The 104,151-nt window shown below is 69.7% G+C and carries 104 protein-coding genes (1 of these 104 cut by a window edge); 53 read left to right on the forward strand and 51 right to left on the reverse strand.

Annotation, left to right across the window (positions count from 1 at the left end):
• Together MOQ72_RS12245 and MOQ72_RS12250 are read right to left on the reverse strand one after the other, a co-directional pair.
• Window positions 1–571: the 5' portion of a class F sortase gene (locus tag MOQ72_RS12245; RefSeq protein ID WP_242183174.1), read on the reverse strand. It extends 89 nt beyond the left edge of the window; 571 of the gene's 660 nt are visible here — the first part of the coding sequence; it begins with the start codon at window positions 569–571; its stop codon lies beyond the left edge, outside the window.
• Between the two features lie 9 nt (window positions 572–580).
• Window positions 581–979 (reverse strand): hypothetical protein, encoded by a 399-nt coding sequence (locus tag MOQ72_RS12250; protein ID WP_242183389.1) that lies wholly within the window; start codon window positions 977–979, stop codon window positions 581–583.
• A 207-nt stretch (window positions 980–1,186) separates the two neighbouring features.
• Between MOQ72_RS12250 and MOQ72_RS12255 the strand changes: the two genes are divergently transcribed.
• The 3 genes from MOQ72_RS12255 to MOQ72_RS12265 are packed head-to-tail and all read left to right on the forward strand — an operon-like array spanning window position 1,187 to window position 4,632.
• Complete coding sequence (locus tag MOQ72_RS12255) at window positions 1,187–1,894, forward strand: response regulator transcription factor (protein WP_242183176.1); 708 nt, start codon at window positions 1,187–1,189, stop codon at window positions 1,892–1,894.
• Between the two features lie 22 nt (window positions 1,895–1,916).
• Entirely contained in the window at window positions 1,917–3,764 is a 1,848-nt protein-coding gene (locus tag MOQ72_RS12260) for an ATP-binding protein (protein WP_242183179.1), read from the forward strand.
• Window positions 3,765–3,786: 22 nt separating this feature from the next.
• Entirely contained in the window at window positions 3,787–4,632 is an 846-nt protein-coding gene (locus MOQ72_RS12265) for a PaaX family transcriptional regulator (RefSeq protein WP_277953962.1), read from the forward strand.
• Here the strand turns inward: MOQ72_RS12265 and MOQ72_RS12270 are convergent, their stop codons facing one another.
• The 3 genes from MOQ72_RS12270 to boxC form a co-directional block, all read right to left on the reverse strand.
• Window positions 4,633–6,231, reverse strand: coding sequence for a benzoate-CoA ligase family protein (locus tag MOQ72_RS12270; RefSeq protein ID WP_242183181.1), 1,599 nt, complete (start codon window positions 6,229–6,231; stop codon window positions 4,633–4,635).
• A gap of 17 nt (window positions 6,232–6,248) precedes the next feature.
• Window positions 6,249–7,670 (reverse strand): benzoyl-CoA 2,3-epoxidase subunit BoxB, encoded by a 1,422-nt coding sequence (gene boxB, locus MOQ72_RS12275; protein ID WP_242183183.1) that lies wholly within the window; start codon window positions 7,668–7,670, stop codon window positions 6,249–6,251.
• Window positions 7,671–7,874: 204 nt separating this feature from the next.
• Complete coding sequence (gene boxC, locus MOQ72_RS12280; protein ID WP_242183186.1) at window positions 7,875–9,575, reverse strand: 2,3-epoxybenzoyl-CoA dihydrolase; 1,701 nt, start codon at window positions 9,573–9,575, stop codon at window positions 7,875–7,877.
• Between the two features lie 146 nt (window positions 9,576–9,721).
• Between boxC and MOQ72_RS12285 the strand changes: the two genes are divergently transcribed.
• Window positions 9,722–10,609 (forward strand): TIGR03854 family LLM class F420-dependent oxidoreductase, encoded by an 888-nt coding sequence (locus MOQ72_RS12285; protein ID WP_242183188.1) that lies wholly within the window; start codon window positions 9,722–9,724, stop codon window positions 10,607–10,609.
• A 91-nt stretch (window positions 10,610–10,700) separates the two neighbouring features.
• Here MOQ72_RS12285 and ilvA read toward each other — a convergent pair whose 3' ends face one another.
• Window positions 10,701–11,951 (reverse strand): threonine ammonia-lyase IlvA, encoded by a 1,251-nt coding sequence (gene ilvA / locus MOQ72_RS12290; protein ID WP_242183191.1) that lies wholly within the window; start codon window positions 11,949–11,951, stop codon window positions 10,701–10,703.
• Window positions 11,952–12,074: 123 nt separating this feature from the next.
• Between ilvA and MOQ72_RS12295 the strand changes: the two genes are divergently transcribed.
• Window positions 12,075–12,899, forward strand: coding sequence for a universal stress protein (locus MOQ72_RS12295; RefSeq protein WP_242183193.1), 825 nt, complete (start codon window positions 12,075–12,077; stop codon window positions 12,897–12,899).
• A 4-nt stretch (window positions 12,900–12,903) separates the two neighbouring features.
• Here MOQ72_RS12295 and MOQ72_RS12300 read toward each other — a convergent pair whose 3' ends face one another.
• Window positions 12,904–13,302 carry a DUF5313 family protein gene (locus MOQ72_RS12300; protein WP_242183195.1) on the reverse strand — a complete coding sequence of 133 codons (399 nt, stop codon included), beginning with the start codon at window positions 13,300–13,302 and terminating at the stop codon, window positions 12,904–12,906.
• 182 nt (window positions 13,303–13,484) lie between these two features.
• Here MOQ72_RS12300 and MOQ72_RS12305 point away from each other — a divergent pair, with 182 nt between their 5' ends.
• Window positions 13,485–14,780 (forward strand): nickel pincer cofactor-dependent isomerase, group 22, encoded by a 1,296-nt coding sequence (locus tag MOQ72_RS12305; protein ID WP_242183197.1) that lies wholly within the window; start codon window positions 13,485–13,487, stop codon window positions 14,778–14,780.
• 207 nt (window positions 14,781–14,987) lie between these two features.
• A complete protein-coding gene (locus tag MOQ72_RS12310) occupies window positions 14,988–15,644 on the forward strand; it encodes an HAD family hydrolase (protein ID WP_242183200.1) in 657 nt (218 codons plus the stop codon).
• Between the two features lie 31 nt (window positions 15,645–15,675).
• Here the strand turns inward: MOQ72_RS12310 and MOQ72_RS12315 are convergent, their stop codons facing one another.
• Window positions 15,676–16,680 carry a zinc-binding alcohol dehydrogenase family protein gene (locus MOQ72_RS12315; RefSeq protein WP_242183375.1) on the reverse strand — a complete coding sequence of 335 codons (1,005 nt, stop codon included), beginning with the start codon at window positions 16,678–16,680 and terminating at the stop codon, window positions 15,676–15,678.
• Between the two features lie 162 nt (window positions 16,681–16,842).
• Here MOQ72_RS12315 and MOQ72_RS12320 point away from each other — a divergent pair, with 162 nt between their 5' ends.
• Together MOQ72_RS12320 and MOQ72_RS12325 are read left to right on the forward strand one after the other, a co-directional pair.
• The gene (locus MOQ72_RS12320; protein WP_242183203.1) at window positions 16,843–17,409 is read left to right on the forward strand and encodes a GNAT family N-acetyltransferase; all 567 of its coding nucleotides are present in this window, start codon (window positions 16,843–16,845) and stop codon (window positions 17,407–17,409) included.
• 111 nt (window positions 17,410–17,520) lie between these two features.
• Entirely contained in the window at window positions 17,521–19,083 is a 1,563-nt protein-coding gene (locus tag MOQ72_RS12325) for an LCP family protein (protein ID WP_242183205.1), read from the forward strand.
• Between the two features lie 466 nt (window positions 19,084–19,549).
• Here the strand turns inward: MOQ72_RS12325 and MOQ72_RS12330 are convergent, their stop codons facing one another.
• Window positions 19,550–20,725, reverse strand: a complete 1,176-nt coding sequence (locus MOQ72_RS12330; RefSeq protein WP_242183207.1) for an MFS transporter — start codon at window positions 20,723–20,725, stop codon at window positions 19,550–19,552.
• A gap of 37 nt (window positions 20,726–20,762) precedes the next feature.
• Window positions 20,763–21,308, reverse strand: coding sequence for a Chromate resistance protein ChrB (locus MOQ72_RS12335; protein ID WP_242183209.1), 546 nt, complete (start codon window positions 21,306–21,308; stop codon window positions 20,763–20,765).
• Window positions 21,309–21,426: 118 nt separating this feature from the next.
• Between MOQ72_RS12335 and MOQ72_RS12340 the strand changes: the two genes are divergently transcribed.
• The gene (locus MOQ72_RS12340) at window positions 21,427–22,056 is read left to right on the forward strand and encodes a carbonic anhydrase (RefSeq protein ID WP_242183211.1); all 630 of its coding nucleotides are present in this window, start codon (window positions 21,427–21,429) and stop codon (window positions 22,054–22,056) included.
• Between the two features lie 6 nt (window positions 22,057–22,062).
• Here the strand turns inward: MOQ72_RS12340 and MOQ72_RS12345 are convergent, their stop codons facing one another.
• A complete protein-coding gene (locus tag MOQ72_RS12345; RefSeq protein WP_242183213.1) occupies window positions 22,063–23,163 on the reverse strand; it encodes an NAD(P)/FAD-dependent oxidoreductase in 1,101 nt (366 codons plus the stop codon).
• Between the two features lie 113 nt (window positions 23,164–23,276).
• On the opposite strand from MOQ72_RS12345, the gene MOQ72_RS12350 reads away from it, so the two are divergent.
• The 3 genes from MOQ72_RS12350 to MOQ72_RS12360 are packed head-to-tail and all read left to right on the forward strand — an operon-like array spanning window position 23,277 to window position 27,300.
• Entirely contained in the window at window positions 23,277–25,658 is a 2,382-nt protein-coding gene (locus MOQ72_RS12350) for a wax ester/triacylglycerol synthase domain-containing protein (RefSeq protein WP_242183215.1), read from the forward strand.
• Window positions 25,655–26,581 (forward strand): DMT family transporter, encoded by a 927-nt coding sequence (locus MOQ72_RS12355; RefSeq protein ID WP_242183217.1) that lies wholly within the window; start codon window positions 25,655–25,657, stop codon window positions 26,579–26,581. The genes MOQ72_RS12350 and MOQ72_RS12355 overlap by 4 nt, the downstream gene beginning before the upstream one ends.
• A complete protein-coding gene (locus MOQ72_RS12360; RefSeq protein ID WP_242183377.1) occupies window positions 26,578–27,300 on the forward strand; it encodes an SDR family NAD(P)-dependent oxidoreductase in 723 nt (240 codons plus the stop codon). Before MOQ72_RS12355 ends, MOQ72_RS12360 begins: the two co-directional genes overlap by 4 nt.
• A 17-nt stretch (window positions 27,301–27,317) precedes the next feature.
• On the opposite strand, the gene MOQ72_RS12365 is transcribed toward MOQ72_RS12360, so the two are convergent.
• The 9 genes from MOQ72_RS12365 to MOQ72_RS12405 all read right to left on the reverse strand — a co-directional run bounded on the left by MOQ72_RS12365 (window position 27,318) and on the right by MOQ72_RS12405 (window position 37,149).
• A complete protein-coding gene (locus tag MOQ72_RS12365) occupies window positions 27,318–27,980 on the reverse strand; it encodes a VC0807 family protein (protein WP_242183219.1) in 663 nt (220 codons plus the stop codon).
• A gap of 80 nt (window positions 27,981–28,060) precedes the next feature.
• Window positions 28,061–29,062 carry an adenosyl-hopene transferase HpnH gene (hpnH, locus tag MOQ72_RS12370; RefSeq protein WP_242183220.1) on the reverse strand — a complete coding sequence of 334 codons (1,002 nt, stop codon included), beginning with the start codon at window positions 29,060–29,062 and terminating at the stop codon, window positions 28,061–28,063.
• Complete coding sequence (locus tag MOQ72_RS12375) at window positions 29,062–29,673, reverse strand: phosphorylase family protein (RefSeq protein WP_242183222.1); 612 nt, start codon at window positions 29,671–29,673, stop codon at window positions 29,062–29,064. The genes hpnH and MOQ72_RS12375 overlap by 1 nt, the downstream gene beginning before the upstream one ends.
• Window position 29,674: 1 nt before the next feature.
• Window positions 29,675–31,582: a squalene--hopene cyclase gene (shc, locus tag MOQ72_RS12380; protein ID WP_277953963.1), complete on the reverse strand. Its 1,908-nt coding sequence runs from the start codon at window positions 31,580–31,582 to the stop codon at window positions 29,675–29,677.
• The gene (locus tag MOQ72_RS12385) at window positions 31,579–32,595 is read right to left on the reverse strand and encodes a polyprenyl synthetase family protein (protein ID WP_242183224.1); all 1,017 of its coding nucleotides are present in this window, start codon (window positions 32,593–32,595) and stop codon (window positions 31,579–31,581) included. Before MOQ72_RS12385 ends, shc begins: the two co-directional genes overlap by 4 nt.
• On the reverse strand, window positions 32,592–33,953 hold the full coding sequence (gene hpnE / locus MOQ72_RS12390; RefSeq protein WP_242183226.1) for a hydroxysqualene dehydroxylase HpnE: 1,362 nt from the start codon (window positions 33,951–33,953) through the stop codon (window positions 32,592–32,594). The genes MOQ72_RS12385 and hpnE overlap by 4 nt, the downstream gene beginning before the upstream one ends.
• On the reverse strand, window positions 33,950–34,813 hold the full coding sequence (hpnD, locus tag MOQ72_RS12395; protein ID WP_242183229.1) for a presqualene diphosphate synthase HpnD: 864 nt from the start codon (window positions 34,811–34,813) through the stop codon (window positions 33,950–33,952). Before hpnD ends, hpnE begins: the two co-directional genes overlap by 4 nt.
• Window positions 34,810–35,610 carry a squalene synthase HpnC gene (hpnC, locus tag MOQ72_RS12400; protein WP_242183231.1) on the reverse strand — a complete coding sequence of 267 codons (801 nt, stop codon included), beginning with the start codon at window positions 35,608–35,610 and terminating at the stop codon, window positions 34,810–34,812. The genes hpnD and hpnC overlap by 4 nt, the downstream gene beginning before the upstream one ends.
• A gap of 345 nt (window positions 35,611–35,955) precedes the next feature.
• Window positions 35,956–37,149 carry a dipeptidase gene (locus tag MOQ72_RS12405; RefSeq protein WP_242183232.1) on the reverse strand — a complete coding sequence of 398 codons (1,194 nt, stop codon included), beginning with the start codon at window positions 37,147–37,149 and terminating at the stop codon, window positions 35,956–35,958.
• A gap of 134 nt (window positions 37,150–37,283) precedes the next feature.
• On the opposite strand from MOQ72_RS12405, the gene MOQ72_RS12410 reads away from it, so the two are divergent.
• A complete protein-coding gene (locus MOQ72_RS12410) occupies window positions 37,284–37,517 on the forward strand; it encodes a hypothetical protein (protein WP_242183234.1) in 234 nt (77 codons plus the stop codon).
• Here the strand turns inward: MOQ72_RS12410 and MOQ72_RS12415 are convergent.
• The 4 genes from MOQ72_RS12415 to MOQ72_RS12430 form a co-directional block, all read right to left on the reverse strand.
• Window positions 37,514–38,548, reverse strand: a complete 1,035-nt coding sequence (locus MOQ72_RS12415) for an Lrp/AsnC family transcriptional regulator (RefSeq protein WP_242183237.1) — start codon at window positions 38,546–38,548, stop codon at window positions 37,514–37,516. The genes MOQ72_RS12410 and MOQ72_RS12415 overlap by 4 nt on opposite strands.
• 37 nt (window positions 38,549–38,585) lie before the next feature.
• On the reverse strand, window positions 38,586–39,602 hold the full coding sequence (locus MOQ72_RS12420; RefSeq protein WP_242183238.1) for an alcohol dehydrogenase catalytic domain-containing protein: 1,017 nt from the start codon (window positions 39,600–39,602) through the stop codon (window positions 38,586–38,588).
• A 19-nt stretch (window positions 39,603–39,621) separates the two neighbouring features.
• Window positions 39,622–40,194, reverse strand: coding sequence for a TetR/AcrR family transcriptional regulator (locus MOQ72_RS12425; RefSeq protein ID WP_242183240.1), 573 nt, complete (start codon window positions 40,192–40,194; stop codon window positions 39,622–39,624).
• A 72-nt stretch (window positions 40,195–40,266) separates the two neighbouring features.
• Window positions 40,267–40,947, reverse strand: coding sequence for a FadR/GntR family transcriptional regulator (locus MOQ72_RS12430; RefSeq protein WP_242183242.1), 681 nt, complete (start codon window positions 40,945–40,947; stop codon window positions 40,267–40,269).
• A gap of 197 nt (window positions 40,948–41,144) precedes the next feature.
• Here MOQ72_RS12430 and MOQ72_RS12435 point away from each other — a divergent pair, with 197 nt between their 5' ends.
• From MOQ72_RS12435 to MOQ72_RS12445, 3 genes are read left to right on the forward strand one after another with little or no spacing between them, the layout of a single operon-like run.
• A complete protein-coding gene (locus tag MOQ72_RS12435; protein WP_242183244.1) occupies window positions 41,145–41,681 on the forward strand; it encodes a helix-turn-helix domain-containing protein in 537 nt (178 codons plus the stop codon).
• A 28-nt stretch (window positions 41,682–41,709) separates the two neighbouring features.
• Entirely contained in the window at window positions 41,710–42,867 is a 1,158-nt protein-coding gene (locus MOQ72_RS12440) for an aminotransferase class V-fold PLP-dependent enzyme (protein ID WP_242183246.1), read from the forward strand.
• 1 nt (window position 42,868) lies between these two features.
• On the forward strand, window positions 42,869–44,272 hold the full coding sequence (locus tag MOQ72_RS12445; RefSeq protein WP_242183248.1) for an amino acid permease: 1,404 nt from the start codon (window positions 42,869–42,871) through the stop codon (window positions 44,270–44,272).
• Here MOQ72_RS12445 and MOQ72_RS12450 read toward each other — a convergent pair.
• From MOQ72_RS12450 to MOQ72_RS12460, 3 genes are all read right to left on the reverse strand, one after another.
• Complete coding sequence (locus tag MOQ72_RS12450; RefSeq protein WP_242183250.1) at window positions 44,250–45,122, reverse strand: phytanoyl-CoA dioxygenase family protein; 873 nt, start codon at window positions 45,120–45,122, stop codon at window positions 44,250–44,252. The genes MOQ72_RS12445 and MOQ72_RS12450 overlap by 23 nt on opposite strands.
• Window positions 45,123–45,152: 30 nt before the next feature.
• A complete protein-coding gene (locus tag MOQ72_RS12455; protein ID WP_242183252.1) occupies window positions 45,153–45,842 on the reverse strand; it encodes a FadR/GntR family transcriptional regulator in 690 nt (229 codons plus the stop codon).
• 167 nt (window positions 45,843–46,009) lie between these two features.
• Entirely contained in the window at window positions 46,010–46,165 is a 156-nt protein-coding gene (locus MOQ72_RS12460) for a hypothetical protein (protein WP_242183254.1), read from the reverse strand.
• A 174-nt stretch (window positions 46,166–46,339) separates the two neighbouring features.
• Here MOQ72_RS12460 and MOQ72_RS12465 point away from each other — a divergent pair, with 174 nt between their 5' ends.
• Window positions 46,340–46,798 (forward strand): MaoC family dehydratase N-terminal domain-containing protein, encoded by a 459-nt coding sequence (locus MOQ72_RS12465; RefSeq protein WP_242183256.1) that lies wholly within the window; start codon window positions 46,340–46,342, stop codon window positions 46,796–46,798.
• Here MOQ72_RS12465 and MOQ72_RS12470 read toward each other — a convergent pair whose 3' ends face one another.
• Window positions 46,799–48,139: a carboxypeptidase regulatory-like domain-containing protein gene (locus MOQ72_RS12470; protein WP_242183257.1), complete on the reverse strand. Its 1,341-nt coding sequence runs from the start codon at window positions 48,137–48,139 to the stop codon at window positions 46,799–46,801.
• Between the two features lie 221 nt (window positions 48,140–48,360).
• Between MOQ72_RS12470 and MOQ72_RS12475 the strand changes: the two genes are divergently transcribed.
• The 5 genes from MOQ72_RS12475 (at window position 48,361) to MOQ72_RS12495 (ending at window position 51,597) form a co-directional block, all read left to right on the forward strand.
• A complete protein-coding gene (locus MOQ72_RS12475; RefSeq protein ID WP_242183259.1) occupies window positions 48,361–48,987 on the forward strand; it encodes a TetR/AcrR family transcriptional regulator in 627 nt (208 codons plus the stop codon).
• Window positions 48,988–49,014: 27 nt separating this feature from the next.
• Complete coding sequence (locus tag MOQ72_RS12480) at window positions 49,015–49,650, forward strand: NUDIX hydrolase (RefSeq protein WP_242183261.1); 636 nt, start codon at window positions 49,015–49,017, stop codon at window positions 49,648–49,650.
• An 81-nt stretch (window positions 49,651–49,731) separates the two neighbouring features.
• Window positions 49,732–49,902, forward strand: a complete 171-nt coding sequence (locus MOQ72_RS12485; protein WP_242183263.1) for a Sec-independent protein translocase subunit TatA — start codon at window positions 49,732–49,734, stop codon at window positions 49,900–49,902.
• Window positions 49,903–49,985: 83 nt separating this feature from the next.
• Window positions 49,986–51,086: a CapA family protein gene (locus MOQ72_RS12490; RefSeq protein WP_242183265.1), complete on the forward strand. Its 1,101-nt coding sequence runs from the start codon at window positions 49,986–49,988 to the stop codon at window positions 51,084–51,086.
• 73 nt (window positions 51,087–51,159) lie between these two features.
• Window positions 51,160–51,597 carry a TSCPD domain-containing protein gene (locus MOQ72_RS12495; RefSeq protein WP_242183267.1) on the forward strand — a complete coding sequence of 146 codons (438 nt, stop codon included), beginning with the start codon at window positions 51,160–51,162 and terminating at the stop codon, window positions 51,595–51,597.
• Window positions 51,598–51,607: 10 nt separating this feature from the next.
• Here MOQ72_RS12495 and MOQ72_RS12500 read toward each other — a convergent pair whose 3' ends face one another.
• From MOQ72_RS12500 to MOQ72_RS12515, 4 genes are all read right to left on the reverse strand, one after another.
• A complete protein-coding gene (locus MOQ72_RS12500) occupies window positions 51,608–52,969 on the reverse strand; it encodes a sodium/glutamate symporter (RefSeq protein ID WP_242183269.1) in 1,362 nt (453 codons plus the stop codon).
• Window positions 52,970–52,977: 8 nt separating this feature from the next.
• On the reverse strand, window positions 52,978–53,937 hold the full coding sequence (locus tag MOQ72_RS12505; protein WP_242183271.1) for a LysR family transcriptional regulator: 960 nt from the start codon (window positions 53,935–53,937) through the stop codon (window positions 52,978–52,980).
• 1 nt (window position 53,938) lies between these two features.
• Entirely contained in the window at window positions 53,939–55,063 is a 1,125-nt protein-coding gene (solA, locus tag MOQ72_RS12510; protein WP_242183273.1) for an N-methyl-L-tryptophan oxidase, read from the reverse strand.
• Between the two features lie 87 nt (window positions 55,064–55,150).
• Window positions 55,151–55,759 (reverse strand): YkgB family protein, encoded by a 609-nt coding sequence (locus tag MOQ72_RS12515; protein ID WP_242183275.1) that lies wholly within the window; start codon window positions 55,757–55,759, stop codon window positions 55,151–55,153.
• 185 nt (window positions 55,760–55,944) lie between these two features.
• On the opposite strand from MOQ72_RS12515, the gene MOQ72_RS12520 reads away from it, so the two are divergent.
• Entirely contained in the window at window positions 55,945–56,412 is a 468-nt protein-coding gene (locus tag MOQ72_RS12520; RefSeq protein ID WP_242183277.1) for a hypothetical protein, read from the forward strand.
• A 32-nt stretch (window positions 56,413–56,444) separates the two neighbouring features.
• Here the strand turns inward: MOQ72_RS12520 and MOQ72_RS12525 are convergent, their stop codons facing one another.
• A complete protein-coding gene (locus MOQ72_RS12525; RefSeq protein WP_242183279.1) occupies window positions 56,445–56,819 on the reverse strand; it encodes an alpha/beta fold hydrolase in 375 nt (124 codons plus the stop codon).
• On the opposite strand from MOQ72_RS12525, the gene MOQ72_RS45160 reads away from it, so the two are divergent.
• The gene (locus tag MOQ72_RS45160; RefSeq protein ID WP_242183381.1) at window positions 56,773–56,988 is read left to right on the forward strand and encodes a hypothetical protein; all 216 of its coding nucleotides are present in this window, start codon (window positions 56,773–56,775) and stop codon (window positions 56,986–56,988) included. The genes MOQ72_RS12525 and MOQ72_RS45160 overlap by 47 nt on opposite strands.
• 58 nt (window positions 56,989–57,046) lie before the next feature.
• Here the strand turns inward: MOQ72_RS45160 and MOQ72_RS12535 are convergent, their stop codons facing one another.
• Window positions 57,047–58,513: an O-antigen ligase family protein gene (locus tag MOQ72_RS12535; protein ID WP_242183281.1), complete on the reverse strand. Its 1,467-nt coding sequence runs from the start codon at window positions 58,511–58,513 to the stop codon at window positions 57,047–57,049.
• A 513-nt stretch (window positions 58,514–59,026) separates the two neighbouring features.
• On the opposite strand from MOQ72_RS12535, the gene MOQ72_RS12540 reads away from it, so the two are divergent.
• A complete protein-coding gene (locus MOQ72_RS12540) occupies window positions 59,027–59,173 on the forward strand; it encodes a hypothetical protein (protein WP_242183283.1) in 147 nt (48 codons plus the stop codon).
• Between the two features lie 107 nt (window positions 59,174–59,280).
• On the opposite strand, the gene MOQ72_RS12545 is transcribed toward MOQ72_RS12540, so the two are convergent.
• Window positions 59,281–60,741 carry an Nramp family divalent metal transporter gene (locus MOQ72_RS12545; protein ID WP_242183285.1) on the reverse strand — a complete coding sequence of 487 codons (1,461 nt, stop codon included), beginning with the start codon at window positions 60,739–60,741 and terminating at the stop codon, window positions 59,281–59,283.
• Window positions 60,742–60,888: 147 nt separating this feature from the next.
• On the opposite strand from MOQ72_RS12545, the gene MOQ72_RS12550 reads away from it, so the two are divergent.
• Complete coding sequence (locus MOQ72_RS12550; RefSeq protein WP_242183287.1) at window positions 60,889–61,878, forward strand: quinone oxidoreductase family protein; 990 nt, start codon at window positions 60,889–60,891, stop codon at window positions 61,876–61,878.
• An 82-nt stretch (window positions 61,879–61,960) separates the two neighbouring features.
• A complete protein-coding gene (locus MOQ72_RS12555; RefSeq protein WP_242183289.1) occupies window positions 61,961–62,446 on the forward strand; it encodes an NUDIX hydrolase in 486 nt (161 codons plus the stop codon).
• Here MOQ72_RS12555 and MOQ72_RS12560 read toward each other — a convergent pair.
• Entirely contained in the window at window positions 62,437–62,880 is a 444-nt protein-coding gene (locus MOQ72_RS12560) for a hypothetical protein (protein WP_242183292.1), read from the reverse strand. The two genes, MOQ72_RS12555 and MOQ72_RS12560, sit on opposite strands and share 10 nt — an antisense overlap.
• Before the next feature lie 143 nt (window positions 62,881–63,023).
• On the opposite strand from MOQ72_RS12560, the gene MOQ72_RS12565 reads away from it, so the two are divergent.
• From MOQ72_RS12565 to MOQ72_RS12620, 12 genes are all read left to right on the forward strand, one after another.
• Complete coding sequence (locus MOQ72_RS12565) at window positions 63,024–63,863, forward strand: CoA transferase subunit A (RefSeq protein WP_242183383.1); 840 nt, start codon at window positions 63,024–63,026, stop codon at window positions 63,861–63,863.
• A complete protein-coding gene (locus tag MOQ72_RS12570; protein WP_242183294.1) occupies window positions 63,860–64,627 on the forward strand; it encodes a CoA-transferase subunit beta in 768 nt (255 codons plus the stop codon). Before MOQ72_RS12565 ends, MOQ72_RS12570 begins: the two co-directional genes overlap by 4 nt.
• A 61-nt stretch (window positions 64,628–64,688) precedes the next feature.
• Window positions 64,689–65,435, forward strand: a complete 747-nt coding sequence (gene pcaH / locus MOQ72_RS12575; protein WP_242183295.1) for a protocatechuate 3,4-dioxygenase subunit beta — start codon at window positions 64,689–64,691, stop codon at window positions 65,433–65,435.
• Entirely contained in the window at window positions 65,435–66,007 is a 573-nt protein-coding gene (gene pcaG, locus MOQ72_RS12580; protein ID WP_242183297.1) for a protocatechuate 3,4-dioxygenase subunit alpha, read from the forward strand. The genes pcaH and pcaG overlap by 1 nt, the downstream gene beginning before the upstream one ends.
• Before the next feature lie 16 nt (window positions 66,008–66,023).
• Window positions 66,024–67,337, forward strand: coding sequence for a 3-carboxy-cis,cis-muconate cycloisomerase (gene pcaB, locus MOQ72_RS12585; protein ID WP_242183299.1), 1,314 nt, complete (start codon window positions 66,024–66,026; stop codon window positions 67,335–67,337).
• Window positions 67,334–68,095 carry a 3-oxoadipate enol-lactonase gene (gene pcaD / locus MOQ72_RS12590; RefSeq protein ID WP_242183301.1) on the forward strand — a complete coding sequence of 254 codons (762 nt, stop codon included), beginning with the start codon at window positions 67,334–67,336 and terminating at the stop codon, window positions 68,093–68,095. The genes pcaB and pcaD overlap by 4 nt, the downstream gene beginning before the upstream one ends.
• Window positions 68,095–68,490, forward strand: coding sequence for a 4-carboxymuconolactone decarboxylase (pcaC, locus tag MOQ72_RS12595; RefSeq protein ID WP_242183303.1), 396 nt, complete (start codon window positions 68,095–68,097; stop codon window positions 68,488–68,490). Before pcaD ends, pcaC begins: the two co-directional genes overlap by 1 nt.
• 20 nt (window positions 68,491–68,510) lie before the next feature.
• On the forward strand, window positions 68,511–69,323 hold the full coding sequence (locus MOQ72_RS12600; RefSeq protein WP_242183305.1) for an IclR family transcriptional regulator: 813 nt from the start codon (window positions 68,511–68,513) through the stop codon (window positions 69,321–69,323).
• Between the two features lie 135 nt (window positions 69,324–69,458).
• The gene (locus MOQ72_RS12605; RefSeq protein WP_242183307.1) at window positions 69,459–70,193 is read left to right on the forward strand and encodes a (Fe-S)-binding protein; all 735 of its coding nucleotides are present in this window, start codon (window positions 69,459–69,461) and stop codon (window positions 70,191–70,193) included.
• Window positions 70,194–70,210: 17 nt separating this feature from the next.
• Entirely contained in the window at window positions 70,211–71,635 is a 1,425-nt protein-coding gene (locus tag MOQ72_RS12610) for a LutB/LldF family L-lactate oxidation iron-sulfur protein (RefSeq protein WP_242183385.1), read from the forward strand.
• On the forward strand, window positions 71,632–72,279 hold the full coding sequence (locus tag MOQ72_RS12615) for a LutC/YkgG family protein (RefSeq protein WP_242183309.1): 648 nt from the start codon (window positions 71,632–71,634) through the stop codon (window positions 72,277–72,279). The genes MOQ72_RS12610 and MOQ72_RS12615 overlap by 4 nt, the downstream gene beginning before the upstream one ends.
• Before the next feature lie 124 nt (window positions 72,280–72,403).
• Complete coding sequence (locus tag MOQ72_RS12620; protein ID WP_242183312.1) at window positions 72,404–73,597, forward strand: acyl-CoA dehydrogenase family protein; 1,194 nt, start codon at window positions 72,404–72,406, stop codon at window positions 73,595–73,597.
• Here MOQ72_RS12620 and MOQ72_RS12625 read toward each other — a convergent pair.
• A complete protein-coding gene (locus tag MOQ72_RS12625; RefSeq protein WP_242183313.1) occupies window positions 73,581–74,627 on the reverse strand; it encodes a DUF3616 domain-containing protein in 1,047 nt (348 codons plus the stop codon). The genes MOQ72_RS12620 and MOQ72_RS12625 overlap by 17 nt on opposite strands.
• Window positions 74,628–74,756: 129 nt before the next feature.
• Between MOQ72_RS12625 and MOQ72_RS12630 the strand changes: the two genes are divergently transcribed.
• Complete coding sequence (locus MOQ72_RS12630; RefSeq protein ID WP_242183315.1) at window positions 74,757–74,969, forward strand: DUF8847 domain-containing protein; 213 nt, start codon at window positions 74,757–74,759, stop codon at window positions 74,967–74,969.
• Here MOQ72_RS12630 and MOQ72_RS12635 read toward each other — a convergent pair.
• From MOQ72_RS12635 to MOQ72_RS12645, 3 genes are read right to left on the reverse strand one after another with little or no spacing between them, the layout of a single operon-like run.
• Entirely contained in the window at window positions 74,966–75,535 is a 570-nt protein-coding gene (locus tag MOQ72_RS12635; RefSeq protein WP_242183316.1) for a GNAT family N-acetyltransferase, read from the reverse strand. The two genes, MOQ72_RS12630 and MOQ72_RS12635, sit on opposite strands and share 4 nt — an antisense overlap.
• Window positions 75,525–77,003, reverse strand: a complete 1,479-nt coding sequence (locus tag MOQ72_RS12640) for an APC family permease (RefSeq protein ID WP_242183318.1) — start codon at window positions 77,001–77,003, stop codon at window positions 75,525–75,527. The genes MOQ72_RS12635 and MOQ72_RS12640 overlap by 11 nt, the downstream gene beginning before the upstream one ends.
• A 24-nt stretch (window positions 77,004–77,027) precedes the next feature.
• Window positions 77,028–77,726, reverse strand: coding sequence for a GPP34 family phosphoprotein (locus MOQ72_RS12645; RefSeq protein ID WP_242183320.1), 699 nt, complete (start codon window positions 77,724–77,726; stop codon window positions 77,028–77,030).
• Between the two features lie 308 nt (window positions 77,727–78,034).
• Here MOQ72_RS12645 and MOQ72_RS12650 point away from each other — a divergent pair, with 308 nt between their 5' ends.
• Window positions 78,035–79,912 (forward strand): ABC transporter ATP-binding protein, encoded by a 1,878-nt coding sequence (locus tag MOQ72_RS12650; RefSeq protein ID WP_242183322.1) that lies wholly within the window; start codon window positions 78,035–78,037, stop codon window positions 79,910–79,912.
• A gap of 5 nt (window positions 79,913–79,917) precedes the next feature.
• On the opposite strand, the gene MOQ72_RS12655 is transcribed toward MOQ72_RS12650, so the two are convergent.
• From MOQ72_RS12655 to MOQ72_RS12665, 3 genes are read right to left on the reverse strand one after another with little or no spacing between them, the layout of a single operon-like run.
• The gene (locus MOQ72_RS12655) at window positions 79,918–80,406 is read right to left on the reverse strand and encodes a MarR family winged helix-turn-helix transcriptional regulator (protein WP_242183324.1); all 489 of its coding nucleotides are present in this window, start codon (window positions 80,404–80,406) and stop codon (window positions 79,918–79,920) included.
• 59 nt (window positions 80,407–80,465) lie between these two features.
• A complete protein-coding gene (locus MOQ72_RS12660) occupies window positions 80,466–81,296 on the reverse strand; it encodes an NAD(P)-dependent oxidoreductase (protein WP_242183326.1) in 831 nt (276 codons plus the stop codon).
• Window positions 81,293–82,630: an NsdA family TPR-like regulatory protein gene (locus MOQ72_RS12665; RefSeq protein WP_242183328.1), complete on the reverse strand. Its 1,338-nt coding sequence runs from the start codon at window positions 82,628–82,630 to the stop codon at window positions 81,293–81,295. The genes MOQ72_RS12660 and MOQ72_RS12665 overlap by 4 nt, the downstream gene beginning before the upstream one ends.
• A 190-nt stretch (window positions 82,631–82,820) precedes the next feature.
• Between MOQ72_RS12665 and MOQ72_RS12670 the strand changes: the two genes are divergently transcribed.
• A complete protein-coding gene (locus MOQ72_RS12670) occupies window positions 82,821–83,915 on the forward strand; it encodes a glycosyl transferase family 9 (protein WP_242183330.1) in 1,095 nt (364 codons plus the stop codon).
• Window position 83,916: 1 nt separating this feature from the next.
• Here the strand turns inward: MOQ72_RS12670 and MOQ72_RS12675 are convergent, their stop codons facing one another.
• The gene (locus MOQ72_RS12675) at window positions 83,917–84,906 is read right to left on the reverse strand and encodes a PHP domain-containing protein (RefSeq protein WP_242183332.1); all 990 of its coding nucleotides are present in this window, start codon (window positions 84,904–84,906) and stop codon (window positions 83,917–83,919) included.
• Window positions 84,907–85,031: 125 nt separating this feature from the next.
• Between MOQ72_RS12675 and MOQ72_RS12680 the strand changes: the two genes are divergently transcribed.
• The gene (locus MOQ72_RS12680) at window positions 85,032–86,102 is read left to right on the forward strand and encodes a tartrate dehydrogenase (RefSeq protein ID WP_308197872.1); all 1,071 of its coding nucleotides are present in this window, start codon (window positions 85,032–85,034) and stop codon (window positions 86,100–86,102) included.
• 16 nt (window positions 86,103–86,118) lie between these two features.
• Here MOQ72_RS12680 and MOQ72_RS12685 read toward each other — a convergent pair whose 3' ends face one another.
• The 3 genes from MOQ72_RS12685 to MOQ72_RS12695 all read right to left on the reverse strand — a co-directional run bounded on the left by MOQ72_RS12685 (window position 86,119) and on the right by MOQ72_RS12695 (window position 89,540).
• Window positions 86,119–87,456, reverse strand: a complete 1,338-nt coding sequence (locus MOQ72_RS12685) for an amidase (protein ID WP_242183334.1) — start codon at window positions 87,454–87,456, stop codon at window positions 86,119–86,121.
• A gap of 241 nt (window positions 87,457–87,697) precedes the next feature.
• Window positions 87,698–88,465: an ABC transporter permease gene (locus tag MOQ72_RS12690; protein WP_242183336.1), complete on the reverse strand. Its 768-nt coding sequence runs from the start codon at window positions 88,463–88,465 to the stop codon at window positions 87,698–87,700.
• A 121-nt stretch (window positions 88,466–88,586) separates the two neighbouring features.
• Window positions 88,587–89,540, reverse strand: coding sequence for a S1C family serine protease (locus MOQ72_RS12695; RefSeq protein ID WP_242183338.1), 954 nt, complete (start codon window positions 89,538–89,540; stop codon window positions 88,587–88,589).
• A gap of 168 nt (window positions 89,541–89,708) precedes the next feature.
• Here MOQ72_RS12695 and MOQ72_RS12700 point away from each other — a divergent pair, with 168 nt between their 5' ends.
• From MOQ72_RS12700 to MOQ72_RS12720, 5 genes are read left to right on the forward strand one after another with little or no spacing between them, the layout of a single operon-like run.
• On the forward strand, window positions 89,709–91,037 hold the full coding sequence (locus MOQ72_RS12700) for an MFS transporter (protein WP_242183340.1): 1,329 nt from the start codon (window positions 89,709–89,711) through the stop codon (window positions 91,035–91,037).
• Window positions 91,038–91,049: 12 nt separating this feature from the next.
• Window positions 91,050–91,766, forward strand: a complete 717-nt coding sequence (locus tag MOQ72_RS12705) for an aspartate/glutamate racemase family protein (RefSeq protein WP_242183342.1) — start codon at window positions 91,050–91,052, stop codon at window positions 91,764–91,766.
• Window positions 91,763–92,917 carry an NAD(P)/FAD-dependent oxidoreductase gene (locus MOQ72_RS12710; RefSeq protein ID WP_242183344.1) on the forward strand — a complete coding sequence of 385 codons (1,155 nt, stop codon included), beginning with the start codon at window positions 91,763–91,765 and terminating at the stop codon, window positions 92,915–92,917. Before MOQ72_RS12705 ends, MOQ72_RS12710 begins: the two co-directional genes overlap by 4 nt.
• A 19-nt stretch (window positions 92,918–92,936) precedes the next feature.
• Window positions 92,937–94,643, forward strand: a complete 1,707-nt coding sequence (locus tag MOQ72_RS12715) for a thiamine pyrophosphate-binding protein (RefSeq protein ID WP_242183346.1) — start codon at window positions 92,937–92,939, stop codon at window positions 94,641–94,643.
• A 46-nt stretch (window positions 94,644–94,689) separates the two neighbouring features.
• Window positions 94,690–95,343: a GntR family transcriptional regulator gene (locus tag MOQ72_RS12720; protein ID WP_242183348.1), complete on the forward strand. Its 654-nt coding sequence runs from the start codon at window positions 94,690–94,692 to the stop codon at window positions 95,341–95,343.
• A gap of 20 nt (window positions 95,344–95,363) precedes the next feature.
• On the opposite strand, the gene MOQ72_RS12725 is transcribed toward MOQ72_RS12720, so the two are convergent.
• Complete coding sequence (locus MOQ72_RS12725; RefSeq protein ID WP_242183350.1) at window positions 95,364–96,218, reverse strand: TerC family protein; 855 nt, start codon at window positions 96,216–96,218, stop codon at window positions 95,364–95,366.
• Between the two features lie 339 nt (window positions 96,219–96,557).
• Here MOQ72_RS12725 and MOQ72_RS12730 point away from each other — a divergent pair, with 339 nt between their 5' ends.
• Complete coding sequence (locus tag MOQ72_RS12730) at window positions 96,558–97,247, forward strand: GntR family transcriptional regulator (protein WP_242183352.1); 690 nt, start codon at window positions 96,558–96,560, stop codon at window positions 97,245–97,247.
• Between the two features lie 325 nt (window positions 97,248–97,572).
• Here the strand turns inward: MOQ72_RS12730 and MOQ72_RS12735 are convergent, their stop codons facing one another.
• The 3 genes from MOQ72_RS12735 to MOQ72_RS12745 form a co-directional block, all read right to left on the reverse strand.
• The gene (locus tag MOQ72_RS12735; protein ID WP_242183353.1) at window positions 97,573–98,706 is read right to left on the reverse strand and encodes an acyl-CoA dehydrogenase family protein; all 1,134 of its coding nucleotides are present in this window, start codon (window positions 98,704–98,706) and stop codon (window positions 97,573–97,575) included.
• Window positions 98,703–98,861: a hypothetical protein gene (locus MOQ72_RS12740; protein ID WP_242183355.1), complete on the reverse strand. Its 159-nt coding sequence runs from the start codon at window positions 98,859–98,861 to the stop codon at window positions 98,703–98,705. The genes MOQ72_RS12735 and MOQ72_RS12740 overlap by 4 nt, the downstream gene beginning before the upstream one ends.
• Window positions 98,862–99,113: 252 nt before the next feature.
• Complete coding sequence (locus MOQ72_RS12745; protein ID WP_242183357.1) at window positions 99,114–100,094, reverse strand: 2-dehydropantoate 2-reductase; 981 nt, start codon at window positions 100,092–100,094, stop codon at window positions 99,114–99,116.
• Between the two features lie 380 nt (window positions 100,095–100,474).
• Between MOQ72_RS12745 and MOQ72_RS12750 the strand changes: the two genes are divergently transcribed.
• Genes MOQ72_RS12750 through MOQ72_RS12760 form a run of 3 tightly spaced genes read left to right on the forward strand, consistent with a single transcriptional unit; the run spans window position 100,475 to window position 104,020 of the window.
• On the forward strand, window positions 100,475–100,630 hold the full coding sequence (locus MOQ72_RS12750) for a thiamine pyrophosphate-dependent enzyme (protein ID WP_242183360.1): 156 nt from the start codon (window positions 100,475–100,477) through the stop codon (window positions 100,628–100,630).
• Window positions 100,631–100,660: 30 nt separating this feature from the next.
• Window positions 100,661–101,887, forward strand: a complete 1,227-nt coding sequence (gene frc, locus MOQ72_RS12755; RefSeq protein WP_242183362.1) for a formyl-CoA transferase — start codon at window positions 100,661–100,663, stop codon at window positions 101,885–101,887.
• Window positions 101,888–101,890: 3 nt separating this feature from the next.
• Window positions 101,891–104,020 carry an acetate--CoA ligase family protein gene (locus MOQ72_RS12760; RefSeq protein WP_242183363.1) on the forward strand — a complete coding sequence of 710 codons (2,130 nt, stop codon included), beginning with the start codon at window positions 101,891–101,893 and terminating at the stop codon, window positions 104,018–104,020.
• Window positions 104,021–104,151 lie beyond the last annotated feature (131 nt).

Consider the following 104,151-nt stretch of genomic DNA (forward strand, 5'->3'; position numbering starts at 1 on the left):
AGGTGATCAGCCGCAACTCCGGGCCCGCGGTGTCGCCGTAGACCTCGTCGGCCGGGAAACCAGTCTTCGGCGGCTGCGACATGCGCTGCACGACGAACCGGGCGACCTGCCCGTCCTGGCGGCCGATGAGGATCTCGTCGCCGGGCTGGAGTTCCCGCAGCCTCGCGAAGATGCCGTCCTGGCCGTCACCGTTGACGTGCCCGAGGACCACCGCCGGGCCGACTTCGCCGGGGGTCGGGCTGTACTGGTACCAACCGGCCTGCATCGGCTGGTGCACGGACGGCACGGCCACCGTTCGGTCCGGGTTGAGCCCCAGCGGGATCAGCGACGACCGGGCGCCGATCCGGGGAACGTCGATCCACGTCGGCTCCGACGGCGGCAACGCGGCTGACGTCCGGACTGATGTCTGGGCCGGTGGTTGGGCCGAAGCTGGCGAGGCGAGGTCGACGGACTCACCAGCCGCTGAGCAGCCGGACAGGACCAGGGACAGGGCGAGGGCCACGAGGGCCGGGGTGGCCGCGACCCTGCCGCGGCCACCCCGGTTTCCCCGTGCGCGGGGATGCACGCTCATCCAGCTGCCTCAGTTCGCCGCCGCACGCCGCCGACGCAGCGCCAACGCGGCCCCACCGCCAACAGCGATGACGCCTGCGGCAGCACCGCCGACAGCGACCGGGTTGATCCCCGATTCCTCCGGTCCTCCACCGGTCTGCGGTGCACCCACCGGCCGCTGCGACACCTGCCCGCGCGTCGGCTCGGCCGTTGGCCGCGCCACGTCCGGCCGCTGCGACGGCACGGGTCGCGCCTCCGGCGGTGCGGGCCTCGTCTCCCCCGGTGCGGGTCGGGTCTCCGGCGGCGCGGGCTGCTGCGCGGCGGCCGGTGGTTGCGCATCGGTGCCGTCGGCCCAGCTGATCGGCGCCGCCAGCGGCAGCGCCGCCGCACCGAGCAGGGCTGCGGCTGCGCAGGTACGACCAAGCTTCATCGATCGCGTCCTTTCCATTCGAGGAGTTCGTCCGGAGCGCCGGACACCGCACAGCTTCCAGCGGGGTTTTCAAGATCCCGTCTGATCGATGTGAAGAAGCTGTTCGATTCCCCGGCGGTGCGGCGGATTGTGAAGATCCTGTTCAGACCCGGTCATGGTTCGGTGGGCGGATCAACTGGCGCGGCAGCGGAAGGCGATAATGCGCGAGTGAGCGCACAGGTCCTGGTCGCCGAGGACGACCCGAAGCAGGCCGAGCTGATCCGGCGTTACCTGGAACGCGACAACCACCGCGTCGTCGTCGTGCACGACGGGCGCGCGGCGATCGACGAGGCGCGGCGGCGCGAACCCGACCTCATCGTGCTCGACGTGATGATGCCCAAGGTCGACGGTCTGGACGTCTGCCGGATCCTGCGCGCCGAGTCGGAGGTGCCGATCGTGCTGCTCACCGCCCGCACCACCGAGGAGGACGTGCTGCTCGGGCTCGACCTCGGAGCCGACGACTACGTGACCAAGCCCTACAGCCCGCGGCAGCTCGCGGCGCGGGTCCGCGCGATCCTGCGCCGGGTCCGCCGCGGGCAGGACCGCGGGCAGCAACCGTTGCGGGTCGGGGACCTGGTGGTGGACCCGCAGCGCCACGAAGTCACGCTGCGCGGCGCACCGCTGGACTGCACGCCCGCCGAGTTCCGGATGCTCGCGGTGCTGGCCGCCGAACCCGGTCGCGCCTTCACCCGCGGCCAGCTGCTCAGCCAGGCATTCGGCATGGACCGGTTCATCACCGAGCGCACCATCGACGTGCACGTGATGAACTTGCGCCGCAAGCTCGAACCCGATCCCCGGCGGCCGGTGCACCTGCTCACCGTGTACGGCGTCGGCTACAAGCTCCAGGACATCGCTGGTGATAGCGCGTCGGCATAGTCTGCTGGCCAGGCTGCTGGCGATGTCAGTGGTGGTGGCCGGTTGCTCGATCGGGGCCACCGCGTGGCTGGCCGCGCAGAGCACCAGCGGTGCGATCAACCAGGAACTCGGCGAAACGCTGGCCACCGACGCCAAGATCTACGATTCGCTGCTGGGCTACGCGGCCACCCATCCGCAGTGGTCCGGGGTCCAGCAGGTGGTGTCCGAGCTCTCCGCGCAGACCGGGCGCCGCATCACGCTGACCAACCCGGCGCACCTGCCGATCGCCGATTCCGGTGACGCGCAGGACGCCCCGTTGCCGAAAACCCCGTCGGCGGTGGTCGATCCGCTCGCCGTCGATCCGGTGCTCAAGCCCGACGCCGCGGCCGCGGGCATCGACCCGCGCGCGGTCGGCCCGTACCGGCTGACCGAGGCGGAACGCGCCGATCTGCGCCAAGCCGCGCAACGGCAGGTGTCGTGCTTGCGCCGGTACGGCAGCGACGGTGTGATCGTCGAACTGCCCAACGGACGTTCGACGGTCCAGGTCACCACTGCGGTCGCCACGACGGAACCGCAGCCCAGGCAGACCGCGCCGCCAATCCGGTCCGTCGCACCGAGACCGGGTGCCGTGCCCGCCCCACCCAGCGTCGCGCCAGCTCTGCCGCCGACCGCTTCCGTCCGGCCGAGCGAGGCATGTTCCGACCCACCGGCCACCACCGAGACCGAAACCAACGCGAACGCCGAACTGCTGACCTTGGTCAACGCCTGCCTGACCCGGCAGGGCCTGGCTCCGCTGCCCGCCAGAGCGGCGACGACCAACTCGCCGGAGGGATTGAGCTCGTCGCCGGAGGACAAGCGCTGCGTGGACGCCGGGCGGCGGGAACAGCTCGGCGGCTACGTCTCACCGGCGGCCCAGCTGTTCATCACCCGTCCCGGCGGAGACCGCGCCTCGACCGATCTGTCCACTGTGGGCACGTCGCGGATCGCCTGGACGGCGCTGGTGGTCCTGGTGCTCACCGTCGGTCTGACCGCGCTCGCCGCCAGCCGCCTGGTGCGGCCCATCGCGGCGATCACCGCGGCGGCGCGGAAGATGGGCGGCGGGGACCGGTCGGCGCGGGTGGACACCAGGGCGCGCGGCGAGATCGGCGAGCTGGCGGCGGCGTTCAACGCGATGTCCACGCAGGTCGAACGCACCGAAGCGCAGCGCAAGACGATGGTCAGCGACATCGCCCACGAGCTGCGCACCCCGTTGGTCAACGTCCGCGGTTGGCTGGAGGCCGCCCAGGACGGCGTCGCCACCCTGGACCAACCGCTGGTGGCGTCCCTGCTGGAGGAGACCCTGCTGTTGCAGCACCTGGTGGACGACCTGCAGGATCTCGCGCTCGCCGACGCCGGAAAGCTGCGGGTGTATCCGGAGCCGGTGCACGTCGGCGCCGTCCTGGAGCAGGTCGCCGCGGCGCATCGGGGCCGAGCCGAGGCGGGTGGTGTGGCGCTGGCCGCCACTGTGGACGGCGACCCCGACCTCACCGCCGACCCCACGCGGCTGCGCCAGGCGTTGGGCAACCTGGTGTCCAACGCGCTGCGCTACACCGCTGCCGGTGGGCGGGTCGCGCTTTGGGCGCGGCGCGTGGGCGACGAGGTGTTGATCGACGTGGCCGACACCGGAGTCGGCATCAGCGCGGACGCGCTGCCGCACGTCTTCGACCGCTTCTGGCGGGCGGAGAAGTCCCGCACCAGGCATGCCGGTGGTAGCGGCCTGGGGTTGGCGATCACCCATCACCTCATCGACGTGCACGGCGGCCGGATCGAGGTCCGCAGCACGGTCGGCGTCGGCACCACCTTCACCCTCCACCTACCGGCGCCTACACTCGAAAACACTACAAGTAACTGACGTTCGGAGGTACTTGCGTAGCATGTCGGCCGATGTGCCGGGCCCGGTGGTGAGCCGCCGCCGGGAGGTCAGCCACGCCAGCGCCCGATCACTGCTGATGACGGTGCTCGGCGAGTTCGTGCTGCCGCGGGACCAGCCGGTGTGGACCGCAACGCTGGTCGAATCGCTGGCGATGTTCGGCATCGAGGAGAAGTCCGCACGCCAGGCCCTGTCCCGGACGGCAGCGGAAGGCTGGCTGGAGTCGCAGCGCCGCGGCCGCCGGGTGCGGTGGTCGCTGACCCCGCAGGGGCGTCGGCTGCTCACCGAAGGCGCGGAACGCATCTACGGATTCGGCCGCGACGAGCGCGACTGGGACGGCACCTGGGTGGTCCTGCTGGTGTCCGTGCCGGAAGCCAAGCGCGACCTGCGCCACCAGTTGCGCACCCGGTTGACCTGGGCCGGGTTCGGCTCACCGATGCCGGGGGTGTGGATCAGCCCGGACCGGCGGCGCGAGACCGAGGCCAAGCACATCGTCGCCGAGTTGCTACCCGAATCGGCGGCGATGTCGTTCGTCGCGTCCTACGGCCAGCTCGGCGACGAGGCCGAACTCGTGGCGCGTTCCTGGGACCTGTCCGAAGTGGAGCGCCGCTACGCGGAGTTCATCGACGAGTTCACCGGCCTGGACCCGGGTCACGACGTGCTGCACGCGCAGATCCGGTTGGTGCACGAGTGGCGCCGGTTCCCGTTCCTGGACCCACGACTCCCGCTGCGGCTGCTCCCGCCGAATTGGCACGGCGTCAAGGCCGCCCAGCTGTTCCACGACAAGCACGACGCGTGGTGGCCAGCGTCCCAGCAGCACTGGGACGAACTCGTCGCGAAGGAACAGTGATCAACCGGCCTGCTGCACCGGTGCATCGGCCGCAAGCGTCTCGCGCAGCACGTTGCGGCGGATCTTGCCGGTGGCGGTGCGCGGCAGCGCGGCGAGCTCCACGACCGCGCGGGGCCGCTTGAAGGAGGCCAATCCGTCGCGGCACCAACGGATCAGCTCATCCTCATCGACGTGGCGGCCGGGCACCGGCACGATGCAGGCGACCGGTTTGTCCAGCCCGTCGGAGTCCGCCACGCCGACCACCGCGGCTTCAGCCACGTCAGGATGTTTGAGCAGCTGCGCCTCGACCTCGCTGGGCGCGACCCAGATGCCACCCGCCTTGATCATGTCGCCGAAGCGGCCGAGGAACGTGTAGGTGCCGTCGGCATTGCGCTGGTAGGTATCGCCGGTGCGCATCCACTCGCCCAGGAACACCTGCCTGCTGGTGTCGGCCCGGCACCAGTACCCGGTGGCCGCACTCGCCCCGCGCACGTACAGCTCCCCCGCCTGATCAGCCGCTTCGATCGGCACGCCTCGCTCGTCGCGAATCTGCACGTCGTAGCCGGGTACCGGGGTGCCCGACGAGCCAGGTCGGACCGCTCCTGGCCGGTTCGAGATGTAGATGTGCAGCATCTCCGTGGACCCGATCCCGTCGAGCACCTCGACGCCGAACCGGTCGCGCATGCCCTGGAACAACCGGGCGGGAAGCATCTCACCAGCGGAAACCCCTTGGCGCACCGAGGAGAACGCGTCGTCGGACACCTCGCTGGTCAACAGCGGAGCCCAGAAGCTCGGCGTGCCGAACAGCAGTGTCGCTCGGTCGCGACGGGCGCGGTCGGCGAACAACGCCGGGGTGGGACGTCCCGACTCCAGCACCGCGGTCGCGCCGACCGACAGCGGGAAGAACATGGAATTGCCGATCCCGTAGGCGAAGAACAACTTCGCCACCGACAGGCAGCGGTCCTCGGCGGTGATACCGAGCACCCGTTTTCCGTAGTTCTCCGCGACCAACTCGATGTCGATGTGCCGGTGCATGGCGGCCTTGGGCGCACCGGTGGTTCCCGAGGTGTACAACCACAGCGCCGGTGAATCCGGCCAGCTCGCATAGGGTTCGGCGGCGCCGTGGGCGAACAGCTCGTCCCAGTGGTGCCCGGTCACCCCGGCCGGCAGGCCGTCGGGGTGACCGCCGACCTGGACCGCGTGCCGCACTTCCGGCGCGCCGGCGACGGCTTCGGCCACCGTGCCACCGAAATCCGCACAGCCCAGCACGATCCGGGCGCGGGAGTCGGTAACCAGCGTGCGCAGTTCTCGTGCGGTGAGCATGGTCGACACCGGCACCGCGATCGCCCCGAGGTGCATCACGGCGAGAATCCCGGCGAACAGCTCGACGTCGTCGGCCATGCACAACAACACCCGGTCCTCGGGACCGACGCCCAGTGCGCGCAACCCGGCCGCGACGCGCCGAACGTCGTCGGACAGCTGCCCGTAGCTGACGGTCCGGTCGGTGGTGACGACCGCCGGATGATCGCCGCGACCGGCCAGCACCTGCCGATCGAGAAGATATTGCGTGGCGTTGAACAATCTCGTGGAGCTTGTCTTCGTTGACGAAGCTTGCGACATCGTCGGCCGCCTCCGGGTCAGGAAAGGTAGACGTATTCGTAGTCGAACGGTTTTCCGTTGATGCCGTTGGTCGGCGGCGCGACCCAGCTCGCGATCTTGCCGCGCTCGTACACCGGGTGCATCAGGGAGCGGACGAACGTCAGATCCTCGTCGGTGGGCAACCACTTGCGCCGCCCGGCCGCCCAGGTCTGCTCGTCCACGATCTCACCGCCGGGCGTGATGTGGTAGCCCGCGCACATCCCGACCTTGCGGTTGAAACCCGGATGCGGCAGCGCCAGCCGGTGCTCGATGCCGTGGTCGGCGAGGATCCTGTTCCACCGCTTCAGACCGGTCTGGCAGTCGGCGATGTACTCGCCACGCAGGTCGAAGTTCAGCGCCAGCAGCGTCTGCACCTCTTCCTGCGTCCAGGTGCCGTCCGGGCAGGGCTTGTCCAGGAACGTGCTGTCGTCGGTGAGCTGGTGGTCGTCCTTGCGGCGGGTCTCCTGCCAACGCCCCTTGAGCCCAGCGGTGAAGTAGTTGGCCGCGTTGGTGGAGGTCTCGCCGCCGAAGAGGTCCAGCGAGACGGTGTAGTGGAAGTTGATGTACTTTTGGATGATCTCCAGCGGCACTCCGCCGTGCGGACCGATGTCCAGGGTGTCGTGCTCCCGGATCAGTTCTGCGCTGCGGGCGACCACCCGATCCACCCCGGTGGTGCCGACGAACATGTGGTGCGCCTCTTCCTTGAGCATGAACTCGCAGGTCCGCGACAGCGGATCGAAGGCGCTCTCCTTCAACGTGCCGAGCTGGTACTTGCCGTCCCGGTCGGTGAAGTAGGTGAACATGTAGAAGGCCAGCCAGTCGGCGGTTTCCTCGTTGAACGCACCGAGGATCCGCGGCGTGTCCGGGCTGCCCGAGTTGCGGTGCAGCAACCCCTCGGCCTCTTCCCGGCCTTCCCTGCCGAAGTAGGCGTGCAGCAGGTACACCATGGCCCACAGGTGGCGGCCCTCTTCGACGTTGACCTGGAAGAGGTTGCGCAGGTCGTACAGGCTCGGCGCGGTCAGACCCAGCAGTTTCTGCTGCTCCACCGAGGCGGGTTCGGTGTCGCCCTGGATCACGATCAGTCGTTGCAGGTCCGCCCGGTACTCACCCGGCACCTGCTGCCAGGCCGGTTCGCCAGCGTGCTCGCCGAAGGCGATCCGGCGGTCGGGGTTGCGCTCGGCCAGGAAGATCCCCCACCGGTACTCCTCCGGCACCACGTGCCCGAAGTGCGCCCAGCCGTCCCGGCCGACGCTGACCGCGGTGCGCAGGTAAACGCCCTGGGTCTCCAGCACCGGGCCCATTTCCGCCCACCAGTTCATGAACTTCGGCTGCCAGCCCTCCAGGGCGCGCTGCAACCGCCGGTCCGAGGCGAGCCCGACGTTGTTCGGGATCTTCGTGCTGTAGTCGATCTGCTCGGGCATTCCTTGAAGTCCTTTCCCAAAGCGGCGCAGCCGCTTTTCCACCACGCACGCAAGGTGACCACCGGCGGGTTCTCAGACGTCGCCTCGCGAGGACAGCCCCGACGTGGTGTACGGCGGTACATGATGTCGGGGATCCCGCAGTCGAGGCGGCGTCTGAGGTTCCGCTGAGCGACCACCTACGCAGAACGAGTGTGGAAACACGTCTTAGACTCGCTTCCGGTCGAATGTTGCCTTCCTTCCGGTGCCGTAGCGGCGTAGCGCTCCTTCGGAGCCTGCCGCGTTGGGGCGGTTGAAGATCCAGTTCTGCCAGGCCGACAACCGGCCGAAGATCTTCGTCTCGACGGTTTCCGGGCCGACGAACCGGTGATTGGCTTCCAGACCGGTCAGGGCGTCGGGGGACAGCGAGCGCCGGGCTTCCACCGCCAGTCTGATCTCGTCCTCCCAGTCGATGTCGTCGGGCGCGTCGGTGACCAGCCCGAGTTCGACGGTTTCGGCCGGGGTCAGATCCCGGTCCAGTTCGCGGTGCAGCCAGTCCAGATGGTCGTCCTCGCCGTAGAACCGGGACTGCAACCGGGAAAGTCCGTTGCCCATCGGCAGGGCCCCGAAGTTGGCCCGGGTCAACCGGATCGAGGCGCGCTGCGCGCTGTCCTCGTCGTCGATCGGCGGACCGTCCAAAATGTACTGCCGGTCGCTGGCCAAGGCGAGTTCCAGCAGCAGGCCCGCGAAGCAGGAGCCGGGTTCGATCAGCGCGACGAGGCTGCGGCTGGTGACGTCCAGCCGCTTCAGGGTTCGCTTGTAGTAGTGCAGGATCTCGTTGCACAACCAGTCGTCGCCAGCGTTGTCCAGGATGATCCGTTCGCAGTCGACCACGGCGTCGGCATCGCCTTCGGTTCGCAGCAACCAGGTGCCGAGCTCGGGTTCGTTGGTGCGCAGCCGGAGGATCAGATCGTCGAGTTCCCTCGTCATCGCCAGCGTCCAGCCCGCAGCCCCCGCGGCGTGCACGTCGCCGACGCTGCTGGGTACTTCTTCCGGCCCGCGCACGGTGATCTCCACGGTGCCCGCCACGCGGTCGAAACCCGCCGACACGTACCGGTACTCGATCCCGTCGGCATCGATTCGCCGTTGCAGGGGAGTGAGTTCCACACCTCGTGCCTCGGTGGGGCGTCCGCTGCGCTCGGCGATTTCGAGCGCCCGCTGACGCACCGCCTCGGCGAAACCCCGGCGCGGCGCCAGTTCGTCGACCAACCGCCACTGCACCGCGGTCTTCCCGCGCACTCCGTCGCTGCGGGTGGCGAACACGTCGGCTCGGTCCTTGCGGACCCGCCGCTTGTCCACGACGCGCGTCAGCCCACCGGTGCCCGGAAGCACGCCGAGCAGCGGTACTTCGGGCAGCGCCACGTTGGAGGAGTTGTCGTCCACCAGCATGATCCAGTCGCAGGCCAACGCCAGTTCGTAGCCGCCGCCCGCGCAGGAGCCGTTGACCGCCGCCAGGTAGAACTGCCCCGAGTTCGCCGTGGCGTCCTCCATCGCATTGCGGGTTTCGTTGGTGAACTTGCAGAAGTTCACCTTCCAGTGATGCGGCGAAGCGGCCAGCATCCGGATGTTCGCCCCAGCGCAGAAAACGTTGTCCTTCGCGCTGGTTACCACGACAGCGCGCACGCCGGGGTGCTCGAACCGCAGGCGCTGCACGGCGTCGTGGAGCTCGATGTCCACGCCGAGGTCGTAGGAATTCAGCTTGAGCTCGTAACCCGGCACGAGTCCGCCGTGCTCGTCGACGTCCAGTTCCAACCAGGCGATGGCCCCGTCCACCCGGAGATTCCAGTGCCGGTAGGTGTTCGGCTGCCGGTCGAAGTCGACCTCCGGCGCGGCGGCGTCCGCCGCAACCGGTCCTACCGCGATCGTCACGCCAACCGCCTCCTCGCAGTCGCAGACCGCGTTGCCGACCTATTTTCTTCACATGTCTGCACCATCGTCAAGATTATGTAGAATGAAGTCGAAATCACGCCGCTGGATTTCCCCGTGACCACCCGCGGCTGTGGTCCGATGGAACGGTGAAAATTCGAATCGGAGTGGGGCTCGGCGCGCAGCACGGCACACCCGATGCGTTCGGCGACGCCGTCGACCAGCTCGAAGCGGCCGGGGTGGACTCGCTGTGGCTGTCGGAATTCGTGTACTCGGCGCAGGTCGACCCGCTCATCGGGATGACGCACGCACTCGCCCGCACCACCAACCTCAAGGTCGGCACCGGAGTGGCCGTGCTGCCGGGGCGGCATCCGGTGCTGGTCGCCAAACAGCTGGCGACGCTGGCCGGACTCGCACCGCGGCGGGTGCTGCCGGTGTTCGGGCTGCGCCCGGCCCGGCGACGCGAACGCGACCTGTTCCCGGTGCCGACCGGCCAGCGCGGTGCCGTTTTCGACGAGTCCCTGCACCTGGTGCGCCAACTGCTCACCGGCGACGAAGTCAGCTACACCGGCCAGTTCTTCGCGGTGGACGGCGTGTCCATCGGCCCGAAACCGGCCAAGCCGCTGGACATCTGGCTCGGCGGCAGCTCACCGGCCGCGCTGCGGCGCATCGGCCGCCTCGGTGACGGCTGGCTGGCGAGCTTCCTATCGCCCGAGGAGACCCGGCGCGGCAAGGCCGCGATCGAAGCGGCGGCGGCCGAAGCGGGCCGCGAAGTCGAGGACGACCACTACGGCATCACGCTCCTAGTCGCCGACGACGGCATCCCCACCGGAGTGCTGGCCACGGTGCGCGACCGCCGACCGGACGCCGATCCGTCCGACCTGGTCGCGGCCAACTGGTCGGATGCCCGGCGGCTGCTGGAGGGCCACCTCGAATCCGGCCTGACCAAGTTCGTCATCCGCCCAGCGAACCAGGTCACCTCGTTCGAGGAATTCCTGCACCGCCTAGCCGAAGAACTCCTGCCCCTGCAGAACTGATCCCGCTGTTCAGAGCAGCACAGCCGCCTCGCGCCCGTTCAGTCCCGTTTTGAAGCGCACCGCTACGCAAAACGGGTCAATTCTCAAATGGTCAGAGCAGGAAGGAGAACAGCGGGGAGCCCGGCGAGACCTGCTCGATCTGCAGCGGGGACTCCTTCATCCGCTTCAGCAGGGCCTCCAGCTCGTCGGCCCGGTCGAGTTCGATGCCCACCAACGCCGGGCCGGTCTCCCGGTTGTTCTTCTTGACGTACTCGAAGGCGACCACGTCCTGGCCATCGACCAGCACGTCGTCGAGGAAGTGCCGCAGCGCTCCAGGCTCCTGCGGGAAGGTCACCAGGAAGTAGTGCCGCAGCCCTTCGTGCACCAGCGAGCGCTCGATGACCTCGCCGTAGCGGCTCAGGTCGTTGTTGCCGCCGGAGACCACGCACACCACCGGTCCCCTGGCCGGGCGCTCCAACGGCAGCCGGGCCGCCGCACTGGCCAGCGCCCCGGCGGGCTCGGCGATGATCCCGTCGGTCTGGTACAGCTCGATCATCTCGGTGCAGACGGCACCTTCGGGCACCGCGACCAACTCGTCGACGAGCTCCCGGACCACCTGGTAGCCGAGGTCCCCGACGCGCCCGACGGCCGCGCCGTCGACGAAGGTGTCCACCGACGGCAGCGCGATCGGCCCGCCGTGGTCCACCGCCGCGCGCATGCTCGCCGCCCCGGCGGGTTCGGCCCCGATCACCCTGACCTCGGGGAAGTGCTCCTTTAGCCACACCACGATGCCAGCCAGCAGGCCGCCGCCACCGACCGGCACGATCACCGTGTCGATCGGGCCGTCGTGCTGTTCAGCGATCTCCAGACCCACCGTGCCCTGCCCGGCGATGGTCCGCGGGTCGTCGAACGGGTGCACGTAGATCGCGCCGGTGCGCTCGCTGTCCTCGCGCGATGCGACGCTGGCCTCGTCGAACGAGCTGCCGACGATCACCGGCTCGACCCACTCGCCGCCGATCTCGGCGATCCGCCGACGCTTCTGCCGGGGCGTGTTGGCCGGGAGGTACACCCGGCCGTTGATCTTCAGCTCCCGGCAGGCGAACGCCAATCCCTGCGCGTGGTTGCCCGCACTAGCGCACACCACACCGCGCTCGCGCTCACCGGGATCCAGCGAGGAGATCAGGTTGTACGCGCCGCGCACCTTGTAGGAGCGGCAGACCTGCATGTCCTCCCGCTTGAGCCGCACCGGAATCCCGAGTTCGCTGGTCAGGCGGTTGCTGGTTTCCAGCGGGGTGCGCCGGACCACCTGCCGCAGTCGGGTACCGGCGCGGAAGATCGCTGCGGGATTCAGCTCATCGGACACCTGCCGATAGTAGTTCCGCGGGCGCGGCTACTCCGACCGGGTGGGACCAGGCGTCGATTTGTCGCATTCCGCCGGGCCCATCGACTCTTTCGGCAGGCGCTCACCGGTGCGCAGCCTGACCACATGGCCAGAACGCGGCAGTCGGTCGTGGTGGGCGTCGACGGTTCGCGGTCGTCCGAGCAGGCGGCTGCGTGGGCCGCCGCCGAGGCGGTGCGACTGGCGATCCCGATGCACTTGGTGCTGGTCAACGACGATCCCGCCCGCGAAGGATTCGCCAAGCAGGTGGTGCGCGACATCGCCGAGCGCTGCCACCGCGAGCAGCCGGAGTTGACGATCACCGACGAAGTCGCCGACGGACACCCGGCCGACGAACTCGTCCGCCGATCCGACACCGCGGAACTCGTCGTCGTCGGATCACGAGGGCACGGCATGTTCCACGATGCCCTGCTCGGCGCGATCAGCATCTCGGTGGCCACGCACGCGCGCTGCCCGGTCGTCGTGGTGCGCGGTACCGCGGCGGCGTCCGGCCCGGTGGTCGTCGGCGTCGACAACTCGCCGGGCAGCCACGCCGCAGTGCACTACGCCTTCGAAGCCGCGAACCGGCGGCACACCGATCTCGTCGCCGTCCAAGCGCTCCCGGACGCGTACTTCACGATGGACGTATACCCCCAACCCGACCAGCAGGAGATCCGGAAGCGAGCCGACCTGCACCTCTGCGAGCAGCTCTCCGGCTGGTGCGCCGACTACCCGGACGTCGTGGTGCACCGCGAAGTGGCCAACGATCACCCCGTCGCGGTCTTGTGCGACGCGGCTCGACAGGCCCAGCTGCTGGTGGTCGGACACCGCGGGCGCGGTGGGTTCGCCGGACTGCTGCTGGGCTCGGTGGCCAACGGCGTCCTGCACCACGCACCGTGCCCGGTCGCCGTGATCCGCACCCGAGCCGCGTGACGATCTACTCCGGTGGGGGCTGGCGCCAGACCGCCCGATAGCGCTCGGCGGCCTCGGCGTCGCGCTGCCGACGGACCGCCGAGCCGTGACCAGGTGGGTAGCCGTAGCGCACCAGCCGCGCATCGACGCTGTCGACCGAGCTGGTCAGCACGATGCGGACCACGACGAGGACGCCCAGCAGCAGCGCCCCGGCGGCGATCGGCCACGACCCGCCCAGCACGCCGAGCCCGACGAACAGCACCGCACCCAACGGCGCGACCTGGATCAAGCACCGGACCAGCACCCGCAGCACCCAGGTCTTGCAAGTGGCATCGCGCAGCACCCATTCCCGATACCGCGCCGGCAGCGTGCCGCCGTACTGGTAGTACAGCCAAAGCACGGGGTTGGGGCGCTTGACGGGCACCCGGCCAGCTTACGGCCCGTCACCAACGGGACACCTCGCGCCGAGGCGTCCACCGTGGACTTCCGGTGTTCGCTACCCGGCGTGCACAATCGCGACCCCTTCCAACCGACCGCATCGCGTGCGAGGATCAGGTCAACTGTTCAGACCACTGCCGGGTCAACGCGCGAAGAAGGATCGGCCGCATGTTCAACGTCGAAAAGGTCCGGTTGTCCGGGGCGGACATCGAACTTCCCAGGATGATCCCGATCGAGCAGCGGTTCGCCGCGGACGCGGTCGGCGACCTCGAAGGCGCGATCCGCAGCCAGGTCGCCGAACACGACCGCACCAACCCCGTCAGCGGCAAGCGGATCGCGATCACCGTGGGCAGCCGCGGGGTGGCGCGCATCGACCGCATCGTCATCACCCTGGTCGACGCCCTGATCGGCTGCGGCGCCAAGCCGTTCGTGGTGCCCGCGATGGGCAGCCACGGCGGCGCCACGGCCGAGGGCCAGCGGCAGGTGCTCGCCGAATACGGGGTCACCGAGGAGAGCGTGGGCGCCCCGGTGGTGTCGTCCATGGAGACGGTCGTGGTCGCCGAACTGCCCGACGGCACCCCCGTGCATTTCGATGCCGAAGCAGCCCAGGCCGACAGCGTGATCGTGCTCGGCCGGGTCAAACCGCACACCGACTTCCGGGGCACCCACGAAAGCGGACTGGCGAAGATGATCGCCATCGGCCTCGGCAAGCACCGCGGCGCGACGACCCTGCACACCCACGGTTTCGAGGCGTTCGACCGGCTGATCCCGGCGGTGGCCGAGGCCGTGCTGCGGGTGGTCCCGATCGAGTTCGGGATGGCCGTGGTGGAAAACGGCTACGAGCACATCGCGCGCATCGAACTGGTCTCGACCGAAAAGCTCCTGGAGCGCGAGGCGGAACTGCTGGAAGAGGCCAAGCACCTGATGCCGAAGCTGCTGATGTCGGACATCGACGTGCTGGTCGTCGACGAGATCGGCAAAGACATCAGCGGCGCCGGGATGGACCCCAACATCACCGGCCGCGCCCCGGTCAACGCCGACAAGTTCCAGGCGGTGCCGATCAAGCGGATCGTGGTGCTCGGCCTCACCGAGCACACCAACGGCAACGCCTGCGGCCTGGGCATCGCGGATGTGACCACCCAGCGCTGCGTGGACCAGATCGAGTTCGGCTCGTTCTACACCAACTCGCTGACCTCGGGCGTGCCCGACGGAGCACGCATCCCGATGGCCCTGGCCAACGACCGGGACGCGATCATCGCGGCCCTGCACCTCTCCCGCGGCCCGCAGGACCGCCCGGCGAGGGTGGTGCGCATCCGCAACACGCTGTCGATGCCGCGCATCGAGGTCTCCGAGGTCTACGCCGAGGAAGTCGCGGCGCACCCGGACATGACCGCGCTCGGCGAGCCGCACGACTGGAACTTCGACGCGAACGGAACGCTCCCCCCGCTGCCCGCCGCCCACTGAGTCCGCACCCGCGCCGGGTACCGGAAAACGCCGAGTGCCCGGCGCGACGCTTCGTTCGGGGCGTTTCCGGTTTCCAGAGTCAAGTCCCGCGCTGCCCCCGCAGATTAATTTCATTCAACACTGAAACAATAGACCTCATAAACATCATGACGAACGTCCACAGTGGAGTTCTGGTGGCCGCCGGATGGCGGATCTAGGATCGGCGGCGTGCGACCAACGGGCGTGATCTTCGACCTCGACGGGGTGCTCGTCGATTCCGAGCAGTTGTGGGACCAGATCCGGCGGGAGGTCGTCGCCGAGCGCGGCGGCACGTGGGCGCCGGGGGCGACCGAGGCGATGATGGGCATGAGCACGCCGGAATGGGCGCGCTACCTGGTCAACGAGCTCGGTGCCGACGCGAGCTGGGACGAGATCGCCACCGAGGTCATCGACCGCATGGCCCGGCGCTACGCCGACGAACCTCCGCTGCTGCCGCACGCGACCGAAGCAGTGCGCGCTGTCGCGGCCGACCACCTCGTCGCGATCGCCAGCTCCGCGCCGCCCCGCATCATCCAGGCATTCCTGGACGCGACCGACCTGGAGACGACAGTCCGCTACGCGGTCTCCAGCGAAGAGGTCGGCGCGGGCAAACCGGCTCCCGACGTGTACCTGCGAGCGGCACGCGGACTCGGCGTTGCCGCCACCGACTGCGCCGCCGTCGAGGATTCCAGCAATGGGTTGCGCGCCGCGGCCGCCGCGGGCACGACGGTCTTCGCCGTCCCCAATCCGCATTTCCCACCAGCCGCGGACGCCCTGGCACTCGCCCACCGAGTGCTCACCGGAGTCCAGGACTTGCCCGCAGCGCTGCGAGAGCTGACCCGCTGAGCCATTGCCCTTGCGGTGCAGCGAGTTCCGCTCAGCGCTGTGGAACCAGCACGGCCGCGCCGCTGACCTGGCCGGATTCGAGGTCGGCCAGTGCTCGGTCGGCTGCGTCCAGGCTGTAGGGCGTAGTGGTGATCTCCAGGTGGTGCCGGGCCGCGAAGTCCAGGAAGGCCCGGCCGTCCGCGCGGGTGTTCGCGGTGACGCTGCGCAGGTTCCGCTCGTAGAACAGGTGCTGCTGGTAGTTCAGCGACGGCACGTCCGTGAGGTGGATCCCGGCCACCGCCAGAGTTCCGCCGCGGTCCAGCGCGGCCAACGCGATCGGCACCAGCTCCCCGGCCGGGGCGAACAGCACCGCTGAGTCCAACGGCTCCGGCGACGGATCGCTCGCGTCACCGGCCGACGCGGCGCCGAGCCGAAGCGCCAGTTCCCGCGCCCGCGCGGAGCGGGTGAACACGTGCGCGGTGACCCCGCTGGCGATGGCGACCTGCGCGGCCAGGTGGGCGCTCGCGCCGAATCCGTAGATGCCCAACCGGCCATGCGCGGGGACCTCCGCCCGCAACCACGCCCGGTAACCGATGATGCCCGCGCACAGCAGCGGGGCCAGCTTCTCGTACGAATACCCCTCCGGCAGCCGGTACGCGTAGTCGGCGGGCACCACCGCGAACTCCGCATAGCCGCCGTCGGCGTCCCACCCGGTGTACCGCGACCGCGGGCACAGGTTCTCCTGATCGCGCAGGCAGTAGGTGCAGCTGCCACAGGTGTGCCGCAACCACGCGATACCGACCCGGTCACCCTCGGCGAAGCCGGTCGCGCCTGGGCCACGGGCGACGACCTCGCCCACCACCTCGTGCCCCGGCACCACGCGTGGCTTGTGCACCGGCAGGTCGCCCTCGGCGACGTGCAGATCGGTCCGGCAGACGCCGCAGGCGCGCACCCGAACCAGCAACTCACCGTCGCCCGCCTCCGGCACGGGCAGGGTTTGCGACACCAGCGGCCGAGTGCGCACCGGGCCGGGCTCGGCCACCACCCACGCGTTCATCACCGACTGCGACATCGCACACCGCCCCCGTCGTTGCAGGTCATCGCGGTGATGGTAGCCGCGCACCAGCGCGGTGGCCGCAGCGGCGAACTAGAATCGAGGTTCCTCCCCCAGCATCGCCCGGCGGGCCGATCTGCCGGTGCGAGGAAGGCGAGGGGCGCCATGCAGCCGCCCTTGACCACCGAACGCCTGATCGTGCGCGACTGGACGACCAGCGACTCCGACGTGCAAGCCGCCCTGGCGGTCTACGGCCGACCCGAGGTCACCGAGTGGCTGACTCCGGTCATGACCAACGTCGCCGACCTCGCCGCGATGCGCGCGGTCGTGCACTCCTGGACCGAGTCGCAACCCAACCTGGTGCCGCCCACCGGGCGCTGGGCGATGCAGCGCCGCTCCGACGATGCGGTGATCGGCGGCCTGGTGTTGCGGATGCTGCCGCCCTACGACCACGACCTCGAACTGACCTGGCAGCTGCGCCCGGAGGCGTGGGGCCACGGCTACGCCACCGAGGCCGCCACCGCCCTGCTGCACTGGGCGTTCAGCTGCGACATCGACGAGGTCTTCGGCCTGGCCCGTCCGGACAACACCCGCGCGATCGCCACCGCCGAGCGCATCGGCATGGAGTGGGTCGGCGAGACGACCAAGTACTACGACACCGCGCTGCAGGTCTACCGCATCCGCCAAGGCGACCTGCGCGACCGGCCGCCAGCCGTCGAAACCGAGGACTGATCACCATCCACTGTGGCCGGTACGGCACAACTGTCCACAGCGGACATCGATCGGGCGGTCACGGTGCGTCGTGCGAATTGGCCGCGATCGGATGAGCTGCTGGAATCGCCGGTGAGTGCGATCCTGGAAAGGCTGGGGTTCGAGCAGAGTCTGGGACGCACTGCCGGAGGAACCGTGCCACCGCACCACAACACCACAACGGCCAGCCGCCGCTGGGCGCACCCACGTCGGCGGCTGCCGCGCCGCGGCAGGGCAAATCGTGGCGGCCGCGCCGGGGTGCGGGTCGTGGTGACCGTGTTCTCCGTGCTGGTGCTGGTGGTGACCGGGTACGCGTGGGCCAACTACCGCCACCTGCTCAACGGCCTCGCGACCAGCAACGTCACCGAGGGTGCTGGCGCGGACGGGGCGACCGACGTCTTGCTGGTCGGCATGGACAGCCGAACCGACGCGCACGGCAACCCGCTGCCCGCCAGCGTGCTCCGGGAGTTGCACGCCGGTGCCAACGACGCGGCGCTGACCGACACGGTCATCCTGCTGCACATCCCCAACGACGGCGCCAGCGCCGTCGGCTTCTCCTTCCCGCGCGACTCCTTCGTGCAGGTCCCCGGCCACGGCCACCACAAGATCAACTCCGCGTACGGCCGCGGCAAGGAGGCCGCCATCGACGCGCAGACCAGGCGCGGTGTCACCGACCAGGCCGAACTGGAACGGCTGGGCGGCGACGCCGGGCGCAAGTTGCTGGTGCGCACCGTCGAGCAGCTCACCGGTGTGGCGATCGACCACTACGCCGAGGTCAACCTGCTGGGCTTCGCACGCATCACCGAAGCCGTCGGCGGGGTTCCGGTGTGCCTGCTCGCTCCCACGCGGGACAGCTACTCCGGTGCCGACTTCCGCGCTGGGCCGCAGACCATTTCCGGTCCGGACGCACTGGCGTTCGTGCGCCAGCGGCACGGTCTGCCGCGCGGCGACCTGGACCGCATGGTGCGCCAGCAGGCGTTCCTGGCCGGTCTCACGCAATCAGCGGTTTCCGGTGGGGTGCTGACCAATCCCACCCGGATGCGTGAACTGATCGCCTCGGTGCAGGAATCCGTGCTGCTGGACAGCGACTGGGACGTGCTCGCCTTCGCCGACCGGCTGCGCGGACTGGCTGGCGGCGCGATCCGGTTCACCACCATTCCCATCGAGGACGCCGACTACGAAACCCCGGAAGACGGGCAGGCCATCCTGGTCGATCCGCGCGAGGTGCGGGCCGCGATCAACCGCACGATCGACCCCTCCACCGCGGAACCCGGTAGAACGGCGGCCACCGTGGACGTGCTGAACGCCACGAAGAGCACCGGACTGGCCCAGCGGGTGCGAACCGAACTCGCCAACCGCAGCGTGCCAGTCGGCGGAGTCGGCAACGCGCCGACCCGCAAGACCTCGATCGTGCGTTACGCCCCGGACAGCGCCGCCACAGCCGACCGGGTCGCGGGACTGCTCGGCGGGCTGCCGACCGAACCCGACGAATCCGCGCCCAGCGGCCGAGTTCGGGTCGTCATCGGCAGCGACTACCACGGGCCGACCGGCTTCGCGCCGCCGCGCGCCGTGACCCTTGACGGCCCGCACCGGACGCAGGCCAGCGTCCCTGGGCCGGAAGCGATCAACGCGAACGGCATCCCCTGCGTGAACTGACCCGAGACTTCATACGGTCGAGTTTCATGTCGACCGGGTTCCCTGCTGTGGAACCAAAAACGCCGGTGGTGAGGCGGCCCCCTCGCCCGTCTCACCACCGACCGGTTCGGCTGGTGGCTACCCCCAGTGACCAAACCGCCAGCCGGGCTGACGCCGACGCCTGCCACGACGCCGATGCCTTTCCGGTTGTCGGATGTCCGCGAGAGGTACGCCGTCCAGACACCTGGGTCGAGCACCCGCCGAGCGTCCGGTGGTCCCGCGGTCGAATGTTCAACAGCCCCGGCATACGTCACGTGCTTCTGCGGTGCGCCGAGGGCTGGAGCGATCCACCGCCAACGACAATACGCCGCTCAAAGCCGGGTCGCTAGCTGTGGAAACCACCGGGCCGTCTCGTTTCGGTGAGCCGTTCGAGGTGACTGCGCCGGGGCGCGGAGTTCAGTACCGCGACTGTCGCGAAAGGACGCAGTCAGCGCTGCGCACCGGACCGCAGCGACCACATCGCCACGACCAGCGCGAGCAGCACCGCCGCGAGACCGGCCAGCCCCACGCCCAGCGAGAACACCGCGGCGATCACGCCCACGAGCAGCGGACCGCCCGCATCACCCAACTCGCGCCCGACCTCCGCCGATCCCATCGTCTGGCCGAGCCGCTCCTGCGGCGTAGAGGCAGCCAGGTGGGCGAAGCCCAACGGAGTGACCACGCCGGTGCCCAAGCCGATGGCTACCGCGCCCACGATGATGCCCAGCAGACCCGGCACGACCGCGGCCACGAGCAGCCCCACCGCGGCCACCGCGAGCCCACCGGCCATCCCGGCGCCCTCCACCAGTCGCCCGGCGTCGCGCGCTCGACCTACCCACGGCTGCACCAGCGCAGCGGTCGCGGCCAGCACCGACACCGCCACCCCGGTGGCCAGCGGCCCCAGCCCATCGCCCGCGCCCACCACCGGCAGGAACCCGACACCCACGCCCAGCGCGGCGGTCGCGCCCGCCAGTGCGGCGGTGGGACCGAGGAAGCCTGGCGCGGTCAATCTGCGGCCCAGGTCGAACAGGGTCTGGCGGGTTCTTGGCAGCGGCGGCACCCTCGGCACCACTAGGGCCGCCCAGGCCAGCACCACCAGCGCGAGCCCAGCGAGCGCGCCGAACAACAGGCCGAAACCGCCGAGGGTGATCAAGACGCCGCCCAGCACCGGTCCGAGGGCGTAGCCGAGCCCCTTCCAGGCGCCGTAGCCGCCGAAGGCACGGCCGTGCTGCGAGCCCGGTGCCAGCCGGGCGACCAGCGCACCGGCCGCCGGGGAGAACGCGGCAGCCGCGGCGCCCTGCCCGAGGCGGGCCAGCCCCACCGCCGCCGGGTCATCGGCGAGCACGAACCCCGCCGAGGCCGCTGCGAACGCGACCAGCCCGCCGAAGAGCACCGGTCGCGGCCCGATCCGGTCCGCGATCGCCCCGAAGACCGGCTTGAGGACCACCTCTGCCCCGTCGTAGACGGCCAGCAGCAGACCCAGTGCCAGCAACGAGGCGAAACCGGTGTAGGCGCCCAGCCCGGCGGCGATGCTGTGCGCGCCGAACGCGGTGACGAATCCCGCTGCGTACAACGGGAAAACCTGCCCGGCACGGTGCCCTGCCACCGGTTTGATGCCGGTCATCCGACCATCCCTCCACCGTCCACTGTGGCGTTTCCGGTCACATCTGGTGCAGCGCCTGGAAAACCTGCTCGGTGTACTCGGCCAGCCGGTCGGTGCAGTGCTGCAAGCGCTGCTGCGCTTCGGCCGCCGCAGGTGCGCCGAACACGTCGCGCGCCTTGAGATCGCGGTACCAGCGGCGCAGCCGTTCCAGGCTCTGCTCTTCCTCTTCCAGCTCGGCCATGGTCAGCTTGTTGTTGCGCAACTCCTTGTCGATCTCGGCGTCGAACTTGCCGCAGTCGGCCAGGAACTCCGCCCACTCCTCCTGCCGTTCGGCGGTGAACATCGCCGTCAGGCGAGCCGCGTCGGGTTCGTCACGTCCGGTGGCCGCCAGCACGACGACCTCGCCGGAGCCCCGTTCGGCCAGCTCGATCGCGCGCGCCACTCCGGCGGCGACGCCGGGCACGTCCGGCAGCGCCCAGGTGCCCTGGCCCAGCGAGAGCGCGCCGACCCGGCGCAACTCCCGCCACACCGCCACGCGGTGTCGCGACGGCTGGGCGGGTAGCCGCACCACCAACACCAACCAGGGCATTCGCTCCGCCGTCACGGAACCGAATGTATCACGTGTTACATCTTGGATTGCTGCCCGCTCGCCAGTGGTGACCTCGCCCATACGGCGGTGCTCGAACGGCGTCATTCGAACCAACGTGCGGTAGCTTTTCCGCATGTCCAATCCGCCGTCTTCGCCTGCCCACGCCTTCGAAATGCTGTTGGAAGGCAACCGGCGGTTCGTGGAGAGCGCCCGGCTGCACCCGAACCAGGACGCGGACTACCGCGCCTCGCTCGCGCCCGGACAGCGGCCGTTCGCGGTGCTCTTCGGCTGCTCCGACTCCCGGCTGGCCGCTGAGATCATCTTCGACCAGGGCCTCGGCGACCTGTTCGTGGTCCGCACCGCGGGGCACGTCGCCGGTCCAGAGGTGCTGGGCAGCATCGAATACGGCATCGGCGTGCTCGGCACCCCGCTGGTGGTGGTGCTCGGGCACGACTCGTGCGGAGCGGTCACGGCCGCGCGCCAGGCGTGCATCGAAGGCACCGCGCCGCCGGGCTACGTCCGGGACATCGTGGAGCGCGTGACGCCGAGTGTGCTGGCCGCCCGCGCCGCGGGCACCACCGAGGTCGACGAGATCGTGGACGTGCACATCCAGCGCACCATCGACCTGATGATGGAACGCTCCACCCTGCTGGCCACCGAGGTGGCCGCGGGCCGCTGCGCGGTGGCCGGGCTCTCCTACCGCCTCGCCGGTGGAACCGTCCGGCTCGTCGGCAGCCACGGCCCGCTGCGCCCCGAGGGCTGACTGCGGCTACCGCAGCGGGTCGTAGGGACTGATGTCGAAGCCGGGGTCGAGGCCCAACGCGAGCTTCGCCGCGACGGAGCCGACGTAGGGGCCCATCGTCAGACCGGTAGCGCCGAGGCCGTTGGCCACGACCAGGCCGGACACCTGCGGCACCGTACCGAGCAGCGGTCGGACGTCCGGACCCATCGGGCGGAACCCGATTCGGGTCTCCACGTACGCCGCGTCGGCCAGGCCCGGCGCCACCGACAGCGCCTCGCGCAGCACCTCCGCCAGCCCGCCAGCGGTCACCCGGTGCTCGAAGCCGCTGCCGTCCTCGCGGGTCGCGCCGACAACCACCCGTGAATCGTCGAACGTCAGCAGGTAGTGCCGCGACCGCGGGAGCACGACCGGCCAGTTCGCGGTGTCGGTTCCGGGCAGCCGCAGGTGCATGATCTGGCCGCGTTGCGGAACGATCGACACCTCGACGCCGAGCGGTTCCAGCAGCTGCGCTGACCACGCCCCGGCGGCTGCGACCACCGCATCCGCCGCGACGAACTCGTCCTCGATCCGCACGCCGCGCACCTCGCCATCGGTGCTGACGATCGACGCGGTGCCGTTGACGATCCGCGCACCGTGCCGTTCAGCCGCGCGCCGCAGCGCATCACGCACCCGGCGACCGTCCAACCGGGCCGCGCCGGGAACGTGGATCGCCGGGCCGTCGTGCCGCAACGGCGGGAACAGCTCGCGAGCACGCTGGCCGGCGATCAGCGCGACCTCACCGGCCAACGGGGAGTCCGCGGCGCGCCCAAGTACCCGCTGCAATTCCGCGTCGGCTTCGTCCTCGGTGACCAGCCGCAGCGAGCCGACGCGCCGATAGCCGAGGTCCGGCTCGCCGTCGGCGGCCAACGCCGCCACCAAGTCCTGGTAGTGCTCCGCCCCGGCGACCGCGACCCGGTACCAGTCGGGATCGTCCACTTGCGACGACCACGGGCAGATGATGCCCGCCCCTGCCGAAGTCGCCCGCCCCTGGATCGCCGAGTCGACGAGCACGACATCCGTACCGGACCGCGCCAGCTCGTACCCGGCAGCCGCCCCGACGATGCCCGCTCCGACAACCACCACCCGCATCCCTGCTCCTCCTCCACTACCCGCCACTTCGGACTCGCGGTCGCCCGGCCAGCCGAAACCGCCCGGTCACGCTAGCCTGCTGGGGCACGAGTCTGGCGAAAGGATCCAGCCGCGTGACTGTCCAGCCGCGTCGAGTGCTACTGATCAGCGCTACCATCGGCGAAGGGCACAATGCGACCGCCCGCGCCGTCGAGGAGGCGGCCCGGCAGGTGTGGCCGGGATGCGAGGTGGCCTGGCTGGACGCCCTGCGCACGATGGGCCGGTGGGTGCCCGCGACGTTCACCTGGATCTACGCCACCAACGTCGAGTCCACACCGTGGCTCTACGACTTCTTCTACGAATCGCTGTGGCGCTACCGCTGGTTCGCCAGCGGCTCCCGCCGGTTCGTCGGCGCCTGGAGCGGGCCGTTGCTGCGCCGGGCCATCGCCGAGCACGACCCCGATCTGATCGTTTCGACCTATCCCCTGGGCACCGCCGGGCTGGACTGGCTGCGCCGCCGGGGCGAGCTGGACGTGCCGGTGGCCGCGGTGGTTTCGGACTTCTCGCCGCACCCGTTCTGGGTCTACCCGGAGATCGACCTGCACTACGTGATGAGCGAGGCGAGCCTGCGGGCCATGCGGCGCGCCGAGCCGAACGCGGTGGGCGCCGCCTGCGCGCCGCCTGTCATCTCGGCGTTCCAACCCGCTGATCGGGCACCGGCGCGGCGGACGTTCGGGCTGCCGGAGACCGGTTTCACGGTGTTGATCTCGTGCGGGTCGCTCGGGTTCGGCGCGGTCGATCGCGCGGTGGACGCGTCGCTGCGAGCGGACCGCGTCGACCGAGTTGTGGTGGTCTGCGGGCGAAATGCCGCGCTGCGGCAGCGGTTCGCGGACCGGTCGGACGACCGGCTGGTGCCGTTGGGCTGGGTCGACGACATGCCCGGCTTGGTGGCGTGCGCGGATGTCATGGTGACCAACGCGGGCGGGGCAACGGCATTGGAGGCGCTCGCGTGCGGGCGTGCGGTGGTGATGTTCGAACCGATCGCCGGGCACGGCCGCGCGAATGCCGAGCTGATGGCCGCCGCCGGGCTGGCCGAGCTCTGCCCGCGAGAACGCGATCTGACCGAGACGCTGCGGCGGTGGGCAGCCGATCCGCACGAGGTGACCCAGCGGGAGCACCAAGCGCTCAAGCACAGTCTCGCCGCTGACTTCACCGAGCAGGTGGCTGGGCTGGCACAGTTGCCCCGGCATCACGGCCCTCGGCGACTGCGCCCGCAGGACGCATTCTTCGTGTACGCCACGACTCCGGCCGTCTCGCAGCAGACCGGGGCGATCCTGCTGCTCGAAGGCCAACAGCGGTCCACATCGGACTGGTGCGAGCACATCACCCGGAGAATCGAGCTGCACGCCGCCGGATTACCAATGCTGACACGACGTCTGGTGATCCGGCGCGGACGTCGACCACAGTGGACTCACTGTGGCGAGATCGACCCCACCGACCACCTGCGGTGTCGGGAACTGCGCGACGGGCAGAGCGTGGATGCGTTCGTCAACGAGTTCTTCAGCGCCCCGGTGCGCACCGATCGGCCCCCTTGGGAACTGCTGTTGTTGCACGACGTCGACACCGGTCGCGTCTCGCTGCTGGCGAAGATGCACCACGCGCTCGGCGACGGGGTGGCGGTGACCAGCACCCTGCTGCGGTTGCTCTGCGACCGCCCGCCGCCCGCGACAACACCGAGCCGGGGCGCCGGTCCAGCGTGGCATCGGCGTGCCGGGCCGATCCTGCGCGGCCTCGTGAGCCTTGCCGGTGCTGGACCGGCGCCGAAGACAAGCCTCGCGGGACGCAGCACGCCGAACCGCTCCTTCGGCCACTTGGAACTCCCAGCCGCCGAAGTCCGCGCGTGTGCGCGCAAGCACCAGGTGAGCAGCACCGCGCTACTGCTGGGCGTGGTCGCCGAAGCGCTGCACCGGATCCTCGCCGACACCACACCAGGCCAGCGGTTCCGAGTGATGGTGCCGCGAACCGCCCGGACCGCCCGAGGCGGCGCGGGCACCGGCACACCCGGCAACCACACCGTCTCGGTGTCGATCGACCTGCCCGTTGGGCCGATGCCAGCCGGCCGACGGCTCAGCGAGGTCGCCGCCGGGCTCGCCCGGCCGGATCGCACCGGGCAACCGGCCGCGGCGGGGGCCGTGCTGGCGGCGCTGGGACTCCTACCAGCACCGCTGCATGCTTGGCTCGTGCGGCAGATCTACCAGCGCCGATTCTTCAACGCCGTGGTGTCGGTGCTGCCCGGACAACGCCGCCCCTCGCACATCGGCGGGGCACTCCTCGCGGGCGTGCTGCCGGTGCTGTCGCTGGCCGATGGCGTGGGCGTGGCCGTCGGCGCGATCGGCTGGGGAGAGCGGGTCGGGTTCGGGATCACCACGGACACCGGGCTGGCGCCGGAGGCTGCTGTGCTGGCCAGGCACGTCCGCGACGCTTTCGCCGACCTGCGAGGGGGCGACCAGCGGTGAGCTCGCACGGCACGGTGTTCGTCATCGCCGTTCCGGCCGCGGTCGTCGGCGCCGCCAGCTTCGGCCTGGCCAGCGCGATCCAGCACCGGGTCACCAAGCAGGTGCCCAAGGTGCGCACGCTGAGCCCCCGCATGCTGTTCGACCTGATCCGCAAGCCGATCTGGGTGCTCAGCATCCTCACCGTGATCGTCGGGTTGTCGTTGCAGGTCGTGGCGCTGGCCTTCGGCCCGCTGGTGCTGGTGCAGCCGCTGCTGGTGACTTCGGTGCTCTTCGGCGCGGGATTCGCCGCGTGGCTGGCGCACCGCAAGATGGACCTGGTGCTGGCACTCGGAGGGCTGGCCTGCGTCGGCGGGTTGTCCGCGTTCCTGGTGCTGGCTCGGCCGTCCGGGCAGGGCACCGAGTTCACCGGCGCGTCGATCCTGCCGTTGGCGTTGGCGCTCGGACTGCTGGTCGTGGTGTCGCTGCTGGGTGCGCGACTGGTCCCCGGCGAGGCCGGGGTGATCGGGATGGCGGTGGCCACCGGCGTGCTGTACGGGGTGACCGCCGGGTTGATCAAGGTGGTGGCCGGGCAGTTCCGCAGCGGCGGGCTGGCCGAACCGTTCCTGCACTGGTCGCTGTACGCGGTGTGCGTGATCGGACCGATGGGATTCCTGCTGAGCCAGCAGACCTTCCAGCGGGGCCGGTTGATGTCCCCGGCGCTGGCGGTGATCACCACGGTGGACCCGCTGGTAGCGGCCGCGATCGGGGTGAACTGGCTCGGCGAGCGCATCGAGTCCTCCCCCGCGATCCTCTCCGGTGAGATGATCGCCGTCGTGGTGATCATCGGCGGCATCGTGGTGCTGACCCGCCGCGGCGAGCAGTTGCGCCGGGCGATGGAGCAGACCGACCGCGACGGGGACTCGGCGGACTCGACGTGGGGCTGACGGTGCGCGGGCGAACCGCGCTGGTCACGGGCGCGTCGTCGGGAATCGGTGCGGCCACCGCCGCTGAACTCGCGGCAGCGGGCTGCACGGTCCTGCTCACCGGTCGCGACGAACGACGCCTCACCGAGGTCGCCCAGCGCACCGGCGGCCAACCGGTGCTCGCCGATCTCACCGACCCGGCCGGACTCGACCGCGTCGCCGCTGCCGCGCGGGACGTCGATCTGCTGGTGCACAGCGCGGGCGTGGGGTGGGCGGGTGAGCTGGCGTCGATGCCAGCAGAGCGGATCGCGGCGCTCACCGAGGTGAACCTGACCGCGCCGATGCTGTTGACCCGCGCGGCGCTGCCGGAGATGCTGCGGCGCCGCTGCGGGCACATCGTGTTCATCTCGTCGATCGCCGTCGTGGGTGTGCCGGGCGAAGAGGTCTACTCGGCGACGAAAGCTGGGCTGCGCGCCTTCGCCGCGAGCATCCGCCACCAAACCGAGATCGGGGTGACCACGGTGCATCCAGGGGCGGTGCGCACGCCGTTCTTCGACAACCGCCGCTACGAACGCCGGTTCCCGCGCATGGTCAGCCCGGAAGACGTGGCCGTTGCGCTGGTTCGTGCCGTGCAGCAGGGCAAGCCCGAGGTTTTCGTCCCGAAGTGGCTCACCGTGCCCGCTCGCTTGCAGGGCGCACTACCCGAGGTGTTCCACCGCCTGGCCCGCCGCTTCGGTTGAGCACCCGCCCGCGAGCTTCAGGTCGTCGCGGGGCGCTTGCCGAAGCGCAGCCGGATTCCTTCGCCGCGCAGTTCTCGGCGGAACCACAGCAGGGATGCGACCGCCGCGACGGCGACCAGCGAGAACGATCCGGCCGTGCTGACCACCAGGAAATTCCCGAGGGTGACCTGCGCCAGCGCCCACAACGTGGTCAGCCCGTTGATGGTGAACACCAGCGCCCACAGCAGCGACACGCGGCGGAAGAACCGCTGCACCCGCGCGTTGCGGGTCAGTTCGGCTGGCAGCAGGCAGAAGTCGTTGGCCAGCTTCGCCAGGAACGTCCGCTCGAACGGCAGGGTGACCAGCAGGACGATCGCGATCAGGAAGTTCTGCAGGCTCGGTTCCAGGAAGTACACGAACGTCGAACCGGTGACGAAACCGAGCACCGTGCGGGCCACCAGGATCCCCGTGGTCAACCACAGCACCACCGGGATCTTCGCCCCCACCACCAGCCGGAAGGTCATCGCGGCCGCCACCCAGCCCAGCGCCGCGAGCAGACCACCGGTGAAGCCGGTCAGCCGGTACAGCAGGTAGAACAGCAGCAACGGGGCCAGCACCGTCTCCACCAGGTGTTTGGTGGCGTGCCACAGGTGCGACGGCAGTCCGTGGAGGTCAACGGTGAGTTGGTGGTGGTTGTGCATCGGTTCCTCGCGGCCGGGCTGCTGCCACGCCGCAGGTCGGGGACATCGTGCGTCAATCTAGCCGCTCGCCGCGCAGTGGCCTACCCCCGCAACGCGCGGATCGACTCGCGCAACGAACTCATGGTGGCCAGCACCGCGGTCGGCTCGTAGCCGCAGTGTGCCATGCAGTTGGCGCAGCGCGGATCACGGCCCCGTCCGTAGGCGGACCAGTCGGTGTCCGCGAGCAATTCCTGGTAGCTGGACGCGTAACCGTCGTTCATCAGATAGCAGGGCCGCTGCCAGCCGTACAGCGAGTACGACGGGATTGCCCACGCGGTGCACTGGAAGTCGACCCGTCCCTCCAGGAAGTCCAGGAACAGCGGCGAGTGGTTGAACCGCCACTTCCCGCGCCGCCCGTCGGCGAAGACCTTGCGGAACAGCTCGCGGGTCTCGGTCACGCCGAGGAAGTGGTCCTGATCCGGCGCCTTGTCGTAGGCGTAGGCCGGGGACAGCATCATCTGGTCGACCTTGAGGTCGTTGTTGAGGAACTCCAGCACCTCGACCACCGACTGCGGGGTGTCGGAGGTGAAGAAGGTCGAGTTGGTGGTCACCCGGAACCCGCGGTGCTGGACCTCCTTGATGTTGTCCACCGCCTGCGCGAACACGCCCGACTTGCACACCGAGGCGTCGTGCCGCTCCTCCAGCCCGTCGATGTGCACCGCCCACGCGAAGTACGGCGACGGCCGGAACTTGTCGATCTTGCGGGGCAGCAGCAGCGCGTTGGTGCACAGGTAGACGAACTTCTTGCGCTTGATCAGCTCGTCGACGATGACTTCGATCTCGGGGTGCATCAGCGGTTCGCCACCGGCGATGGACACCACCGGCGCGCCGCACTCCTCGACCGCGGCGACGGCCTGCTCAACCGGCATCCGCTGCTTGAGCACGCTCGCCGGGTGCTGGATCTTGCCGCAGCCCGCGCAGGCCAGGTTGCAGGCGAACAGCGGCTCCAGTTCCAGGGTCAGGGCGAACTTGTCGCGGCGGGCGAGCTTCTGCTTGACCAGGTAGGCGCCGACTCGGATCGCCTGGCGCATCGGAATACCCATCAGTGCACCTCCTTGGACGCGGCGGATCGGATCCCTGGTGAGACGGTGCGGCCCCAGCGCGACAGGCACGGGCCGATGGCGTGCAGCCGGGCGAGTGCCGCCAGCGCCCGGCTCGGCGTGCCCGGCCGCAGCAGCGGCTGTCGACCGGTGTCGATCACGACGCGCACGACGCCGAACGGGCGCGACCCGGCGGCTTCGGCGAGCGCAGCCGATTCCATGTCCACGGCGAGCGCGCCGGTGCGGGCCAGCTCGGCACGCCGCGTGCCGTGCACGACGTGGTCCGTGGTGACGATCGGCCCGCAGTGCACCGGAAACCCCGCGCGGCGCAGCTCGGCGGCCAACGAGAGCGCCGACGGACAGTGCACGATGCCGCCCGGCCCGCGCAACTCGTCGGCCACGATCACGTCGCCGCTGCGGAGGTCAGCATCGAGGCCCCCGGCGAGTCCGGCGATGACCAGCACGTCGAAGTCCGCAGCGGCGAGTGCCGTCGCGCTGCGGACGCTGCGACGCGGGCCGTATCCGGTGCGGCGCACGGACTTCTCGCCCAATGCCGCCCGCAGGGCGCGGGCTTCGAGGCCCAGCGGTGCGCAGACCAGCAACCGTGGCGACATCTCATCCTCCGGCGCGCTGGTACCGGCCCAGTGCGGTGAGCGGGAAGATCACCCGGTACAGGTGGTAGTTGATGTAGAAGTCACCGGGGAAGCCGGTGCCGGTGAACTGCGGCTCGTCCCAACCACCGTCCGCGCGCTGGGCGCCGACCAGGTACTGCACGCCGCGGCGCACCGCTTCGGTGTCGTGCCGGTCCAGTGCCAGCAGGGCCAGCAGCGCCCATCCGGTCTGCGACGGCGTGGAATCACCTCTGCCGATCCAAGCCGGGTCGTCGTAGGAGCGCAGGTCCTCGCCCCAGCCGCCATCGTCGTTCTGGTGGCTTTCCAGCCACCGCACCGCTCGGCGCAACGCGCGGTGATCGGGTTGCAGGCCCGCCCGCACCAGGGCCGGGACCACGGCACCGGTGCCGTAGACGTGGTTCGCGCCCCACCGTCCGAACCAGGAACCGTCCTTCTCCTGGTTGTTCAGCAACCACTGCACGCCACGCTGGACGACCTTGTCGTGGTACCCCAGCGCCGCCAAGGCTTCGACCACGTGCGCCGTCACATCGGCCGACGGCGGGTCGATCACCTCGCCGAAGTCGCAGAACGGCAGTTTGCGCACCAGCTCTCGGGTGTTGTCGGCGTCGAAGGCACCCCAGCCGCCGTCCGCCGACTGCATGCCGCGCAGCCATCGGATGCCGCGCTCGATCGCGCCGTGCACGCCCGCCTTGTCCGGGTGCTCCATCCGGTTCAGCGCCAGCAGCACTTCCGCGGTGTCGTCGATGTCCGGGTAGCCGTCGTTGTCGAACTCGAACGCCCAGCCGCCACCGGCGGGCAAGTTCGGGCGGCGCACCGACCAGTCGCCCTTGACCCGGATCTCCTCGGCCAGCAGGTAGTCGGTCGCCCGGCGCAGCGACGGGTGGTCGGCGGACACCCCGGCGTCGCACAACGCCTGCATGCCGAGCACCGTGTCCCACACCGGGGACTGGCACGCTTCCAGCCGCCGCACCGTACCGGCTGGGGTGTGCTCGCGGATCAGGAACCGCTCCATTCCGGCCAAGCCCTGCCGCAACACCGGGTGGTCCAACGGGTAGCCGAGCAGGTGCAGGGCGAGCAGCGAGTACACCCACGGCGGCTGGATGCCGCCCCAGGAGCCGTCCGCCTCCTGCCGAGCCACGATCCACTCCGCGGCGCGCAACATCGCATGCCTGCGAATTGTCCTGAGTGGACGCCGCTGGTAGTGGTGCAGGATTCGGTCCAGTGACTGGAAACCGTAGCTCCACGACCACTGCGGACGAACTGGCGCACTGACACGGCCGGTCCGAAGTTCGCGCACGGTGATTCCGAGATCTCGTTGCGGGCGCAGCGTGCACACCACGGTCAACGGGACCACCGTCTGCCGCGCCCAGCATCCCCAGTCGGACAGGTTGAGCGGGAACCACTTGGGCAGCAGCACGAGTTCCGGGGGCATCGCGGGCAGCTCGTCCCAGGACCATTCGCCGAACAGCGCCAACCAGATCCGGGTGAACACGCGGGTGGCTTCCAGCCCGCCCTGCGCCAGGATCCAGTCGCGCGCCGCCACCATGTGCGCGGCGTCGACGTCGTCGCCCGCGAGCTTGAGCGCGGCGTAGGCCTCCACTGTGGTCGACAGGTCGCCGGGACCCTCGTAGAAGTTCGCCCAAGTGCCGTCGGAGCGCTGCTGCGAGCGGATCCAGCGGGCCGCCTGCTCGGTCTCGGTGGCGGTGCGGATGCCGAGGAACTGCCGCAGCAGCAGGTCCTCGACATCCATCGTCACGTTGGTTTCCAGCTCGCCCTTCCACCAACCCTCGGGGTGCTGCAGGGAAAGCAGGTAGTCACGGCCAGCGGCCAGCGCGCTCCTGGTGTCGGGGACCGCGATCGTGCTGGCGGACTGCTGCAACTGATCGGTCAAAGTTTCCTCCGTACGATGAACTCGGCGAGTTCGGTCAACGCCTCGGTAGCGCCGTGCGGACCGTCGGGCAGGTGCTGGTGGGCGGCGGTCAGGCGCCGCCTGCACTCCTGGTGGGTCCAGTCCGCCGAACCAGCCCGCCGCACCATTTCGGCGGCCTCGTGCAACTGGTCCTCGGTCAGCGGTTCGGGCTGGGCGTACAGCTGGCGCAGCCGATCTCCGGGCGCGGACCCGGAGCTCAACGCGTGCACGACGGGCACTGACTTCTTGCGGGCGCGCAGGTCCGACAACACCGGCTTGCCGGTGACCTCGGGATCGCCCCACAGCCCGAGCAGGTCGTCGACGAGTTGGAAGGCCATCCCCAACTCGGTGCCGAAGGCGTGCAGCCGCAGCACGGTTTCGCGCGGTGCGCCGACGCAGCACGCGCCGATGGACGTCGCGCAGGCCAGCAGCGCGGCGGTCTTGTCGTGCGCCATCCGAAGGCATTCGTCCAGCCCCACCTCCTGGCGGCGCTCGAAGTCCAGGTCGGCGGCCTGACCGGCGATCAGGGTGCGGGTCGCGGCGCACAACGACCGGGCCGCGGCCACCGCGTGGCTGGACGACGACTCCAGCAGCACGTCGGTGCTCAACGCCAGCAACGCGTCCCCGGCCAGCAGCGCCGCCGGTCGGCCGAAGACCGTCCACGCCGTCGGCCGGTGGCGGCGGGAGGTGTCGCCGTCCATCACGTCGTCGTGCAGCAGGGAGAAGTTGTGCACCAACTCCACTGCGGCCGCCGCAGCGATCGGCCCATCACCTGGTGCGACAGCCGCATCGACGCTGCGTGCGGACAACAACACCATCGCCGGTCGCAGGGCCTTGCCACCACCGCCATCCGGGGAGCCGTCGGCGTCGCTCCAGCCGAAGTGGTACTCGCACACCCGGCGGGTGTCCGGGTCGAGTCGGCCGACTGCCTTGCGCAGTGCCGGATCCACCGACTCCCGGGCCGTGCGCAGTACTGGTGGCAGAGCAGTCGTCATGCGGTCACCTCCACGCCTCGTTGCGATCGCTGGTCCAGATCCACTACCTCGGCGGCGCGAGTGCCACTCAGCACCGCTCCTTCCGTCGTGTCCGGCCATCCGGTGCTGGTCCACGCCCCGGCCAGCACCAGACCGGGCACCGCGGTGCGGGCCGGTGGGCGGATCGCGGCGGTGCCGGGAGCCTGCCGGAAGGTGGCGTTGGGTTCGCGGGTGACGAAGAAGTCCAGCACCCCCGCGTCGCGGGCGCGCGGGAAGACCTCTTGCAGCGCGGGCAGAAACACCTCGCGCAGGTACTCGGTGCGCGCCTGGACCTGCTGTTGTGCGGCAGAAAGCGAAATGGCCAGGTACTGGCCGCGCGACGCACCCGAGATGGTCGTCCGGTCGAAAACCCACTGCACCGGCGAATCCAGCACCGCGGCCATCGCCAGGTCGGTGACCTGCCGGTCGTAGCGGACGTGCACGTTGACGATCGGTGCCGCCGAAAGCTTCGCCCAGGCCGCCACGCCCGGCACCGGCAGGTCGGCGACGAGTGCCGCGGCCGCGCGGTGCGGTACCGCGATGACCACGGAGTCCGCCGTCAAGACAACATCGCCGGTGTTCTCGCGCACCGGCACTTGAAAACCCGTGCCGGAGCGGCGGACCACCCGCGCCTTGCAGCGCAACCGGACATCAACGCCAACGCCCAGCAGGGCCCGGTAAGCCGCCTCGCCGTGCAGTTGTCCCAGCGGAACCTGTGGAATCGCGATGTCGGCGCTGTCGGCGGTATCCAGCACTCCGGTGCGAAACACCTTGGTCGCCAACGCCATTGACGCCTCGTCCGGTTCGGCGTTGAGCGCCGCGACCGCCAACAGCCCCCACAACGCGTCGGCAGCGCGCCGGGATTCGCCGTGCTGCCGCAGCCAGTCCCCGAGGCTGATCTGGTCCAGCTCGGGATCATCGGGGTCGAGCCGCCGAAGCGCCAGGGCGGTTCGCGCCACCCGCATCCGTTCCGGCAGCGTCAGCAGCCGATAACCCAGCAGTGCCGGGGTCAGGTGCGCCGGTGCCGGGAGGTTCCAGCGGCGCAGCAGCGAAGCCCGCCCGTCGGGGGTCAACACCGGAACCTGGAAGCGCCGTTGCATGCTGATCGAGTCCGCGACCCCGAGCCGCCGCAGCAGTCCGAGGTAGGCCGTGTAGCAGCGCAGGAACACGTGCTGGCCGGTGTCCACCACGAGTTCCCCGCGCGGGAACGAATACGTCGCGCCACCCAGTCGCGACCGCGCCTCGAGCAAGGTGACCTCGAAGCCCAGCTCAGCGCAGCGCAGCGCGGCCGTCACCCCGGCCAGCCCGCCGCCGACCACCGCCACCCGCCCGCGGCTCACGGCGCCATCCCGGCCAGTGAGCGCGCCGCCACGCCCGCCTTCTGCCAGCCGGACAACGAGGTCCGCTGGTTCAGCGCGGCTCGCGGGTCGGCGGCGATGCGCGCCAGCAGTTCGTGGTAGATGCCAGCCATCGACGCGCAGCACGCCCGGCTGCGCCGATCCAGCATGGGCAGCAGCCGAAGTCCCTCCGCGTACCACTGCTCGGCGCGGGCGGCCTGGAAGCGGATCAACTGGTCCCACCGGGCCGGTGCCTCGACGGGACCGTCGCCCGGTTCCAGCCGGACGCCGAACCGCGCCAAGTCCTCGGCGGGCAGGTAGACCCGGCCGCCCAACTGGTCCTCCCGGACATCGCGCAGGATGTTGGTCAGTTGCAGGGCGACACCGAGCGCGTCCGCCCGTCGCTCGGCGGTGGGCGGGTCGATGGTGCCGAACACGCCCAGCGACAACCGTCCGATCGAACCGGCCACGCACCGGCAGTAGTGCAGCAGCTCGTCGAAGGTCTGGTACCGCGCGCCGCGGACGTCGGCCTCGCAGCCGTCGATGAGTTCGTCGAAGGCGGCCAGCGGCACCGGCAGGCGGGCGGCGGAATCGGCCAGCGCCACCACCACCGGGTCGGGGGCGTCGATGTGCGCCGCGTGGACTGCTTCGCGGGCCTGCTTGAGCCGCCGCAGCTTCTCCTCCCGCGGCAGGTCACCGTCGCCGATGTCGTCGACGCGCCGGGCGAAGGCGTACACCGCCGACAGCGCCCGCCGCTTCGGGCCGGGCAGCAGCCGTATCCCGTAGGAGAAGTTTCGCGCCTGTTGCCTTGTGATTCGCTCGCACTCCAGGTAGGCGTCCCGAATACGCGCCGCCTCGGTCACCAAGTGCCTCCCAACGAGTACAACCGTCCCCATTCGACGAAGGTGCGCCGCCGACCCGGCCGCACGTCCACCCGCAGCGGATCGTGGTTCGCCGCGGCGAAAGCGGCCGCAGTGGCGCGCCCGCCCGCGACGTAACCGGCGACCGCGATGCGGGCCGTGCCGGACAGCTCACCCACCAGTGGTGCGCCCGCGTCGAGCATCCGCCGCGCACGGTCCACTTCGTACTTCACCAGCCCGCGCAGCCGCGTCGAGGCACCCGCTGCGACCAGTTCTGACTCCGCGCAACCGAAGCGCTGCATGTCCTCGATCGGCAGGTACACCCGGTCCTGCTGGAAGTCCTCCGCGATGTCCTGGCAGTGTTCGAGGATCTGCAGTGCGGTGCAGATCCGGTCCGACAGGGCGATCAGCGGCGGCTCGGCTCGGCCGAAGACGTGCAACACCGCCTCCCCCACCGGATTCGCCGACAGAGCGCAGTAGTCGAGCAGGTCGGTGAAAGCCGGGTACCGCCGCACCTGCTGGTCCTGCCGATTGGCCTCGATCAACTTGACCAGCACTTCGTGGGGGATGGCACACTCGGCAACCGTGGGTGTGAGCGCACGCAGCATCGGGATTCGGGCACTACCGTGGTACGCGCGCTTGAGGTCGACCGCCAGGAAATCCAGCAGCGCGCCGCGGTTGCCGGGCGCCTCGTCCCCGGCGTAGTCGACGAGCCGGAAGAAGCCGTACAGGGCCTGCAGGTGCTGTCGCTTCCCACTCGGCAGGATCCGAGCCGCGACCGGAAAGTTCTCCGACCGCATCCTCGCGAGCACTGCCGCACTGCGCGGAAAATCACCCGAACGTGGTTCCTCGTTCGAGTGTTCGGAATCCCCGCCGGACAATGCGTTATCAGGCAGCGACAAGACCATCGGCCCTCCTCCTATCCGCCGACCAGGAGGCGCAACCGGCATCGTATGAGCACCACTGCCGCACCGCAGGGTGAGCAATGGATCATCACGATTTCGGGCGGTTCGAGCCGATGTTCGACCACCAGGCGAACGACTCCATTTTGGACGGAGTCGATCAGCGCGCACGCGGGGCCACAGTGGACGCGTTCGACGACGCGACTGGGCGCCTCGATGCGGTACTACTGCGGCGCGGCGCGGTCAGCCGTCCAGCTGTTCGATGGTGGCCACCGACGGGCGCTCGGTGAGTTGCAGATCGCGGGCGACGGATTCCGCGTCGCGGAGCACGCGTACCGCGTTGTGCCAAGTCAGCTTGGCGAGATCGGCTTGCGACCAGCCTCGGACGAGAAGTTCCGCGATCAGGTTCGGGTAGCCCGCGACGTCTTCCAGCCCGGCCGGGGTCAACGCGGTTCCGTCGAAGTCGCCGCCGATGCCGAGGTGGTCGATGCCCGCCACCTCGCGCATGTGGTCGAGGTGGTCGGCCACCGTCGCGACGGTGGCCACCGGACGGGGGTTGGCCGACTCGTAGATCCGCAGCGCCTCCAGGGCCTCCGGTGTCGTGTCCAGCGGGTGGAAGCCCCGCTCCGCCAGGCTGGCCTCCGCTGCCTTGCTCCATTCGATCGCCGCGGGCAGCACGAACTTGGGCACGAACGTCGCCATCGCCACGCCACCGTTGGCCGGTAGGGCCGCCAGCACGTCATCTGGGATGTTGCGCGGGTGGTCGCAGACGGCCCGCGACGAGGAGTGCGAGAAGATCACCGGCGCCCGGCTGGCCCGCAGCGCGTCCCGCATCGTGTCGGCCGAGACGTGCGAGAGGTCCACCAGCATGCCCAGCCGGTTCATCTCGCGCACCGCCTCGACGCCGAAGCGGGTCAGTCCGTTCGCGGCCGGTTCGTCGGTCGCGGAATCCGCCCACGGCACGTTGTCGTTGTGGGTCAGCGTGAGGTAGCGGACGCCCAACTCGTGCAGGGCGCGCAGGGTGGCCAACGAGCAGGCGATGGAGTGCCCGCCTTCGGCGCCTATCAGCGAGGCGATCCGACCGTCCGCGCGGGCCGCCACCAGTTCGTCGGCGGTGCGCGCCAGCCGCAGGTGTTCCGGATACCGCTCGGCCAGGGCGCGCACGCAGTCGATCTGTTCGAGCGTGGCGCTGACCGCCTTGTCGCCCTGGTACTCGACCGTCACGTACACCGACCAGAACTGGCCGCCGACGCCACCGGAGCGAAGCCGGGCCAGGTCGGTGTGCAGCCGGGCCGACTGGTCCTGGGCGATGTCGCAGCGGTCCAGGACGTAGCCGACCTGCTTGCGCAATGCCCACGGCAGGTCGTTGTGCCCGTCGATCACCGGGTGCTCGGCGAGCAGTTCTCGGGCTCGCGCCAGCGCGGCTGTGTCGGTCATCTCCACATCCCAATCTCCCGAGATCATCACACCGGGTGAACCCGGCTCGGTGAGCTTATCCGGGGATGATCGACCCGCGCCGCGTCGCGACTGATCGAATCGACGAATCCCGCTGCTGGCCGCACCATCAATGAATGGACCACATCCCCAGGCAGCAGGAGAACAACGACCTGCCCACAGTGCTCGCCGAGTACGGTCACCTGGCGGCGCAGCTCCCCAGCGCTTCCCGCCGCCACGCCGAAGCCCTGCGCGCCCGCCTGGCCGAGCTGGACGAACTGATCGACCAGCACATCGCCCGCCTGAGCGACTGCGAACTGCCCGTCACGGCGGACGACTCGGATTTCGGTCCCCAGCAGGTCCGGGGCTAAGCCTGGTCGGTGCGGGCGTTCGCCAGCGCCTCCCCCGCCCACGGGACCACGACGAAGCCCCGCTTCACCGTCAACGCCTCCACGTTCGCCTGCCAACTGCGGACCCCGTCGATGCTGCCCAGGGTGCCGGTGACGAACCGGTAGAGGTCTTCGGTGGTCGGCATGATCACTTCGCACACCAATGAGTACTGCCCCAGCACCGCGGCCACGAACCGCACACCGCGGTGCTCTGCCAGCAGCGCGGCAACCGATTCCAACCGCGCTGGCTCGACCGACACGAACAGCATGACCTCGGCCTCGTATCCGAGTACGGCGGCTGGCACCAGGGTCACCGTCTCCACGCAGCCCCTGCGGTACAGCGCCTCGCAGCGCCGTCGAACGGTGCTCTCGTTGACCCCCAGGCGCTTGGCCAGGGTCTGGAATCCGGCCCGGCCGTCCTCGTGCAGCAGCGCGACGATCCGGGTGTCCAGCTCGTCGAGGTGCGAGTCGTCGCACAGGTGCGGCGCGTGGGGGTGGGAGAGCTGGTCGGCGCCACCGATCAACTGGCGGCTCCAGTCCTGCCCGATCTTGTAGGTGTGCAGCACCAGCTCCGCGACGCTCTGCCGCACCCACGGAATGCCCTGTAACTGCTCGACCAGCACCGCGTGCAACCCGGCCCCGCGCGGCACCAGGATTTCCACGATCAGGTCGTGCTCACCGGTGAGCACCGCCAGGAACCGGACGTCCGGGCGGTCCACCAGAGCCGCGGCTGTCGCCAGCTGCCGTCCCGCCGTGCAGCACAGCCGCACCAGGAACAGGTCGCCGTCGCCGCCCTGCTGCAGCTTGGTCAGCGCGATGATCCGCACGACCCCGTCGGAGAGCAGCTGTTGCGCCCGACGGGCCACGGTGGTCACCGAGGTGTCCACCGCGGCCGCGATGTCGGTCCAGCTGGCACGGCCGTTGACCTGCAGGGCGGCCACGATCCGGCGGTCGAGGTCGTCGAGCTGTTGCATGCCGGACATCATCGCCTGCACGACGCGCGGTCCGGACACCGGCTCAGCACTCCCAAGCGCCCGGCCGCGTGCCTTTTCAGGCGGTCATGTCGAGGACGACTCGGAACCGCGCGTCCCCGGAGAGCATGTGCTCGTAAGCCTTCGGTGCATCGCTGAGCGGCATGACCTCGTTCATGGACTGGATGCCGCGGGCCGCGCTGAAGGCGAGGTTGTCCTCGTTCTCGATCGCCGAGCCGGTCAAGCTCCCGGTGAGCGTGCGCTGCCCGAAGATCAGGTCGGGCGTGTTGACCGAAATGGGATCGGCGGCGACTCCGACTACCACCAGGTGTCCGTGCAGTGCCAGGCCCGTCGCCAGCGGCGACATCGAGGCTCCGCTGGTGGCGGTGGCGATGATCGCGGCGGCGCCACCGAGCGCCTGCAGGGCGGCGCCGGGGTCCTCCGCGAGGCTGTCGATGTAGTGGTCCGCACCCAGCTGCTTGGCCAACGCGGCCTTGCCCGATCCCCGTGCGATGGCGGCGACGCGGTAGCCGAGCTTGCTGGCGTACTGCACGCCGAGGTGTCCCAGTCCGCCGATCCCCTGCACAGCCACCAACGACCCCGGGCTGATGTCCAGCGACTGCAACGCGTTGAACGTGGTGAAGCCCGCGCACAGCAACGGGGCCGCCGCCACCGAGGTCAAGTCCTCCGGGATGCGCACCAGCCCGCTGGCCCTGGCGTAGGCCGCCTCCGCGTAGCCACCGTCCACTGTGGTCCCCATCTGCGGCTGGTCGGTGCAGTTGACGAAATCACCTCGCCGACAGGGGTCGCACTGCCCGCACTGGCCACCGAGGAAGCCGACGCCCACCCGGTCACCGAGCTGCCACGTCGTCACGCCCTCCCCAACCGCGTCGATCACCCCGACGATCTCGTGGCCGGGGACGAGGGGCTGCGACGGATCAGCGCGGAGTCCTTCCGCGGCCAGCACATCGGTGTGGCAGATCCCGCAGCTCTCGACCTTCAGCCGCACCTGACCTGGCAGCGGTGTGCGCAATTCCCGTTCCACCAGTTTGAACTGGCGTGATCCGGTGACTTCGAACGCACGAAACGTAGACATAGCTCCTCATCGGGATTGTTCAGCGCAGGATTTCGTCGAAGACGGTCGCGAAGAAGTCGTCCAGCGGCTCGGGGTTCTTGACGACCTTGGCGCGCAGCAGTGCGCCCTGCCACGCGTTGAGGATGAACCGCGCGATCCGGGCCACGTCCAGGTCGCGCGAGACCTCGCCGGCGTCCTGGGCGGCCCGCAGCGATTCGGCAATGCTGTCCGACCACTCCGCCAAGCGGGTCTGGACCTCGCTGCGGATCGCCGAGCTGTGGTCCGCCAACTCCTCGCCGAGATTGCCGATCAGGCAGCCGCGCGTGTACCCGTTGTCCACCAGGACGTCGGTCATCAGTTGGAAACGCTTGCGCAGCAACCCCAACGGCGACAGCTCGGGGTCGCCTTCGTCCTGCCAGCCGACCCCGGCGACGTAGCGGGCCAGCACCTCGACCCCAAGAGCTTCCTTGCTCTTGAAGTGGTTGTAGAAGGAGCCCTTGGGAACTCCGGCCGCCTTGGTGATCGTGTCGACCGACGTGGCGGCGAAACCACGCCGGTGCAACTCCACCAAAGCGGCCTCGACGATCTCTTCACGAACACTCGGCCTCGGCACACCTTCAATATGACCGGTCGTCTTAAATCTTGTCAAGGCCACCGCCCGGAGTGCCGCAGGGATGCGCGTGAACTACCGCTGCTTGTCGACGAAACGCCGAGAACGTCGCTCTATGTCGGAGAAGTGCCTGGACATCTCCTGGGCCGCCGCGTCGGCATCTCCGGCGCGGATCGCGTCGATGATGCGCTGGTGTTCGTCGCCGATCTCGTCGCGCACCACCTCGGGCGGATCGATCTCCGCCTCCACCCGGTGGTAGACGGTCCAGAACAGGTCGATTAGCTGGACCGCGATCTCGTTGCCGACCGGCCGGTACAGCGCCTGGTGGAACCGCCGATCGGCCTCGACGACGTCGCCGCTGCGCATCTCGGCGACGCACGACTCCAGTTCGGCGATCAGCGCGTCGTCGGCGTTCCCGGGTACCTCGGCGATCAGCGAGGTCTCCAGGATCCGCCGCAACTGGATGAAGTCGGCCAGCGTCGAAGCGTCCTGGCGGGCGGATTGCCGCGCGCGGAACAGCAGACCGGGCAGCAGCGCGGTCACCGGCGCCTCACCGACGAAGGTTCCGTAGCCGTGCCGGATGTCCACGATGCCCAGCGTGTGCAGGGCGCGCAGCGTCTCCCGGATCGAGTTGCGGCTCGCCCCGAACTGCGCCATCAGCTGCGGCTCGCTCGGCAGCGGCGCGCCGGGTTGCAGTCCGGACTCCAGGATCAGGTCCACGACCTTGTCCTGCAGCAACCTGCCGCCACCCGCCATCAAGCCCTCCACCGATCCACACCGTCCAGCCTGCCCAAACATCCTACGTCCGACGTCCGGCCCCGACCAGCACCGGCAGACGTGCCGAACCGCACGTCCACTCGCCATGTCATCGTTGCGGATCTCGCGGCTATTGACTTCGCCCACCCCGAAGATTCATTCTCGCTGAAACCCTTCACCCACCCCGAAAGCCCGCCATGATCGGCCCGCACCTGCGAGAGCTCCGCCGTGAACGCAACCTCACCCTCAAGCAACTGGCCGAGCGCACCGGACTGTCCACCGGACTCCTCAGCCAGGTCGAGCGCGACATCCACGACCCCAGCCTGGAAACGCTGCGCCGACTGGCCAGAACCCTGGAAGTGCCGCTGTTCAGCTTCTTCGCCGAAGAGGACCTCCGGCAGGTGGCGGTGGTCCGCCGCGACCGCCGGATGACGGTCAGTTCCCCGCACGGCGGGATCAGCTACACCCGCATCTCCCCCGGATCCGGCCGCCTGGAACTGCTGGAAGGTTCCCTGGAACCGGGTGCGGCGTCCGCCGATCGTCCCTGGAGCCACCCGTCCGAAGAATGCGTGCTGGCCCAGGCCGGTGAAGTGCTCGTCGAGGTCGGCGAAACGCTGATCCGGCTGGCGCCGGGCGACAGCTGCTACTTCGATTCGCGAACGCCGCACCGCTTCGTCAATCCGGGCACCGAAACCGCCACCTTCCTGGTCTCGGTGACGCCGCCGAGCTACTGAATCCGCCCACTAGCCGAGGAATCGCACCGTGAACGCCGTCCCAACCGCCATCACCGATCCGAACCTGTTCCGCGGGTACTTCCCGTCGCTGGCCGAGCACGTGCACCTGGCCAGTTGCAGCCAGGGCGCACCGTCCCGGCAGCTCGGCGACGCGCTCGCCGAGTACCAGCGCACGCTGCGGGAGCAGGGAACGGCGTGGGAAGTTTGGATGCAGCAGGTCGAACAGGCGCGACACGGCTTCGCCCGGCTGGTCGGCGCCGAACCCGACGAGGTCGCGGTGCTGGCCAACGCTTCCGAAGCCGCCTTCCAGGCGGCGTCGACGAGGAGTTACGCCGCCCGGTCGCGGATCATCACCACCGACATGGAGTTCCCCTCCGTCGCGCACGTGTGGCTCGCCCAGCGCCCGCGCGGCGCCGAGGTCGTCCACATCGGAGAGACCGACGGCCGGGTGCGCACCGAGGACTACCTCGACGCGATCGACGAGCGCGCCGAGCTCGTGTCGGTGCCGCTGGTGTCCTACCGCAACGGCCTCGTGCTACCGGCTCGCGAGGTGATCGCCCGTGCGAAGGAGCAGGGTGCGACGACGTTCGTCGACGCCTACCAGGCCGCGGGCGTGCGCCGCATCGACGTCAAGGAGTTGGGCTGCGATTTCCTCGTCGCGGGTGCGCTCAAGTACGTGCTCGGCATCCCCGGTATCGCCTTCCTCTACGCGCGCCGGGGCGTGCGCGATGCAGTGGCGCCGCAGCTGACCGGTTGGTTCGGTCGCGTCAACCCGTACGAGTTCGATCCGCGCTCGATCGACCACCCGGCCCGCGCCAGCCGCTACGAGAGCGGCACTCCGAGCATCTCCTCCGCCTACGGCGCGAACGCGGGTCTGGAGCTGGTCAACCGGCTGGACGCAGCGGCCGTGCACGAGCACATCCAGAGGTTGACCCAGGCATTGCAGGACCGGCTGCTGGCCGCTGGTGAGCGGCTGTGGTCGCCGACCGATCCGGCAGCACGCGGGCCGCAGGTCGCGCTGCGCGAGGACGACCCGAACAAGTTGGCCGCCTGGCTGGCCGAACGGCGGATCGCCGCCAGCCCGCGCGGCACCGCGCTGCGGATGTCCTTCCACTTCTACAACGACGAATCCGATGTGGACGCTGTCGCAGCGGCCGTCGCCGACTACCGCCGCTCCGGGAGCTGACATGGACTCCACCACCGGAAGATCCACCGAGGTCGACACCAGGTCCGGCAGCCAGCTGCGCCGAACGCTGACGCACCGCCAGGTGACGATGATCGGCCTCGGCGGCGCGATCGGCACCGGGCTGTTCCTGGGCTCCAGCCTGGCCATCTCGCAGGCCGGACCAGCCACCGTGCTGGCCTACCTCGGCTGCGCGCTCGTCGCGCTGGTGATCGCTTGGGCACTGGCCGAGATGGTCGTGCAGCACCCGGACGCGGGCGCCTTCGGCGCCATCGCGCACCGGTACCTGGGCTCGTGGGCGGGTTTCGTGGTGCGCTGGACGTACTGGACGATCCAGGCCATCGCGATCGGCGGGGAGCTCATCGCGGCCGGGATCTACACCCAGTTCTGGTGGCCGCAGCTGCCGCTGTGGCTGCCCGTGGTGGTGTTCTCGGTTCTCATCCTCGTGGTGAACGCGGGCGCGGTCGGACTGTTCGGCACCTTCGAGTACTGGTTCGCGATGATCAAGGTCATCGCGATCGTGGTGTTCATCCTGCTGGCGCTCGCGCTGGTGACCGTGGGCCTGCCCAACGCCGAGCCCACCGGGTTCGGGAATCTGACCGCGCACGGCGGATTCCTGCCCAACGGCTTGAGCGGCCTGTACCTGGCGATGGTGTTCGCGCTGTTCAGCTTCATCGGCACCGAGGTCGTCTCGGTGACCGCCGCCGAGTCGGAGGACCCCGAACGCGACATCCCCCGCGCGGCCCGGCAGATGGTGCTGCGGCTGTCGCTGTTCTACCTGCTGGCCATCGCGCTGGTGCTGACCGTGGTGCCCTGGACCGTGGTCGCGCAGACCAGCGGTGTCAGCGAGAGCCCGTTCGTGACCGTCTTCAGCGCCGCCGGAATCCCGTTCGCCGCGCTGGTGATGAACTTCGTGGTGCTCACCGCGGCGCTGTCCAGCGCGAACACGAACCTGTACCTGTGCACCCGGATGCTGCATTCCCTTGCCGGGCACGGATATGCGCCGCGCTGGACCGCTCGGCTGAGCCGACGTGGCGTACCCCATCGCGCGCTGTTGCTCAGCGCCGCCGGACTGCTCATCGCCACGGTGCTCTCAGCGGCGCAGGGAAACGCCGCCTACTTGGCGTTGTTCGGGTTGTCCATCTTCGGTGCGCTGGTGGTGTGGATCCTGATCCTGGTCACGCACCTCGCGTTCCGACGTTCCCGCGCCGCCGACGGCTTGCCGCTGCCGAAGGTCCGGCTGCGCGGCGCGCCGGTGACGGGGATCGTGGCCATCCTGTTCCTCGCGGCGATCCTGGTGTCCACCGCGTTCATCGAGGATCTGGCGGTCGCCTGGTGGGCGGGCGTGCCGTTCTTCGCGCTGCTGAGCGCGATCTACTACGCAATCAGCCGGAAGACCCGCGCCTGACCTGCTGGAAGGCGCGTTGTTTCACGGCGCTCTGCGTTTCGTAGATCGAGCCGCCGCGGTCGTGCGTCGGTTCCGGCAGTCGGACCGGTACCGGCTCCAGGCGCGGGCTCACGACGGGTTCACCGCGCAGCAGCTTGTCGTTGAGTTCGCGCCAGCCGGGATTGCCGACCAACGGCCACGCGTCCGCAGCGGCGTATTCGAAGAGCAGGAAGCGGCGCGGCCGGTCCGAGGTGTTCGGCGCGGATCCGTGCAGCAGCCGGGCGTGGTGCACCGAGATGCCACCGGCGCGGAGTTCGATGGGCACCGCCCGGTCGGCCAAGCCGTCCGGCGGCACCGCACCCACGAAGTAGCCGTCCTGGTGGTGGCTCAGCACCGGGCCGCGATGCGAGCCCGGCACCACCATCAGGCAGCCGTTGCACAGCGCCATTTCGTCGATGGCGATGCCGACGGCCAGCACGTCGTCGTTGGTGTGCGGGTAGAAGGCCCAGTCCTGGTGCCATTCGACCGGGCTGCCGAACTCCGGTGACTTGAGGTTCAACTTGGTGTTCTGAAAGCGGATGCCAGGGCCGATCAGCTGGCCGACGATGTCCAGTATCCGGTCGTTGCGCAGCGCGCGGTCGAAGGCGCCGTGCCGCAGGTGCGGCTGCTTCAACCGGCGCAGCCTGGGGCTTTCGGCGCTGTGCCCCGGTTCGAGGTCGAACACATCGGTGTGCGTGGTGACCGCGCGGGAGCGTTCGACGAACTCGTCGGTGGCCGCCCGGATCTCGGCCACCTCGGCCGGGGTCAGCACGTCGTCGACGGCGATGAACCCGCGCTCCCGGTAGTCGCTGATCTGCTGTTCGTGCAACATGATCGTCGGAATCCTTCCTGCCTCGAACGGTCAGACGCCACGAACCCGCCGCCCGACGTGCTGTTCCATCCGCCGGACGGCCTGTTCCGCGTCGCCCTGCTGCAACGCGGCGAGAATCTCGACGTGCTCGGTGTGCAGCGACCGGCGGTCGCCCGGCGCGACTCCGGCCTCGCTCCAGGACGCGATCCACGCCCGGTGCACCCACTTCTGCATGCGCAGCAGCAGCGGGTTCCCGGCGAACTGGGCGAGCGCGGCCTCGAACCGGAGGTCGAGGCTGCCCTGCTGGGTTTCCTCCGCGAGCAGTTCGTCGGCGATGCGGGCCAGCAGATCCCGCACCGGGGTCAGGTCCGCGTCCGCCTGCTGCCCGACGAGCTGGACCACTCGGGTCTCGATGGCCGCCCGCAGGTCCGTCAACCACTGCAGGCCCGTGTCGCCGCTCGGTGGTAGCAGCAGTTCGATCGGCGGCGCGCCGTCGGGATCGATGACGAACGCCCCGGCGTTGCGCCGGATCTCGATCTTGCCCATGCTCTCCAGGCTGCGCAGCGCCTCCCGCACCGACACCCGGCTGACCTGCAACTGCTCGGCGAGTTCCCGCTCAGCGGGCAGCCGATCGCCGGATGCGCACTCGGCGACCAGTTTCTCCAGTTGCCGCAGCACTTCCCGGTAGACGTCGAGCTGCTTGATCGGCATCAGCCGGAACGACGGCCGGTCGGCGCTCATGACTGGTCCGCCTCCAGTTCCGCCTCTCCGCGATTCACTGGTCCGCCTCTCCGCGATTCACAGTGGTGGTGGCGTCCAGCGCAATCTCCCGTTGCGTGGTTTCTGGTGGCTGGCTTGCGTCACGGTCCCCTGGGGTGCAGTTGAGGAGGACTGACGTTGACACCGGGCTACTCATGCCGGATCCCCTGCGCCACCCGGCGCGCCGCCACCGGCTCGGCGAGGATGTCGGACCGGTACGTCTCCGGACCCCACCACACGGCTGCGACGCTGATCAACGACAGCACGATCCCAGCGCCGTGGTCGTCGCTTCGGGAATCGGGCATTTTGCTGACTCTCTCTGCGCCATTGCTGGAGGATTGCGTCATTGCCGGATTGGACTGGCCACAGACCAGTGGACGCGCCGCGCCGATGCGAGGTCAACAGCGGGTCGCGGAATCCGGCTACTGTTCCGATTCCGCGAGTAGCCTGGATGGACCAGTCGGCCTTCGGAGGAGTGCATGGCGATCGATCCCGCCTTGATCGGCACGGCGCTGCCGCCGATCATCGTTGACGTCGAGGCCGGTCGGTTGCGGTTCTTCGCGAGCGCCATCGGCGAGACCGATCCGGTTTACACCGATCTCGGCGCGGCGCGGGCCGCCGGGCATCCGAATCTGCCGGTGCCACCGACGTTCCTGTTCGGGCTGACCCTCGACGGCCCGGATTCCTTCGGGTTCCTCGGCGACCTCGGCGTCGACCTGCGCGAGGTGCTGCACGGCGAGCAGGAGTTCACCTACCACTCCGTGGCGCACGCTGGCGAAACCCTGGTGCTGCGCCCGGTGATCACCGACGTCTACACCAAGAAGGGCGGCGCGTTGGAGTTCGTCGTCCGCAACACCGCCGTGACCCGCGCCGACGGCAGCGCCGTGGCCGACCTGACGGAAACCCTCATCGTCCGCCACTGGTCCACATCGGACTGATCAGCGGGCCCGCGCCGCGCTCCGGTGGTGTCCCGGTTCCGGTTCCAGCACGAAGTCGTGGCCCGCGACGCGTCCCGGCCGCACCGCCACCCGGTCCACCGCCGGGCGCATGCCCGGCGCCGAGACGACCACCGTGACGTGCGTGCCCGGCAGGTCGTGCACCTCGTACTCGCCGGAGTTCGAGGTCACCAGGTGCGCCAGCTGCGTCCCGGTCGAATCGGTGACGGTCACGATCGCGCCGGGCACCGGTGCGCCACCGGTGGCCAGCACCGTGCCAGCCAGCGTGTGGTGGTGCGCGGGTTTGGGGGCCTCGATCGCCGGATCCACCACGACACCGCTGTCGTCCTCGTGCTCGTAGGTGCCCGCATCGGTCACCGCCTCCGGGTCCGCCGCCTGCTTGCGCCGCATCCGCAGCTGGTTGAACACCACCAGCAGCACACCCAGCAACCACCAGGCGGCCAAGCCGAGGACGGCTGGTGGTGCGCCCACGCCGTTGAAGTACAGGATGCCGCGCATCGAGTCGACGGCCTGGCCGAGCGGCAAGAACCGGTGCAACGACTGGAAGAACGCGGGCACCAGCTCCTTGGGGATGGCGCCGCTGCTGGAGGGCATGCTCAGCAGCACGAACGTGCCCATCGCCACGCCGGGGATGAACTGCTTGACGAACGGCACCAGACCGAACGTCGTCCACCCGACCGCCTGGGTGAGCAGGAACCCGATCAGCAGCAGGATCGGCTGGTTGTAGATCACGTCCATCGACAGCGCGACGGAGTAGCAGACCACGGTGGCGAAAGCACCGACCCCGACCAGCGCCAGCAGTTTCTGCCGGGTGCCCAGCGCCGCGCGCAGCAGCATCATCACCGTGACGTAGGGCGGGATGTTCATCGCCAGCAGGCAGTAGAACAGTCCGGTGCCCATCACGTCGCCGGGCGCGGTCGGCGCGAGGTCGGTGAGCACGAGTTGGTGGCCAGCGGTCGAGGCGATCGGGGTGAACACCTGCTGCAGCACCATCAGCAGCGCCGACCCGTTGGCCTTGGCGTAGAACAGCTCCCCGTCGGCGGGGTTGTAGGCGGCTACCGCCTCGCGCTGCGTGATCGCCTCGCGCGCGCCCTGCTCGTCGGGTACCGCGGTGACGTCGATGCCGCCGGGCATCGCCTTGCCGAAGGCGGCATCGAGCTGGCTGGCGGCCTGCTCGCCGATCACGGCCACCGGCATGTGGTGCGGTGCCGGTGCGTGGAACGGCAGCAGGTAGCACACCATGAATCCGACGATGAAGAACATCGGGAACCACAGTGTCGACGCCAACGTGCGCACCAACGAACTCGGCTGTGCCTCGGTCAAGAAACCTCCTCGCGACGAGACGGGCGTGCGGCACTGCACTGGTTCGAATCGCCCAGCGCGAGCGGCGCCGTCGGCGAGAACTGCCCCGATTGACGATTAGCAACACTAACTTGTTTCTGCAGTCTGTGCAAAAATGCAGGTGTGCAACATCGGTTTGCCGGAGATGCCCGGAACCGCCCGTTGCGCGCCATGCTCGCCCCCTAGCGGAACGGACGCTCCGGATGGCCAAGACGACGACCGCCCACGACGGCGGTGCGGGCTCGGCCCTTGGGCTGCGCGAGCGCAAGAAGCGGGCGACCCGGCAGGCCCTGCAACAGGCGGCCGTCCGGTTGTTCCGGGAGCACGGCATCGAGGCGGTCACCGTCGAGGACATCTGCGCCCAGGCCGGGGTGTCCCCGCGGACCTTCTTCAACTACTTCACCGCCAAGGAAGAAGTGCTGGTGCCGTGGGACCCCGACATCGTCGAGAGCACCGCGCGGCGGGTTCTGGCGCAGCCCGCCGAGCATCCGCCGCTGCGCGTGGCGCACACCGTGCTCGGCGCGGCCATCGACACCGCGATGGCCGCACCAACCTGGCGGGACCAAGCGCTGCTGCTGCGCGACAAGCCCGAACTGATCCGCCGGATCGCCAGCGCCTCGCGGACGTTGGAGACAGCCCTGGCCGACGGGCTCGCGCAGCGGCTCGGCCGGGACCGCGAAGACCACTACGTCCGGCTGCTGTCGGCCACTGCGATCACCGCGATGCGCAGTTGCATCCAGTCCTGGCACCGGGCCCATCCGGACACCGACCTGCACGACTTCCTCGACGAAGCGTTCGACCTGCTCAGCCGAGGACTGCCGCCCGACTGACCCAGCGCCACCACCGAGAGGACCGCGATGGCCGACCACGACCAGCCGCCGCTGCCGGACGATCCCGCCGAGACCCGACGGCAGATCGTCGCTCGGCTCTACCGGTTCCGCACCCGGCGCATCGCGTTGCAGGGCCGCCGAGCCGCGGCGGTCGCGATCACGCTGGCCAGCGATGGCAGCGGGCTGGGAGTCTGGCTGACCCGCCGAGCCGCGACGCTGCGCACCCACGCCGGTCAGTTCGCGCTGCCCGGCGGTCGGTTGGATCCCGGCGAGGACGCCCGGCAGGCCGCACTGCGCGAACTGCGCGAGGAGCTCGGCGTGACCGCGCGGGCGCGGGACGTGCTCGGGCAGCTGGACGACTACGCGACGAGGTCCGGTTATGTCATCACGCCGATCGTGGTGTGGGTAGGCGCGGCACCTCCGCTGACGCCGAGTCCGGACGAGGTCGCCCGCGTCGACCTGGTGCCGCTGACCGAACTGGACGTCAAGCCCAGGTTCGTGCGGATCGCCGAATCCAACCGCCCGGTCATCCAGCTGCCGCTGCTCGGCACCTTCGTCCACGCCCCAACCGCAGCGGTCCTGCACCAGTTCACCGAGGTGGTGCTGCACGGCCGGGAGACCCGCGTGGCCGACCTGGAACAACCGGTTTTCGCCTGGCGCTGACCCGCGGCGGCGCCCGGCAGTCACCGCGAGGCATCCTGGAGCGGACACCACCTGGTGCCGACCACTTCGGAGGAGGTAGCCGTGTTCAGTGGGACGTTCGGAGTGACCCATTGGCTGATCGTGATCGGGGTGCTGGTCGTGCTCTTCGGCGCGAAGCGGCTGCCCGCGGCCGCCCGTGGTCTGGGCCAGTCGATGCGCATCCTGAAAGCCGAGCTGCGCGACGACGCCGACAAGGACGACGAGCAGAAGTGACCCCATCGCGGGCGTAGCCTGGATGCCGGGAGAAACGCTCCGCCGCGCGCGCGTGGATCGTGCTGACGCATCGGAGGAGCGGGATGGACCTGATCCGGCTGTCCCTGTGCGGCGACGTGATGCCGGGTCGCGGCGTCGACCAGATCCTGCCGCACCCCGGCAATCCCAGCCTGCACGAGCACTTCCTGCGGGACGCGCGCAGCTATGTCGTGGCGGCCGAGGCGCGCAACGGCCCGATCACCTGCCCAGTCGGCTTCGCCTGGCCTTGGGGCGATGCGTTGCGCGCATTGGCGGCAGCCGCACCCGATGTGCGGGTGATCAACCTGGAGTCCAGCATCACCCGCTGCGACGACTTCGCGCCGCACAAGGGCGTGCACTACCGGATGAGCCCGGACAACGTGCGCTGTCTGAGCGCCGGTCGGCCGGACGTGTGCAACCTGGCCAACAACCACGTCCTGGATTTCGGCCGCCAAGGGCTCGCCGACACGTTGCACGCGCTGTCGCTGGCCGGACTGCGCTGGGTGGGCGCCGGGCACGACGACGCCGAAGCGCGCCGACCGGTGGTGCTCGGCACCTCGCACGGCCGGGTGGTGGTGTTCGGTTACGGCGCGGCGTCCAGCGGCATCCCGGCGGGCTGGGCGGCGACGTCCCGGCGGTCCGGGGTCAACTTCCTGCCCGACCTCTCCGATCGACGGGCCGCCGAGATCACCGGCGAGATCCGCGAGCGGACCCGGCCCGGCGACGTGGTGATCGTCTCGCTGCACTGGGGCACGAACTGGCAGTACCACGTCGGAGCCGACCAGGTCCGCTTCGCGCACCAGCTGATCGACGGCGGGGTGCACGTGGTGCACGGGCACTCCTCGCACCACCCGAGACCGATCGAGATCTACCACGACCGGCTGGTGCTCTACGGCTGCGGCGATTTCATCGACGACTACGAGGGCATTCCGGGTTACGAGCAGTACCGGGACGATCTGCGCCTGCTGTTCTTCGCCTCGCTGGCCACCTCCGGCGAACTCGTCGACCTGCGGATGCTGCCGATGCAGGCCAGGCAGATGCGCCTGCACCCCGCGTCGCCATCCGACGCCGAATGGCTTCGCGCCACGTTGGCGCGGGTGAGCGCCTGCTTCGGCACGGCGGTCTCGCTGTCGGACGGGGCGCTGCTGGCTCGGCCCCGCGCGTGACGTGCCGCGCCGCTGCGGTACCGTCGGCGCATTGTCCATAAAGGACGCCCGATCCGAAGGAGCGCCTTTCGACATGGCCCACAACGACGTCGCCCAGCAACGCCGCCGGGTCATCCGGATGGAACAGCACGCGACGCGCGAACAGCCGCCGCGTCGCCGCCGCGGCTACACCGTCCGGTTCGACGTCGGCGGCGTCACGGGCCACCTGACCACCAACGCCTACCCGGACGGCAAGCTCGGCGAGGTCTGGGTGCGCGTCGACCAGCAGGGCAGCCCGATCAGCGGCTTCCTGGACAGCCTGTCGGCAGCCGTGTCGCTGGGCCTGCAGCACGGTGTTCCGTTGGAGCGGTACGTGGCGAAGTACGTCGGCATGCGGTTCGAACCGTGCGGCCCGGTCTCCGACCCGGAGATCGAGTACGCGCACTCCCTCCCGGACTACGTCTTCCGCCGCTTGGCCCTGGACTACCTGGACACCCGCACCTCCGCGGAACTCGGCATCCGCGGCGGCTGAGTCCCGGAGATCACTTCCTCGGTTCCGACATGCGGTCCCCGGCTCGGGTTGGTGCCCGCCAACCGAACACGAGGGGCAGGACCAGCGCGAGTGCCGCGAGTGCACCCCAGATCCCCGCGATGGCCCAGCTCGCCCCGGCGAGCGCGAGCACCGGGGTGAAGGTCACCGCGGTCACCTCGACCGGCAGGATCGGCAGGTAGGCGACGGCGAAATCCTCCAGGGTCTTGGAGCGCAGCCGCGGATCGATGATGCGCAGCAGCGCGATTCCGGTCGAGACCGAGCCGGTCGCCCAACCCCAGGTGAAGATCTGCTTCTCGAACCACGCGTCGCCGAGCATCCGCGGCGCCAGGCCGAGCCCGAGCAGCAGGCACAGCGCCAACCCGACGACGAACAGGACTAGCAGCGGCAGCCAGTAGTCGGCCACGAAGCTCGGCACGATGGAAGCGATTCCGCAGACCACGAGGACGTCGGTGGCGCTGCCGGAGATCGACTTGAGCGACTCGGGATCGACGAGGCGGCGCGTCCGGGTGGCGGACAGCAGCGCGCGCACGACCAGCCCGACCAGGAACGCGATCGAGAACAGTGGGAACGACACCGCCGGGAAGACCTCGCCGAGCAGCGTGTTGACCCCGTACGCCGCCGCGGAGATCACCAGGACGATCCCCGCCTGGAAGCTCAACGATTCGATCGTGCCGCCCGAGAACGTGTGCGTGCCGATCGCGGGCCGATCCCCTTCCGGGCGCAGGACTCCGGTTCGGACGTGCTCGGGCAACGCGCCGAGCCCTTCGAATTCCTTGGCGTGCCCGCGCTTCGCGCCGATCTTGGCCTGGACGATGCCGCCGACGATGCCGACCAGCAATCCGACCGTCGCGGAGGTGAAGGCCAACGACTGCGCTTCGGCCCAGCCGCCGTCGCCGAAGACCGTTCCCATCGCCGCGGCTGAGCCGAATCCGCCAGCCCATCCGGCGAACAGCAGCAGACCGAATCCGTCGGGCGTGCCGAACAGCGGGCCCAGCACCAGCAGTCCCAACACAACGCCGAGGGCGACCTGCGCCGCGTACATCAGCACGCCGTAGCTGGCGAACCCGGCCACCGAGCGACCGAGTCGCCGGAGGTCGAGGTCGTCGGTCAGCGCGAGGCAGGCGAACACGACCACGATGAGCACCGATGAATACGTGCCGAGTTGTTCGGAGAACGGCAGGAGGCCGAGTCCCTCGGGCCCGAGCACGAGCCCGAGCACACCGGCGATCACGCTGGCCGGGACCATCAGCGTCTGCAACGGTCGGACGGTCGCTCGGAGCGCGGTTCCGACCACGAGGAGCAGGCCGATGAGTCCGGCGTCCACGAGCAGGGACCAGGCTGAGTAATCCATGGGCACTCCTACGGTGCTGGTGCGGTGCCCTCCGCGGCCTGCTCGGCGTCGGAGGCGGTGGGACGGTGCGCATTGCCTTGAGCGGGGTCGTCCCCGCCGAAGCCGAGCGCGCGCTGGGCCGACCGGAAGGCGCGCGCGACAACCGGGAGCAACCCGAGCGGATCCCCGCTGGCGACCCTGGCGCGCAGCGGCGAGCGCGCGGTCGTGCCGGGAAGGCGGAGGAAGCGCACGCCGGGCCAGGGCGTGAGTCCGAGGATCTCGGAGACGATGGCCACCCCGAGACCAGCCGAAACCAGGCCCAGCATCGCCTGTTCGCTTTGCACGTGGGCCACCGGTTCAGCGGAGAAACCGGCCTCCGCGCAGGCCGCGGCGATCGCGTCGAAGGCCACCGGAGCGCGGTCGCGGGCGAACAGCACGATGCGCTCGGTGGCGACGCCGCGCAGGGACGCGGTGTCGGCCTCGGCCAGCGGGTGCCCGACCGGAACGGCCAACAGCAGTCGTTCGTCGGCGAGCACGATTTGGTCCGGGGAAGGGTCCTCCCACTCCCGGAGGATGGCGAGGTCGACGCGCCCGGCTGCGAGCGCGTGCCGTTGCTCGGAGCTGCCGAGGTCGACCACTACGGGGTCCCACTGCGGCAGTTCCGGCAGCAGCGCCGGGAGCAGGGCCGGGAACGCGGAGGTCACCGCAGCGATCCGGACCGGAGTGCGGCCCACGTCGCCGCGCACCAGGGTCCGCGCCTCCGCTGCCCTCCGGAGCAGGAAGAGGGCCTCCGGATAGAGCACGTCGGCGGCGGAGGTCGGCAACACCGAGCGGCTGGTCCGCTCGAACAACCGCAGCCCGAGTTCGTGCTCAAGGTTGGCGATCGCCTGGCTCACCGGTGGCTGCGCGGTGTGCAGGCGGCGTGCCGCAGCGGTGAAGCTGCGCTCCTCGTACACGGCCACGAAGTGGCGCAACAGCCGCAGTTCCACATCATCCCCCGAACCGGTCCGGGGAGAACCGCGAGATGTCGTGCTGCTGCGGCAGTCCGAGGACGAGACGGGCCGCGATCTCGCCGAACGCGGGCGCGAGCTTGAAACCGTGCCCGGACAGCCCGGCGACGACCGCCACGCCGGGCTGGATCGCACCGATGACAGCCCGCCGGTCCGGCGTGTAGGCGTCCATGTGGACCGAGTGCCGACTCGGCTGCGCTGGCAGTTCTGGCAGCAGTCCGTGGACGTCGCGGCCCACCCCGGCCATGGCGTGCGGCTCCAGGAAGCGGGTCAGCCCAGCGGGGTCGTCGATCGAACCCCAGGCATCGGCCCAGCCCGCTTTGACCAGAGCACCGTCAAGGCTCGGGATGCCGAACAGGTGCACGTCCCCGAGATCGCGGATGAAACCGGGGAAGACCTCCGGCGCGTACCTTGCCGGGTCTTCGGGAGCGAACCAGGTCAGCACGAGCGGACGGATGTCGAGCAGCGCCCGCAGTTCCGGCAGGAGTTGCGCCGCCCAGGCTCCGGCGGTGACGACGACGTGCTTCGCAGTGCGGACGCCCTGCTCGGTCGTCACACGCACGCCACCAGGAATCGGCTCGACCGCGGTCACCGGAGCGCTGTCGAGCAGCTCCGCACCCGCTCGCCGCGCCCGACGCAGCGCTTCGTGCACCGCGGACTCGGGCCGCAGCACCCCGCCGAGCTTGTCGAGCACCCCGATCTCGTCGGTGATCGACCCGTGCTGGGGGAACCGGTGCGCCAGCTCAGCCGCGTCGAGCACCTCGTGGGCAATCCCGTGCTGCTGCACCGAGACAAGCACGTTGCGCATCGGCGTGATCGTCGGAGCACCGATCGACAGCACGCCCGCGGGGTGGAACAGCGTCCGCCGCCCACCCCGCTCCAACTCCTGCCAGAGCTCCCGCGCCTGCAGCAGCATCGGGACGTACTCCGGACTTTCGTGGTAGCCGGTGCGGAACAACCGCGACTCGCCCGCGTAGCCCCCGAAGTCGTGCCCGAGCGCATGCCGCTCCACGCCGATGACCCGCGCGCCGTGGATCTCGGCGAGGCGCCAGCTGGCCATCGCCCCCACGGTACCGAGCCCCACCACGACGACATCCGCATCCATGGACGGAGATTCTCAACATCTCCACCGCATCATCGCAATACCTCATCGATATCAGGACGCTGGCGAGCTATAGGAACGCGGTATGAATCACGGCCGGACCGGCTGGTTGGGGCGCGGAACGTTGTTCGCGCTCCTCGCTCGGGCCGCTTCGAGTGATTCGCCCAGCGTCCACAAAGCCACACCGATCAGCACCAAGTCCTTGAGGAGGAACTGTCCTGGCTGCGCCGACAACACCGGAAACCCGCCAGCGAAACTGCCGATGACCCCAGGGGTGGTGAACAGGAAGCTCAGGGTCCCCAGGAACAGCACGACCGCAAGGGCGCTTCCGCCGACGGACAACCGTGGCCAGAGCGGGTAAACCGCAATGAGTACCGCAGCGACGATTTCCATGGTACCGAGCAGAACCGCGACTTCCTCGAAGCTGAGGAAGTCGTAGAGCCAACTCATCAGCGGACTGTGCTGAATCAGCACTCGGCTCTCCATCTTGACGTACTTCCCCGCGCCGATCCAGATCAATACGACGACCAACCCATATCGACTCACCAGTCGACCCGCGGCCATGAACCACTCGTCAGCGCTGCTCGCGGGAGCTGTCATGCTCAGACCACCCGACATGCGAAATACCCCTAAACTCAAGGTTCCTTCATTTGCAAGCAAAGACCGGACACGTCGCGGCGCGCTCGTCACCGATGCCACGCCCAGTTCGCGGCCAAAAGAGGAGCCTTCTCACCATTCCCGAATTGTGATATGCACCACTCGCCCGAAACTCCTGCGGGCGGTAGGTGAGCACTCCGAAATACAAGGGCGGTAAGAACCGGGACGTCCGCGCCACCAACCAACACAATGGCGCGACGAACGGCTCATAGATCGAGGAGTACAGGATGGACGAGGTCGGCCACTACCAGATTCGACGCAGTGGCGACCGGTGGTGGCTGGTGTCGCCGCAGCACCGCCGCTTCTTCAACATCGGCATCGCGCACGCCGAGCCGACAAACCTGCAGTACCCGCACAACATCGCGATCTGGCGCGAGAGGTACGGATCCCGGGAACGCTGGATCCGCAACGGTTTGGTGCGCGACCTCACCGAGTGGGGCTTCACCGCGATCGGCAGCACCGAGGAATACATCAGCGGCACCGGACTCGGCGTAACCGGCACCCCGATCGACATCGGGCACTCGCACGGCTGGCATCCGTCGGACTACGCTGCTGCGGACCTGCCGTACTGCGTGCCGCTGCGACCTCTGGAGATCGAGGCGTGGAACGGCCACCCGGCATACCGCGACCCCACCTCGACCGCGTTCGGCGAGTACTGCGACTACCTCGCTCGGGGACACGATGAGCCAGCCTGACCCGACGCAGTGGTCTGCGATTCCTCGCGCTGTCAGGCGGTCCTGCCGATCAGATCGGTGATGGCCGCCACTACCGGACCCGTCTGCTCATGGGGAAGACCATGCCCGCCGTCGAGTTCCAGCAGCACCGCACCGGGTATGGCTTCGGCGGCGTGCTCGGAGTGCGCCGGGTCGACGAAGTTGTCGGCGAGACCGCTGATGACGAGTGTTGGGGCGCTGATGGTGAGCAGATCTGCCTCGACGTCTATCGTCCGCGCGAGAACGATCTGCGCACGCGCACCAGGAGCCAGGTGGGATCCGGTCCGGCGAACCACGTCGTCCAACAGGTCCTCGGGCAAGCTGGTCGCCGCCCACGTCGACCTGCCCGAGCCAGCGGCCGCGCAGTTCACCGAAGCAGTGGTCGTCACGACATCCGGACTGTGGCCCTACACGCACCCGAGCGACGTCTCCGCACAAGTCACGGCCGAGTGGGGCCACCGACCGCCCGCCGAGACGTTCGCCGACCAACTCACCGAACTGCTCGCCAACCACCTCGTGGGAATCCTCGCCCGCGGACGGCAAACCCGGCAGCCGTAAACAGCTGTGTGTTCCACAGTGGACTTCACGTGCTGGCGACGACGCTTGGTTCTGGGATTCAGCTTCGAGGCCGGGGTGGGATGTCGCGCCGATCGGTCGGCCTCGGTCGCGGGAGATCAGCGCCCGGCTCCGGGCGCTTGGCCCGCACCGGCCTGGCCGGTGCGGAGCCGCGCGAACCATCACGAACTCGGGGCACCGGGCGGGTTTCGGCAATCGGGTCGGGTTCGGGGCTCGGCAGCTGGGCGGGCCTGGGCCGCTGGCCGGGGTGTGTTCTGGGGCGCCCAGGTGCCAACCGCCCAGGCACCGGACTGGGCGCGGGGCGCTCGGGTTTCACCGGCGATCCCGCTGCTTTCGACTCGCCGCGCCAGCGAACCGGTGCCTCGCCCATCGTCAGGGCGAGCACGAGCCAGAACATCATCGCGATGCGTTCCAGGTTGGCTGGATGATCGAGAACGCTCATCAGCAGGAACGCGGTCAGGGCTGAGAGGCAGGCAGCTCCGGTGGGCGAGGAATCCCGGGCCAGGCGGGCAGCCGTGACGACCCCGACAACGGTGATCGCGGTGATCCCGACCAAGCCGAGGAAGCCAGCCTCGACCAGCCAATTCAGCCACAGGTTGTGCACGTGGGAGAACTCGACGTCGCCCGGTGCGCGTGCGTCGATGACCTCGCCCGCGCGTTGCAGGCCGACTCCGAGGGGATTCGAGAGCGCGACGTCGATGGCCGCTTCCCAGGCTTGCCCGCGGACCCCGAGCGCGTTGCCAGCGCGCGAGCCGATCGCGATCAGCAGGCCGACACTCGCCAGGCCGCTCACACCGACACCGGTGGCCAGGTGAACCTGGGAACGGCTGAGACGCGGAATCAGCAAACGCGCCATGACCAGCACCAGAATTCCCGCGGCGGCCGCGATGTAGCCAGCCCGCGAGAACGTGGTCAGGACCGCGCCGTAACCCATGCCGCCCGCCAAGATCATGACGCTGGTGCGGGTGCTCCGCTCCGCGAACAGCGTCACCGCCACGGTGGCGATCGGGGCGAGCAGCACCAAGAACGCGGCGAGCGTGTTCGGATTGGCGAAGGTGCCGATGGAACGGATCAGCAGGCCGGGCGCGCAGTCCGCATCACCGAGCAGACCACGGCGGCAGAAACCGGTGGGAGTTCCGTTGGTCGCCTGGCTGAACGCCACCGCACCAGCCATCGACACCGATGCCAGCGCGAGCACCGCGGCAGCCCGCCAAGACCCAGGTTGACGCCGTCGTAGCCCAACGATCAAGTAGTAGACCGCGACTTGGGTCAGCAACCCGCGCAGCGGCGGACTGGTCCCTCCACCGAAGACCGTGGCGATCACAGCGGCGAGCACCAGCACGGCAATCGGAATGTCCAACCGGGTTCGGAAGGTTCCGCCCCTCGCCCCGTCGAAGAGCAGGCCGACCAGACCGAACAGGATGATCAGGCGCAGCGGTGTGAGGATGCTGATCAGCGGGTCGCCGGGCAAGAAGCCGCTTGCCGACTCCAGAACCACGAGGGACACCGCCGCACCCGGTGCGATCTGACCGAAGGCGCGGGAGAACCCTCGTGGGGACGCGGTCGACTCCTGTCCCGACGGACGGCTTGACGTGCCGACGAACACGTTCCAACCTCACATGCCTGTGCAACCCGCAGGTGACGTTGAAACATGTACGAGGGGACGAGCGCGTGAAGGGGACGGGCGATCCTGATCGCAGCGCCGGTGCCTTGCTCAGCCGCCTGGCAATCCGGATGTCGAGCAAGTTGGTCGCCGACGCGGAAATCACCCCCGGTCGGTATCTCCTTCGCGGTCCGCCGATATCCGCATTTCCGCAAGTGTTTCCTGGAGATCCAGGCCAGCGGGCCCGGTGGTTCAGGTGGGCGAAACCGCGGCGGCGAACAATGTTCGGCCGCGCGGCCGCAGTGGGCTCGGGAACGTGATCGGTGTTGGCAGGCGGGCGCGTTCGACGAGTGGTCGTGGAGCGCGCATCGCAATCGCGGAAGGAGCGCAGGAATCGCGACTCTAGAAGTGCTGTGCGTGGCGCTGATCCCGCTGGCGGTGGCGGTGGCCACCGCGGCGACCATGGCCAGGAGCCAGATCTTGGCGCAACGGCTTGCGATGGTTGCTGGCTCGATAATGGTAATGGGGCTGCTTCTCCTGATGGTCGTGTCGCTGTTCGGTTGACATGTCCTGTCCCAGACGCCGCACGGCCTCGGTCGGCGTGGTGGCGTCAATCCAAGGCGGCACCACGCCGACCCTCGTTCGTCCATTGTGGTCAGTTCACTGTCGGTTCAGAACAGTTTTCCGAACTGGTCCAGCAGCAGGGAGATGGAGAAGTAGCCGTAGAAGAGCACCGCGACGAACATCATCACCAGGCGCCAGCTGGTCAGGCGGATCGCGCGGGGCAGGAACCTCCGGTTGATGTAGATCAGCAGCATCGAGTACAGGAACATCACGACGCCGCCCATCGAGGACGAGATCAGGATGAGCACCAGCGGCTGGTCGGTGCCGGAGAGCAGGATCGCCGATCCGGCGACGATCAGCAGCCACACCACCACGAAGTAGATGCGGCTCTCGGTGATCCTGGTGCTGTTGCGGAAGAACGTCACCTTCAGGCTGTCGGCGGTCAACCGGCTGACCCAGTCCATGATGCCCAGCTGGGTGGAGAACAGCGCGATGGTCCCAGCGACCCAGAAGGACGTGCGGAACCAGCCACCGAACTGCTCGGCGAAGATGTTGCCCTGCTCCCGGATGAAGTCGAAGTCGTCCTCCGGCAACGGCAAGCCGTACACCGTGCCGAACGCCAGCACCGACATGATCACCAGCGTCCCGCAGCCCAGCACGAAGAACGTGCCGAACTGCTCGACGTTGGCCACCCGCCACCACGCCTTCCAGCGGCGGCGGTTGTCCACGCTGTCCAGGAACATGTACCCGGTGCCCGCCGCGGCCTCCTCGTGCCCGGTGAACGGTGAGGTGACCCGCGGCAGGAACTGGCCCATGCCCATCCGCTTGTCGCGCACCCAGTTGCTCTGCACCAGGTTGTTACCACCACCGGCACCGGCGAACGCGATGGCACCCAGCAGCGCGGCGATACCGCCGACCTCCTCCATCGGCGGCAGTTGCCCGACGTAGGCGAAACTGGCGCCGAACGCGGCCCAGTCCGACAGGCCGGTGCCCACCACCACGGCGACCACCAGGAACACCGTGATGCCGCCGACGAGGACCAGCTCGATGCGCTCCACCGTCTGGTAGACCACTTTGGACAGCGTCAGCGCCGCGCCGATGGCCACCATCGCCACGATCGCGATGGGCACCGGAGCGCCAGCCCCGGCCACGTAGGTCACGATGGTCGCCGCGCCGGTGGCCCAACCCGGCCACAGGTTCGGGATGATCGCCATCAGCATCACGATCACGCCCAGCGGCGCCCAGATCCGGGTGAAACCGGTGACCGCGGTCTCCCCGGTGGCAAGCGTGTAGCGCTCGATCTCCATGTTGAGGATGTACTGCATGAAGAAGCCCAGCACCGCCGTCCACATCAGCACCAGGCCGACCTGCGAGGTGATGTAGGGCCACAGCACGAACTCGCCGGAGCCGATCGCGGTGGCGGTGAGGATGATGCTGGCGCCGAAGATCGATTTGAAGGACCGGGGTTCGGGCATGTTCCGATAGGTTGCGGCGGGCAGGAATCTGCTGGGCAGTTCCGGGGCGACGGCCCCTTCCTCTGGTAACTCGTGTTCCCGCTGGGTGGCCACGTTGCCTCCTGGAGGGGAGCGGTTACGGCTGGTCCGGTCTACCAACCCGAACACCGAATGTGAACCGAGTCACATCTCTATTTCGTCACAAACGCACCATTCGAACCCGAACCGGTCGCCGCCGGGGGAAGGCGGTAGAACGAGCAGATGCGCGCGATCGTCCTGGACACCGCTGGTGGCACTCCGGTCTGGCGAGAACGCCACGACCTCGCGGTACCGGAGCCGGAATCGGCGGAGGTCGTTGTCGAAGTCCGGGCCGCCGCGCTGAACCGAGCCGATCTCGACGAGTTGGCGGGCACCTACTCCGCCGCGCGGCGGAGAACTGATCGACCGCGCGCCGTCGGCTCGGATCTCGCCGGAGTCGTCACGGCGGTCGGCAGCGCGGTTTCCGGAGTCAACCCTGGAGATCGTGTGCTGGCGATGGTCGACGGCGCCTTCGCCGACTTCGTCGCGTTCGACCACCGGATCGCGCTGCCCGTTCCGGACCGCCTCGACTGGGCCGCGGCCGCCGCCCTGCCATCGGCGCTGATGACCGAATACGACGCGCTGATCAACCAGGGCCAGCTCACCTCCGGCCAACGTGTGCTCATTACCGCCGCCACCTCCGGTGTCGGGTTGGTGGCGGTGGACATCGCCCAGTGGGCCGGTGCGGCGCAGGTGCTCGCGACCACCACGAGCGCCCAGAAGGAACTCCTGCTCACCACGCGAGGCGCGCAGGCCGTGAACACGCGAACAGCTGATCTCGCCGAAACGGTGCTCGCCGCGACCCACGGCGAGGGCGTGGACCTGGTCATCGATCACGTCGGCGGCGCGTTGCTCGACCGATGCATCGCGGCAACCCGCCTCGGCGGCACCGTCGTGCAGGTCGGCCGGGCAGGCGGACATGCCTCGACCATCGACGTGGACCGGCTCGCCTACCGCCGTGTTCGCCTCGTCGGCACCACCTTCCGCACCCGCGGCGACCCGGAGCGAGCCCGAATCGCCGAGGCCATCCGCGCCCACCTGATGCCCGCGGTCGCCGACCAACGGATCCGAGCCCACGTGCACCAGTTACTGCCGGTCGGCCAGGCGAGGCAGGCGCTCGAAGAGCTCGCCAAAACCGCTTCGGCGGGCAAGGTGGTGCTCGACTTCGGCTGAGGGGCAGCGCGGCGAAGGCGGATTTCGGACTCTTCCTCGGTTAGGGTGATCGTTCCCAGCGACGTGGAAGGGACCCGCACCGATGCCCAAGTTCAGTTGGCACACCAGCGCCGTGCCCGAGGGTCTGCCGGTGCGGCAGGTGTACGGATTCCTGTTCGTCTCCGACGGTCGACTGCTCATCCGCCTCGACGGCAACAAGCACTCGCTACCGGGCGGTCGCCCCGAGCCCGGTGAGGTCGAGTACGCCGACATCCTGCGCCGGGAGACCTGGGAAGAGGTCACCGTCGGTATCGGTGAACCGCACTACCTCGGCTACCAGTGCGTCGACGACGGGATTTCGCCGTACGCGCAGGTCCGGATGGCCGCGGTGATCGCCGCCGTGCACCCGCCCGAGCCGGACCCGGATAGCGGCCGGATCTACCGGCGACTGCTGGTGCACCCCGGCAAGGCCGGTGACCTGCTCGCCTGGGGCGAGACCGGATATCTGCAGGCGACCGCAGCCGCCGAAGCGGCGATCAACGTCTTCGGCCTGCCCAGCGACGGGCTGCCCGAAACCGGTTATCTCTGACGGTCTTCCAGCAGTTGCGCCCGGCCGGGTCGGCCGATCGCCCGGTAGGCCCGTGCCCAGACGTCCGGGGCGGCCAGCGGTAGGCCGCGCCAGTGCCCGGTGACGCGGGTTGGGAAGGTCACCACGCGGCCGTCTTCGACGACGGCGAAGCCGACGAGCACGTCCACTTCGTGGTCATCAGCGGCTACCACGAACCGCTCGCGGGTCCGGTAGATCCCGTCGCGCACCGCCGCTTCGCGAAACGGCCATCCGGCGTCGCGCAGGACCTCGGCGACGACAGCCGGGTCGGCGTCGGTGGTCAGGTCCCAGTCCCGCACCCGGTCGACGAGCCCCAGTGCGGCGAGCAATCCCGAGCCGCCCAGCGCGACGACCACTCCCCTGTCCTGCAGCGCTGCGCAGAGCTCGCGGACCACGTCAACCGGCGGTGTTCGCATCGGATCCACGATATGCCGCCGAGATCGTGCTCGACCGCGGAGCTGGCAATACTGCCGCAACGTCCTTGACCCTCCGCGCAACATTGTCCTATCGTTCGCGTAGAGCACGAACGTTCACTATGCGCACACAGGGAGTGGTCGGGTTGGCACGCATCCTGCGGCTCGACGAGGCCGTCGCGGAACTGGTCCACGACGGCGACACCGTGGCCCTGGAGGGCTTCACCCACCTGATCCCGGTCGCCGCCGGGCAGGAGATCATCCGGCAGCGGCGCAGGGACCTGACCCTGATCCGGATGACCCCGGACATCGTCTACGACCAGCTGATCGGCGCGGGCTGTGCGCGGAAGCTGATCTTCTCCTGGGGCGGCAACCCCGGCGTCGGTTCGCTGCACCGCTTCCGCGACGCGATCCAGAACTCCTGGCCGGTACCGCTGGAGATAGAGGAGCACAGCCACGCGGGCATGGCCAACCGCTACGCCGCAGGTGCCGCCGGACTGCCCTTCGCCGTGCTGCGCGGCTACGCGGGCACCGACCTGGTGGCGCAGACCGACACGATCAAGACGATCGAGTGCCCCTTCACCGGAGAGCGGTTGGCCGCGGTCCCGGCGGTCAACCCGGACGTCGGCATCATCCACGCCCAGCAGGCCGACCGGGCGGGCAACGTGCAGATGTGGGGTATCACCGGGGTGCAGAAGGAGACCGTGCTGGCCTCGGCCCGTTCCCTGGTCACCGTCGAGGAGATCGTCGACGAGCTCACCCCGCGCCCCGGCGCGGTGGTGCTGCCCAACTGGGTGGTCACCGCGGTCGCGGAGGTCCCCGGCGGCGCTCACCCGTCCTACGCGCAGGGCTACTACGAGCGCGACAACGCCTACTACCAGCAGTGGGACCCGATCGGCCGGGACCGCGAGAAGTTCGAGAACTGGTTGCAGACCGAGGTCTTCGGCGCTGGTGCCCAGCAGGACGTGGAGAGGAGCGCTCGATGACGGAGTTCACCTCCGACGAGATGATGACCGTCGGTGCCGCCCGGTCGCTGCGCGACGGCGCGGCTTGCTTCGTCGGCATCGGACTGCCCAGCACGGCCGCGAACCTCGCGCGGCGCACGCACGCCCCGAACCTGGTGCTGATCTACGAGTCGGGCACGCTCGGCGCCAAGCCCGACCGGCTGCCGCTGTCCATCGGCGACGGCGTGCTCGCCGACACCGCGGACTCGGTGATCACCGTTCCGGAGATCTTCAACTACTGGTTGCAGCCGGGCCGCATCGACATCGGCTTCCTCGGTGGCGCCCAGGTGGACCGCTTCGGCAACATCAACACCACCGTGATCGGTGGGGACTACGTCAACCCGAAGGTCCGGCTGCCCGGTGCCGGTGGCGCTCCGGAGATCGCCGCGTCCTGCCGCGAGGTGCTCATCGTGATGCGGATGAGCCCGCGCAGCTTCGTGCCGAAGCTCGACTTCATCACCTCCGTCGGCTACGGCACCGGCAAGGGCGATCGGGAGAAGCTGGGGTTGCGCGGCCGGGGGCCGGTCAAGCTGATCACCGACCTGGGCGTGCTGGAACCCGACCCGGAGACCTGCGAACTCACCCTCACCCAGCTCAGCCCCGGCGCCACGGTCGAGCAGGCAAAAGCAGCGGTCGGCTGGCCGTTGCGCGTGGTCGCCGAGCCCACCGTGCAGCAGGCCCCCACCGAGGAAGAGCTGACCGTGCTGCGGGAGTTGCAGGCGACCATCTCGGCGGGTGCGAAGTAAACCCGGCCGAGTACTGGCAGTCGTCACACACGCCTGACAGCGTTGAGTACGAGGAGCCGCGATGACCACTGAACAAACCCGATCGCCCGCCGGGCTGGTGCTGCCCACCTACCCGCGCGACGACCAGTCCCACCCCGCGCTGGACACGCCCGCGTACGGCTCGTCCACGCTGCGCCATCCGAATCAGCCGCTGCAGTACCTGCCCCAGTACCTCACCGAGATCACCGGGCCACTGCTGGGCCAGGACCGCTGCGGTGAGCACGACCACGACCTGACCGTGCAGCATGACGGCGAGCCGCAGGGCGAGCGCATCATCGTCAGCGGCCGGGTGCTGGACTCCGGCGGCAAGCCGGTGCCCAACACCCTGGTCGAGGTCTGGCAGGCCAACGCCGCGGGCCGCTACCTGCACCAGGGCGACCGCCACCCCGCGCCGCTGGACCCGAACTTCTCCGGGACGGGCCGTTGCATGACCGACGCCGACGGCAACTACAAGTTCATCACCATCAAGCCCGGTGCCTACCCGTGGCGCAACCACGACAACGCCTGGCGCCCGGCGCACATCCACTTCTCGCTGTGCGGGCAGGCGTTCACCCAGCGCTTGATCACCCAGATGTACTTCCCCGGCGATCAGCTGTTCTACCAGGACCCGATCTTCAACTCGGTGCGCGACGAGAAGGCGCGGGAGCGGATGATCTCCCGCTTCGACCTGGACACGACCGTGCCGGAGTGGGCGCTGAGCTACAAGTTCGACATCGTGCTGCGCGGCCCGGAAGCTTCGGTGTTCGAAGACGAGGAGGACGACGACTGATGGCTGCCACCACTCCCCCGGCGACCACGCCGTCCCAGACGATCGGCCCGTTCTTCGCGCTGCCCGACGGCATGCTGTGGGAAGACGGCCCGGAGGTCGTCGCCACCGACCGCGCGGGCGCGTTCGTGCTGCACGGGACGCTCACCGACGGCAACGGGGACCCGGTCCCGGACGGGCTGGTCGAGATCTGGCAGGCCGACGAGCAGGGCCGCTTCGACCACCCGGACGACCCGCGCCCGGAATCCTCGTCGTGGCAGGGTTTCGGCCGGTGCCCGACCGACGCCGAGGGCCGGTTCTGGTTCCGCACCATCAAGCCGGGCCCGCTGCCCACTCCGAACGGGGCCACGGAGGCGCCGCACATCGACGTGACCGTGCTGGCCCGCGGCATGCTCAACCGGGTGGTCACGCGCATCTACTTCCCGGACGAGGAGAAGGCCAACGCCGCCGACCCGGTGCTGTCCGAAGTGGACTCGGCGCGGCGCGGCACGCTGCTGGCCACCGCGGACGAGCGCGGCTATCGCTTCGACATCCGATTGCAGGGCGATGGCGAAACCATCTTCTTCGCGGTTTAACGGCCTGTTCGGCCCGATGTTCAGCACGCCTGCGGCCACCGAGCGGACCAGCGCCGCAGCCTGGTTGCAGGCGATGCTGGACTTCGAGGCCGCATTGGCCGCCGCACAGGCCAAGGCCGGGGTCATCCCGGCCGAGGTCGCCGAGGAGATCGCCCGGCGCTGCCGGGCGGAGTTGTTCGACGCCGACTCGATCGCCGAGCGCGCGGTGTCGTCGGCGACTCCGGTGATCGCGCTGGTGCGCGACCTGACCGCGTTGGTGGACGCCGACGCGAAACCGCACGTGCACCGGGGCGCGACCACCCAGGACGTGGTCGACACCGCTGCGATGCTGGTGGTGCGTGATGTCCTGGCCCTGGTCATCGCGGACTTGCGGGCCGCGGCTGATGACTGCGCGCGACTGGCCGAGCAGCATCGGGGAACCGTGATGATCGCCCGCACGCTGCTGCAACAGGCGCTGCCCACGACGTTCGGATGTCGTTGCGCGGGCTGGCTGACCTCGCTCGACGAGGCCACCACCGCGCTCGGTCGGGTGCGCGACGAGCGGCTGGCCGTGCAGCTCGGCGGCCCTGCGGGCACGCTCGCCTCGCTCGGCGCCGAGGGCATCCGGGTGACCGAGTTGCTCGCCGCCGAACTGGGTTTGGCCGAACCCGTGGTGCCCTGGCACACCGACCGCACCCGCATCGCCGAGTTGGCTGGCGCGCTGGGCACCGCTGCTGGGGTGCTCGGCAAGATCGCGTTGGACGTCGAGCTGCACGCGCAGACCGAGGTCGGCGAGCTCTCCGAAGGCAAGGCGGGTGGCTCATCGGCCCTGCCGCACAAGCGGAATCCAGCGGGCGCGGTGCTGATCAGCGCCGCCGCCAACCGGGTGCCGGGTCTGGTGGCCACCCTGCTGTCGGCGATGCCGCAGGAGTACGAACGCGCCGCAGGTGCCTGGCAGTCCGAGTGGGAACCGCTGACCGAACTGCTGCGCCTGGTCGCCGCAGCAGCCGCGGGAACCCGCCAACTGCTGGCCGGACTGCACGTGCACACCGAGCAGATGGCCGCCAACCTCGACCTCACCCGAGGACTGGTGATGGCCGAAAGCGCCGCGGGCCCGCTGATGAACACCCTCGGTCGAACCGACGCGCAGGACCTGGTCTCCCGGCTGTGCCGCAGCGCGGTGCAGGAGGGCACGACGCTGCGCGCGGAACTGCTGGCTGATCCGCGGGTGCGGGAGGTGCTTTCGGAGGCCGAGGTCGTCGCGGCCACCGAACCCGCCGACTACCTGGGCTCCGCGCCCGCCTTCATCGACCGCGCCCTGGCCGCACACGCCGAATTGGAGAACCGTTGAACGTCAACTACGAGCTGAGTGGGCCGGACGGTGCCCCGGTCGTGGTGCTGTCCAACTCGATCGGCACCGACCTGACGTTGTGGGACGAGCAGGTGCCCGCCCTGGCGCAGGAGTTCCAGGTGCTGCGCTACGACCAGCGCGGGCACGGCAGCACGGCTGCCGGACCCGGCCCCTACACGCTCAAGCAGCTCAGCGGCGACGTGCTCGCACTGCTGGACAACCTCGGCATCCGCAAGGCGCACTTCGCCGGGGTGTCGCTGGGCGGCATGACCGGCATGTGGCTGGCCGAGCATGCGCCGGAGCGCATCGACCGGCTCGCGCTGATCTGCACCTCCGCCGAGCTGGGCCCGCCGTCGAACTGGCGGGAGCGCGCCGCCTTGGTTCGCGAGAAGGGCACCCGGGCGATGGTCGAGCCGTCACTACCGAGGTGGTTCACCGCCGAGCTGGCCGGACGCGCGGACATCGTCGAGAAGTTCGGCGGCATGCTCGCAGCGGCCGACGACGAAGGCTACGCGGGTTGCTGCGAGGCGATCGCCAGCATGGACCTGCTGCCCAAGCTCGCCGAGATCACCGCGCCGACGCTGGTCATCGCCGGTGCCGAGGACCCGGCCACGCCCCCGGAGCACGCCGAGCGGATCGCCGCGTCCGTCGCGGGCGCGCGCGTGGAGGTGCTGTCCCCGGCCGCGCACCTGGCCAACGCCGAGCAACCCGAGGCGGTCAACCGGCTGCTGCTGGACCACTTCACGAGGAGCCTTTGATGTCCGACCGCCTCGATGACGCCACCCGGCACGCCCAGGGCATGCGGGTGCGCCGACAGGTCCTCAGCGATGAGCACGTGGACCGCGCCAACGCCAAGATCACCCCGTTCACCGAGGGATTCCAGGACTTCATCACCCGCTACGCGTGGGGCGAGGTGTGGACCGGCGACGGGGTCGACCGGCAGACCCGCAGCATGCTCACGCTGGCGATACTGGCGGCGGTGGGCTGCGAGGACGAGTTCGCGATGCACGTGAAGGCGGCCCGCCGCAACGGGGTGCCGCCGGAGCAGATCCGCGAGGTGTTGATGCACGTCGCGGTCTACGCCGGAGTGCCCCGAGCCAACAGCGCCTTCGCGATCGCCAATACGATCCTGGGCGAAGAACGACCAGACTAAGACCCCAGCAGGAGAACGCCATGGAGCCCGTTTCCGACCCGAGCGGCGGCTACGTCCAGTCGCTGGCGCGCGGGCTCCTGGTGATCCGCGCGTTCAACGAGTCCAACCCGGAGATGACCCTCTCCGAAGTCGCCCGCGCCACCGACCTGTCGCGCGCGGCGGCCCGCCGGTTCCTGCACACCCTGGTGCACCTCGGTTACGTGTGGACCGACGGGCGGGTGTTCGCGTTGACCCCGCGCGTCCTGGAGCTGGGTTTCGCCTACCTGTCCAGCGTTTCGCTGCCGGAGATCGCCCAGCCGCACCTGGAGCGGTTGGCGGCCGAGGTGCACGAGTCGGCGTCGGTGTCGGTGCTCGACGGTCCGGACATCGTCTACGTGGCGCGGGTGCCCACCACGCGGATCATGACGGTGTCGATCAACATCGGCACCCGCTTCCCCGCCTACGCCACCTCGATGGGCCGGGTCCTGCTCGCGGACCTCCCAGCGGCCGAACTGGACGACTGCCTGTCCGGGATGGATCTCCAGCCGCTGGGCCCGCACACCATCACGACCACGGCGGGCCTCAAGCGCGAGCTGGCCCGCATCCGGGAACAGGGCTGGGCCCTGGTGGACCAGGAACTGGAAGCTGGCCTGCGTTCCATCGCCACCCCGATCCGGGACCGCTCGAACCGGGTGGTCGCCGCGGTCAACATCTCCTCGCACGCCTCCCGCACCAGCCTGGCGGACGCCCGCGACAAGCTCCTGCCGCCCCTGCTGGAGACCGCGGCCCGCATCGGCGCCGACCTCCGCGTCGCACCCAACTCGCGAGCCCTCCGGGGTGAGGGGCACCTGTGACCAAGTAACTGGGTCACGGGTGCCCCTCACCCATTCACCCATCCGTGCGAAGGTTGGGAAAGAATGATCGAGCGGCGGAGCTGACGGGTAGCAGCGAAGATCTCGGTGGAGGTCGGACGGAGAGGTGATGCGCGCATGAGGGTGGCATTGTTCGCGACCTGCCTCGGGGACACGCTGTTCCCGGCGGCACCCCAGGCGACGGTGCGAGTGCTGGAGCGGCTCGGCTGCGAGGTCGAGTTCCCCACCGCGCAAACCTGCTGCGGGCAGATGCACACCAACACCGGCTACCGCAGGCAGGCGCTCTCCTCGGTGCGGACCTTCGTGGACGCCTTCGCCGACTACGACGCCGTGGTCGCCCCGTCCGGCTCCTGCGTGGCGTCGGTGCGCCACCAGCACGCGATGGTCGCCGCCGGTGACAAGCGGCTCAGCGGCGCCGTCGCGCAGCTCGCACCGCTGGTCCACGAGCTGTCCGAATTCCTGGTGGACGTGCTCGGGGTGACGGATGTCGGCGCCTACTTCCCGCACCGGGTCACCTACCACCCGACCTGCCACTCCGCCCGGCTGCTGCGGGTCGGCGACAAACCGCTGCGGCTGCTGCGCGCGGTGCGCTCGCTGGACCTCGTCGAGCTACCTGCGGCCGACCAGTGCTGTGGATTCGGCGGCACCTTCGCGTTGAAGAACCCGGACGTGTCGGTGGCGATGGGCGCCGACAAGGCGCGTCACGTCCGCGAGACCGATGCGGAGGTGCTCTGCGCTGGGGACAGCTCGTGCCTGATGCACATCGGCGGCCTGCTGTCCCGGCAGCGTTCCGGGATCCGGGTGATGCACCTCGCCGAAATCCTCGCCGCCGTGGAAGGAGCGGACAAGTGACCGGCACCTACCTGGGCATGCCCGCCTTCCCAGTGGCGGCGAAGCGGGAGCTGGGCAACGCGCAGCTGCGGCACAACCTGGCCAACGCGACCTCGACGATCCGGCAGAAGCGCGCCGCTGTCGTCGGCGAACTCGACGACTGGGCGCAGTTGCGCGAGGCCGGTGCCGCGATCAAGGCGCACACGCTGTCCAATCTGGACACCTACCTGGAGCAGTTCGAAGCCGCGGCCACCGCGGCTGGTGCGACGGTGCACTGGGCGCGGGACGCCGAGGAGGCCAACCGGATCGTCGTCGACCTGGTGCGGGCCACCGGTGAGCGCGAGGTGGTCAAGGTCAAGTCGATGGCCACCCAGGAGATCGAGCTCAACGAGGCCCTCGAAGCCGCCGGGATCGACGCCTGGGAGACCGACCTGGCCGAGTTGATCGTCCAACTCGGACACGATTCGCCCAGCCACATCCTGGTGCCCGCGATCCACCGCAACCGCGCGGAGATCCGGGAGATCTTCCGCCGCGAGATGGGCAAGGTCGGCACGCCCGCGCCCGACGACCTCACCGACGAGCCCGCCCGGTTGGCCGAGGCCGCGCGGCGGCACCTGCGGGAGAAGTTCCTGCGCGCCAAGGTCGCCGTCTCCGGCGCGAACTTCGCGGTCGCCGAGACCGGCACGCTACTGGTCGCCGAATCCGAGGGCAACGGCCGGATGTGCCTGACGCTGCCGGAAACGCTGATCAGCGTGGTCGGCATCGAGAAGCTGGTGCCGCGCTGGCAGGACCTGGAGGTCTTCCTGCAACTGCTGCCGCGTTCCAGCACCGGCGAGCGGATGAACCCCTACAACTCCACCTGGACGGGCGTCGCCCCCGGTGACGGGCCGCAGACGTGCCACGTGGTGCTGCTGGACAACGGCCGCACCAATGCGCTGGCCGACGAGATCGGGCGCCAAGCGCTGCGCTGCATCCGCTGCTCGGCCTGCCTGAACGTGTGCCCGGTGTACGAACGCACCGGCGGCCACGCCTACGGCTCGGTGTATCCGGGGCCGATCGGCGCGGTGCTGACCCCGCAACTGCGCGGCACTACGTCCGAAGTGGACAAATCGCTGCCGTACGCGTCGTCGTTGTGCGGCGCCTGCTACGACGTTTGCCCGGTGGCGATCGACATCCCGGATCTGCTGGTGCACCTGCGAACCCGCGTGGTCGAGGAGCACGGCTGGCGGTCCAAGCCGCTGGACGCGCTGATGGGCTTGGCGTCCTGGGTGTTCGGGGACGCGAAACGACTGGCCGCCGCGCAGCGGGTGGCGGCGCTCAGCCGCCGGGTCATCGGCCGGAAGGGCACCATCGGCCGACTCCCACCGCCGTTGTCCCGCTGGACCGACGCCCGCGACGCGCCTGCGCCAGCCGAGGAATCCTTCCGCGCCTGGTGGGAACGCACCCGAGGGGGTAATTCGTGACGAGCGAAGCGAATTCGGCGCGCGAGGCGGTGCTGGGCCGGGTCCGATCGGCGCTGCGCCGGGCCGACCGGCTGCCCCCGGCGAGCATCCCGCGCGAATACCGCACCGAACGCCCGACGGCGGATCTGGTCGGCCTGTTCTGCGAGCGGGTCGCCGACTACCGGGCCACAGTGGACCGCCTCGCCCCCGCCGACCTGCCCGCCGCGATCGTGGCCGCCGCACGCCGAGTCGGCGCTCACCGCGTGCTCACCCCCACCGGAGTACCACAACGGTGGTGCGATGCGTTGCGCGAAGAGTTCGAGCAGGTCGACGACGCCGACATCGACACCGCGGGGCTGGACCGCGTCGACGCGGTGGTCACCACGGCCGTGGTGGGCATCGCCTCGACGGGCACCATCGTGCTCGACCACGGCCCTGGCCAGGGGCGCCGGGCCAGCACGCTGGTGCCGGACGTGCACATCTGCGTCATCGAGGAATCCCAGGTCGCCGACGACGTCCCGGCGGCGCTGCACCGACTCGACCCGACGAGGCCGATGACCTTCATCAGCGGACCGTCGGCCACCAGTGACATCGAACTAAACCGGGTCGAAGGCGTCCACGGCCCCCGCACCCTGCACGTCCTGGTCACCCCGAGCTCGACCTGACCGCGCAATTCCGCGCGGAGTGCCGAAACCTCCGCGAAATGCGCTCGCCGCCGACCAGCTGACACGGCTAAGTTCCGGTCCGGGCACACTGATCACGGGGTCGGTGGAGCTGAAGGAGTCGATCATGGGGACCGACGGGTCGTCGTTCGGGCCGCGGGGAGATGTCGTTGAGCGCGCGGCGGCGTTGCGACCGCTGTTGGAGCGGCATCGCGCCGAGGGCGAACAGGAACGGCGGCTCGCCGACGAGGCGATCGCCGCGCTCGACGAAGCCGGGCTGTTCCGGGCGTGGGTGCCGCGCCGGTTCGGCGGCTCGGAGTACGACCTGCGCACCGTTATGGACGCCACCGTCGAGATCACCCGGGGCGACGCCTCCGCTGGCTGGCTGGTGGTGATCCTCGGTTGCGGGGATTGGCTCACCGGCCTGTTTCCCGATGCGGCCCAGGAAGAAGTCTTCGGCACCGACGCCAACACCAAGGTGTGCCAGGTGCTCACCCCGAAGACCGCCGCCCGGCGCGTCGAGGGCGGCTGGCAGGTCAGCGGCAACTGGGCACCGGCTTCCGGCTGCCTGCACTCGGACTGGGCCATGCTCGGCATGTCGTTGCCCGAGCACGGCGGCAACCCGGCGGGCGCCGCTTTCGGCCTGGTCCCGATGAGCGAACTGCGCGTCAAGGACACCTGGTTCACCCTCGGGATGCGCGCGACCGGCAGCAACCTGCTGATCGGTGAGAACGTGTTCGTCCCGGACCACCGCGTGCTGCACCGAACTCCCGCGACCCGAGGCGTGTTCCCGCGCGAGCGCAACGCCACGCCGCGCTACCGCAGCGCGCTGATCCCGACGTTGGCGACCTTCCTGATCGCCCCGTTGCTCGGCATGGCCGAGGAAGCACTCGACCACGTGGTGTCGCAGTCCGGTCATCGGGGAATCGCCTTCACCAGCTACGAACGCCAGCGCGACGCCACCTCGTTCCAGCTGGCCGTGGCCGAAGCCTCGATGAAGATCGACGTCGCGCGGCTGATCGCGCACCGGTCGGCAGCCGTGGTGGACGGCCACGCGCTGTCCGAGACGCACCCCGACTACCTCGAACGCGCCCGGCTGCGGCAGCACGCCAGCTACGCGATCCAGCAGTGCCGCGAAGCCGTCGACGTGCTCGTCTCCGCCTACGGCGCGAGCGCGATGTCCGAATCCGACCCGCTGCAGTCCATCCTGCGCGACATCCAAACGGCCAGCCGACACGCGATCGCGCACCCGGCCAGCAACGCGGAACTTTTCGGCCGCGGCCTTCTGGGCATCGAACCCAACATCACCGAGATGATCTGAGCGCTACCACGTCGGCGAGCACCACGCCGGGTTCCGGGAGGCGGCGCTGCGCTGGGCTGTCGTAGACCACCAGGAGTTCTCCGGAGGGCAGCAGGGCGATGCCTTCGGCGTGGTCGTCGCCTTCGCCGTAGGGCAGGTCGAGCTCGCGGTGCAACTCCTCGCGGTGCACCACATCCGGGGCCTGGATGCGGGCCGCGCCCGCCCAGCGGTAGATCCGCACCGGCCCGTCCAGGTCCATCGACGGTCCGGCCAGGATCAGCAGGTCCTCGCCCTGCGCGCACAGATCGCGGATGCCCAGGCCGTCCAGGTCCAGGAAGTGCTTGGCGTAGCGTTCGCCGTCGGCGAACTTGGTCAGCCGCAGTTCGTCGTCGTCTTCGCGGGGCGCCACCTGCAGCACGACCGCCCAGCCGCGCAGGACCGGCCCGCGCAGTCCGAGGAACACCCGTTCCGCACCGGGTTCCCCGTGCACCGCGATGCCCTCGATGTCCAATCCGTTGTCCTTGCCCGGAATCGCCAGGAACGGCGCCAGGTGCTCGTCGTCGTCGAGCAGGTCGATCAGGCCGGGCCCGCCGAGCGCGGCGCTGCGCCCGCCTTCCGGCGTGGTGCCCGCCGGGACGTCGTCGGCCAGCGCGATGCGCGCCAGCACTCGACGACTCGGTTCGGCGCTGACCGAAGCCAGCCGCTTGGCCGCCTTGGCGTCGGACTGCCCCGCCTTGATCTTCTTGCGCTTGCTGCTGTGCGAACCGACCACCCACAGGTACGGTCCGTTGCGCGAAATGCCTTCTATGTCGACTTCTTCGTCCGCCTCACCGGGTAGCGGCACGACATCGACCAGGGGGAAACTGACGTGCTCGCGATATTCGGTCGGCCGGTCGGCGGTGTCGCAGGTCAGCCGTTCCACAGTGGCGGTCTCGTCACCGGCGATCCACAGGTGCTCGCCGTCGGTGCGCACCGCGGAGAGGTTGACATGCGTCTCGGCGGCGACCGCACCGGCTTCGAAGCACAACCGCACCGTGCGTTCGACGTTCATCCGTTGTTTCTACCAGTACCGTCCACCCTGGTCAGCAAGGCGGGCCACACGATCCAGTGACAGCTGGAACCGAGTCCGCGGCACCCTGGTCGAAACGGTGTCGTTCTCGATCAAGGGAGGGAGTTTCGCGTGGCAGACATCCGGGTTCGGCTGCGAGGTGGGCCGGAGGACGGCCATGAGGTGACCGTGTCCGCGGACGCGTCGGGGAAACCGATCCCGCGCATCACGCTGCCCGCCCGAGCGCGAAACGCACAGGCCGTGCCACCCCTGCTGATCTACGAGCGAGGTGCCAAAGGATCCGACGGCACCTGGGAATTCAACTTCGTCGGCGCGGAAACCTAGGCGCCGGGGTCGCGCCACATCGGGTAGAGGTCGGGGCCGTTGTGCGGGAGGGTGATCGGGGCGCCCAGGTCGCGGAAGCCCAGTCGCTGGTAGAGCTTCCGGCTGCGCGCGCTGCTGGCCTCCAGGTAGCTCGGCAGTCCGTCGGCGTCCCAGCGCCCCAGGGTTTCGCCCAGTTCGCGGGTGCCGATTCCGGTGCCCTGCACCGTCGGGTCGACACCGATCAGCGCGAGGTATTGGTGCGGCTCGTGCGGATGTCGTTCGGTGCTGAGGCTGCCGAAGGCGTGGAAGCGGTCCACTCGTGGGCCAGCCAGTTCGAGCAGCCGCTCGGTGGCGAGGTCGTCGAGCATGGCCGGGGGTCCGGTGCGCCCCGGCAGCCAGACCTGCACCGCCGACTCATCGGGACCGGTGATCACCTGGCCAACCGTCTCGGCGTGCGCGAGGACCATCGTGAACCACTCGCGGTACACGTGGTGCCGGTGCGATCGTTCCGGTAGCAACCACTGGGCGAACGCGTCGTCCCGGAACGCCCGCAGCAGGGTGCGCAGCCTCGCGTCCTCAGTGGACATCCGCGGTCTCCTGCTCCAGCTGCACCGTGCTGGCGCGGGCGCCCATCCCGATCCGCGCGTACGCCATCGGGCGGAACCGCTTCAACGCCAATCCCCAGATCGCGCCGAACAGCAGCACCACCAAGAAGGCCAACGGCAGCGCCCACGCCGCCGGGTCGCCCTCGGCGACCCCGAGCACTGTGCCGAAGGACGCCACCGTCAGGAACAGCACCACACCCAGCACCAGCGCCGCCACCGCTGGTGCGACCGCCGTCCGCCAACGGCTGTGCCCGTGGTCGCGCACGCGCACGAAGTAACCGACGACGGCCAGCGAGGTCAGCAGCACCAGCGTCAGCACGCCGAGCGCACCGACCGAGGCGCCCCAGAAGAACAGGTACGTGATCGGGTCCAGACCGGTCACCGCCACCAGCGCCACCACGGCGACCGCGACGAACGTGCTGGTCAGCGAACCCGCTGTGGGGGCCGAGGTACGCGGGCTGGTGGTCGCCCACCAGGGCAGGCCGACGCCCTCCCGCCCCATCGCGAAGAAGTACCTGGCGCAGACGTGGTGGAACGACAGCGTGGCGGCGAACAGGCTCGTGACGTACAACGCCGAACCGATGGACACCAGCGCCCCCGGCAACCGCTGCGCGGCGAGCACGAAGAGCAGTTCCGTGGAGTGCGTTTCGGCCTGCACCACGATGTTGTCCGGGCCGGTGGCCACCGTCATCGCCCAGGTGGACAACGAGTACAGCCCGCCGATGACGGCCAGCGAGATGTAGGTCGCGTAGATCACCGTGCGCGGGTTCTTCGCCTCTTCGGCCAGCACCGTGGAGTTCTCGAACCCGATGAACCCGGTGAAGGCGATCACCAGGATCACCCCCGCCGCACCGGTCATCAGCTGGGCCGGGTTGAGCGTGTCGAGCACCACCCCGGCATCCGATGGCGCCGACACGAACGCCGCGTCGAAGACCAGGATGACGGCGACCTCGGCGAGCAGCAGCACGCCCAGCACTCGGCCGTTGACGTCGATCCGCAGCACGCCGAGCACCGCGATCATCGCCAGTCCGACCAGGGCGAGCGCCCACCACGGCACCGAGACCCCGCTGACCTGCCGGACGAAGTCGGCCGCGCCGACGCCGAAACCGCCGACCAGGCTGACGAGGATGAGCAGGTAGGACACCAGGGCCACGCCACCGGCGGCCGTCCCGGCGACCCGGCCCAGCCCCTTGGCGATGTAGGCGTAGAACGCCCCGGCGTTCTCGACGTGCTGGGACATCGTGACGTAGCCGATCGCGAACAGCCCCAGGACCAGCGCGATCGCCAGGTAGCCCAGCGGAATCCCGGTGACCCCGGACACCGCGAACCCGCTGACCGCACCGCCGCCCACCACCGTTTCCGGGGCAGCGGCGGCGACGGTGAAGAACACGATCGTTGTCACGCCCAACCGGGCACGGGCTAAGGCGGCGGACACTTTGGACGGTGGCAACGGTGCGCTCCTTGTCGAATCGGTTCAGTGCCTCGGTGTGATCGCGGATTGGCCGCGCGCGGCGGCGACCTCGCTGACCAACGTCCGCAGCGGGCCGGGAATGCGCGGTTCCCAGGACTCCATCCGGTACTCGCCCTGCCGCGCGACGTGCTTGGGCAGCCGCAGCTGGCGCAGCACACCGGTCTCGCGCGCCAGCAGCGCGAAGGTGATCTCGGCGAGCCGGGCCGGGACGGTGATCATGCCGCTGCCAGTGGCCGTGTCCGCGCTGGTGAACAACGTCTCCAAGTCGGCTTCCGGTGCGCTCGCGGTGCTTTCGGCGAACCGCCACGCCGCCGCGGTGCCGCCGCGCCAGCCCGCCGACACCGGAACCTCCTGCAACACGTCGGTGATGGTCAACCGGGCGCGCACCTTCTCGGCGGCCGTCTGCCCGAGGTATTCCAACCAGGTCCGCAGGTCGTGCCCGGTCTCCAGGCGGATCTCCCGGAGGATGACCCAGGACAGGAAGTCCGGGCAACGCCCCTTGCCAGCGGGCCGGACGCTGGGCGTCACCGTGATCTCCTCTTCCAGGATCAGTTCCGCCAGCAGTCCCCCGGCGCAGCCCAACGCCACCAGTGCGCTGTCCACCCTGCTCGACAGGCGCTGCTCCCCGGTGTGCGCGGCGAGGAAGAACAGATCCGCCACGCGCAGCGGGATGCGCGCGGCCTCCTGCCCGGAAACCGTCAACGGCCACCCCCGGCCGAAGTGCGGATCAACACGCGGTCGCTCCTGTCCGCCGCAGCACCGTACCTGCCAAAACGGCCCCCGAGTTCGGACCGTGCCCGAGACAGCGCACAGAGTAACGCACCGGCGGTCCGGTTCAAGATCGCGCGGTGGCGCGGCACCGATCGGAAACGGCGCCGTGGCTAAATCGTTGCAGTGCCCGGTGGCGGGCCGTGGAATCGAGTCCCGTCCCGCGGCGTTGACTTCGACCTAACACGAAGTTCGAAGATGAACTGGACTGTTCCACCACCCGCTCGAAGGGGACTGCGACCATGACGGTGAGCTGGGAGACGATGCGCTCCTTCGCCAGTGACAAATCCGTGACCCAGCAGCGCCTCTCCCCCGGCCTGGCGCGGCGGATCCTGCGCTACGCCCGGCCCTACACCCGCGACATCGTCCCGTTCCTGGTGCTGGTGGCTGCCGCGGCGGTGCTGGGCATCATCAACCCGCTGCTGTTCAAAGCGATCATCGACGACGGCATCGTGCCGCGGAACATGTCCGTGGTGGTGTGGCTGTCGGTCGCGGTGGCCGGTGTCGCGTTGCTCGAAGCGGTGCTGTCGCTCTTGCAGCGCTGGTACTCCGCCCGGCTCGGTGAAGGGCTGATCTACGACCTGCGCTCGGAGGTCTTCGACCACGTGCAGCGGATGCCGGTGGCGTTCTTCGTGCGGGCGCAGACCGGTGCGCTGGTCAGCAGGCTCAACAACGACGTCATCGGCGCGCAGCGGGCGCTGACCAGCACCCTGTCGTCGGTGGTGTCCAACGTGCTGAGCCTGGTGCTGGTGCTGGCCACCATGTTCACCCTGTCCTGGCAGATCACCCTGATCGCGCTGGCGCTGCTGCCGCTGTTCCTGCTGCCGGTGCGCTGGATCGGGCGGCGGTTGCAGCGGGTCACCCGCGAGCAGATGAAATTGGACGCCGAGCTGAGTTCGCTGATGACTGAGCGCTTCGGCGTCGCCGGGGCCATGTTGGCCAAGCTCTACGGCCGCGCCGACGAGGAGTCCGAGCGGTTCTCCCGGCGGGCCGAGCGGGTGCGCGACATGGGCGTGGTGTCGGCGATGTACAGCCGGGTGTTCTTCGTCGCGCTGACGCTGCTGGCGGCGCTGGCCACCGCGGTGGTCTACGGGCTCGGCGGTAGCTTGGTGCTGGCCGGGGCCTTCCAGCTCGGCACGCTGGTGGCGTTGGCGACGCTGCTCAGCCGCCTGTACGGACCGCTGACCGCGCTGTCCAATGTGCACGTCGACGTGATGACCGCGCTGGTCAGCTTCGACCGGGTCTTCGAGGTGCTGGACCTGCGGCCGATGATCCAGGAGAAGCCGGACGCGAAGCCGCTGCCCGCCGGGGCGGCCGACGTCGAGTTCGACGCAGTGTCGTTCCGCTACCCGGCGTCCAGCGAGGTTTCGCTGGCCTCGCTGGAGTCGGTGGCCAGGAAGGACAACGCGCCCGCGCACGACGTGCTGCACGACGTCTCGTTCCACGTCGCGCCGGGCCAGACGATCGCGCTGGTCGGCCACTCCGGCGCGGGCAAGACGACCATCACGAATCTCGCCGGGCGGCTCTACGACGCCGATTCCGGGGCGGTGCGCATCGGCGGCGTGGACGTCCGCGACGTGTCGCTGGCCTCGCTTTACGCGACGGTCGGCGTGGTCACCCAGGACGCGCACCTGTTCCACGACTCGATCCGCGCGAACCTCACGTTCGCCCGGCCCGACGCCACCGACGAGGAACTGATCGACGCGCTGCGCACCGCGCAGCTCGGCCACCTCGTCGCGGAGCTACCCGACGGGTTGGACACCGTGGTCGGCGACCGCGGCTACCGGCTCTCCGGCGGCGAGAAGCAGCGACTGGCGATCGCGCGACTGCTGCTGAAGGCGCCGCCGATCGTCGTGCTGGACGAGGCGACCGCGCACCTGGACTCGGAGTCCGAAGCGGCCGTGCAGGAAGCGCTGCAGACGGCCCTGTCGGGACGTACCGCGCTGGTCATCGCGCACCGGCTGTCCACCATCCGCGAGGCGGACCGGATCCTGGTCATCTCCGACGGGCGCATCGCCGAGGAAGGCACGCACCGCCAACTGCTGGCCCGCAACGGCCGCTACGCCGAGCTCTACCGAACCCAGTTCGCGCAGCAGAGCGACACCGAAGAGGCCGCCTGAGCCGATCAATCCCTAGGCGGGGCGGTGGTTAGGGTTCCGGTCGGGTCCAGGTGCGCCAGCATGGCGGCGCAGAGTTCGTCGAGCTGGCGCACCTGGTCCGGGGAGAGCCCGTCGAAGATCAACGAGCGCACCTTGGCCACGTGTCCGGGCGCGGCGGCGACGAGCTTTTCGTAACCGGTGTCGGTGAGTTCCGCGATGTTGCCGCGACCATCGCTGCACGCCCGGTGCCGATGCACCCAGCCTTGTTGCTCCAAGCGGGAGACCACGTGCGACACGCGGGACGGCGACGCGTTGGCGCGGGCCGCGAGGTCGCTCATCCGCAGGGCGCGCTCGGGGTGCTCGGACAACATCGCCAGCACCCAGTAGCCGAAGTGGGTCAGCCCCGAGTCCCGTTGCAGCTGCGCGTCCAGCGCGGCCGGAACGACGGTCATCAGCGCGGCGAACTTCCGCCAGGCGCACTGCTGCTCGTCGGTCAGCCATCGCGAATCGGTCATCCGACCAGCATACGCCACTTACTTGAAGGCTCACATACCTCGTTCCGGCGCCCGCTCGGTCAGCGGCGGAGATCCTTCAGCACGGTGTCCGTCGAGACGTCGTAGTCGCCGCGGTGCACGTCCCAGCGCGCGAGCACGGTCGCAGCCGCCTCGGCCAGCTCCGGCGGCAACCCCGCGTCGGAGAGCGTCTGCGCGATCTCACGCATCTCCAGCCCCCAGCGCCACGCGCGCGCCGCGACGCTGGGCAGGTAGTCGCGTTGCGCCAGGATCCGCCCCGGCATCCGATCGGCCTCGGCCAACAGCGCCTCGGAGACGCCGTGCGCATCGGCCAGCGAATGCGCGACCGCGGCCAGCACTCGCGCCGCCTTCTGGTACGAGGCGAAAGCCATCTTGAGCGCGCTGGCCTGTCCGTGCTCGGTGCCGAGCAGGACCGGCTCGACGCGGGTGCCCGACACCAGTTCGGCGACCACGTCCCGGTGCGCGGCCGGACCGGACAGGTGCAACCGGGTCCCGGTGCGGTGCCCGCTTGGCGGCGGCCCGATGATCGAGCCGTCCACCACCGGCATCGGATCGAGGTGCGCGACGATCCGGTGCAGCGTCGCCGGATTGACCGCGTTGGCGTCCGCGAAAACGCCACCGAAACCGAGCCCGGCAACGCGACGGGCGAGCTCTTCGGCCGCCGCAGGCGGGCAGATCGACAGCACTACGTCGCAACGTTCGAGCAGTTCGCGCAGCTCGTCGACCGGCGTCAACCCGGCCTGCTCGGCGCGCATTCGGGTCGCCTCGCTGCGCCCTTCGGTGCACCACAGCACGTCGTGGCCGTTGCGGCGGATCTCGGCGCCGACGGCGGCGCCCATCCGGCCGGGGTGCAGCAGGCCGACCGTCCTCATCGGACACCCTCGGGCAACGCGGGCACGGCAGGTGCCGCGCAGAAAGCACCGATCTGATCGCGCAGATCGGTCGCCAGCGCGGCCGTCTGGAACCGCGGCCGTTGCAGGGCGCCGGTCAACTGGCCCAGTCTCCGGACCACGCTGTCGGTACGGCGTCGGCTCGCCACCGACAGCACCTCGCCGATCTCCTCGGCGGCCCCTTCGAGGTTCTCCTGTCCCAGCCGGGCGACCGCGACGTCCAGCCGGGCCAGGCAGAGCTCGCCGATCCGCCGCTGCTCCGGCGGATCCTGCCGGTAGAGCTCGACCGCCTCGCTCGCGGCGCGTTCGGCCCGCCCCAGGTTCGCCGGATCACCCAGCCACAGCCGGGCAGTGGCCCCGTACCAGGTCTGCTTGGCGACCGGGAACTCCATCAGGCCACCGGGCAGGTCCACGCCGGTGACCTCCTCGCGCGCCCGCTCGGCGCGGGCGAGCGCCTCCTCGCTGGCGCGCGCGTCCCGCAGCCGCGCATGCGCGCGGGCCTCGATCGCCGCCAGCCGCACCCGCGCGGTGCCCGACTCCGGCACGTAGCGCCAACCGTCCGCGGCCAGCTCGACCGCGTCCCGGCAGCGGTCGTCCCAGTAGGCGATCACGCTCTGGGTGCCCCGGATCCACGAGCGCAACGCGTCGTTGCCCGCCAACTCCGCGCACAGGAACGCGGTGCGGGCCTGCGTTTCCGCGGCGGCGAGCTGGCCGAGGTCGAACGAGGCGTTGGCCAGCGCACCGCACACCACGCCGGTGATCAGGTACAGCTCGCTGGCCTCCGCCGGACGCTGCCGCCCCTCCAACGCGTCGAAGGCGCGGTCGCGCAGTTCCCGCAGCTCCACGAACAGCGGGAACACCGGGCGGTTGGGGTAGGTGGTGACGATCCGGGCCACGTCCGCGCGGAACTGCTCCAGCGTGTGCGGCCCGACGTTGCTCTGCTCTGCGAACTGCCCGAACCGGGCGGATTCCGCCGCCGCCATGGCAACCTCGCTCTCGATCGAAGTGTCCACTTCGTCCTGCCGGTCGGGGCCGCTGGCCTGCCGCCGCGCCGGCACGTCGCGGCGCGGCGGCCCGAACAGCTCTTCAGCGGTCTCGCCGAACATGTGCTCCAGGACCCGGCAGGTGGCCGGATGCGGCAACCCGCCGATCTGCCCGGACATCCAGCGGCTCACCTGGCGCACCGAAACCACCGTGGATTCGCCCAATTCCCTGGACGCACGCCGGAAGTCGTCGCAGAATTCCCGGAGGGTCCGCCGCGATTGCCGGATCACCTGCTCCAACCGGGTTCGGGCCACGGGCTGCGCGCCGACCACGTTCTGCCCCTTCCACCAGGGCGTCCATCGCCTTCGGTTGTCGGCAACTATAAGAAGTAACAGGCATATTCCACAGAGATGTCCGGGAAATGTCGGACAAACGCAACGAGATGTCGCCGCCATGGCGCCCGCCAGCACAGCACACTGCGTAATCACGTCGAATTCGATCGTCGAACAGGTGGAGGTGGTGGTGTCAGTGCCAGTCCAGCAGGACCTGATCCAGTGGCACGTGGCGGATGTCCGGTGTCATCCGGGCGGGCGGATGCTCGTCCCGATCGAGCAGGCCCCGTTCGGACGCGTCCTGCCCTATCGGCGCTCCGCCGGGGAGGGTCCACCGCCGGGCTGCGCGCCGCTGGTGCGCGATCGCGGTTGGATCGCCGATCTCGGGCAGCGCGGGTTGAGCGAACTGCTGCTCGGGCTCTCGTCGGTGACCGCGCTGCTGGAGACCACGCCGAGCGCGCCACTGCACTACAGCGGGCCGGAAGCGCAGTTGATGCAACGATGTTCGCTACCGGTCGAGTCGAGCACGCAGACCTGGGGGCCGCACGTGATTCGCACGCCGACGCGTTCCCCGGTTCGATTCCGAATCGATCCAGGCGAACCACCGGCCTGGCTGGACCGGGTCGAGGACCAACTGGTCGACGTGCACGCGTCGTTGCCGATGCGGCATTACCTCGCCCTGGAGCAGAGCCTCGGCGTGCGGCTGGCCGTCGATGCCGCCCCGGTGCCCCGGTTCCCCTCGGAGCAGCCCGTCGAACCCGGCCACGTGGTGCTCGTGACGGTGCCCGGTTGGCCCCGGCACCTGGACTTCCAGTTGACCGAATTCGCCGCGGTGGCAACCGAACTGCTGGCTCGCGGCGGCGTGCCCTGGCGGTTCACCGTCGTCGCCGCCCGCAACACCGCACTGCCGACGGCGTTCGACGGGCTGCCGGTCGAGGTCTGGCACGAGCCGGGCGCGGCGAACTGCATCGACCTGTTCGCCTCCGCGGAACTGGTGCTCGGCACGGACACCGGGCTGACCCAGCTCGCCGCGCTCACCAGCCGGGCCGACGGCAGCGCACCGCAGGTGATCGGGTTGTACTCCCGGCACGCGCACACGAAGTGGATCACCGGCCTGCCGCACCAGCACGCGGTCGCCACCCGGTTCGCCCAGATGCTGGCACTGGCCGACCGCAACGCGGAGCCGTCGGAGCTGACCAACGCGACCTGGGGCGCGGCGGCCGACATGCGGGGTGTCCCGGCCGCGCTGGTCGCCGATTTCGCCGCGCAGCAGGCCGGGTGGTGAGTCATCGCTGGCCCAGCAGGTCCTCGGCGGTCCGGGTGTTGAGCACGCGGTCGGCGGGCACCTCGCACTCCTCGGCCCGCGCGCATCCGTAGGACAACCAGTCGAGCTGGCCGGGCGCGTGCGCATCGGAATCGATGCTGAACAGGCAGCCGGTGTCGCGGGCCAACCGGATCAGCTCGCGCGGCGGGTCCAGCCGGTCCGGGCGCGAGTTGATCTCGACCGCGACACCGTTGTCCCGGCAGTCCTCGAACACCGCCACGGCATCGAAGGTCGACTGCGGGCGCTTCTTCTCGCCGATCAGGCGGCCGGTGCAGTGCCCGAGCACGTCGACGTGCGGATTCGCCACCGCCGCGCGCATCCGCCGGGTCATGGCCGGTGCCGCCATCCGCAGCTCGGAATGCGCGCTGGCGACCACGATGTCCAGCTCGGCCAGCAGTTCCTCGTCCTGGTCCAGTGCGCCGTCCGGCATGATGTCGACCTCGATGCCGGTGAGGATGCGAAACGGCGCGAGCTTCCGGTTCAGTTCGGCGACGACATCCAACTGCTGGCGCAGCCGTTCGGCCGACAGCCCGCGAGCCACGGTCAGCCGGGGCGAGTGATCGGTGAGCACCATCCACTCGTGCCCCAGGTCGCGGGCCGCGTTGGCCATCTCGGCTATCGGGCTGCCGCCGTCAGACCAGTCAGAATGCGTGTGGCAGTCTCCCCGCAGCGCCGCGCGCAACCGCCGCCCGTGCTCGGGAACGTCCACTTCGGACCGCAGGCGCGCCAGGTACTCGGGCGTCTCGCCGCGGTGCGCCGCCTCGATGACGGCGGCGGTGGTCTTGCCGATGCCCTCCAGCTCGGTCAACCGCCCCGACGGCGCCCGGTCCGCCAGATCCGGGAGGTCGTCGACGACCGCGGCGGCGCGCCGGAACGCCCGCACCCGGTAGGTCGGCGCGCTGGCCCGCTCCAGCCAGAACGCGATTTCGCGCAGTGCCCGTGCCGCATCCACGCCGTCCTTCGTAACCGCTGCCCGCCGGTTCCGCCACCGGCGGTTTCGCGCCCAGGGGTTGGCGGGGAGCTGGGATGCAGCGTTAGATGGCTGTCAGGAAACCGCTTTTGTGTGTGAGGTGAAGTGTGCTGCAGTACGAACTGGCGGTGCTGCCCGGCGACGGGATCGGCAACGAGGTCATGCCGGAAGCGTTGCGCGTGCTCGAAGTGGTCAGCGCGAAGTACGGCGTGCGGTTCAGCTACCGGCATTTCGACTGGAGTTGCCAGACCTACCAGAGCACCGGGCAGATGATGCCCGACGACGGCCTCGACCGGTTGCGCGACCACGATGCGATCCTGCTCGGCGCGGTCGGCTGGCCCGGTGTGCCCGACCACATCTCGCTGTGGGGTCTGCTGCTGCCGATCCGGCGCGCGTTCGACCAGTACGTCAACCTGCGGCCGGTGCGGCTGCTGCCCGGCGTGACGCCGCCGGTGCGCGACAAGCAGCCGGGCGACATCGACTTCTGGGTGGTCCGGGAGAACACCGAGGGCGAGTACTCGCAGCTGGGCGGTAGGCAGGCCGAGGGCACCGCGAACGAGATGGTGCTGCAGACCGCCGCGTTCACCCGGCGCGGCACCGACCGCATCATGCGCTACGCCTTCGAACTGGCCCGCAAGCTCGGCAAGCCGCACGTCACCTCGGCGACCAAGTCCAACGGCATCTACTACTCGATGCCGTACTGGGACGAGCGGTTCGCGGCCATCTCCGCCGAGTACCCGGACGTCACCGTCGACCAGGACCACATCGACATCCTGTGCGCCCGGTTCGTGATGATGCCGGAGCGCTTCGACGTGGTGGTCGCCAGCAACCTCTTCGGCGACATCCTCTCCGACCTGGGGCCGGGCGTGACCGGCACGATCGGTGTGGCGCCGTCGGGCAACATCAATCCGGAGCGCAACTACCCGTCGACGTTCGAGCCGGTGCACGGCTCGGCGCCGGACATCGCTGGGCGGGGCATCGCCAACCCGATCGGCCAGATCTGGTCGGCGGCGATGATGCTCGATCACGTCGGCCTGCCGGAGGCCGGGGCCGACGTGGTCCGCGCCATCGAGAAGGTGCTCGCCGACAGCACCGCGCCGCGCACCCCGGACCTCGGCGGCAAGGCCAACACCGAAGACCTCGGCAAGGCCATCGCCGCCGCCGTGCAGGACGGCTGACCCGCCGGTATCCGCGCTAACCGCCGATCCGGGCGGCGACGGCCAGCAGCAGGTCTTCCCGGCCCGGTCGGCTCACCAGTTGGACGCCGACCGGGAGGCCGTCGATGGCGCCAGCCGGGACCGACACCGCCGGGACACCGGCGATGTTCCACGGCTTGGTCAGCGACAGCAGGGCACCCCGCACGTTCGACTCGGTGCCGTCGACGTCGATCTCGCGCTGGCCGATCTCGGGCGCGACCACGCAGGTCGTGGGCAGCGCCAGCAGGTCGACGCGGCAGAACAGCTCGTTGACCTCGGCGCGCCACTGATCGCGAGCGGTCAGTGACCGGACGTGCTGCCAGCCGGTGGTTCGCGCGGCCTCCTGTAAGCGCTGCAGGACATCAGGGGTGAACAGGTGCGGGTTCTGCGCCACTCGCTCCGCGTGGATCGCGTACGCCTCGCTGAACTGGATGCCCGCGAACGCCTTGTGCATGACGACCGGATCGCGCAGTTCGACGTCCTGCACCGCGAGGCCCTCGACGTCCACTGCCGCGCGTGCGATCCGCTCGACCTCGGGGTCGGTCGGGTGCAGGGTGCCCGGCGAGATCCAGCCGATGCTCGCGGTCTGGCCGTCGTCCCGGCTGGGCGCGCTGCGCAGCCCGGCCAGCACCCGGTAGCTGACCCGGCAGTCCTCCGGGGTCCCGGCCAGCACACCGACGTGGTCCAACGACTGCGACAGCGGGAACACCCCGGTGGTCGGGATCGCGTTGAAGGTCGGTTTGAAGCCCACCACCCCGCACAGCGCCGCCGGGATCCGCACCGAGCCGCCGGTGTCGGTGCCCAGTGCCAGCGGCACCATTCCGGCCGCGACCGCGGCCCCGCTGCCAGCGCTGGACCCGCCGGTGACCCTGCTGGTGTCGTGCGGGTTGCGGGACGGCCCGTTGTGCGCGCTGTCGCCGGTGGGTCCGAAAGCGAACTCGTGCGTGCTGGTCTTGCCGACCAGCACCGCGCCAGCGTCGCGCAGCCGCCGCACGCATTCGGCGTCCGATGTGGACATGTGCTCGGCGAAGTGCGCGGAACCCATCGTGGTCGGCAGCCCGGCGACGTCGATGATGTCCTTGATTGCCACCGGAATCCCGTGCAGTGGCCCCCAGTCCGCACCTTCGCCCAGTTCGGCGTCGGCCTTTTCGGCTGCTTCCAACGCGCCTTCGCGATCCACGGTCACGAAGGCGTTCAGCGCACCGTCGAGTTCGTCGATCGACGCCAACGCACCGCGGGCCAGTTCGACCGCGGTCACCTCACCGGCGCGCAGCTGCCCGGCGAGCTCGATGATCGTGCGATTGCGGAAAAACCCGGCTGGGCCTTGCTGGGTCAACGTAGGTGCCCCCTTCTCCCGGCGATCGCCGCTGAGCGGCGCCCGACGACGGATCATCCTGCGCGCAACTGGTAAGTACGTCAACGCTCAGCGACCACTCGTTCGGCAAGCGGTGGGCGGCTTTCCGCGCTGCTGGACCGGGTGGCGGTTCGGCTCGGTAACGATCCGCCCTTCGGCCGCACCATCCAAAGAGGACCTGGCCAACAGCCGGTAATCGGTCAGCGACGCAGCGCGTCGAATGTCAGGACCGGAAGAACACGGGCGTTCCGGTCCGGGTCAGCAGGCCCCGCGCGATGACCTCCAACACCACCAGGATCGCCACCGATTCCACCGCCAGCAGCGCCACCAGCACGTAAAGCTGCACGATTCCGGCCTGGATCGGGCTGGCGCCGCCGAGCAGCATCCCGACGAACGCCCCCGGCAGCGTCACGGTGCCCACCGTGCGGGTCTGGTCCAACGCGGGCACCAGGGCGCCGCCCGCGAGCGGCCGGGCGATCTCCAGTCGCGCCGCGCGGTCGAGCATGCCCAGGGCCAGCGCGGCTTCCACCTCGCCGCGCCGCTGGTGCAGCTCGTCCAGCAGTCGCCGCCCGGCCAGCGCGGTGGCCACCAGCGCCCCGCCGATCAGCTGCCCGACCAGCGGAATCAGCACCAGTCCGGTCAACGGAACCGCGCGGCTGACGACCAGCAGCAGCGCGGCCGGGGCAACCCCGGCCGCGATCGGCAGCGCCGCCCAAAGCCAGGTGCGATTGCCGGTGATCCGCCGACCAGCGGTGTGCGCGGCGATCACGAACATCAGCACGATGAACAGCGCCGCCAGCGCGGTCCACCGGACGATGTAGGCGATCAGCAGCGCCACCGCGAGCAGTTGCACCGCGCCGCGCAGACCGGCGAACAGCACGTCCCGATACCGCGCGAGGCCGCCGAGACCGGCGACCGCCGCTGCGGCCACCAGCAGCAACGCGATGGCTACGCCCAGTGCCGGGGTGACCGGTATGGATCCAGAAGACACTGCCTGACTCTAGGAGCTCGGCTTCGGCGCGGCCGGGCGGGACTCGACCGCGGCGGCTAGGACGGGCGATTTCGCCACAAAAGCACCGAGTCCCCGCGTCGATACCGATCTTCGGGCGAGGTCAGCGCGGGGTGTCGAGGAGTTCCACCGGCTCGGCGATCACGTCGACCAGCGCTCCGTTGCGGGTGACGGTGATCTGCAGCGGTCGACCGATGGCTTCGGCGAACATCAGCCGTTGCAGGCCCTGCGCATCGCGCACCGGACCACCGCCCGCCGTCAGCACCAGGTCGCCGCGGTGCAGCCCCGCCCGCGCCGCCGGGCTTTGCCGGACCACGTCCACCACCCGCAGGCCGGTGCGCTGCCCGGTGCGTTCGGCCAAGTCGTCCGGCAGCGGAGCCGGGGTGGTCACCAAACCCAGGAAAGCGCGGCGGACCCGGCCGTGCCGGACCAGGGTGTCGATGATGCGGCGGGTGGTGGCGTTGATCGGGATCGCCAGGCCCAGCCCGACCCCGGCGACCGCGGTGTTGACGCCCACCACCACACCTCGCGAGTCAGCGAGCGCCCCGCCGGAATTGCCCGGGTTGAGCGCGGCGTCGGTCTGGATCACGTCCTCGATGATCCGGGCCGCGTTCCCGCTGCGCGCGGGCAGCGACCGGCCCAACCCGCTGACCACCCCGGCGGTGACCGATCCGGCCAGGCCGAGCGGATTGCCCACCGCGACGACCAGTTGGCCGACCACCAGGTGGTCGCTGTCGCCCAGCCGCACCGGAGGTGGCGTCCCGCCTTCCGCCCGGACCACCGCGAGGTCTGACAATGGATCCGTGCCGACGACGGTGAACGGGGCGCTGGTGCCGTCGGCGAAGTGTGCGGTTCCGCTGGTGGCCCGGCCGATGACGTGCGCGTTCGTCAGCATGAAGCCGTCGTCGGTGAACACCACCGCCGACCCGGCCGCCTCGCCCCACTCGCTGGACGCGTGCAGGCTCGCCACGCTGCGGGTGATCGCCGCTGCCACCGCGGCCACCGTCTGCGAGTAGGCGTCCAGCGCGTCGAACGGTTCTCCCGAAATGCTGGCCATCTCGGCCTCCAACCGGAATGTCGTGTTCCTGCGCAACGCCGGGTGGGCCCGGCTAATTCCGCGCCGGTTCGAGGCGTTGACATCGGTTGCGCGGCCGCCAATACTCCTTGCACATCAACTTGCATGCAGCGTTGCATCCACCTCGCACCGAGCGCGGAAGGGCTGCCGATGACTACTCCTGTCGGAGATCCGCGATCAGGGTCCGCATCGACTGCCGTGCTCCCGGCGGCGAACTCCCCGTTGCGCGCCGCGCTGGCCGGGTTCGTCGGCACGACCCTGGAGTGGTACGACTACTTCCTCTACGGCAGCGTCGCCGCGCTGGTCTTCCCGAAGCTGTACTTCGCCGACCTCGGTCCGACGGTGGGCACCCTGGTCTCGCTGGCCACCTTCAGCGTCGCGTTCGTGCTGCGACCGGTCGGCGGCATCATCTTCGGGCACTACGGCGACCGGCTGGGCCGCAAGCGGATGCTGATCATCACGCTGGCGATGATGGGCGGTGCCACGTTCCTGATCGGCCTGCTGCCCACCCGCGACCAGATCGGGGTGCTGGCACCGGCCCTGCTCATCGTGTTGCGCATGGTGCAGGGCATCGCGCTCGGCGGCGAGTGGGGCGGCGCCGCGCTGGTCACGGTGGAGAACGCGCCCGCGCACCAGCGGGGCCGCTACGGCGTGTCGATGCAGCTCGGTGCGCCGGGCGGGCAACTGCTGTCGTCCGGACTGCTGGGGCTTTTCGCACTGCTGCCCGACGAGCAGTTCTTCAGCTGGGGTTGGCGGGTGCCGTTCCTGCTCAGCGCGGTGCTGCTGCTGGTCGGCGTCTACGTGCGGTTCGGGTTGGCCGAGACGCCGAACTTCCAGCGGTTGCAGGACACCGGCGCCAGGTCGCGGGTGCCGCTGGTCGAGTTGTTCCGCACTGCCGCGCGCCCCACCACGCTGCTCACCTTCGTCCAAAGTGGACCGAACATCGCTTACTACCTGTTCACCGTCTACTCCGCGGTCTACATCACCGAAAAACTCGGGCTGCCGCGGAGTTGGGCGTTGATCGGTGTGCTCATCGCGGCATCCGTGGAGATCCTGACGATGCCGTTGTTCGCGATCCTCTCCGACCGGATCGGCCGACGGCCGGTGTACGCGTTCTCGACCGTGTTCCTGGCGGCTTACGCCTTCCCGTTCTTCTGGTTGGCCGACACCCGCCAGCAGTTGTGGATCTGGGTGGCGTTGGCGATCGGGCTGGGGATCGGGCACTCGGCGGCCTGCGCGCTGCACGGCCCGCTGTACGCCGAGCAGTTCCCGACCAGGATCCGCTACACCGGCGCCGGTTTCGCCTACCAGGCGTGCAGCACGATCTCCGCGGCGCCAGCCGCCGTGGTCGCCACCGCGCTGATCAACGCCACCGGGAGCAGCGCCGCAGTCTCGCTCTACGTCATCGGCGGCTGCCTGGTGTCGCTGGTCTGCGTCCTATTGCTGCGGGAAACGTACCGATCCGACATCAGCGGGTGAGAAGGAGGGCAGGTGTCCGGGATCAAGGCCCAGTCCCGCGTCAGCGGGGTCGACGTCGGGGTGATCATGCTGGACAACGCGTTGCCCAGGCCGATTGGCGACCTCGGCAACGCGCGCAGCTACCACTACCCGGTCGCGTTCGAGACCTGCGACGGCGCGGACACCAGGCTGGTGGTGGAGTGCGATGCCGCCGGGCTGCTGGACTCGGTCGTCGCAGCCGCGGTGAAGCTGCGCGACCTCGGGGTTCGGGCGATCACCACGTGCTGCGGTTTCCTGGCGATCTACCAACGCGAACTGGCCGCGCGGTTGGACCGCCCGGTCGCCACATCGAGCCTCCTGCAGGTCCCGCTGGTGTTGCGCGTGCTGGCACCGGAGAAGAAGGTCTGCGTGCTGACGGTGAACGCCTCGACCCTCTCGGGCGCGCACCTGCGGGCGGCCGGGATCACCGACGACGAGCGCAGCCGGATCGTGCTCGCCGGTTTGGAGCGCACCGCGCACTTCTACCCGATGATCGTCGGCGAGGTCCGGGAACTGGATCCGGTGCGGGCGGAGGCCGAAGTTGTCGCTGCCGCGCTCCAGGCGGTGCGCGACGATCCCGACATCGGCGCGTTCGTCTTCGAGTGCACGAACCTGCCCCCGTACTCGGCCGCGGTCCGCGCGGCTACCGGCGTGCCGGTTTGGGACGCCCGAACTCTGGTCGACTGGCTGCAATCGGGAGTCGAAGGATGAGTCCAGTGCTGCACGGCCGCCCGGTGGTCATCATCGGCGGCGGGGTCATCGGCATCTCCATCGCGTTCCACCTCGCCGAGCGCGGCTACCGCGATGTCACCGTGCTCGAACGCGGACTGATCGGTGAGGGCGCCACGGCCCACGCCACCGGTGGGATCCGCCAGCAGTTCACCTCCGAGGTGAACGTGCGGTTGGTGCGGGACTCGGTGCAGTTCTTCGCGCGCTTCGCGGAGCGCACCGGTTCGCCGTTCACCTTCCGCCAGCACGGCTACCTGTTCCTGCTGACCGACCAGCAACAGCTCGCCGCGTTCACCGCGGCCGCCGAGATGCAGCGCAGGCACGGTGTTCCCACCGAACTGCTGGCGCCCGAAGACGTGTCGCGGCTCAACCCGCAGATCCGGGTCGACGACCTGGTGGGTGCGGCGTACTGCGCCACCGACGGATCCGCATCGCCGCACGACGCCGTGCAGGGGTTCGCCAAGGCGGCCAGGGCACACGGGGTTCGGATCCACCAGCACACCGAAGTGGTGGCGATCGAGACCGCCGACGGCGCGGTCAGCGGCGTGCGGACCGCAGCCGGCGAACGGCTGGCGGCCGAGCTGGTGCTGATCGCGACCGGGCCGCAAGCCCGCGAGACTGGCCGGTTGGCCGGGGTGGACCTGCCGGTCGGCCCGCACCGCAGGCAGGCGTTCGCCATCGACGCGCTGCCGTGGCTGCGCCCGGACCAACCGCTGACCGTCGACCTGGGCAGCGGCGCGTACCTGCACCCGGAGACCGGTGGCGCGGTGATCGGCGGCAACGACCGCGACGTCCCGGAAGGCACCGACACCACTGTGGACTGGTCGCTGACCGAGCCGCTGATCGAGGCGCTGGTGCACCGCTTCCCGGCGATGGCCGAAGCCTCGATCGTGCGCGGCTGGGCGGGGCTGCGCGAGATGACCCCGGACGACCACGCCGTGGTCGGCCCGCTCGCGGTGCCCGGTCTCTGGGCGGCGGCGGGCTTTTCCGGGCACGGCTTCATGCAGTCCCCCGCGATCGGCGACCAGCTGGCGCGCTGGCTGCTCGACGGCAACCCGACGATCGACCTCAGCGCCCTGCGCGCAGACCGCTTCAACACCGACCAGCTCGCCGTCGAGGGCGTGCGCTTCTAACAGGACCAGGAGGATCGACATGACCGGGACCTTCGCCGGACGCGGCGCGGACCTGCTGGTGGAATGCCTGGTGCGCGCTGGGATCAGTCGGCTGTTCGGCGTGCCCGGCGACACCGGCGTGGTGTTCTACGACGCGCTGCACCAGCGCAGCAACGACATCCACCACGTGCTGGCCCGCGACGAACGCCATGCCGCGGCGATGGCCGACGGCTACGCCCGCGCCACCAACGTGGTGGGCACGGTCGAGGTCTCCAGCGGTGGCGGCACCACCTACGTCGTCGGCGGGCTCGGCGAAACCTACGCGTCGGCGGTGCCGGTCCTGCTGATCACCTCGGACATCCACCGCCGCAGCCGGGGCACCGGAGCGTTGACCGAGATCGACCAGGAGGCGTTGTTCAGCGCGGTCACCAAGTGGCGTGCCACCGTCGACGACCCGCGCAGGATTCCCGAATTCGTCGCGCGGGCGCTCACCGAGATCACCGCTGGACGCCCCGCGCCCGCCGCGCTGATCCTGCCCGAAGACGTGCTGGACGAGACGGTCACCGTGCCGGTCGAGGTCTTCGACCAGCTCGCCGGGGCTTCGGCGGTGCCCCGCACCCGACCGGCCGCCCCCGAGGGGGACATCGCGCGGGCCGCCGACCTGCTGGCGCGAGCGGAATCACCGGCCATCCTCGCCGGATCCGGCGTGCACCTCTCCGGCGCGTGGGCGAATCTGCGGCGGCTGTCGGACAAGGCCGCGATTCCGGTCGCGACGACGATCCACGGCAAGGGCGTGATCGCCGACGACTCCCCCTTGAGCATCGGAACCGCGGGCAACAACGGCGGACTGGACGAGGTCAACGCCCAACTGGCCGAAGCGGATGTCGTGCTGCTGGTGGGCACGCGGGCCAACGCCACCGACACCAACGGCTTCACCGCGCCGTCCCGCGACGCGACGATCGTGGCGATCGACATCGAACGCGACCTGGCGGGCCGCAACTACCCCGGCTCGCTCGTGCTGGCTGGCGACGCGGACCGGGTTCTCGGCCAACTCGCGGACCGGATTCCCGAGATACCGCAACGGTCGGCTCGCCACCGCCGCGCGGACCGCCCGGCTCCTGCCGCCGGGGAGCTCCCCGACGGCCAACTGCTGCCCGCCGAGGTGATCCACCTGGTGCAGGACGTGCTCGGGGACCGCGCAACGGTCGTCGCCGATCCCGGCACCCCGACCCCGCACGTGGCGGTGTCGTGGCGGACCGCCGAGGCCGGTCGCGACGTGATCGTGCCGCGCGGGCACGGCCCGATGGGTTATGCGATCCCGGCCGCGATCGGTGTCGCCTTCGCCCGCCCGGACCGGCCGGTGCTGGCGTTGACCGCCGACGGCAGCTTTGCGATGGCTTGCGGCGAGTTGGAGACCGTGGCGCGCTACCGGCTGCCGATCGTGTTCGTCCAGTTCACCAACCACAGCCTGGGCTGGATCAAGATGCTGCAGCACCTCTACACCGGCCGCCGCTACTTCGGCGTGGATCCCGGCACCGCCGATGCGGCCGCGATCGCCGAGGCTTCCGGGATCCGCGGGGTCCGGGCCCGCAGCCTGGCCGACGTGGCGGAAGCGGTGCGCAAGGCGGTCGACAGCCGCGAACCGGTCTACCTCGACGTGGAGGTGCCGCACATGATCGACCACACCCCACCGGTACCCGCCTGGACCCGTGCGCTGGCCGGTGACGCCGAGCGTCCCGTCTACTGACCCTCGGTAGGCTCGGCTACCCGAGCACCCATCGAATGCGAGCACCGTGGCCAGCCAGCACGAAGCCAACGACCGGACGGCGACCCGGACCGAGGAGGTCTACCAACGCCTGCGCCAGGAGATCGTCCGCGGCGACCTGCGTCCCCGCGAGGCGCTGTCGGAGGTCGAGATCGCCGAGCGGCTGCGGGTCAGCCGGACGCCGGTGCGCGAGAGCCTGCAGCGGCTCGCGTCGGAAGGGCTGATCCGGTCGCATCGCCGCCGCTGGGTGGTCTACGAGCACACCACCGCGGAAATCCAGGAGATCTACGAGGTGCGGACGGCCCTGGAAGGCTATTCGGCGCGACTGGCCGCCAAGCGTGCGACCGACGCCGAACTGGTGGCGTTGCGCGAGCTGCGGGACCAGGTGCGCGACGCGAGTCCCGAGCTCGACCAACGCGTCGCGTTCAACGAGCAGCTGCACGACGGGATTCTGGCGCTGGCGCACAACGAAACGCTGCTCAAGCAGGCGCGCACCAGTCGGCGGTACTTCTTCAACCGGACCGTCGCGCAGCTCTACACCCCGGCCGAGCTGGCCGTCTCAGCCGAGCAGCACCGCGAACTGCTGGGCGCGGTGATCGCCCGTGATGCCGACGAGGCCGAGCGACTGGCCCGGCAGCACGTCGATTTCGCCCTCGACGTCATCCTGCACCGGCTCCGCTGATCGCCGACCTTCGAGCTGGATCAGCGCGACGGGGTCCGGGCCGCGGTTATCGCGCTCAGCGCGGCGACGACCGCGATCATCCCCAACGACAGCAAGGTGACCTGGGTGTCCTGCGCGGTGGCGGTCACCCCGGTCAGCACCGACTTCACCCCGATGAACACCAGCACCACGGCCAGTCCCACCGACGCGTCCGGCACCCGCTCGACCAGGCTCCGGGTCAACCGGAACAGCCGGTGGAAGCCCAGCAGCGCGAACAGGTTGGCGCAGAGCACCAAGTACGCCACACCGGTCACCGCCACCGTCGCCGACACCGAGAACAGCGCGAGCACCACCGCCGCGAGCACGGCTGCCCCTCGCGCGGCACCGGGTTTTCCCAGTACCGTCGGCAGGGTCGTCGCATCGTCGTGGCGGAAGACCCGCCACGCCGACCACAGCACACCAGCACCGAAGAGCACCGAAATCCACCCGATGACGGATGCGGCCGGAACGCCGAACGCGACCAGCGCGACACGCGCCAGCACCGCGACACCCACCCCGAGGGTCACGATCCGGTGCTGGCCGGGCACCCGGCTGGCGATCAGCAGGAACACGAAGAGCGCATCGACGGTGACCGCCAGCGAGCTCGCCCAACCGGCGAAGAACGCCCCGGCGGCCGACGCACCGCCCAGGCCGAGCACCGCCACGCCGAACAGCACTGCGAGCAGCAGATAACCACCGACCGCGAGAGCGTCACCCCGCAGCGAGGATTCGGGTGGTGTTCGCCAGCCCGCAGCCAAGTCACGCGCGACGAGCGCGAGCAGGATTCCCACCGTCACGACCCACAAGAACGCGGGTACGCCCATAAGCGCCTCCGGCACGGGCTGGGGAGCTGTCATCGGTCCCCCGCAGGCCGATTTCGGCCTGGCATGGTGGTTCTAGTCCGCTGGTGTTCACCTTGTCCAGCAATACCAGCACTATCCATCCGTTCGGCCCAGCGGACTGTCCTATCTGGACCAATCGGACGCACGCATCGGTCCGCCACGAACAGGACCCAACGCGCACGACTGAGAGGCGTCCATCACGTGAACGTTGTTTCCGCGCTGAACCGCCGTCGCATACTGTATGCTAAAGCCTCCGGGCAAAATACCCACCGCCCGTGCCGACCGGCAACGCAAGAGTACGAGCCCGACCAGATTCGCCCCGGCGGAGCTGGCCAAGCACCCGGAGTTGACCGTATGTCGCTGACCTCGAAAATGCCGGACGGCATCGCCGCGCGCCAGGTCGCGCGCCCGGTCCCGCTCCGGGAGACCGTCTACGAGGCCATCCTCGACCTGATCATCTCCGGTGAGCTCAAGCCCGGTCACCACCTGGTGGAGAAGGAACTCGCCGAGCTGCTCGGCGTGTCCCGGCAACCGGTGCGCGAGGCCCTGCAGTGGCTGAAGAAGGACGAGTGGGTCGACCTCCGGCCGGGCTACGGCGCGTTCGTGCACAGCCCCACCCCGGAGGAAGCCGACCAGCTGCTGAGCGTGCGAACCCTGCTGGAGGCCGAATCGGCCCGGCTGGCGGCGCTGAACTCGACCAAGGAGGGCGTCGCCGAGCTCAGGCAGATCTACAAGACCGGCGTACAGGCCCTGAAGTCCGACGACATCGAAGAAGTGGTGGCGGCCAACGCCGAACTCCACGCCCAGATCACCGAGATGTCCGGCAACAAGATCCTCAAGGAGATAGCCGCCCAGGTGGACCGCCGGGTCCGCTGGTACCACACCCCGGTGGCCAAGTCCCGCGGCAAGGCGGCCTGGGACGAGCACGCGGCGCTGATCGACGCGATCAGCAAGAAGGAAGCCGACCGAGCGGCCCAGCTGATGCGGGAGCACACCGAGCACACCCGGACCTCCTACCTAGAACAAAACGCCGAGTCTTTTTGATTTTTTGCTTTTGCGGCTTGTTTTGCGTGGCGGTGCGAGTAGCGGAACCTCAGAGGCTTTCTCGACTCCGGGATCCCCGACTTACGTATGTCCGATACGCGGCGTCGGGGCTGTCCTCGCGAGAAAACCTCTGAGAACCCGCGGCGGTGCGAGTTGCATAGGTGGGCTAAGCGGCTGCGCCGCTTGCGGCAGCTCAGCAGTGGTTCAGTTGCTTCTCGCGGCGGCAGTTCACCGCCGGAAGCGGCTGCGCCGCTTGCCTGACGGGACCTGCTTTGAGCTTTTGGCCCGGCACCGTGGGCCAAGTCCTGACAGGACCCGCTGGGTGTCAGGTCAGGAAGGGGAGGTTGCAGAGGGTTCGGCCGAGGTAGTCCAGGGCCGTGTCCGCGGGTAGTTGGCCGTAGGTTGCCGTGTGGGCGTCTCGGAAGCGGCGTTCGATGCCGAACTCCTTGCGGAAGGCGAACTGGCCGCATACCTTCATGCCCAGCTCCGCCACCTGCACCGCGCTTTCCCCGGCCGTCGCCCGCACCTGCAACAGGCGGCGTTGCGCTGCGGCCGGTTCCTGCCAGGCCGCCTGGACCGCGTCGGTGAGCATCAGGCGGACCGTGTCGAGCTTCGTCTGCATCCTCGCCAGGTCCGCGCGGACGTCGGTCTGGCGAGCCGGTGGGTCCTGCCAGCGCGCCCAGGACGGTTGCGGGCCGTTGACGCACTCCACCGAGCGCTGCACCACCGACTCCATCAGCCCCAGCGCCAGCGCCGCGTTCAGGGCGAGCAACCAGGGCAGGACCGTCGTCAGCGCGAGGTCCACGCCGCCGCCGTCCTCGCCCAGCATCGCCGACACCGGGATCTGGACCGGATCCGCGGTGATCGTGGCCGTCGCGCTCCCCCGCAACCCCACTCCGTCGACCGCCGCCGGGATGCACATGCCCGGCGCGGCCGCCGGAACCAACCACAGGGTGCAGGCTCCCGAAGCACCCAGGGCGCGGCTGGACCAGACGTAGCTGTCGGCCTCACCTGCCGCGCTCACCCAGTTCTTGCGGGCGTGCAGGTCGACGACTCCGCCGTGTTCGTAGGGCTCGCCGACCGGGACGAACGGCCGCTCCCCCACTTCCGACAGCGCGAGCGTGCTCAAGTGCCGACCGGCCGCGATCTCCTGCAACAGCTCCGGCGGTGCGTGTCGGGAAAGCACCGCCACCGCGGCGAAATGCGCTTGCAGCACCGCTGCCGTCGAACCGCAGATCCGGGCCACCTGCGCGATGACGTGCACTGCTTCGCCGAGGCCGTGGCCGCCACCGCCGTAACGCGTCGGCAGCGTCAGACCGAGGATTCCGGCCTGGCCGAGGGCCGTGATCGTCGGGCGTGGGAACCGGCCCAGGTCGTCCACGTCGCGGGCGGCCGGTTCGAGGACTGCGTGCAAGATGCGGTCGAGGCTGTTGCGGTAGTTGGCCGCCCGCCCCGTCACGGTTCGACCTTCCGCTCCCGGTGCGGCAGGTGCCAGCCGAACCGGCCCGCGGTGCGCGGATTCCGGTGGCCCACCGTGCCGTGGTGCATTGTGAAGTTGCGGCCGACGCCGCTGAACGCCGGTCGGCGCGGACGTCCGAGAGCGGCTGCGGTCATGCGGGTTTCCCCCTCTCGAACGCGACGAGCTGTGCTGTCAGATTGTTCGGTCGGCCTGGCTGACCGGACGTGGCCTCCCACTTCCGGCCGGTGGGGAACGCTGCGCCGCCCCGTCCGGTCAGCCGGGCCTCGGTGACCTGCCGGATCACCTCCACCGCGCCCATGTTCGGGGCGAGGCGAAGTACGCCACCGCTGTTGCGGGGTCCGCCCAGGTGACTCGGCTGGGCGGACCCCCGGTACGCGGGCAACCGATCATGCCGCTGGTGCGGTGGGGCGATTCTCCAGCAGATCGCCCAGCGCGTTGATCACCCGCAAGGTCGGCACCTCGGCACCGACCAGATCGGCCAATTCCACCACCGCGGCCAACATCGCGGCCAGTTCCAGCGGTTTGCCCTTCTCCAGGTCTTGCAACGTCGACGTCTTGTGCTCGCCGGTGCGTTCCGCACCGGTGATCCGACGTTCGATCGCGATTTCGGGATGACATCCCAGTGCGGCGGCCACCTCAAGGGTTTCGGCCATCATGGTGCTGACCAGCCCCCGCACGCCCTGGTGTCGGCACATCGCCGCCAGCGTCGCCCGGGTCAGCGCGCTGATCGGGTTGAAGGCGATGTTGCCCATCAACTTGATCCAGATGTCGCGGCGCAAATCCTCCTCGACCGGACATTTCAGGCCACCGGCGATCATGGCGTCACTGAACTCGCGGCAGCGTGCCGAGATGCTGCCGTCGGGCTCGCCGATGGAGAACCGAGTACCTTCCAGGTGCCGCACCACACCGGGCGATTCGAGCTCGGTGGCCGCGTAGACCACGCAGCCGATCGCCCGCCGCGGTGGCAACACCCGGCTGACCGCACCGTCGGGGTCCACCGTCTGGATGCGGTGGTCCTGGTACGGCCCGGACAATCCGTGGAAGTACCACCACGGGATGCCGTTCTGCGCGGCGATGACCGTGGTGCGTTCGTGCATCAGTGGCTCGACCAGCGGTCCAGCCGTTGCGTAGGAATATGCCTTCAAACCGAGGAAGATATGGTCCACCGGACCAACCTCGGCGGGGTCGTCGGTGACCGCGGGCCGCGCTGTGAAATCTCCACGCGGACTGCGGACCACCACCCCGTCGCGGCGCAACGCCTCAAGGTGTGCCCCGCGTGCTATCAGACTCACCTCCGCACCTGCGCGGTGCAGACATGCACCCACGTAAGCGCCGATGGCACCGGCGCCGAGAACAGCGACTTTCACGATGATCTCCGCTCTGGTCAGGCGGCCAGGCGTTGGTGTCGGTGCATGCAGTATACAGTATGGAGAGTTCTAGGCAATATTTCGCCAACCCCGAACTCGCCGCCGATCAACACCACGAACGATCAACCAGCGAAATCAGTGCTGGAACATCCACGATGGACGACGGTCGGCCGAGTAAGGGTTCGGTATCGAACTATGGACACCTTGTGGGGTTCTACGGTATGCCTTGAGGACCTCATACGGTATGCAGTATGGAGCCGACCGTAGGCACGGCCAAGGGGAGAGAGCGCGCATGGCCCAGACTCCAACCGCCCAAGTAGGCGAACCCCCGCTGATATCCGGCGGTCACCTTGTCGCCAAGGCGCTCAGGGCAGAGGGCGTTGAAACCATCTCTCGCCCAGCTGCTGGGCGGCTACGGCGAGGAGGTCCGCGCCCCGGCCGACATCGGTCCGGCTCTGCTCCGTGCTCGCGAATCGGGCAAACCGTCGCTGATCAACGTTTGGGTGGATCCGGAGGTCTACACCCCGGAACCATGAACCAGACCATGTACAAGTGAGGGGCTTGACATGACTGCACTTGCAGGTGTTCGGGTGCTGGACATGACGCATGTCCAATCTGGACCATCCGCCACCCAGATCCTGGCCTGGCTCGGCGCCGACGTGGTCAAGTTGGAGGCACCGACCGGCGACATCACCCGTCGCCAGCTGCGCGACATCGACGATGTCGACAGCCTTTACTTCACGATGCTCAACTGCAACAAGCGCAGCATCACGCTGAACATGAAGTCCGACCGCGGCAAGGAGATCTTCACCCAGCTCGTCGCCGACTCCGACGTGCTGGTGGAGAACTTCGGGCCGGGCACGGTGGACCGGATGGGCTTCACCTGGGAGAAGCTGCGCGAGATCAACCCGAAGCTGATCTACGCCTCCATCAAGGGCTTCGGTGATGGCCCGTACACGCACTACAAGGCGTACGAAGTGGTCGCCCAGGCGATGGGCGGGTCGATGAGCACCACCGGTTTCGAGGACGGTCCGCCGCTGGCCACCGGCGCGCAGATCGGCGACTCCGGCACCGGCATCCACACCGTGGCCGGGATCCTCGCCGCGCTGTTGCAACGGGAGAAGACCGGGCAGGGACAACGGGTTTCGGTCGCGATGCAGCACGCCGTGCTCAACCTGTGCCGGGTGAAGCTGCGCGACCAGCAGCGGCTGGCGCACGGCCCGCTGCGGGAGTACCCGAACGCCAGTTTCGGTGACGAGGTGCCGCGCTCCGGCAACGCCTCCGGCGGTGGCCAGCCCGGTTGGGCGGTGCGCTGCAAGCCCGGCGGGGCCAACGACTACATCTACGTCATCGTGCAGCCGCAGGGCTGGGCGCCGATCGCGCGGCTGATCGGCCGCCCCGAACTGGTCGACGACCCGGACTGGGCCACCCCCGAGGCCCGACTGTCCAAACTGGACAAGATGTTCAGCATGATCGAGGAGTGGACGCTGGGCCTCGACAAGTGGGCCGTGCTGGCCGCGCTGAACGAGCACAACATCCCGTGCGGTCCGATCCTGTCGACGCAGGAGATCATCGAGGACGCCTCGCTGGCCGACAACGAAATGATCGTCACCGTCGACCACCCCGAACGCGGCGCGTTCAAGACCGTCGGCTGCCCGATCAAGTTGTCCGACTCCCCGGTCCAGGTGGAGCGTTCCCCACTGCTCGGCGAGCACACCGCCGAGATCTTCCAGGACCGGCTGGGCATCGACGAAACCGAGCTGGCCGAGCTCAAGGTGAACGGAGTGATCTGAGAAATGTCATACGACGGTGCCCGCGTACGAGAGGTACTCGACGCGGTCCGGGCCGAGGGCAGGGCGGCGCTGACCGCCCCCGAGGCGAAACTGCTCTGCGATGCCTACGGCATTCCCACCGCGGGCGAGGGGCTGGCGACCAGCGCCGATGAGGCTGTCGCGCTGGCGCAGCAGTTCGGTGGTCCGGTGGCCCTGAAGATCGTTTCACCGGACATTCTGCACAAAACCGAAGCGGGTGGCGTGCTCGTCAACGTCAGCGGAGAAGACGCGGTCCGCCAGGGCTACGAGCAGATCCTGACCAACGCCCACGCCTACACCGAGAACCCGGCCATCTCCGGGATCCAGGTGCAGCAGATGGTCAGCGGCCAGGAAGTGATCATCGGCGCCACCACCGACCCGACCTTCGGCAAGGTGGTCGTCTTCGGGCTCGGCGGCGTGCTGGTGGAGGTCCTCAAGGACGTCACCTTCCGGCTCGCTCCCCTCACCTCCGAGCAGGCGCGCTCGATGCTCGACGACATCGCCGCGGCCGAGGTGCTGCGCGGTGCGCGCGGCAGCGAGCCGGTCGACGCCGACGCGCTGGCGGACGTGCTTCGTCGGGTTTCCGACCTGGTGAACGATTTCCCGGAGATCAGCGAGCTGGACCTCAACCCGGTGTTCGCCACCGCGGCCGGGGCGACCGCTGCCGACGTGCGGATCGTGCTGGAGACCGAAGCGGTCGCCAAGCCGCCGCAGCGCTCGCAGGAGGAAATCCTGCAGGGCATGCAGCAGCTGATGAACCCGAGTAGCGTCGCCGTGATCGGGGCGTCCAACGAGGACGGCAAGATCGGCAACTCGGTCATGAAGAACCTGATCAACGGCGGCTACGCGGGCGAGATCTACCCGATCAACCCGAAGGCCGACGAGATCCTCGGCCGCAAGGCGTACCGCAGCATCACCGACGTCCCCGGTGACGTCGACGTCGCGGTGTTCACCGTCCCGGCCAAGTTCGTGGCCGGTGCGCTGGAGGAATGCGGTCAGAAGCAGGTCGCGGCCGCCGTGCTGATCCCCTCCGGTTTCGCCGAGACCGGCAACCAGGAGTTGCAGGACGAGGTCGTGGAGATCGGGCGCAAGCACGGGATCCGGCTGCTCGGGCCGAACATCTACGGCTACTACTACACGCCGCAGAACCTCTGCGCGACCTTCTGCACGCCCTACGACGTGCGCGGCGGGGTGGCGCTGACCTCGCAGAGCGGCGGCATCGGGATGGCCATCCTCGGCTTCGCCCGGACCACCAAGATGGGCGTGTCGGCGATCGTCGGGCTCGGCAACAAGTCCGATGTGGACGAAGACGACCTGCTGACGTACTTCGAGCAGGACGACAACACGCAGGTCGTGGCGATGCACCTGGAGGACCTCAAGGACGGCCGGGCGTTCGTCGACGCTGCCCAGCGGATCACCAAGAAGAAGCCGGTCGTGGTGCTCAAGGCCGGTCGCACCGACATGGGCGCGCGGGCGGCGAGCTCGCACACCGGGGCGCTGGCCGGTAACGACAAGGTCTACGACGACATCCTGCGGCAGTCCGGCGTGGTCCGGGCGCCGGGGCTCAACGAGATGCTGGAGTACGCGCGCGGCATCCCGGTGCTGCCCACGCCCAAGGGCGAGAACGTCGTCATCATCACCGGTGCGGGCGGCTCCGGGGTGCTGCTGTCGGACGCCTGCGTGGCCAATGGGCTGACGCTGATGGACATCCCGCCGGACCTCGACGAGGAGTTCCGGCGCTACATCCCGCCGTTCGGTGCCGCGGGCAACCCGATCGACATCACCGGTGGTGAGCCGCCGAGCACCTACGAGGCCACCATCCGGCTCGGGCTGCGGGACCCGCGGATCCACTCGCTGATCATCGGCTACTGGCACACCATCGTCACGCCGCCGATGGTGTTCGCCGAACTCGCCTCTCGGGTGGCCGAAGAAGCCCGCGCCGAAGGCATCGACAAGCCCATCGTGGTGTCGCTGGCAGGCGACACCGAAGTTGAGAAGGCCGCCGACTACCTGTTCGACCACGGCATCGTCGCCTTCCCCTACACGACCGAGAAGCCCGTCGCCGTTCTGGGCGCGAAGTACCAGTGGGCCCGCGCGGCCGGTCTCCTCGGTTGAGAACTCGTCCCGGGCCGGGGGGGGGGGCCCCCCCCCCCCCCGCGCGGCGGGGGGGTTTAAAAAAAGACCCGCCCCCCCGCCCCCGGGTTTTTTTGGTTTGGGGGGGTGGGGGGTGTAAAAAAAAGGGGGGG

The sequence above is a fragment of the Saccharopolyspora soli genome, assembly GCF_022678645.1.
Lineage (GTDB): Bacteria > Actinomycetota > Actinomycetes > Mycobacteriales > Pseudonocardiaceae > Saccharopolyspora > Saccharopolyspora soli.

Bases quoted from the DNA above. Each gene is read 5' to 3' on its own strand.
- MOQ72_RS12250 (WP_242183389.1), bottom strand. From the start codon at position 979: ATGAAGCTTGGTCGTACCTGCGCAGCCGCAGCCCTGCTCGGTGCGGCG.
- MOQ72_RS12260 (WP_242183179.1), top strand. From the start codon at position 1,917: ATGTCAGTGGTGGTGGCCGGTTGCTCGATCGGGGCCACCGCGTGGCTG.
- MOQ72_RS12265 (WP_277953962.1), top strand. From the start codon at position 3,787: ATGTCGGCCGATGTGCCGGGCCCGGTGGTGAGCCGCCGCCGGGAGGTC.
- MOQ72_RS12270 (WP_242183181.1), bottom strand. From the start codon at position 6,231: ATGTCGCAAGCTTCGTCAACGAAGACAAGCTCCACGAGATTGTTCAAC.
- boxB (WP_242183183.1), bottom strand. From the start codon at position 7,670: ATGCCCGAGCAGATCGACTACAGCACGAAGATCCCGAACAACGTCGGG.
- MOQ72_RS12295 (WP_242183193.1), top strand. From the start codon at position 12,075: ATGGCCAGAACGCGGCAGTCGGTCGTGGTGGGCGTCGACGGTTCGCGG.
- MOQ72_RS12305 (WP_242183197.1), top strand. From the start codon at position 13,485: ATGTTCAACGTCGAAAAGGTCCGGTTGTCCGGGGCGGACATCGAACTT.
- MOQ72_RS12315 (WP_242183375.1), bottom strand. From the start codon at position 16,680: ATGAACGCGTGGGTGGTGGCCGAGCCCGGCCCGGTGCGCACTCGGCCG.
- MOQ72_RS12320 (WP_242183203.1), top strand. From the start codon at position 16,843: ATGCAGCCGCCCTTGACCACCGAACGCCTGATCGTGCGCGACTGGACG.
- MOQ72_RS12330 (WP_242183207.1), bottom strand. From the start codon at position 20,725: ATGACCGGCATCAAACCGGTGGCAGGGCACCGTGCCGGGCAGGTTTTC.
- MOQ72_RS12340 (WP_242183211.1), top strand. From the start codon at position 21,427: ATGTCCAATCCGCCGTCTTCGCCTGCCCACGCCTTCGAAATGCTGTTG.
- MOQ72_RS12345 (WP_242183213.1), bottom strand. From the start codon at position 23,163: ATGCGGGTGGTGGTTGTCGGAGCGGGCATCGTCGGGGCGGCTGCCGGG.
- MOQ72_RS12365 (WP_242183219.1), bottom strand. From the start codon at position 27,980: ATGCACAACCACCACCAACTCACCGTTGACCTCCACGGACTGCCGTCG.
- hpnH (WP_242183220.1), bottom strand. From the start codon at position 29,062: ATGGGTATTCCGATGCGCCAGGCGATCCGAGTCGGCGCCTACCTGGTC.
- MOQ72_RS12375 (WP_242183222.1), bottom strand. From the start codon at position 29,673: ATGTCGCCACGGTTGCTGGTCTGCGCACCGCTGGGCCTCGAAGCCCGC.
- MOQ72_RS12385 (WP_242183224.1), bottom strand. From the start codon at position 32,595: ATGACGACTGCTCTGCCACCAGTACTGCGCACGGCCCGGGAGTCGGTG.
- hpnC (WP_242183231.1), bottom strand. From the start codon at position 35,610: ATGCGGTCGGAGAACTTTCCGGTCGCGGCTCGGATCCTGCCGAGTGGG.
- MOQ72_RS12405 (WP_242183232.1), bottom strand. From the start codon at position 37,149: ATGACCGACACAGCCGCGCTGGCGCGAGCCCGAGAACTGCTCGCCGAG.
- MOQ72_RS12410 (WP_242183234.1), top strand. From the start codon at position 37,284: ATGGACCACATCCCCAGGCAGCAGGAGAACAACGACCTGCCCACAGTG.
- MOQ72_RS12420 (WP_242183238.1), bottom strand. From the start codon at position 39,602: ATGTCTACGTTTCGTGCGTTCGAAGTCACCGGATCACGCCAGTTCAAA.
- MOQ72_RS12430 (WP_242183242.1), bottom strand. From the start codon at position 40,947: ATGGCGGGTGGCGGCAGGTTGCTGCAGGACAAGGTCGTGGACCTGATC.
- MOQ72_RS12435 (WP_242183244.1), top strand. From the start codon at position 41,145: ATGATCGGCCCGCACCTGCGAGAGCTCCGCCGTGAACGCAACCTCACC.
- MOQ72_RS12445 (WP_242183248.1), top strand. From the start codon at position 42,869: ATGGACTCCACCACCGGAAGATCCACCGAGGTCGACACCAGGTCCGGC.
- MOQ72_RS12450 (WP_242183250.1), bottom strand. From the start codon at position 45,122: ATGTTGCACGAACAGCAGATCAGCGACTACCGGGAGCGCGGGTTCATC.
- MOQ72_RS12455 (WP_242183252.1), bottom strand. From the start codon at position 45,842: ATGAGCGCCGACCGGCCGTCGTTCCGGCTGATGCCGATCAAGCAGCTC.
- MOQ72_RS12460 (WP_242183254.1), bottom strand. From the start codon at position 46,165: ATGCCCGATTCCCGAAGCGACGACCACGGCGCTGGGATCGTGCTGTCG.
- MOQ72_RS12465 (WP_242183256.1), top strand. From the start codon at position 46,340: ATGGCGATCGATCCCGCCTTGATCGGCACGGCGCTGCCGCCGATCATC.
- MOQ72_RS12475 (WP_242183259.1), top strand. From the start codon at position 48,361: ATGGCCAAGACGACGACCGCCCACGACGGCGGTGCGGGCTCGGCCCTT.
- MOQ72_RS12480 (WP_242183261.1), top strand. From the start codon at position 49,015: ATGGCCGACCACGACCAGCCGCCGCTGCCGGACGATCCCGCCGAGACC.
- MOQ72_RS12490 (WP_242183265.1), top strand. From the start codon at position 49,986: ATGGACCTGATCCGGCTGTCCCTGTGCGGCGACGTGATGCCGGGTCGC.
- MOQ72_RS12495 (WP_242183267.1), top strand. From the start codon at position 51,160: ATGGCCCACAACGACGTCGCCCAGCAACGCCGCCGGGTCATCCGGATG.
- MOQ72_RS12500 (WP_242183269.1), bottom strand. From the start codon at position 52,969: ATGGATTACTCAGCCTGGTCCCTGCTCGTGGACGCCGGACTCATCGGC.
- solA (WP_242183273.1), bottom strand. From the start codon at position 55,063: ATGGATGCGGATGTCGTCGTGGTGGGGCTCGGTACCGTGGGGGCGATG.
- MOQ72_RS12520 (WP_242183277.1), top strand. From the start codon at position 55,945: ATGGACGAGGTCGGCCACTACCAGATTCGACGCAGTGGCGACCGGTGG.
- MOQ72_RS12550 (WP_242183287.1), top strand. From the start codon at position 60,889: ATGCGCGCGATCGTCCTGGACACCGCTGGTGGCACTCCGGTCTGGCGA.
- MOQ72_RS12555 (WP_242183289.1), top strand. From the start codon at position 61,961: ATGCCCAAGTTCAGTTGGCACACCAGCGCCGTGCCCGAGGGTCTGCCG.
- MOQ72_RS12560 (WP_242183292.1), bottom strand. From the start codon at position 62,880: ATGCGAACACCGCCGGTTGACGTGGTCCGCGAGCTCTGCGCAGCGCTG.
- MOQ72_RS12570 (WP_242183294.1), top strand. From the start codon at position 63,860: ATGACGGAGTTCACCTCCGACGAGATGATGACCGTCGGTGCCGCCCGG.
- pcaH (WP_242183295.1), top strand. From the start codon at position 64,689: ATGACCACTGAACAAACCCGATCGCCCGCCGGGCTGGTGCTGCCCACC.
- pcaG (WP_242183297.1), top strand. From the start codon at position 65,435: ATGGCTGCCACCACTCCCCCGGCGACCACGCCGTCCCAGACGATCGGC.
- pcaB (WP_242183299.1), top strand. From the start codon at position 66,024: ATGTTCAGCACGCCTGCGGCCACCGAGCGGACCAGCGCCGCAGCCTGG.
- pcaC (WP_242183303.1), top strand. From the start codon at position 68,095: ATGTCCGACCGCCTCGATGACGCCACCCGGCACGCCCAGGGCATGCGG.
- MOQ72_RS12600 (WP_242183305.1), top strand. From the start codon at position 68,511: ATGGAGCCCGTTTCCGACCCGAGCGGCGGCTACGTCCAGTCGCTGGCG.
- MOQ72_RS12605 (WP_242183307.1), top strand. From the start codon at position 69,459: ATGAGGGTGGCATTGTTCGCGACCTGCCTCGGGGACACGCTGTTCCCG.
- MOQ72_RS12610 (WP_242183385.1), top strand. From the start codon at position 70,211: ATGCCCGCCTTCCCAGTGGCGGCGAAGCGGGAGCTGGGCAACGCGCAG.
- MOQ72_RS12620 (WP_242183312.1), top strand. From the start codon at position 72,404: ATGGGGACCGACGGGTCGTCGTTCGGGCCGCGGGGAGATGTCGTTGAG.
- MOQ72_RS12625 (WP_242183313.1), bottom strand. From the start codon at position 74,627: ATGAACGTCGAACGCACGGTGCGGTTGTGCTTCGAAGCCGGTGCGGTC.
- MOQ72_RS12635 (WP_242183316.1), bottom strand. From the start codon at position 75,535: ATGTCCACTGAGGACGCGAGGCTGCGCACCCTGCTGCGGGCGTTCCGG.
- MOQ72_RS12650 (WP_242183322.1), top strand. From the start codon at position 78,035: ATGACGGTGAGCTGGGAGACGATGCGCTCCTTCGCCAGTGACAAATCC.
- MOQ72_RS12655 (WP_242183324.1), bottom strand. From the start codon at position 80,406: ATGACCGATTCGCGATGGCTGACCGACGAGCAGCAGTGCGCCTGGCGG.
- MOQ72_RS12660 (WP_242183326.1), bottom strand. From the start codon at position 81,296: ATGAGGACGGTCGGCCTGCTGCACCCCGGCCGGATGGGCGCCGCCGTC.
- MOQ72_RS12695 (WP_242183338.1), bottom strand. From the start codon at position 89,540: ATGGCCAGCATTTCGGGAGAACCGTTCGACGCGCTGGACGCCTACTCG.
- MOQ72_RS12700 (WP_242183340.1), top strand. From the start codon at position 89,709: ATGACTACTCCTGTCGGAGATCCGCGATCAGGGTCCGCATCGACTGCC.
- MOQ72_RS12710 (WP_242183344.1), top strand. From the start codon at position 91,763: ATGAGTCCAGTGCTGCACGGCCGCCCGGTGGTCATCATCGGCGGCGGG.
- MOQ72_RS12715 (WP_242183346.1), top strand. From the start codon at position 92,937: ATGACCGGGACCTTCGCCGGACGCGGCGCGGACCTGCTGGTGGAATGC.
- MOQ72_RS12725 (WP_242183350.1), bottom strand. From the start codon at position 96,218: ATGACAGCTCCCCAGCCCGTGCCGGAGGCGCTTATGGGCGTACCCGCG.
- MOQ72_RS12730 (WP_242183352.1), top strand. From the start codon at position 96,558: ATGTCGCTGACCTCGAAAATGCCGGACGGCATCGCCGCGCGCCAGGTC.
- MOQ72_RS12740 (WP_242183355.1), bottom strand. From the start codon at position 98,861: ATGACCGCAGCCGCTCTCGGACGTCCGCGCCGACCGGCGTTCAGCGGC.
- frc (WP_242183362.1), top strand. From the start codon at position 100,661: ATGACTGCACTTGCAGGTGTTCGGGTGCTGGACATGACGCATGTCCAA.
- MOQ72_RS12760 (WP_242183363.1), top strand. From the start codon at position 101,891: ATGTCATACGACGGTGCCCGCGTACGAGAGGTACTCGACGCGGTCCGG.